This is a genomic window from Polynucleobacter sp. AP-Jannik-300A-C4, from assembly GCF_018688335.1.
Classification (GTDB): domain Bacteria; phylum Pseudomonadota; class Gammaproteobacteria; order Burkholderiales; family Burkholderiaceae; genus Polynucleobacter.
Genome location: NZ_CP061316.1, coordinates 227,038 through 342,380 on the forward strand (window position 1 = coordinate 227,038; position 115,343 = coordinate 342,380).

General features: G+C 42.6%; 119 protein-coding genes and 1 pseudogene (1 of these 120 running past the window's edge). 90 read left to right on the plus strand and 30 right to left on the minus strand.

Going from position 1 to position 115,343, the window contains the following annotated elements:
- The 9 genes from dapB to hemL all read left to right on the plus strand — a co-directional run.
- Nucleotides 1-228, plus strand: the end of a protein-coding gene (dapB, locus tag FD975_RS01230) for a 4-hydroxy-tetrahydrodipicolinate reductase (RefSeq protein WP_215303727.1). It extends 573 nt beyond the left edge of the window; the window shows 228 of its 801 coding nt (coding positions 574-801); the start codon falls outside the window, past its left edge; it ends in the stop codon at nt 226-228.
- A gap of 50 nt (nt 229-278) precedes the next feature.
- Entirely contained in the window at nt 279-2,951 is a 2,673-nt protein-coding gene (gene leuS, locus FD975_RS01235; protein WP_215302479.1) for a leucine--tRNA ligase, read from the plus strand.
- A gap of 35 nt (nt 2,952-2,986) precedes the next feature.
- The gene (lptE, locus tag FD975_RS01240) at nt 2,987-3,514 is read left to right on the plus strand and encodes an LPS assembly lipoprotein LptE (RefSeq protein WP_215302480.1); all 528 of its coding nucleotides are present in this window, start codon (nt 2,987-2,989) and stop codon (nt 3,512-3,514) included.
- Between the two features lie 19 nt (nt 3,515-3,533).
- A complete protein-coding gene (holA, locus tag FD975_RS01245; RefSeq protein ID WP_215302481.1) occupies nt 3,534-4,595 on the plus strand; it encodes a DNA polymerase III subunit delta in 1,062 nt (353 codons plus the stop codon).
- 33 nt (nt 4,596-4,628) lie between these two features.
- Nucleotides 4,629-5,915, plus strand: a complete 1,287-nt coding sequence (locus FD975_RS01250; RefSeq protein WP_251371258.1) for a glutamate-5-semialdehyde dehydrogenase — start codon at nt 4,629-4,631, stop codon at nt 5,913-5,915.
- A gap of 62 nt (nt 5,916-5,977) precedes the next feature.
- Entirely contained in the window at nt 5,978-6,403 is a 426-nt protein-coding gene (locus FD975_RS01255) for a CopD family protein (protein WP_215302482.1), read from the plus strand.
- A gap of 70 nt (nt 6,404-6,473) precedes the next feature.
- Nucleotides 6,474-7,940 carry a class I SAM-dependent RNA methyltransferase gene (locus FD975_RS01260; protein WP_215302483.1) on the plus strand — a complete coding sequence of 489 codons (1,467 nt, stop codon included), beginning with the start codon at nt 6,474-6,476 and terminating at the stop codon, nt 7,938-7,940.
- A gap of 23 nt (nt 7,941-7,963) precedes the next feature.
- The gene (locus FD975_RS01265) at nt 7,964-8,134 is read left to right on the plus strand and encodes a rubredoxin (protein WP_011902084.1); all 171 of its coding nucleotides are present in this window, start codon (nt 7,964-7,966) and stop codon (nt 8,132-8,134) included.
- A 54-nt stretch (nt 8,135-8,188) separates the two neighbouring features.
- On the plus strand, nt 8,189-9,481 hold the full coding sequence (gene hemL, locus FD975_RS01270) for a glutamate-1-semialdehyde 2,1-aminomutase (protein WP_215302484.1): 1,293 nt from the start codon (nt 8,189-8,191) through the stop codon (nt 9,479-9,481).
- A gap of 16 nt (nt 9,482-9,497) precedes the next feature.
- On the opposite strand, the gene FD975_RS01275 is transcribed toward hemL, so the two are convergent.
- Both FD975_RS01275 and FD975_RS01280 read right to left on the minus strand, forming a co-directional pair.
- Nucleotides 9,498-10,337 (minus strand): symmetrical bis(5'-nucleosyl)-tetraphosphatase, encoded by an 840-nt coding sequence (locus tag FD975_RS01275; RefSeq protein ID WP_215302485.1) that lies wholly within the window; start codon nt 10,335-10,337, stop codon nt 9,498-9,500.
- A gap of 40 nt (nt 10,338-10,377) precedes the next feature.
- Nucleotides 10,378-11,868 carry a deoxyribodipyrimidine photo-lyase gene (locus FD975_RS01280; protein WP_215302486.1) on the minus strand — a complete coding sequence of 497 codons (1,491 nt, stop codon included), beginning with the start codon at nt 11,866-11,868 and terminating at the stop codon, nt 10,378-10,380.
- Nucleotides 11,869-12,091: 223 nt separating this feature from the next.
- Between FD975_RS01280 and FD975_RS01285 the strand changes: the two genes are divergently transcribed.
- The 5 genes from FD975_RS01285 (at nt 12,092) to FD975_RS01305 (ending at nt 15,379) form a co-directional block, all read left to right on the plus strand.
- Nucleotides 12,092-12,766, plus strand: a complete 675-nt coding sequence (locus tag FD975_RS01285) for a YdcF family protein (RefSeq protein WP_251371265.1) — start codon at nt 12,092-12,094, stop codon at nt 12,764-12,766.
- 113 nt (nt 12,767-12,879) lie between these two features.
- A complete protein-coding gene (locus tag FD975_RS01290; RefSeq protein ID WP_215303731.1) occupies nt 12,880-13,464 on the plus strand; it encodes a YqgE/AlgH family protein in 585 nt (194 codons plus the stop codon).
- A complete protein-coding gene (ruvX, locus tag FD975_RS01295) occupies nt 13,457-13,882 on the plus strand; it encodes a Holliday junction resolvase RuvX (protein WP_215302488.1) in 426 nt (141 codons plus the stop codon). The genes FD975_RS01290 and ruvX overlap by 8 nt, the downstream gene beginning before the upstream one ends.
- Before the next feature lies 1 nt (nt 13,883).
- Entirely contained in the window at nt 13,884-14,390 is a 507-nt protein-coding gene (pyrR, locus tag FD975_RS01300; protein ID WP_215303733.1) for a bifunctional pyr operon transcriptional regulator/uracil phosphoribosyltransferase PyrR, read from the plus strand.
- Nucleotides 14,387-15,379, plus strand: a complete 993-nt coding sequence (locus FD975_RS01305) for an aspartate carbamoyltransferase catalytic subunit (protein ID WP_251371273.1) — start codon at nt 14,387-14,389, stop codon at nt 15,377-15,379. The genes pyrR and FD975_RS01305 overlap by 4 nt, the downstream gene beginning before the upstream one ends.
- A gap of 27 nt (nt 15,380-15,406) precedes the next feature.
- On the opposite strand, the gene FD975_RS01310 is transcribed toward FD975_RS01305, so the two are convergent.
- Entirely contained in the window at nt 15,407-16,471 is a 1,065-nt protein-coding gene (locus FD975_RS01310) for a glycosyltransferase (protein WP_215302489.1), read from the minus strand.
- 136 nt (nt 16,472-16,607) lie between these two features.
- On the opposite strand from FD975_RS01310, the gene FD975_RS01315 reads away from it, so the two are divergent.
- Together FD975_RS01315 and FD975_RS01320 are read left to right on the plus strand one after the other, a co-directional pair.
- The gene (locus tag FD975_RS01315; protein ID WP_215302490.1) at nt 16,608-17,186 is read left to right on the plus strand and encodes a methyltransferase domain-containing protein; all 579 of its coding nucleotides are present in this window, start codon (nt 16,608-16,610) and stop codon (nt 17,184-17,186) included.
- 5 nt (nt 17,187-17,191) lie between these two features.
- Nucleotides 17,192-18,187 (plus strand): hypothetical protein, encoded by a 996-nt coding sequence (locus tag FD975_RS01320; RefSeq protein ID WP_215302491.1) that lies wholly within the window; start codon nt 17,192-17,194, stop codon nt 18,185-18,187.
- Nucleotides 18,188-18,194: 7 nt separating this feature from the next.
- Here the strand turns inward: FD975_RS01320 and FD975_RS01325 are convergent, their stop codons facing one another.
- Together FD975_RS01325 and galE are read right to left on the minus strand one after the other, a co-directional pair.
- Nucleotides 18,195-19,169 (minus strand): hypothetical protein, encoded by a 975-nt coding sequence (locus tag FD975_RS01325; RefSeq protein WP_215302492.1) that lies wholly within the window; start codon nt 19,167-19,169, stop codon nt 18,195-18,197.
- A gap of 31 nt (nt 19,170-19,200) precedes the next feature.
- Nucleotides 19,201-20,214, minus strand: coding sequence for a UDP-glucose 4-epimerase GalE (galE, locus tag FD975_RS01330; protein ID WP_215302493.1), 1,014 nt, complete (start codon nt 20,212-20,214; stop codon nt 19,201-19,203).
- Between the two features lie 160 nt (nt 20,215-20,374).
- Here galE and FD975_RS01335 point away from each other — a divergent pair, with 160 nt between their 5' ends.
- Nucleotides 20,375-21,679, plus strand: a complete 1,305-nt coding sequence (locus FD975_RS01335) for an O-antigen ligase (RefSeq protein WP_215302494.1) — start codon at nt 20,375-20,377, stop codon at nt 21,677-21,679.
- Nucleotides 21,680-21,693: 14 nt separating this feature from the next.
- The gene (locus FD975_RS01340; RefSeq protein ID WP_215302495.1) at nt 21,694-22,797 is read left to right on the plus strand and encodes a glycosyltransferase family 4 protein; all 1,104 of its coding nucleotides are present in this window, start codon (nt 21,694-21,696) and stop codon (nt 22,795-22,797) included.
- Here the strand turns inward: FD975_RS01340 and FD975_RS01345 are convergent, their stop codons facing one another.
- Nucleotides 22,798-23,622, minus strand: coding sequence for a glycosyltransferase family 2 protein (locus FD975_RS01345; RefSeq protein ID WP_215302496.1), 825 nt, complete (start codon nt 23,620-23,622; stop codon nt 22,798-22,800).
- Between the two features lie 136 nt (nt 23,623-23,758).
- Between FD975_RS01345 and rfbB the strand changes: the two genes are divergently transcribed.
- From rfbB to waaC, 5 genes are read left to right on the plus strand one after another with little or no spacing between them, the layout of a single operon-like run.
- On the plus strand, nt 23,759-24,817 hold the full coding sequence (gene rfbB / locus FD975_RS01350; protein WP_215302497.1) for a dTDP-glucose 4,6-dehydratase: 1,059 nt from the start codon (nt 23,759-23,761) through the stop codon (nt 24,815-24,817).
- A 15-nt stretch (nt 24,818-24,832) separates the two neighbouring features.
- Nucleotides 24,833-25,801: a dTDP-4-dehydrorhamnose reductase gene (gene rfbD / locus FD975_RS01355; RefSeq protein ID WP_215302498.1), complete on the plus strand. Its 969-nt coding sequence runs from the start codon at nt 24,833-24,835 to the stop codon at nt 25,799-25,801.
- 10 nt (nt 25,802-25,811) lie between these two features.
- Nucleotides 25,812-26,750, plus strand: a complete 939-nt coding sequence (rfbA, locus tag FD975_RS01360; protein WP_215303737.1) for a glucose-1-phosphate thymidylyltransferase RfbA — start codon at nt 25,812-25,814, stop codon at nt 26,748-26,750.
- 8 nt (nt 26,751-26,758) lie between these two features.
- Nucleotides 26,759-27,313, plus strand: coding sequence for a dTDP-4-dehydrorhamnose 3,5-epimerase (rfbC, locus tag FD975_RS01365; protein WP_215303739.1), 555 nt, complete (start codon nt 26,759-26,761; stop codon nt 27,311-27,313).
- Nucleotides 27,314-27,354: 41 nt separating this feature from the next.
- Nucleotides 27,355-28,386: a lipopolysaccharide heptosyltransferase I gene (gene waaC, locus FD975_RS01370; protein ID WP_215302499.1), complete on the plus strand. Its 1,032-nt coding sequence runs from the start codon at nt 27,355-27,357 to the stop codon at nt 28,384-28,386.
- 21 nt (nt 28,387-28,407) lie between these two features.
- On the opposite strand, the gene FD975_RS01375 is transcribed toward waaC, so the two are convergent.
- Nucleotides 28,408-30,021, minus strand: coding sequence for a TolC family protein (locus FD975_RS01375; RefSeq protein WP_215302500.1), 1,614 nt, complete (start codon nt 30,019-30,021; stop codon nt 28,408-28,410).
- Nucleotides 30,022-30,140: 119 nt separating this feature from the next.
- Between FD975_RS01375 and FD975_RS01380 the strand changes: the two genes are divergently transcribed.
- From FD975_RS01380 to trmB, 3 genes are read left to right on the plus strand one after another with little or no spacing between them, the layout of a single operon-like run.
- The gene (locus tag FD975_RS01380) at nt 30,141-30,986 is read left to right on the plus strand and encodes an undecaprenyl-diphosphate phosphatase (RefSeq protein WP_215302501.1); all 846 of its coding nucleotides are present in this window, start codon (nt 30,141-30,143) and stop codon (nt 30,984-30,986) included.
- Between the two features lie 41 nt (nt 30,987-31,027).
- Nucleotides 31,028-31,486 (plus strand): DUF2721 domain-containing protein, encoded by a 459-nt coding sequence (locus FD975_RS01385; RefSeq protein WP_215302502.1) that lies wholly within the window; start codon nt 31,028-31,030, stop codon nt 31,484-31,486.
- 13 nt (nt 31,487-31,499) lie between these two features.
- Nucleotides 31,500-32,297: a tRNA (guanosine(46)-N7)-methyltransferase TrmB gene (trmB, locus tag FD975_RS01390; RefSeq protein ID WP_251371305.1), complete on the plus strand. Its 798-nt coding sequence runs from the start codon at nt 31,500-31,502 to the stop codon at nt 32,295-32,297.
- Between the two features lie 73 nt (nt 32,298-32,370).
- On the opposite strand, the gene FD975_RS01395 is transcribed toward trmB, so the two are convergent.
- From FD975_RS01395 to ribBA, 4 genes are all read right to left on the minus strand, one after another.
- Entirely contained in the window at nt 32,371-33,843 is a 1,473-nt protein-coding gene (locus tag FD975_RS01395; protein ID WP_215302504.1) for an NAD-dependent succinate-semialdehyde dehydrogenase, read from the minus strand.
- 161 nt (nt 33,844-34,004) lie between these two features.
- Complete coding sequence (gene nusB / locus FD975_RS01400; RefSeq protein ID WP_215302505.1) at nt 34,005-34,499, minus strand: transcription antitermination factor NusB; 495 nt, start codon at nt 34,497-34,499, stop codon at nt 34,005-34,007.
- Nucleotides 34,500-34,507: 8 nt separating this feature from the next.
- Nucleotides 34,508-35,023: a 6,7-dimethyl-8-ribityllumazine synthase gene (ribH, locus tag FD975_RS01405; RefSeq protein WP_215302506.1), complete on the minus strand. Its 516-nt coding sequence runs from the start codon at nt 35,021-35,023 to the stop codon at nt 34,508-34,510.
- Nucleotides 35,024-35,041: 18 nt separating this feature from the next.
- Nucleotides 35,042-36,193: a bifunctional 3,4-dihydroxy-2-butanone-4-phosphate synthase/GTP cyclohydrolase II gene (gene ribBA / locus FD975_RS01410; RefSeq protein WP_215302507.1), complete on the minus strand. Its 1,152-nt coding sequence runs from the start codon at nt 36,191-36,193 to the stop codon at nt 35,042-35,044.
- Between the two features lie 131 nt (nt 36,194-36,324).
- Between ribBA and FD975_RS01415 the strand changes: the two genes are divergently transcribed.
- The 6 genes from FD975_RS01415 to FD975_RS01440 all read left to right on the plus strand — a co-directional run bounded on the left by FD975_RS01415 (nt 36,325) and on the right by FD975_RS01440 (nt 40,028).
- Entirely contained in the window at nt 36,325-36,663 is a 339-nt protein-coding gene (locus FD975_RS01415; protein ID WP_215302508.1) for a prepilin-type N-terminal cleavage/methylation domain-containing protein, read from the plus strand.
- Complete coding sequence (locus FD975_RS01420; protein WP_215302509.1) at nt 36,593-37,240, plus strand: hypothetical protein; 648 nt, start codon at nt 36,593-36,595, stop codon at nt 37,238-37,240. The genes FD975_RS01415 and FD975_RS01420 overlap by 71 nt, the downstream gene beginning before the upstream one ends.
- On the plus strand, nt 37,240-37,569 hold the full coding sequence (locus tag FD975_RS01425; RefSeq protein WP_215302510.1) for a hypothetical protein: 330 nt from the start codon (nt 37,240-37,242) through the stop codon (nt 37,567-37,569). Before FD975_RS01420 ends, FD975_RS01425 begins: the two co-directional genes overlap by 1 nt.
- A 12-nt stretch (nt 37,570-37,581) precedes the next feature.
- Nucleotides 37,582-38,160 carry a Tfp pilus assembly protein FimT/FimU gene (locus tag FD975_RS01430; RefSeq protein WP_251371318.1) on the plus strand — a complete coding sequence of 193 codons (579 nt, stop codon included), beginning with the start codon at nt 37,582-37,584 and terminating at the stop codon, nt 38,158-38,160.
- 49 nt (nt 38,161-38,209) lie between these two features.
- A complete protein-coding gene (gene ribD, locus FD975_RS01435; RefSeq protein ID WP_215302511.1) occupies nt 38,210-39,328 on the plus strand; it encodes a bifunctional diaminohydroxyphosphoribosylaminopyrimidine deaminase/5-amino-6-(5-phosphoribosylamino)uracil reductase RibD in 1,119 nt (372 codons plus the stop codon).
- A gap of 82 nt (nt 39,329-39,410) precedes the next feature.
- Nucleotides 39,411-40,028, plus strand: a complete 618-nt coding sequence (locus tag FD975_RS01440; RefSeq protein WP_215302512.1) for a riboflavin synthase — start codon at nt 39,411-39,413, stop codon at nt 40,026-40,028.
- Here the strand turns inward: FD975_RS01440 and FD975_RS01445 are convergent, their stop codons facing one another.
- From FD975_RS01445 to tolQ, 9 genes are all read right to left on the minus strand, one after another.
- Nucleotides 40,029-40,319: a type II toxin-antitoxin system RelE/ParE family toxin gene (locus FD975_RS01445; protein ID WP_215302513.1), complete on the minus strand. Its 291-nt coding sequence runs from the start codon at nt 40,317-40,319 to the stop codon at nt 40,029-40,031.
- Nucleotides 40,306-40,560: a type II toxin-antitoxin system prevent-host-death family antitoxin gene (locus FD975_RS01450; RefSeq protein ID WP_215302514.1), complete on the minus strand. Its 255-nt coding sequence runs from the start codon at nt 40,558-40,560 to the stop codon at nt 40,306-40,308. Before FD975_RS01450 ends, FD975_RS01445 begins: the two co-directional genes overlap by 14 nt.
- Nucleotides 40,561-40,648: 88 nt before the next feature.
- Nucleotides 40,649-41,389 carry a 7-cyano-7-deazaguanine synthase QueC gene (gene queC / locus FD975_RS01455; protein ID WP_215302515.1) on the minus strand — a complete coding sequence of 247 codons (741 nt, stop codon included), beginning with the start codon at nt 41,387-41,389 and terminating at the stop codon, nt 40,649-40,651.
- A 31-nt stretch (nt 41,390-41,420) separates the two neighbouring features.
- Entirely contained in the window at nt 41,421-42,152 is a 732-nt protein-coding gene (ybgF, locus tag FD975_RS01460; protein WP_215302516.1) for a tol-pal system protein YbgF, read from the minus strand.
- Complete coding sequence (gene pal, locus FD975_RS01465) at nt 42,152-42,652, minus strand: peptidoglycan-associated lipoprotein Pal (RefSeq protein WP_215302517.1); 501 nt, start codon at nt 42,650-42,652, stop codon at nt 42,152-42,154. Before pal ends, ybgF begins: the two co-directional genes overlap by 1 nt.
- A 118-nt stretch (nt 42,653-42,770) precedes the next feature.
- Complete coding sequence (tolB, locus tag FD975_RS01470) at nt 42,771-44,024, minus strand: Tol-Pal system beta propeller repeat protein TolB (protein WP_251371437.1); 1,254 nt, start codon at nt 44,022-44,024, stop codon at nt 42,771-42,773.
- Between the two features lie 81 nt (nt 44,025-44,105).
- Nucleotides 44,106-44,981, minus strand: coding sequence for an energy transducer TonB (locus FD975_RS01475; RefSeq protein ID WP_215302519.1), 876 nt, complete (start codon nt 44,979-44,981; stop codon nt 44,106-44,108).
- Nucleotides 44,982-45,000: 19 nt separating this feature from the next.
- Entirely contained in the window at nt 45,001-45,420 is a 420-nt protein-coding gene (gene tolR, locus FD975_RS01480) for a protein TolR (RefSeq protein ID WP_215302520.1), read from the minus strand.
- Between the two features lie 2 nt (nt 45,421-45,422).
- Nucleotides 45,423-46,079, minus strand: a complete 657-nt coding sequence (gene tolQ, locus FD975_RS01485; RefSeq protein WP_215302521.1) for a protein TolQ — start codon at nt 46,077-46,079, stop codon at nt 45,423-45,425.
- A 76-nt stretch (nt 46,080-46,155) separates the two neighbouring features.
- On the opposite strand from tolQ, the gene glyA reads away from it, so the two are divergent.
- The gene (gene glyA / locus FD975_RS01490) at nt 46,156-47,400 is read left to right on the plus strand and encodes a serine hydroxymethyltransferase (RefSeq protein ID WP_215302522.1); all 1,245 of its coding nucleotides are present in this window, start codon (nt 46,156-46,158) and stop codon (nt 47,398-47,400) included.
- A gap of 41 nt (nt 47,401-47,441) precedes the next feature.
- Nucleotides 47,442-47,888: a transcriptional regulator NrdR gene (gene nrdR / locus FD975_RS01495; protein ID WP_015420459.1), complete on the plus strand. Its 447-nt coding sequence runs from the start codon at nt 47,442-47,444 to the stop codon at nt 47,886-47,888.
- A 97-nt stretch (nt 47,889-47,985) separates the two neighbouring features.
- Here the strand turns inward: nrdR and adk are convergent, their stop codons facing one another.
- From adk to FD975_RS01525, 6 genes are all read right to left on the minus strand, one after another.
- Nucleotides 47,986-48,651, minus strand: coding sequence for an adenylate kinase (gene adk / locus FD975_RS01500; protein WP_215302523.1), 666 nt, complete (start codon nt 48,649-48,651; stop codon nt 47,986-47,988).
- A 104-nt stretch (nt 48,652-48,755) separates the two neighbouring features.
- Nucleotides 48,756-49,511 carry a 3-deoxy-manno-octulosonate cytidylyltransferase gene (gene kdsB, locus FD975_RS01505; protein WP_215302524.1) on the minus strand — a complete coding sequence of 252 codons (756 nt, stop codon included), beginning with the start codon at nt 49,509-49,511 and terminating at the stop codon, nt 48,756-48,758.
- A gap of 25 nt (nt 49,512-49,536) precedes the next feature.
- Nucleotides 49,537-49,716: a Trm112 family protein gene (locus FD975_RS01510; protein ID WP_215302525.1), complete on the minus strand. Its 180-nt coding sequence runs from the start codon at nt 49,714-49,716 to the stop codon at nt 49,537-49,539.
- An 18-nt stretch (nt 49,717-49,734) separates the two neighbouring features.
- Nucleotides 49,735-50,826, minus strand: a complete 1,092-nt coding sequence (gene lpxK, locus FD975_RS01515; protein ID WP_215302526.1) for a tetraacyldisaccharide 4'-kinase — start codon at nt 50,824-50,826, stop codon at nt 49,735-49,737.
- Between the two features lie 42 nt (nt 50,827-50,868).
- The gene (locus tag FD975_RS01520) at nt 50,869-51,315 is read right to left on the minus strand and encodes a biopolymer transporter ExbD (protein ID WP_215302527.1); all 447 of its coding nucleotides are present in this window, start codon (nt 51,313-51,315) and stop codon (nt 50,869-50,871) included.
- Nucleotides 51,312-51,938 carry a MotA/TolQ/ExbB proton channel family protein gene (locus tag FD975_RS01525; protein WP_215302528.1) on the minus strand — a complete coding sequence of 209 codons (627 nt, stop codon included), beginning with the start codon at nt 51,936-51,938 and terminating at the stop codon, nt 51,312-51,314. Before FD975_RS01525 ends, FD975_RS01520 begins: the two co-directional genes overlap by 4 nt.
- 314 nt (nt 51,939-52,252) lie before the next feature.
- On the opposite strand from FD975_RS01525, the gene xseA reads away from it, so the two are divergent.
- On the plus strand, nt 52,253-53,467 hold the full coding sequence (gene xseA / locus FD975_RS01530; RefSeq protein WP_215302529.1) for an exodeoxyribonuclease VII large subunit: 1,215 nt from the start codon (nt 52,253-52,255) through the stop codon (nt 53,465-53,467).
- A gap of 2 nt (nt 53,468-53,469) precedes the next feature.
- On the opposite strand, the gene murB is transcribed toward xseA, so the two are convergent.
- Nucleotides 53,470-54,510, minus strand: coding sequence for a UDP-N-acetylmuramate dehydrogenase (murB, locus tag FD975_RS01535; protein ID WP_215302530.1), 1,041 nt, complete (start codon nt 54,508-54,510; stop codon nt 53,470-53,472).
- A gap of 117 nt (nt 54,511-54,627) precedes the next feature.
- On the opposite strand from murB, the gene FD975_RS01540 reads away from it, so the two are divergent.
- The 5 genes from FD975_RS01540 to FD975_RS01560 are packed head-to-tail and all read left to right on the plus strand — an operon-like array spanning nt 54,628 to nt 57,916.
- The gene (locus tag FD975_RS01540) at nt 54,628-55,113 is read left to right on the plus strand and encodes a YajQ family cyclic di-GMP-binding protein (protein WP_046329570.1); all 486 of its coding nucleotides are present in this window, start codon (nt 54,628-54,630) and stop codon (nt 55,111-55,113) included.
- A complete protein-coding gene (xerD, locus tag FD975_RS01545) occupies nt 55,097-56,032 on the plus strand; it encodes a site-specific tyrosine recombinase XerD (RefSeq protein ID WP_371743399.1) in 936 nt (311 codons plus the stop codon). The genes FD975_RS01540 and xerD overlap by 17 nt, the downstream gene beginning before the upstream one ends.
- Before the next feature lie 54 nt (nt 56,033-56,086).
- Complete coding sequence (plsY, locus tag FD975_RS01550; RefSeq protein ID WP_215302532.1) at nt 56,087-56,722, plus strand: glycerol-3-phosphate 1-O-acyltransferase PlsY; 636 nt, start codon at nt 56,087-56,089, stop codon at nt 56,720-56,722.
- Nucleotides 56,719-57,090 carry an MAPEG family protein gene (locus tag FD975_RS01555; protein WP_215302533.1) on the plus strand — a complete coding sequence of 124 codons (372 nt, stop codon included), beginning with the start codon at nt 56,719-56,721 and terminating at the stop codon, nt 57,088-57,090. Before plsY ends, FD975_RS01555 begins: the two co-directional genes overlap by 4 nt.
- A 46-nt stretch (nt 57,091-57,136) precedes the next feature.
- Nucleotides 57,137-57,916, plus strand: a complete 780-nt coding sequence (locus tag FD975_RS01560) for a GTP cyclohydrolase I (protein WP_215302534.1) — start codon at nt 57,137-57,139, stop codon at nt 57,914-57,916.
- Between the two features lie 507 nt (nt 57,917-58,423).
- On the opposite strand, the gene FD975_RS01565 is transcribed toward FD975_RS01560, so the two are convergent.
- Nucleotides 58,424-60,334 carry an acyltransferase family protein gene (locus FD975_RS01565; RefSeq protein ID WP_215302535.1) on the minus strand — a complete coding sequence of 637 codons (1,911 nt, stop codon included), beginning with the start codon at nt 60,332-60,334 and terminating at the stop codon, nt 58,424-58,426.
- 717 nt (nt 60,335-61,051) lie between these two features.
- Between FD975_RS01565 and FD975_RS01570 the strand changes: the two genes are divergently transcribed.
- From FD975_RS01570 to FD975_RS01765, 42 genes and pseudogenes are all read left to right on the plus strand, one after another.
- Nucleotides 61,052-62,584 carry a mannose-1-phosphate guanylyltransferase/mannose-6-phosphate isomerase gene (locus FD975_RS01570; protein WP_215302536.1) on the plus strand — a complete coding sequence of 511 codons (1,533 nt, stop codon included), beginning with the start codon at nt 61,052-61,054 and terminating at the stop codon, nt 62,582-62,584.
- 41 nt (nt 62,585-62,625) lie between these two features.
- Nucleotides 62,626-63,756, plus strand: a complete 1,131-nt coding sequence (gene gmd, locus FD975_RS01575) for a GDP-mannose 4,6-dehydratase (RefSeq protein WP_215302537.1) — start codon at nt 62,626-62,628, stop codon at nt 63,754-63,756.
- On the plus strand, nt 63,737-64,783 hold the full coding sequence (locus tag FD975_RS01580; RefSeq protein ID WP_215302538.1) for a GDP-L-fucose synthase: 1,047 nt from the start codon (nt 63,737-63,739) through the stop codon (nt 64,781-64,783). The genes gmd and FD975_RS01580 overlap by 20 nt, the downstream gene beginning before the upstream one ends.
- 7 nt (nt 64,784-64,790) lie before the next feature.
- Nucleotides 64,791-66,353: an ABC transporter ATP-binding protein gene (locus FD975_RS01585; protein WP_215302539.1), complete on the plus strand. Its 1,563-nt coding sequence runs from the start codon at nt 64,791-64,793 to the stop codon at nt 66,351-66,353.
- Nucleotides 66,295-66,570: an ATP-binding cassette domain-containing protein gene (locus FD975_RS10515; protein WP_371743384.1), complete on the plus strand. Its 276-nt coding sequence runs from the start codon at nt 66,295-66,297 to the stop codon at nt 66,568-66,570. Before FD975_RS01585 ends, FD975_RS10515 begins: the two co-directional genes overlap by 59 nt.
- 25 nt (nt 66,571-66,595) lie before the next feature.
- Nucleotides 66,596-67,591 carry a UDP-N-acetylglucosamine 4,6-dehydratase (inverting) gene (pseB, locus tag FD975_RS01590; protein WP_215302540.1) on the plus strand — a complete coding sequence of 332 codons (996 nt, stop codon included), beginning with the start codon at nt 66,596-66,598 and terminating at the stop codon, nt 67,589-67,591.
- Complete coding sequence (pseC, locus tag FD975_RS01595; RefSeq protein ID WP_371743385.1) at nt 67,570-68,748, plus strand: UDP-4-amino-4,6-dideoxy-N-acetyl-beta-L-altrosamine transaminase; 1,179 nt, start codon at nt 67,570-67,572, stop codon at nt 68,746-68,748. The genes pseB and pseC overlap by 22 nt, the downstream gene beginning before the upstream one ends.
- A 12-nt stretch (nt 68,749-68,760) precedes the next feature.
- Nucleotides 68,761-69,852 (plus strand): N-acetylneuraminate synthase family protein, encoded by a 1,092-nt coding sequence (locus FD975_RS01600; RefSeq protein ID WP_215302541.1) that lies wholly within the window; start codon nt 68,761-68,763, stop codon nt 69,850-69,852.
- Between the two features lie 2 nt (nt 69,853-69,854).
- Nucleotides 69,855-70,472 (plus strand): imidazole glycerol phosphate synthase subunit HisH, encoded by a 618-nt coding sequence (gene hisH, locus FD975_RS01605; RefSeq protein ID WP_215302542.1) that lies wholly within the window; start codon nt 69,855-69,857, stop codon nt 70,470-70,472.
- Nucleotides 70,466-71,248 (plus strand): imidazole glycerol phosphate synthase subunit HisF, encoded by a 783-nt coding sequence (hisF, locus tag FD975_RS01610; RefSeq protein ID WP_215302543.1) that lies wholly within the window; start codon nt 70,466-70,468, stop codon nt 71,246-71,248. Before hisH ends, hisF begins: the two co-directional genes overlap by 7 nt.
- 9 nt (nt 71,249-71,257) lie before the next feature.
- Complete coding sequence (locus tag FD975_RS01615) at nt 71,258-72,559, plus strand: N-acetyl sugar amidotransferase (RefSeq protein WP_215302544.1); 1,302 nt, start codon at nt 71,258-71,260, stop codon at nt 72,557-72,559.
- Nucleotides 72,560-72,580: 21 nt separating this feature from the next.
- Entirely contained in the window at nt 72,581-73,573 is a 993-nt protein-coding gene (locus FD975_RS01620; protein ID WP_215302545.1) for a zinc-binding dehydrogenase, read from the plus strand.
- Nucleotides 73,561-74,643, plus strand: coding sequence for a Gfo/Idh/MocA family protein (locus FD975_RS01625; RefSeq protein WP_215302546.1), 1,083 nt, complete (start codon nt 73,561-73,563; stop codon nt 74,641-74,643). The genes FD975_RS01620 and FD975_RS01625 overlap by 13 nt, the downstream gene beginning before the upstream one ends.
- Entirely contained in the window at nt 74,644-75,318 is a 675-nt protein-coding gene (locus FD975_RS01630) for a cytidylyltransferase domain-containing protein (RefSeq protein WP_215302548.1), read from the plus strand.
- Between the two features lie 167 nt (nt 75,319-75,485).
- The gene (locus FD975_RS01635) at nt 75,486-76,172 is read left to right on the plus strand and encodes a PIG-L deacetylase family protein (RefSeq protein ID WP_215302550.1); all 687 of its coding nucleotides are present in this window, start codon (nt 75,486-75,488) and stop codon (nt 76,170-76,172) included.
- Entirely contained in the window at nt 76,169-77,281 is a 1,113-nt protein-coding gene (locus FD975_RS01640; protein ID WP_215302551.1) for a GNAT family N-acetyltransferase, read from the plus strand. The genes FD975_RS01635 and FD975_RS01640 overlap by 4 nt, the downstream gene beginning before the upstream one ends.
- A gap of 11 nt (nt 77,282-77,292) precedes the next feature.
- Nucleotides 77,293-77,736: a hypothetical protein gene (locus FD975_RS01645; protein ID WP_215302553.1), complete on the plus strand. Its 444-nt coding sequence runs from the start codon at nt 77,293-77,295 to the stop codon at nt 77,734-77,736.
- A gap of 2 nt (nt 77,737-77,738) precedes the next feature.
- A complete protein-coding gene (gene pseI, locus FD975_RS01650; RefSeq protein WP_251371337.1) occupies nt 77,739-78,797 on the plus strand; it encodes a pseudaminic acid synthase in 1,059 nt (352 codons plus the stop codon).
- Nucleotides 78,797-80,569, plus strand: a complete 1,773-nt coding sequence (locus FD975_RS01655) for a hypothetical protein (RefSeq protein WP_215302555.1) — start codon at nt 78,797-78,799, stop codon at nt 80,567-80,569. Before pseI ends, FD975_RS01655 begins: the two co-directional genes overlap by 1 nt.
- 265 nt (nt 80,570-80,834) lie before the next feature.
- Entirely contained in the window at nt 80,835-81,749 is a 915-nt protein-coding gene (locus tag FD975_RS01660) for a glycosyltransferase (protein ID WP_215302556.1), read from the plus strand.
- Nucleotides 81,750-81,833: 84 nt separating this feature from the next.
- On the plus strand, nt 81,834-82,724 hold the full coding sequence (locus tag FD975_RS01665; protein WP_215302558.1) for a bifunctional 2-polyprenyl-6-hydroxyphenol methylase/3-demethylubiquinol 3-O-methyltransferase UbiG: 891 nt from the start codon (nt 81,834-81,836) through the stop codon (nt 82,722-82,724).
- Nucleotides 82,725-83,729, plus strand: a complete 1,005-nt coding sequence (locus FD975_RS01670; RefSeq protein WP_215302560.1) for an NAD-dependent epimerase/dehydratase family protein — start codon at nt 82,725-82,727, stop codon at nt 83,727-83,729.
- Nucleotides 83,730-83,734: 5 nt separating this feature from the next.
- Nucleotides 83,735-84,823: a DegT/DnrJ/EryC1/StrS aminotransferase family protein gene (locus FD975_RS01675; protein ID WP_251371346.1), complete on the plus strand. Its 1,089-nt coding sequence runs from the start codon at nt 83,735-83,737 to the stop codon at nt 84,821-84,823.
- 6 nt (nt 84,824-84,829) lie between these two features.
- Nucleotides 84,830-85,801 (plus strand): hypothetical protein, encoded by a 972-nt coding sequence (locus tag FD975_RS01680; RefSeq protein WP_215302563.1) that lies wholly within the window; start codon nt 84,830-84,832, stop codon nt 85,799-85,801.
- Entirely contained in the window at nt 85,798-86,553 is a 756-nt protein-coding gene (locus FD975_RS01685; protein ID WP_215302565.1) for a glycosyltransferase family 2 protein, read from the plus strand. The genes FD975_RS01680 and FD975_RS01685 overlap by 4 nt, the downstream gene beginning before the upstream one ends.
- Nucleotides 86,554-86,563: 10 nt before the next feature.
- Entirely contained in the window at nt 86,564-87,349 is a 786-nt protein-coding gene (locus tag FD975_RS01690) for an ABC transporter permease (RefSeq protein ID WP_215302567.1), read from the plus strand.
- Between the two features lie 3 nt (nt 87,350-87,352).
- The gene (locus FD975_RS01695; protein WP_215302569.1) at nt 87,353-88,585 is read left to right on the plus strand and encodes an ABC transporter ATP-binding protein; all 1,233 of its coding nucleotides are present in this window, start codon (nt 87,353-87,355) and stop codon (nt 88,583-88,585) included.
- Between the two features lies 1 nt (nt 88,586).
- Nucleotides 88,587-88,715: pseudogene (locus tag FD975_RS10520) on the plus strand (Trm112 family protein); the annotation flags it as partial.
- Between the two features lie 12 nt (nt 88,716-88,727).
- Nucleotides 88,728-89,540 (plus strand): class I SAM-dependent methyltransferase, encoded by an 813-nt coding sequence (locus FD975_RS01700; RefSeq protein WP_251371357.1) that lies wholly within the window; start codon nt 88,728-88,730, stop codon nt 89,538-89,540.
- Complete coding sequence (locus FD975_RS01705; RefSeq protein WP_251371366.1) at nt 89,527-92,409, plus strand: carbamoyltransferase C-terminal domain-containing protein; 2,883 nt, start codon at nt 89,527-89,529, stop codon at nt 92,407-92,409. Before FD975_RS01700 ends, FD975_RS01705 begins: the two co-directional genes overlap by 14 nt.
- Nucleotides 92,410-92,419: 10 nt before the next feature.
- On the plus strand, nt 92,420-92,764 hold the full coding sequence (locus tag FD975_RS01710) for a toxin-antitoxin system YwqK family antitoxin (RefSeq protein ID WP_215302574.1): 345 nt from the start codon (nt 92,420-92,422) through the stop codon (nt 92,762-92,764).
- On the plus strand, nt 92,748-93,551 hold the full coding sequence (locus FD975_RS01715; RefSeq protein ID WP_215302575.1) for a glycosyltransferase: 804 nt from the start codon (nt 92,748-92,750) through the stop codon (nt 93,549-93,551). Before FD975_RS01710 ends, FD975_RS01715 begins: the two co-directional genes overlap by 17 nt.
- Entirely contained in the window at nt 93,541-94,665 is a 1,125-nt protein-coding gene (locus tag FD975_RS01720; RefSeq protein WP_215302577.1) for a glycosyltransferase family 4 protein, read from the plus strand. Before FD975_RS01715 ends, FD975_RS01720 begins: the two co-directional genes overlap by 11 nt.
- Before the next feature lie 211 nt (nt 94,666-94,876).
- Complete coding sequence (locus FD975_RS01725; RefSeq protein WP_215302579.1) at nt 94,877-95,593, plus strand: class I SAM-dependent methyltransferase; 717 nt, start codon at nt 94,877-94,879, stop codon at nt 95,591-95,593.
- 67 nt (nt 95,594-95,660) lie between these two features.
- Nucleotides 95,661-98,465, plus strand: coding sequence for a hypothetical protein (locus FD975_RS01730; RefSeq protein ID WP_215302580.1), 2,805 nt, complete (start codon nt 95,661-95,663; stop codon nt 98,463-98,465).
- Nucleotides 98,466-98,515: 50 nt separating this feature from the next.
- Entirely contained in the window at nt 98,516-99,073 is a 558-nt protein-coding gene (locus FD975_RS01735) for a bifunctional 2-polyprenyl-6-hydroxyphenol methylase/3-demethylubiquinol 3-O-methyltransferase UbiG (RefSeq protein ID WP_215302582.1), read from the plus strand.
- Nucleotides 99,074-99,120: 47 nt separating this feature from the next.
- The gene (locus FD975_RS01740; RefSeq protein WP_215302584.1) at nt 99,121-100,374 is read left to right on the plus strand and encodes an MBOAT family protein; all 1,254 of its coding nucleotides are present in this window, start codon (nt 99,121-99,123) and stop codon (nt 100,372-100,374) included.
- A 107-nt stretch (nt 100,375-100,481) separates the two neighbouring features.
- Nucleotides 100,482-101,597, plus strand: coding sequence for a hypothetical protein (locus tag FD975_RS01745; RefSeq protein WP_215302586.1), 1,116 nt, complete (start codon nt 100,482-100,484; stop codon nt 101,595-101,597).
- Nucleotides 101,598-101,626: 29 nt separating this feature from the next.
- Nucleotides 101,627-102,772 (plus strand): dTDP-4-amino-4,6-dideoxygalactose transaminase, encoded by a 1,146-nt coding sequence (gene rffA / locus FD975_RS01750; protein ID WP_215302588.1) that lies wholly within the window; start codon nt 101,627-101,629, stop codon nt 102,770-102,772.
- Nucleotides 102,773-102,811: 39 nt separating this feature from the next.
- Nucleotides 102,812-103,588 carry a glycosyltransferase gene (locus FD975_RS01755; RefSeq protein ID WP_215302590.1) on the plus strand — a complete coding sequence of 259 codons (777 nt, stop codon included), beginning with the start codon at nt 102,812-102,814 and terminating at the stop codon, nt 103,586-103,588.
- Nucleotides 103,589-103,648: 60 nt separating this feature from the next.
- The gene (locus FD975_RS01760; RefSeq protein ID WP_215302592.1) at nt 103,649-104,755 is read left to right on the plus strand and encodes a glycosyltransferase; all 1,107 of its coding nucleotides are present in this window, start codon (nt 103,649-103,651) and stop codon (nt 104,753-104,755) included.
- Between the two features lie 142 nt (nt 104,756-104,897).
- Nucleotides 104,898-105,998: a glycosyltransferase gene (locus tag FD975_RS01765; protein WP_215302593.1), complete on the plus strand. Its 1,101-nt coding sequence runs from the start codon at nt 104,898-104,900 to the stop codon at nt 105,996-105,998.
- A 35-nt stretch (nt 105,999-106,033) separates the two neighbouring features.
- On the opposite strand, the gene FD975_RS01770 is transcribed toward FD975_RS01765, so the two are convergent.
- Entirely contained in the window at nt 106,034-107,053 is a 1,020-nt protein-coding gene (locus FD975_RS01770; RefSeq protein ID WP_215302595.1) for a calcium:proton antiporter, read from the minus strand.
- Between the two features lie 439 nt (nt 107,054-107,492).
- Here FD975_RS01770 and FD975_RS01775 point away from each other — a divergent pair, with 439 nt between their 5' ends.
- The 4 genes from FD975_RS01775 (at nt 107,493) to FD975_RS01790 (ending at nt 110,207) form a co-directional block, all read left to right on the plus strand.
- Nucleotides 107,493-108,071: an HdeD family acid-resistance protein gene (locus tag FD975_RS01775; protein ID WP_215302597.1), complete on the plus strand. Its 579-nt coding sequence runs from the start codon at nt 107,493-107,495 to the stop codon at nt 108,069-108,071.
- Between the two features lie 38 nt (nt 108,072-108,109).
- The gene (locus FD975_RS01780) at nt 108,110-108,283 is read left to right on the plus strand and encodes a hypothetical protein (protein WP_215302598.1); all 174 of its coding nucleotides are present in this window, start codon (nt 108,110-108,112) and stop codon (nt 108,281-108,283) included.
- A gap of 13 nt (nt 108,284-108,296) precedes the next feature.
- The gene (locus tag FD975_RS01785; protein ID WP_215302600.1) at nt 108,297-109,373 is read left to right on the plus strand and encodes an acyltransferase; all 1,077 of its coding nucleotides are present in this window, start codon (nt 108,297-108,299) and stop codon (nt 109,371-109,373) included.
- A 117-nt stretch (nt 109,374-109,490) separates the two neighbouring features.
- Entirely contained in the window at nt 109,491-110,207 is a 717-nt protein-coding gene (locus FD975_RS01790) for an NYN domain-containing protein (protein WP_215302602.1), read from the plus strand.
- Nucleotides 110,208-110,214: 7 nt separating this feature from the next.
- On the opposite strand, the gene yjgA is transcribed toward FD975_RS01790, so the two are convergent.
- Nucleotides 110,215-110,742 (minus strand): ribosome biogenesis factor YjgA, encoded by a 528-nt coding sequence (gene yjgA, locus FD975_RS01795; protein ID WP_215302604.1) that lies wholly within the window; start codon nt 110,740-110,742, stop codon nt 110,215-110,217.
- 136 nt (nt 110,743-110,878) lie between these two features.
- Here yjgA and FD975_RS01800 point away from each other — a divergent pair, with 136 nt between their 5' ends.
- The 4 genes from FD975_RS01800 to FD975_RS01815 are packed head-to-tail and all read left to right on the plus strand — an operon-like array spanning nt 110,879 to nt 115,248.
- Nucleotides 110,879-112,504, plus strand: coding sequence for a GMC family oxidoreductase (locus tag FD975_RS01800; RefSeq protein WP_215303748.1), 1,626 nt, complete (start codon nt 110,879-110,881; stop codon nt 112,502-112,504).
- Between the two features lie 13 nt (nt 112,505-112,517).
- On the plus strand, nt 112,518-113,414 hold the full coding sequence (locus FD975_RS01805) for an EamA family transporter (RefSeq protein WP_215303750.1): 897 nt from the start codon (nt 112,518-112,520) through the stop codon (nt 113,412-113,414).
- Nucleotides 113,411-114,325: a ketopantoate reductase family protein gene (locus FD975_RS01810; protein WP_215302605.1), complete on the plus strand. Its 915-nt coding sequence runs from the start codon at nt 113,411-113,413 to the stop codon at nt 114,323-114,325. Before FD975_RS01805 ends, FD975_RS01810 begins: the two co-directional genes overlap by 4 nt.
- 35 nt (nt 114,326-114,360) lie before the next feature.
- The gene (locus FD975_RS01815) at nt 114,361-115,248 is read left to right on the plus strand and encodes an AEC family transporter (RefSeq protein WP_251371439.1); all 888 of its coding nucleotides are present in this window, start codon (nt 114,361-114,363) and stop codon (nt 115,246-115,248) included.
- Nucleotides 115,249-115,343: the final 95 nt, after the last annotated feature.

A 115,343-nucleotide genomic window follows, 5' to 3' on the forward strand; every position in this document is an offset into this window, starting at 1 on the left:
ACCGGCGAGCGCAAAGCTGGCTCAATTGGTTTTGCCACTATTCGTGGTGGAGATATTGTGGGTGATCACACTGTCTTATTTGCAGGCGAGGGCGAGCGCATTGAGATTAGCCATAAGTCTTCTAGCCGCCAATCTTATGCGCAAGGTTCATTGCGTGCCGCACGTTTCTTGCAGGATCAGAATTCCGGCTTATATGACATGCAAGATGTTCTTGGCCTGCGTAAGTAAAAAAACAAGTAAGTTGAGTAAATCAGAATAGAAGAAAAGAGTTGTATTGAATGAGTAAGGATTACGATCACCGCAGTATTGAAGCTGCAGCACGCGCTGATTGGGAGAGCGCACAAGCTTACAAGGTTACCGAGAATGCTTTAGATGCTTCCGGTAAACCAAGGCCAAAATACTATGCTTGCTCTATGTTGCCCTACCCATCAGGTAAGTTGCATATGGGTCACGTTCGTAACTATACGATTAACGATGTAATGGCGCGACAGTTGCGCATGCAGGGCTATAACGTACTGATGCCAATGGGTTGGGATGCCTTTGGAATGCCCGCAGAAAATGCGGCGATTCAGAATAAAGTACCTCCAGCTAAATGGACCTACGACAACATTGCTTATATGAAAAAGCAAATGGCAGCGATGGGTCTAGCAATTGATTGGTCGCGCGAAGTGGCTACTTGTAGTCCTGATTACTATCGTTGGAACCAATGGCTCTTTTTGAAAATGCTTGAAAAGGGTATTGCTTATCGCAAGACACAAGTCGTGAATTGGGATCCAATCGATCAAACTGTTTTAGCAAATGAGCAGGTGATTGATGGGCGCGGTTGGCGTTCAGGCGCCTTAGTTGAGAAGCGTGAGATTCCAGGCTATTACTTCAATATCACTGCTTATGCAGAGCAATTGCTCTCAGGTTTGGATGGTTTAGGTTGGCCTGAGCGCGTCAAGACGATGCAGCAAAATTGGATTGGCAAAAGTCGCGGCGTTCGTTTTGCGTTCAAGCACGAGATTGCTGATGCAAACGGTAATTTTGTTCAAGACGGTCAGTTGTATGTATTTACGACGCGTGCTGACACCATCATGGGTGTTACTTTCTGTGCAGTTGCGGCAGAGCATCCATTGGCAACTTTGGCGGCAACCAATAATCCTGAGTTGGCAGCATTCATTGAGAAATGCAAAACAGGCAGCGTGATTGAGGCTGACCTTGCTACCCAAGAAAAAGAAGGCATGTTCACAGGTCTATATGTTACGCATCCGCTAACTAATGAGCCTGTACCGGTTTGGGTTGGTAACTACGTGCTGATGTCTTATGGTGATGGCGCTGTCATGGGTGTGCCTGCACATGATGAGCGCGACTTTGCATTTGCCCTCAAATATGACTTACCAATTAAGCAGGTGATTGCTCCACGCACTCCTTCAGACATGTTCAACACTAGCCACTGGCAAGATTGGTATGCGCAGAAGGATGATGTCGTTTGTCTCAATAGTGGCAAATACGATGGCTTATCGCATGGAGAGGCTGTTGATGCGGTGGCCAAAGATTTAGAGCAAATGGGTATTGGTGAGATCAAAACCACTTACCGTTTGCGCGATTGGGGTATATCTCGTCAGCGCTATTGGGGTACACCAATTCCGATCATTCATTGTGGCGATGAACACAACCCTGGTTGCGGTGCTGTGCCAGTACCTGAAGCAGATTTACCGGTAGTGCTGCCCGAAGATTGCGTGCCAGATGGCAGCGGTAATCCGCTCAATAAGCGTGCTGACTTCCTCAATGTGAAGTGTCCACAATGTGGCAAGCCTGCACGTCGTGAGACTGACACGATGGATACCTTCGTAGATTCATCTTGGTATTTCATGCGTTACACCGGTCCAGATGCGAAGACCATGGTCGATGCGCGTAACGAATACTGGATGCCAATGGATCAGTACATTGGCGGTATTGAACATGCGATTTTGCATTTGCTCTATGCACGCTTCTGGACTAAGGTCATGCGTGATCTCAATCTCATCACTTTTGATGAGCCGTTCCAGAACTTGCTGACGCAAGGCATGGTGCTTAATGAGACCTATTACTCTGAAGAAGCATCCGGTAAAAAGACTTGGTTAAATCCATTGGATGTAGAGCTCCAACTAGATGACAAAGGCCGCCCTCAAAGCGCCAAGCTAAAAGGCGATGCTTCTGGTACACCCGTCATTATTGGCGGTGTCGAGAAGATGTCTAAGAGTAAAAACAATGGTGTTGATCCTCAAGCATTGATTGATCAATATGGTGCTGATACTGCGCGTTTATTTGTGATGTTTGCTGCTCCTCCTGAGCAACAGCTCGAGTGGTCTAGTGCCGGTGTGGAGGGCGCCTCCCGTTTCTTGCGCCGTGTTTGGGTGTATGCCAGCAGTCAAGCTGATGCAATCCGCGCTGCCTCTGAAGTATTGCCAAGCGATTTAAATGATGTTGAAAAAGAATTGCGTCGTGAAGTGCACACCATTCTGAAGCAAGCTAACTTTGACTATCAGCGTCGTCAGTACAACACCGTAGTTTCTGCGGCAATGAAGATGCTGAACGTCTTGGAGCCTGTGAAATTAGGCGACAAGACTACAGTGAGGCCTACTGTATTGCGCGAGTGTCTCAGTATTTTGATTCGGGTGCTTTACCCAGTGGTTCCGCACTTGACGCATGCCCTCTGGAATGAAATTGCTTGCGATCAATCTTTTGGCAGTCTATTGGATGCACCATGGCCTGCAGTAGATGAAGCTGCGCTGATACAAACAGAGCTGACCATCATGTTGCAAATCAATGGCAAGCTGCGCGGTGATATTCGTGTGCCTGCGGATGCTACTAAAGAGCAAATTGAGAATTTGGCATTACAAAGCGAGCCAGCCATGAAAGCATTAAACGGCGCAGCCCCTAAAAAGGTGATTGTGGTTCCAGGTCGCTTAATCAATATTGTTGCTTAGATACTTGCAAATTACTTTGAATAGAAACTAAACACATGCGCGTAAATCAACTTCGACGTACTCTGCTTGGGTTTCTCGCTCTAGCTCCAGTCAGCGGACTGATCGCCTGTGGCTACCGCTTACGTGGCATGGTGGATTTGCCCTACAAAGTCATCGCGATTACTGGTAGCCCATCACCCCTTCTTAGAACGGATCTACAGACAGCTATCTTGACTGGTACTGATGCAAAGGTGGCCATCAATCCCAAAGATGCTGACCTTACTTTAGAAATCACGAGCGATTTGAATGGTCGTGAGATCTTGGCATACAACTCCAATGGTCAGGTCTCTGCCTATCGCTTAAACATTCGTGTTGGGTTTAGAGCCTATGACAATACTGGAGCAGATGTCGTACCTGAAGCTGAGATCTACATGACGCGAGATATGGACTTCTCGGTATCGACTGTTTTGGCGACCGATGTCCAAATGCAACAATTTCTGTCTTTGATGCGTCGAGATCTTGCTGTGCAAATTCTGCGTCGTGTTGCTGCAACTGCCCGAGTTCCACGGCCTAAAAGTTTTTAAAGAATGACGATCCAATCGCATGGTTAAGAGCGATGCCCTACAGGTTCACTTGAAGTCGCTGAATTCAGCCGCTTCATTAAAGCCCCTGTACATATTTAGTGGTGATGAGCCTCTCCTCATGATGGAGGCGATGGATCAATTACGTGCCACTGCGAAAAAAATGGGTTACACCGACCGTGAAGTTTTATTGCAAGAGCGCGGGTTTGATTGGAGCGCCTTATTAAGTGCGGGCCAAACTATGTCTTTGTTTGGAGACAAGCGCTGGGTTGAGTTACGCATACCAACAGGTAAGCCTGGCCGTGATGGTGCTGATGCGCTTAAACAGTTCTCTGCCCAAATCGAGTCTCAGCCAGTTGGACCCGAGGGGCCGGATACGATTTTTTGCATCATCCTACCTAAATTGGATGGTAAGACTAAAACCTCTGCTTGGTTTACTGCTTTGGATGAAGCAGGTATGGCGATTCAGTTGGATTCCTTGGATCGCACGCAATTGCCGCAATGGATTGCGGGACGACTCAAGAAGCAGGGTCAAGAAGTGCAGTCAGGTCCAGATGGACAGCGCGCTTTAGCTTTCATTGCTGAGCAAGTAGAAGGAAACCTGATTGCTGCCCATCAAGAAATTCAAAAGCTAGGTTTATTGCATCCTGCAGGCGTATTAACTGAGGACCAAATTAGGTCAGCTATTTTGAAAGTGGCTCGCTATAACGTTTTTGAACTAACTGAAGCGATGTTGGCTGGTGATCTGCCTCGACTCAATCGTATGTTAGATGGCCTCAAGGGTGAGGGTGAGCCTTTGGTCTTGATTCTATGGAGCGTAACGGAAGAGCTTCGGATACTATCGAAACTGAAGGCAGCAAGTGATGCTGGGGAGTCTGTGCAGAACTTAATGCGTGCTAACCGCATTTGGGGTAATAAAGAGCGTTTATATCCTCAGGCTTTAAAGCGGGTACAGCCCTTAAGGTTGCGCAGAGCAATGCAGCTAGCTGCAGGTTTAGATCGTCAGGCTAAAGGATTGCATGCGGCGGAATTACCAGCAGATCCTTGGGATGGTTTGCGTTTAGTGGGAAATCTATTGCGCTAGATACATCAATATTAATTTTGACATAGTAAATATATGAGTAATTCAACAAATACCATTCAGCAAATGATGCAAGATATTGGCCGACGTGCTCGTCAGGCATCACGCGCAATGGCGCGGGCATCTAGCGAACAGAAAAATAAAGCCTTATTGCATATCGCCAAGTTGGTTCGTGAGCGTTCTGAAGAAATTTTGCGAGTTAATGCGCTTGATGTTGCTCGCGCAAAAACCAATGGGCAAGACGCCGCCTTTATTGACCGCCTCACCATGACTCCCAAGACGATTGAGTCTATGGCATTGGGTTTAGAGCAAATTGTTTCTTTGGAAGATCCGATTGGAAAAATAACGCCATTGCAAAAACAGGCCTCTGGTATTGAACTCGGTCAGATGCGTGTTCCACTCGGTGTGATTGGCATTATTTATGAGTCTCGTCCAAATGTGACAATTGATGCCGCAGCGCTTTGCTTAAAGTCAGGTAATGCGGTGATTTTGCGTGGTGGCTCAGAGGCGATTGACTCAAATGCCTTATTGGCGCAATTGATTCAAGAAGGTTTGGATGCAGCTAATTTGCCAATGGATGCAGTTCAAGTTGTGACCACTACAGATCGCGCTGCTGTTGGCGAAATGATCACCATGACCGAATACATCGATGTGATCGTGCCACGCGGTGGCAAGAGTTTGATCGCCCGATTGATGGCAGAAGCACGCGTACCAATGATTAAACATTTGGATGGCATCTGCCATACCTATATTGATGCTGACGCAGATATCGCGATGGCGATTAAGGTTTGCGATAACGCCAAGACCCAACGCTATGCGCCTTGTAATGCGATGGAAACACTCCTGGTCAACAAGAATATTGCGCCGCAAGTTTTGCCAGCTCTTTGTAAGATTTACCAAGACAAGGGTGTGGAATTACGTGTTGATGACCAAACCCGAAATACGCTTGAGGCGGCTGGTTTTAGAGGCTTAGTCAATGCCACTGAAGAAGATTGGCAGACAGAATATTTAGCGCCGATTTTGTCGATTAAGACGGTTGCGGATATGGATGAGGCAATGGGTCATATTGAGCAATATGGCAGTAAACATACTGATGCCATCATTACTAACAATCAGGCTCAAGCGAATCGTTTTTTGCGTGAGGTTGATAGTGCCAGTGTAATGGTCAATGCCAGCACGCGTTTTGCCGATGGCTTTGAATATGGCCTTGGCGCAGAGATCGGCATTTCTAACGACAAACTACATGCCCGCGGCCCTGTTGGCTTAGATGGTTTGACTTCCCTCAAATATATCGTCATGGGTCATGGCGAAATTCGTACTTAAATGCGTACTTAATCAATCCCGATTCAAGAACGATAAAAAATACCTAACGGAGACTATTCATTATGGGTAATGCATATTTATGGACTAAGACACTTCACATTGTCTTAATTGCCTCTTGGTTTGCAGGTTTGTTTTATCTCCCACGTATTTTTGTGAACCTGGCGGATGAGAAAAATCCTGAAGTCTATGCACGTCTTCTCGGCATGGCTGATCGTCTGTTTCGTTTTATGACCATTTTGGCAGTACCTGCAGTCTTGTTGGGCCTGACACTTTGGCTGCATTTTAAGATTGGTGCCGGTGAGGTTTGGATGCATGCCAAATTTTTCTTTGTTATCTTAGTTATTGGTTACCACCATGCTTGTTGGGGCTTGCTCAAAAAGTTCCGTAATGGTGTTAATGCCCGCTCTGGAGTTTGGTATCGCTGGTTTAATGAAGTGCCTGTGATCCTTTTATTGATCGTGACAGCCTTAGTCGTGATCAAGCCTTAATGCTGACACCTAAGTAATTGTTTAATTGTTTTGATAATTTTTTACTTCACCTTTTTAGATTGCTAGCTCCATGAGATTTTTTGTTGTTTGTCCAGGTGGACTGGAAGTGCCTCTTGCACAAGAGCTAGCAAGTATTGCGCAGCGCCCTGACTGCAAGGCTCTGGGCGCTTGGGTGATTGATCCAACACCAACTAGCCCTACAGGTGGTGTAGGTTTAGCTGCGCCTATTTCTGCTGCAATGGCTTTGAACCTGCATTCACGTATTGCAAGCCGAGTCCTACTGCAAATGGCTGAATCGCCATATCGCCAAGAGGAAGATCTCTATAAATTAGCTAGCGGTTTGGCATGGGAGGAGTGGTTTTCTTCTAAGCAAACCCTTCGAGTAGATGTGACTGCGCATCGCTCTCCACTTAAGAGTCTGAATTTCGCAACTCTGAAGATCAAGGATGCGATTGTGGATCGCCTGCGTGATGTCACTGGTGATCGCCCAAGCATTGATACTGCGTTTCCGGATGTGCGTGTGCAGGCCCATCTAACGGCCACTCATGCCACGATCTATTTGGATACTTCTGGCGAGGCCTTATTTAAACGTGGCTGGCGCGATGAAAAAGGTGATGCGCCTTTAAAAGAAAATCTTGCAGCAGGAATTTTGTCGATTACCGGCTGGAAACCCGCTCAAACCTTATTTGACCCGATGTGCGGTAGTGGCACCTTTTTGATCGAAGCTGCACAAATGGCTTTGGCTGTTCCGCCGGGAGCTATTCGGGCAGGGATGTATGGTGACGATGCGAAGCCAAGTCGCTTGGCCTATCGTCCATTAGTGACTTCAGCCCATGGCTTTGGTTTTCAAAGACTCAAGCCTTTTAACGAAGCTGCTGAACAAAAGCGCTGGATCTCTCTGAAAGACGCTGCACACGCAGAGATGATGGAAAAGCGTAAGCAGTTCCCGGATTCAGAATCTTTAGTTATTAGCGGTGGCGATATTAATGAGCGTCTGGTGGCAATGTTTAAAGGTAATTGGCAGCGTGCGCAGTTACCTGGCTTACCAGTGACTCGCCAGATTGACGCCTTGGCTAGCAAACCACCATCGAATGTTAAAGAGGGTGTCATGCTCTTGAACCCTCCATATGGTGAGCGCTTAGTCATCAAAGGTGGGCGAGGTCAGGATCGTGCTGCAGGCGGTGATATGGAGCGTGACTCCTATGAGCAAGCTGAAGAGCCAGAAGATCGCTACGCCTTTAATTTGGAAACAGGTCGTCAGAGCGCTAAACGTTCGAGCCGCGAGTCTCTCAAAAAGTTGCAAGCTCAAGAAGAGCAAGACCCCAAATTTGTCGAGTTCTTGAGACAATTTGGTCAGCACCTTAAGGATGCTTTTGGTGGTTGGAATGTCTTTGTACTCACAGCGGACATGGCCTTACCAGGGCAGTTGCGTATTAAGGAATCCAAGCGCACTCCTTTATTTAATGGTCCGTTGGAGTGCAGGCTGTTTAAGTTTGAGATGCATCAAAAACGCGATGCAGTAGCAGATTTAAAATAAAGATATCTACAAGGAAGACGGCGATGGAATTTAAAACATACATGTGTTTAATTTGCGGTTGGGTTTACGACGAAGCCGCTGGTTTGCCTGAAGAGGGTATTGCACCAGGAACGCTTTGGAAAGACGTCCCTATGAACTGGACTTGTCCTGAGTGCGGCGCACGTAAAGAAGACTTTGAAATGATGGCGATCTAATCGCCCTGAATTAATCAATTACTAAAAATACTTTAGCGAAAGCAGGACAGCATCTTGGGACAAAACGACATCTTATTTGAGCGGGCGCAAAAGACTATTCCGGGTGGGGTGAACTCGCCAGTACGCGCTTTTCGTCAGGTCGGTGGTACGCCCCGTTTTGTTGCTAAGGCTAAAGGTCCTTATTTCTGGGATGCTGAAGGTGCGCGCTATATTGATCTGATTATGTCTTGGGGCCCCATGATTGCAGGCCATGCGAATCCAGAAGTGGTTGAAGCAGTAAAGCATGCTGCAGAAACCAGCTTTAGCTACGGCGCCCCTACAGAAGGTGAAATTGAATTAGCAGAACGCATCTGCCATTTAGTTCCTAGTATTGAGCAAGTTCGTATGGTCTCGAGCGGAACTGAAGCCACTATGAGCGCTCTGCGCCTTGCGCGTGGCTATACGGAGCGTGATCTCATCATCAAGTTCGAGGGCTGTTATCACGGGCACGCCGATAGCTTGCTTGTTAAAGCAGGTTCTGGCCTCTTGACCTTTGCGGATTCAACCCAAAACGCACCGTCATCTGGTGGTGTGCCACATGACCTAGTGAAACATACCTTGGTGTTGCCATACAACGATGTGGCAGCACTAAAGGAAGTATTTGAAAAGCAGGGCAATCAGATTGCGGCAGTCATCATTGAGCCAATTGCCGGCAACATGAATCTGATTAAACCTTCAAAAGAATTTTTATCAACACTTCGCCAGCTCACCAGCCAGCATGGCAGTGTATTAATTTACGACGAGGTAATGACCGGCTTTAGAGTCGCATTAGGTGGAGCCCAATCCCTTCAAGGTATTACTCCTGACCTCACTTGTCTTGGTAAGGTGATGGGCGGTGGCATGCCAATGGCTGCCTTTGGCGGTAAAAAAGAAATCATGTCTAAGCTCGCTCCGCTGGGCAATGTATATCAGGCGGGCACCTTGTCAGGTAATCCAGTAGCAGTAGCTGCAGGCTTAAAGACCTTAGAGATTATTTCTAGAGAAGGTTTTTATGAGTGTTTGACTGGCCAAACTGAAAAGCTCATGGCTGGATTAAAGCTGGCTGCGGATGAAGCGGGCGTACCGTTTGCTGTAGATAGTGTTGGCGGTATGTTCGGTTTCTATTTTGCAAATGAAGTCCCAACTTCCTTTGAGGCGGTGACTAAAACTGATATCGAAGCGTTTAAGAAATTCTTCCACTTGATGCTGGATCAAGGTGTTTACTTTGCACCATCAGCATATGAAGCTGGATTTACCTCTATTACTCATGACAATGCAGTGCTGGAAGAGATTATTGCTGCAGCAAAAACTGCATTTAGAAAGTTATAAGAGGCGCCACGCGGAATTACATTCTGAGTGGGTGGTCATAGCCATCCACTTGAATCATTTTTATGCCCTTGCTGGGCTTGCCTGATTCTGGAATTTCCATGGCGGTGAGTTTGCCACCCCACACGCAACCAGTATCTAACCCAATGACATTCTCGTGTTGCAGTAGTCCTAGAGTGGACCAGTGTCCGAAGTAAATGAGGGAGTCTTGCGTTTTTCTATTAGGGGTTTTGAACCAGGGGATATAGCCCTTCGGACCATCTTCAAAACCTTCTTTACTTTCAAACTCCATGGTGCCCGTAGGAGTGCAAAAACGAATGCGAGTTAGTGCATTGGTAATGACGCGTAAACGCTCATAACCTTTGAGGGAGTTACTCCACTTATTTGGAGTATTGCCATACATATTCGCTAAAAAATCTTTATAGGATTTGTTACGAAGTGCTTTTTCTACTTCTTGTGCGCATTCAATCGTTTGCTGCAGATCCCATTGAGGCAAAACCCCGGCATGAACTGTTAAAACTTTTCCATTACTAAGAGCCATCGGTCGATGGCGTAACCAATGAATTAATTCAGCTCTATCGGGTGCATCCAGTATGGGTTGAACAGTATCCAACCCCTTGGTTTTGCGAATGCCCGCATCTACGGCCAGCAAGTGCAGATCATGATTTCCAAGAATGCATTCAATGCGCTTTTCTTCTTGTAATTGCTTTAGATGACGTAGGGTGCCTAATGAATCAGGACCTCGATTCACGAGATCACCCAAAAAAATCATCTTTGACTGAGTGGGGAGTTTTTTGACGAGCGCCCTTAAGGATGGTGCGCACCCTTGAATATCACCGACGGCGTAGATCTTGCTCATGCTCTATCTTAAATCGGAAAGTGCCAGAGTCTTCAATTAGTTATTCGGATGCAGATTCGGGACTGACTTTTTTAACTACGCTATAGCGCACCAAAGTCTTTTTACGTGCTTCATCATGATTCACGATGGGAAGGGGGTAGTCACGACCCAGCAGAATACCGGCAGCTTCCAGTTCAATATGACCGGCTTCCCAAGGCGCATGAATAGACTTCTTAGAGAGCTTGTCCAGTTGAGGTAAGTAGCGGCGGATAAATTTTCCTTCGGGATCAAACTTCTGGGATTGGGTGATCGGATTGAAGATGCGGAAGTAGGGCTGTGCATCACATCCTGAAGAGGAGGCCCATTGCCATCCACCATTGTTGGAAGAAAGCTCAAAGTCATTGAGGTGTTTTGCAAAATACATTTCGCCCCAGCGCCAATCAATTCCTAGGTCTTTGGTGAGAAAGCTGGCAACCACCATGCGTAAGCGGTTATGCATATAGCCACTTTGGTTGAGTTGGCACATGGCAGAATCTACCAAAGGGTAACCCGTTTTACCATCACACCAAGCTTTAAATAATTTCTTGGCAGTAGCACCACTTTCCCACTCGATATTGTCGTAGTCTGGCTTGAATGCTGCACCCTCGGCAAGACGTGGGTGATTGGCCAGAATCATGAAATAGAAATCACGCCAGATTAGTTCGCTTAACCAGATCGTTGCACCCATGCTGCCAGCAAGCATACGGCGATGTGCTTCGCGCACCAAGCCCCTAATGGATAGCATGCCAAAACGCAGATGGGTAGATAGATAGCTCACCCCTTTAATGGCTGGGAAGTCTCGACCGATTTGGTATTGATCGATGCGGTGCAGAAAATCCTCTAAGAAATTTTGACCACCCTTGGATCCTGGCGGAAGATAAGTTTCAATCCCGGTCGGGGTAAAGCCCATAGACTCTAGCGATGGAAAGGGTGTCTCTAATGATTTGGGGATAGGGGCTAACTGACCTTTTTTAGGATCGCAGTCATAAGCGGCAATATCTTTTTCTTGCAAAGTCTTAAGCCAATTATTTTTGTATGGCGTAAAGATGGAGAAGACTGCATTGGAGTTGGTAAGAATTTCTTTTTTCTCAAAGATGACTTGATCCTTGAAGGTCTGGAATTTAATACCCAGCTTGTCTAGTGATTTAGCAACCGAGGTATCACGAGCAATTGCTGATGGCTCATAGTCATGATTGGTGTAAACGGTATTGACACCCAATGTCTCTGCAATCTTCGGAATGCACGAAGTAGGTTTTCCGAACTGAACAATCAGTCCTCCACCTTGTTTGCGTAATTGCTCATCGATTTGCTTCAGACCTTGCCAAATAAAGTCTACACGCCGATCATGCTTCAGGCCGCTTGCATCTAGATCTTCAGACTTGAGTGGATCCAGAATATCGGTATCGAAGATAAACGCAAGCCAAACCTGGGCATTATTTTTCAGGGCGTGATGAAGGGCGGCGTTGTCATAGAGACGCAGGTCACGGCGGAGCCAAACGAGAGCTTTTTGCATAGCCCCTATATTAGGGCTTATTAAAGAGCTTCGCTTGGCTTGCGAGTAATATTCTGCATATTAAATAGACTGATAGCTAATGGATACTTTATTTTTCGTTTTTTCAAAATCGGTGCAGTTTTGCATTGAGCCTCTTAATTGGCTGATCGTTTTTGTGGCACTCAGTCTGTTATTTCTGGTTCTTAGAAAACCCTATCTGTGTAAACGATTCTTGATTCTAGCTTTGGCAGACTTATTCCTGGTTGGTTGGTTGCCGACTTCCGAGGTCTTTTTAAGAGCCCTTGAGGATAGCGTACCCAAGGCCCAACTTGCGCAAATGTCACGTACGAAATTTGGCGGAATCATTATTTTGGGTGGCGCGATTGGGGGTGGTGAAATTGCCCTAGATCGTGGGGAGATTTCGATTTATTCTGCTGCTGAGCGTATCACCAAGGCTTTTGAGCTCATGCGTCGATATCCAGAGTTGCCTTTTATCTTTAGCGGATTCTCTGATCGCCTCTCTCCAGTGGGAATATCTGAGGCAGATGCCTTTAAGCGATTGGTTATAGAGCAGGGTTTATCAAGAGATAATGCTCATTATGAAAATCAATCTCGCAATACCTATGAAAACGCCCTGTTGATGAAGCCGATGATCTTGGTTTTGGAGGCTAAGGACCTTAATAACTCTGACATAACCCCCAAGCCTTGGCTGTTGATTACTTCAGCATCCCACATGTACCGATCATTAAAGGTTTTTCAAAAACAAGAAATTGAGGTAATTCCGGTTCCAGTAGATTACCAAACTGGTCTTCGCTTGCATTGGGAGAAATTTGACCTGGCGGCTGGTATGCAAAATTGGAATAAATTGATGCACGAGCTTATTGGTCTTTTGGGATATTGGATTACCGGAAAGATTTAGCTGGGGTAGAAATTCGGTAAAATAAAATCCAAATGAACATGGCTAAAAAAGCCCCTGTGGGACACGATGCACTACCCACCCAGACTTCCCACGCTTTAGCTGCTGGGTCCTCAATTTCTTATTCCGCTGATCATCTAGCAAACCAATTCCTTGTTGCCATGCCTGGGATGGTCGACCCCAATTTTGCAGGTTCAGTCATTTATCTTTTTGAGCATACTGAACGCGGTGCAATGGGCTTGGTGATTAATCGCCCAACTGAGCTGGATGTGGGTGCTTTATTTGAAAAAATTGAGGTCAAGCTGGAGGCTGAGCCAGTATCTGAACAACCGGTCTATTTTGGTGGTCCAGTACAAATCGAGCGGGGTTTTGTCTTACACGAGCCCACCACAGAAGTGGCTTACAGCTCCTCCTTAGCAGTTCCAGGTGGCTTAACCATGACGACATCTAAAGATGTACTTGAGGCCGTGGCAACAGGTTCTGGGCCCAGCAAATTCTTAATGATCTTAGGTTATGCGGGTTGGAGTGCGGGCCAGCTTGAGGAGGAGATCACTCTCAATGGCTGGATCAATGTTCCCTTATCCCAGCAGCAAATGAGTGAGATTATTTTCAACACCCCCTCTAGCCAGCGCTACGAGAGGACGATGAGTCTTTTAGGTTTTGATCCATCCCATCTTTCTGGCGAGGCAGGGCATGCCTGAGGGTATTAATAAGAGCGTAGAGCGGACGGTCATGGCCTTTGACTTCGGGACGAGACGTATTGGCGTTGCTGTTGGCAATACCCTGACCAAAGCTGGCCAGCCATTGAGGATTATTGAGGAGCCATCTGAGGATGTGAGATTTAGGGCTATTCAAACCCTCATCAAAGAATGGCAACCAAACCAGTTGGTTGTGGGGTTGCCATGCCATCCTGACGGGACTGAGCATAAGATGAGCGCCAAGGCCCGTCGCTTTGGCAACCAGCTGCATGGACGCTTTCAGCTGCCAGTGGAGTGGGTGGATGAGCGCTATACCTCCGCTGTTTTAGAAGGCGACCCTGATATGCGAGAGAATTTGGATGCCGAGTCTGCGGCCTTGATTTTGGAGCAGTATTTTCTTGAAAAGAATTGGATTAGTTGAGATGAATGCAGAGCAGTCCTATCTGAAATTACTAGAGACTTTGAGTCAGCGCAAAAAGTCTGGCGATTCATTTGAATTGGCTGGTCTTGCAATGGGCGGGGCTTGGATTGCAGAGCGCTTGGCTGCAGATTTAAATCTATCTCACTTTGGTGTAATTAATGTGGCGTTTCATCGAGATGACTATGCTGAGAAGGGTATGACAGCGCTTCGTACTGCTAGCACGATGTCTACTCACCTTCCTTTTGAGGTCAATGGTGCAAACGTCATTTTGATCGATGATGTTTTGCTTACTGGTCGTACGGTTCGTGCAGCCCTTAATGAGTTATTTGATTTTGGTCGACCTGCACAAGTACAGTTAATGGTGCTAGCCAATCGCGAGAAACGTGAGCTACCAATCTCTGCTGATTTTGTGGGGGAGCAAGTTAGCGTCCCAGATAATCAAATATTAGTTTTAGAAAAAGATGATGCTGGCAAGTTCGGCTTCCAATTAGAGGCGCGTACAGCATGAGCGTAGATATCACTTCAGCAAATACTCCATCGAGTAGCCATGTAAACCAATTTAATAGTAGTGGTGAGTTAACCCATCTCCTCACCTTAGAAGGTTTACCGAAAGAGCAGATTTTGCATATTTTGGACACTGCTCAGCAGTTTGTTAGTGTGACTGACCCTGCTAGAGAAGTTAAAAAAGTGCCATTACTTAGAGGCAAGAGTGTATTTAATCTCTTCTTTGAAAACTCTACCCGCACTCGAACTACTTTTGAGATCGCTGCCAAACGCTTATCGGCTGATGTGATCAATCTTGATATTTCAACATCTTCAACCGCTAAAGGCGAGAGCTTGTTGGATACGATTGATAACTTAGTGGCGATGCAGGCAGATATCTTTGTAGTGCGTCATAGTGTTTCTCGGGCGCCGATTGAGATCGCTCAACATATTCCTGCGCACGTCCACGTAGTCAATGCTGGCGATGGTAGTCACCAGCATCCTACACAAGGCCTGCTTGATATGTATACGATGCGCCATTTTAAGAAAGATTTTAGTGGGCTTAAGGTCGCTATCGTTGGCGATATCGTACATAGCCGTGTTGCTAAATCTAATATCTGCGCATTGAGAACTTTGGGTTGTACTGATATCAGGGCTATTGGTCCTGAGAGTTTGCTGCCAAGTGACTTAGATATGCTTGGGGTTAAGGTCTTCCATAGCATGGAGGAGGGTCTCAAGGGTGTCGATGTTGTGATGACCCTACGTATTCAGAAAGAACGCATGGAAGCCGGTCAGGTGCCTGAGGGTGATTCTTTCTTCAAGCAGTATGGCTTAACTCCCACACGCCTAGCCTTGGCCAAGCCCGATGCCATTGTGATGCACCCAGGCCCAATGAATCGCGGTGTAGAGATTGATTCATCAGTAGCAGATGGACCTCAATCCGTCATCTTGAATCAAGTTACCTTTGGTATTGCAGTGCGTATGGCGGTGATGTCGATTGTGGCAGGGAATTAGAGTCAATTTATGACCACGCCAGCCATTTTATAAAGATGTGCCGTCTTTAACCTCTTTAAATTTAGCAAGAATGGTCTTCGCCATTTCATCATAAGAGAAGCGACTCTCAATGAATCTTCTTCCTGAGGCCGCAATATTCTCAATTTTATGCTTATCCTTCAGTAGTTGAGAAAGCGATTGCTTGAATTCATCAACGTTATTAAAAAGAATTAAGTTCTCATTATTAATTAGCTCTGGATGGAGCTCATCGTAATTGTCGGAACATAGAATTGATCCTGAAGCCAAAATTTCATAAGGTCTCATATTAATTCCGCTTTGAGCCTCTAATGCATTTTCTGGCTTTGCAATAATGCTAAGCACGACTTTAGATGAGTTGTAGAGATTATTTAATTTTTCCCCATAGCATTCAATGCCTTTGATTGCCTTAAGGAGTGAGGGTTTAGATAAAGCAGGCGCTACCCACCTTGAGCCATAGAGGCTAACTTTACTGGTTACCTCTAATGCCGCTAGAATAAATTTTTCTCGGTGAACGCTATGTTTTCCAACAAACGAGATATCAATAGGCTTTTTAGTGTCAGGTATATGGCGGAATTCATTATGGTCAACCGCATGTGGCAAATAGCTTGTATTTTTAAAGCCTAGCTCCTGTAGGATTCTTATCGCAAACTTGCTGTAAGAAAAATACCAATCAAGATTCTTCGAAAATAAAGCCAGTCGCTTGGGGTCTTGAACTGGGTCAACAAGCCAGGCAATCTTAGGGGCATTAATTTGGGTGAGTGTTGATTCTGAATAATGAATGCCATGAATAAAAAATACATAATCAGGATTATTTTTTTTGTAAAACTTAACGAGCTCAGTGTTGAGATAGTTCCAATGTGTTAGCGGGTGATTGGAGAAAAGAAATTTTCCCTTTTTAAGAAGTCTAAGGTTGTGTGCCCATTTATTAATGGCATGAAATACGTATTTATCAACCCAATGGTGATGCTCATTTGCTAGAAAGGTAATTGTTTCTACCCCTGCATTTTCAAAGCCCTTTTTTAGCCCTGGAACGATAGCTGGCTTAGACTGATAAACAATAAGTATGCGGGTCATAAGGGGTGAGGCCTTGGTGGCGATGATTGTGTAAGTTTACAATGCCATTCAATACTTCTTTTGCTGCTTAGAGAACCTTTTAATCACTGCCAGAGGCTATATGAGGCTTGTAAAGTATTTTAAAACCCTGAAATTGATGTTTCGGTCTCTTAGCCATATTGTGGATATGGATGAGGTAAAGGATTTAGAGCCTTTTTATTCGAAATTCCGGGCCAGTCCCTCTGACAATGTCAATTCTAAAACCTTGGATCTAGGGTGTGGAGGCGTCCCTAGAAATCCATTCCAGGCAGACCTTCTTTATGGGATTGATATCCGAGATAGCGCTAATCCTAACATTGCTAGAGCTGATCTTGCGCAAGAGAGAATTCCCCATGGTGATGCCTCCATGGACTACATTACTGCATTTGATTTTATTGAACACGTCCCCCGGGTTGTTTATTTGCCTCAAATTCGCTATTCCTTTATAGAGTTAATGAATGAGGTTTATCGCGTCCTCACTCCTGGCGGACTCTTTTTGGCTCAAACACCTGTATATCCGTTTTCTGCATGCTTCACAGATCCAACTCATGTCAATCCAATAACGAGCGAAACGTTTTCTCAATATTTTGATGATCAGTGTCAGTGGGGGAGAATGTATGGATTCAATGGCGCCTTCAAGATAGAGAGTCAAGTTCGTCATTCGACTCATTTAATCAGCCTTCTGAGAAAAGTTTGAGCTTGGTGAGGGACATTGAAATCAAACCTAGGGTTGACTCCAATAATGTATTGGTGCTTTACCATTACTTTGAAAAAGACCAGTCTTACATTGATAACTTTGCCCATTTTTTGAGATTTGGCTACGACTCAAGTCTAAATTACTTAATTATTGTTGCTGGCGAATATTCAATTGAACTACCTGCTTTAGATAATATTGAGTATCTATTCACTGAAAATAGAAATTTTGACTATGGTGGTTATTGTGCGGCCATAAAAAATTTAAACCTATGGCAGCGGTACGATTTTTATTTCTTTATTAACTCATCTGTACGCGGCCCATTTCTTTTGGGGCACTGTAATCAAAAATGGACCAAGCTATTTATTGAGAATTTTTCGAATGATGTTGGAATTGTCGGATCTGTTATCAGTACCACTCCCTGTGAGCATTCTATTGCAAAGATGTACTATAAAAAGTATGGGGTGCTTGATCGAAATGAGCAGTTCTTGGGCCATGTTCAAACTACCTGTTATGTATTGAGTCGCGATGTTCTCAGTCAGCTTATTGAAGATGGTTTTTATGAGGGGTTTGATGAGCTTAGTAAGGATGAAACGGTTCGAGATTATGAAATTCGCCTCTCTCAACTCATTTTGGATATGGGTTTGAATTTGCGATGTATGCTTCCAGAATATAACCAGATCGACTATCGAGAAACCTTGGTGGATATAAATCCCACGTCAAGAGAGGGTGATAGCGGTTTTGAGGGTTCTTATTTTGGGAGGAGTGCTCACCCTTATGAGGCCATCTTTATCAAGACAAGTAGAAATACTTTTTCTGATGGAGATCTACAGCGTTTTGCATTTTCAATGTCAGCTCGAAACGCGGCTAATATCAGCTTAGTTCGGCAAAGTCTGTTCAGTGCTTATATTCAGAAAATTCAATCTTGCGCATTGAATGTCGATACAAAAACTAAGCCTTATCGGAAAAAATCACTTAAATCCTTTTTTAAGGGATTTAAGTGAACTAGGTTTACTTGCAAAAGTAATCGGCGATTTGTTGTTTAAATATTCTTGGCTCATCTTGCAGCCATTTTCTATAAGCGCCAAAATCTGCATAGTGTTTTGGGAAGTTTTCCATCACATCCTTAGCAAGTTCGCCAAAGTCTTCCACAAAGTTTGGGGCGCTACTATCAAATTTGTATTGCGATGGTATTGGTAGGTCAACTGCGTTTCCAGCTGAACCTAGCTTCCCGGTAATTAGGCAACATCCATGCATTGCTGCCTCACGTGGCATACGATCTCTACCGGGATGATGTCCAAAATCAATGTATAGCTTTGCGCTGTAAAGTTTTTCAGAGAGTTGATCACGATTTAAACCTTTAAGAGGCAGGAATTTCCATTGAGGGTAGCGCGCAATCAATTGTTGTGTAACTTTCCAACCCTTAGTTGGGTTGTACAAAATAATATTTTGCTTGTGATCAATCTTGTCTAGAAATTTATCAGTGAGGAAATCTTCATTGATGGAGTCAATCAGTGGAATGGGATCAATGCCACAGGATCTTAAGTATTGAGTTGAATGTTCAGTCTGCGAAAAGTGTAGGAGACTCTTGAGGTTTTTTGCGCCACCCCAGGGTCTGCGTCTTTGAAGAACTCTTTTGAAATAGCGCACGCGATCATGAAGTGGCCAGATATGCCGGCGCTCTAAGAAGTTTTCCAGAGATAGCCACCACAGAGCTGCTTTTGCATACTTCACTTTGAGTGCAAGCATTGGATCTACTTCAGGGAAGATGATCAGGTTGCCTGGTACATCCTCATAGGGGGCTGACTGAGTTTGGTAGCGCTCGTAAGGAGCTGGGGGCTTTGCAGCTTCTGAGAATGGGAGATAGCACATGTAGGCTGGTAAACCTAGGCTATTCATATGTGCCGTTAGTTGGTGCAGTGCTTCAGGGCCGCCGGTAACAGCACCAGCTGGGCAAACCACTAATATCTTTTTATAGTTATGCATCTGAAAGTATTTGAATCTCAGTAAGTGATATTTAAGACTGTGCTGAATCTAATTGCCTATAGAAGCGCCAAGTATCCTCGCACATTCGCTCAATTCCATGTTTTGCTTCCCAGCCTAGGACTGTTTTAGCTAAGTCTGAATTTGCATAATACTCCGCCAAGTCTCCAGATCTTCGCTCTACTAAATCGTATGGAATACTCTTGCCGCTGACTTTCTCAAAGGCCGAAATCATTTCAAGAACGCTGTAGGGTTTTCCGGTTCCCAGGTTCACTGTAAGGGCGCCAGGGTGATCCTCCAGATACTGCAAGGCGAGTAAATGGCCTTGAGCTAGATCGTGTACGTGGATATAGTCCCTGAGGCCGGTGCCATCTGGTGTTGGGTAATCACTTCCAAAGACCTTTAATTTTGGGAGGATGCCTAAGGCAATCTGGCCGATATAGGGCATTAAGTTATTGGGGGTGCCAACTGGATTCTCGCCAATTAAGCCTGATAGATGAGCTCCCACAGGATTGAAGTAGCGCAAGCAGGCGACTCTAAGGCCGGGGTTAGCTTTTGCTCCATCCCTGAGTATCTCCTCAACCATAAGTTTTGTGCGGCCATAGACATTAATAGGAGTGGTAGGCATACCCTCTTGGTATTGAGTAGCCCCTGGCTCTCCATATACGGTTGCAGAAGAAGAAAATACAAAGGTATCTACTTTGGCCTTAATCATTTCTTCTAGGAGGGTGATGCTGCCGACCACATTATTGTCGTAATACTTAAGCGGCTCGCTTTGGGACTCGCCAACTGCTTTTAATCCCGCAAAATGAATGACTCCATCAATAGGATGATTTTTAAAGATATCGCGTAACATGGGGCGATCTCGAATATCACCTTGGTAAAAAATAGGAGCTTGAGAGCTAATCTTTTGAATGTTACTAAGGGTGATTGCTTTGCTATTACATAGGTTATCCAGTATCACAACTTTGTAGCCGTTCTCTTGAAGGGCCACTACAGTATGTGAGCCTATGTACCCGACCCCGCCAGTGACCAAAATTGTCTTCATGTTTCTCTTGATATTAAAAGTAAAGGGGCGCTAAGTTCCTAATGGTATTCTCATGAGATGCGGCCTTACAGGGCTAAAAATATATTAATTAGGCATTACATTATTTCCATAAATAATAATCCTCTGCAACTGATGATCGCAGTAAATTTATAAAATACCTATGAAACTCAACTTAAATCACGCCTATACAAAGCTAGACTGGTTTGTCATATTGTGTGTTTTCATGTTCCCGGTGACGTTTTTAACGGTCCGACACGGCGTCCATGTTTCTTTATTTGCGCTTGTACTTTTAGCTGCATACCACTTTTGGAGTGCTAAAGCGCCAAAGATCGAGTGGAATTATCCGATCGACCCCTTCATTCTCCTGACATTTGCAGGATTATTTTTATCGGTTTTACTTTCCCAAGTATTTCGGGGTGCCATGCACTTTGCTGCATTCGATGGCCCTTCCCGAATCTTGCTCGCAGGCTTAGTCTTCCTATTGCTCAAGAGTTTAAATATTCCCTATATAAGAATATTGGAAATCGCAATCCCACTGGCACTCATTTGCATTTTCGGGATTATTGTTTTGAGGCCTCTCGATCCCCATTGGATGGGTAGGTACTCTATGTATTTTGTTGATCCAAATACTTTAGGATCGCAAGCTTTTATTCTTGGCCTCCTATCACTCCTGATGATTAGCTGGGATGGTAGGCAGTCCAAAGCATTAATGGTTTTACAGGTCCTAGGCGGAATACTTGGCTTATATGTTTCGGTTGGCTCAGGCTCGCGCGGTGGTTGGCTTATCGCGCCTTTTATTCTTTTACTTATTTTATTGTTGAGGTTTGGCGATATTTCCCACGCTAGTAACCTCCAAAAACAAAAAATGTGGTTACAGACGCTTGCGATTTGCATTGGCATCTGTTTTGTATCTTTAATAGGATTTTATTTTTCAGAGAAGTTATCAACTCGAATTATTAGTGGTTATTTTGAAATCCTACATTGGTTTACTGGGGCCAATTTAGATACATCTGCGGGTACTCGGCTGAGTATGTGGAAGTTTGGTTTTCAGTTTGCTAACGAGAGCTTGCTCTTTGGTTACGGCGAAGAGAAAAATATGATGCAGGTTTTGCAGGGTAGCCCGCTTAATATTGCCGCAAATGAAACCGCCATCAACACCATGGCATTAACTGGCCCGCACAGCGATATTCTGAGTAAGCTCTTATCTGCAGGGCTCTTTGGATTGGGTGCCTACTTGAGTCTTTTGCTTGTGCCATTTTCTATCTTTTGGAAGCGTCGCAACGCCCTTGATTTCAACGTAAAGCAAGCAGCCAGAATTGGCCTTTTTTATATCACCGGCATATTTATTGCAGGGCTATCTAATGAGCAGTTGTCTCTTAAGTACTTATGTACTTTTTATGGGATGATGGTTGCTGTGCTATTGGCGCAGGTATTCCATAAGCCTTCAGCAGGGCGCATAAATTAATGTGGCTTTGAACTATGGCTGATGCAAAAGTTATTCTTTTTTCTGACTCGTCTATTAATATTGGTGGCCAAGAGTTGCAAGCGTTGCAGCAAATGCGCTCACTCAATGCTCTGGGCTATGAAACAATTTTGCTATGCAAGCCCAACAGCGCAATTGTCAGCCGCGCAAAGAATGACGGTTTAGCGGTTCAGGAAATTCGTTTTCGGAATGCTTTTCATATACCAAGTCTGATGCAATTATTTAGTTTAGTTAAAGAAAAAAGTCCTGTAGCTATGTTTTGTCATGGCAGTCATGATGCTTTGATTTGTGCGCTAGTGGGTATGGTGCAAGTTCTTCTTGGCCGTAAGCGCATTCCTGTTTTCCGGGTAAAAACTTTCCAGCATGGTTATCCGCTATCTTTTGCATATAACTATTTGTTTTCAGGAACGGTTATTCCTAGCCACTATTTACGCTCACGTTTTTTGGCAAATCTTGCCATCATCCCCAATAAGCTCCAGGTGGTTTATCCTGGGATTGATTTTTCAGCGCTGGATTGCTCAACTGATCCACTGCCCGATCATGTTTTGAATTGGCTAGATGCTCACCCAGGTCCGGTTATATCGCATGGAGCAATTCTGCGGAGTGAAAAAGGTCACAGCACGATTTTGAAGGCTCTTGTTGAAGTGAAGAGGCACATTCCAAATGTGCGCTATTTAATTGCTGGAGAGGGGCAAGATAAGCCGTTACTTGAGGTCGAGATTGTAACGCTTGGATTGACTGAGAATGTACTGCTAACCGGGATTTTAAAAAAGATTGCGCCATTGCTTAGAAAGAGCGATCTCGCAGTGCTGCCCTCCTTGGTTGAGCCTTTGGGGATGTTTCAGATTGAGGCGCAGTACTTGGAGGTGCCCACGATTGCAAGTAGGGTTGGCGGTATTCCTGAGACTATGCTAAATCAAGAGACTGGCCTCATGATTGAGCCTGGCAATGTTGAGCAGTGGGCTCAGGCCATCATCTGGATGTTATCTAATCCAGAGCCTGCAAAGCAAATGTCAAAAGCGGGAAAGCGAATGGTTGTTGATAAATTTTCTCTTGATGCGAATACTCAAAGCCTAATTAGCTTATTTGAAAAAGCGTAATTAAATCCATTCAAAGGCATTATTTTTTCTGAGTCCATGTATGGACATCCCATGCTCTTTCACTTCATTTCGACTAGCTTCTGCTTGGTGTTTTTTCGCTTGAATCTTGGCTAGCTTTCTTTGTATCCAGCTTTGATTTAGTAGTTTGTAGTTGTAGCGATTAGCCAGACCATCTTTTTCTGCGAGCCCTCTTTCTTGTTTCATTGTAGTTTGGGTAATTGAGCCGAAGTGGTGTAACCACGACGCACCAGTAATCGCAGTTTGAATATTAGACTTCTTGAGTTCATTAAAGAACAGGGTATCTTCGTAGCCGAGGAGTTTGGGAATTGGTTGAAAATAACCCACGTCCATCCATACCGAGTTATGAATAGCGAGGCATACAGCATGCTTGCTGCCAAAACGATGTACATCCCTCATTTCTTCGCTAGCTTTTAAATTGAATGCTTCAAAGTCATAATCAAGTGGCCCCTCAATTAATGCTGGACTAATGACCTTGAGATTTTTAGACTCTGCAGCATAAATGAGATTCTCAATCCACAATGGCGAAACCAGAACATCATTGTTCATGATGATGCTCCATTCGCTTTGAAGTGCTAGCGCACCTTGATTCCAAGCGGTTCCGCAACCGAGGTTGGCGGAGTTCAAGATTCTTCCGCCCAAAGGCAGTGTGGCAAGATAATCGCGAGTCCCGTCAGTGGAGTGGTTGTCCACAACTACAACCCTATCTAGGGGGGTGCCATGCTTAATCATGCTATCAATGCACATTTTTGTGTATTCAACAGAGTTGTAGCAGGCAAATGTCAGGCTGTATTTATTAGGATTCACGATTTAATTGGGGTAATGTTTTGTTAAAATGCTCATACAAGTATGAGTTCCAGGTTTTATGGGTTTAGCCTCGATTTAAGAAAACTCTCACTTATTCTTATCGTATTACATTTCGCACTTCATTTATTGGTAAACCATGATTTTAATAACAGGCGGCGCCGGATTCATTGGAAGTAATTTCGCCCTTGATTGGCTTGCCAATCCTCAAGCTGAAGGCGTGATTAATCTTGATAAGCTGACTTATGCTGGTAATTTGGCAAATTTAGCAACGCTCGAAGATGATTCCCGCCATACTTTTGTTCATGGTGATATTGGCGATAAGGAGCTGGTTGCTAAGTTGTTAAAAGAGCATCAGCCACGTGCAATTGTGAATTTTGCTGCTGAAAGTCACGTGGATCGATCCATTCACGGCCCTGCAGAGTTTGTCCAAACCAATGTGCTGGGCACTTTTAATTTATTGGAGTGCGCAAGAGAGTATTGGAATGGCTTGGATGAATCAGCAAAGAAAGCATTTCGCTTTCATCATGTCTCCACAGACGAGGTATATGGATCGCTGTCATTAACTGATCCTGCTTTTACTGAAAAAAATCCCTATGAGCCTAACAGCCCTTATTCCGCATCAAAGGCTGCCTCAGATCATTTAGTCCGCGCTTGGTTTCACACCTACGGTTTTCCGGTTGTTACTACCAATTGCTCTAATAACTATGGCCCTTATCACTTTCCAGAGAAGTTGATTCCCCTAGTGATTCTTAATGCCTTGAACAGCAAGCCACTGCCAATCTACGGTGATGGTCAGCAGATTCGTGATTGGCTTTATGTTGGAGATCATTGCTCCGCAATTCGCGAGGTGCTCTCTAAAGGCAAATTGGGTGAGACTTACAATATTGGTGGTTGGAATGAAAAAGCTAATATTGAGGTAGTAAAAACCATCTGCACTATTTTGGATGAGCTAAAGCCCCGTTCTGATCACAAGTCTTATGCGGAGCAAATTACTTTCGTAAAAGACCGTCCGGGGCACGACCGTCGTTATGCGATTGATGCGAGCAAGGTAGAGCGTGAGTTAGGTTGGCGTCCCACGGAGACATTTGATACAGGCATTCGTAAGACTGTGCAGTGGTATCTGGATAACCCGGTCTGGGTGGAGGAGGTCGTCAGCGGTACCTATCGCGACTGGTTGCATAAGCAGTACAGCTAAAAGGTTCAGCCCTCAATGAACATCCTGGTATTTGGTAAAGATGGCCAATTAGGTAAAGCTTTCCATGTTTTGTTGAGATCACTATTACCCACGTTGGCAGATGAAACAAATATCCAATATATTGGCCGTGCCGAATGTGACCTTGTTGATGCAGCAGCATTGAGTTCTCTTCTAAATCAATTCCAACCCAGTCTCATTATTAATACCTCAGCGTATACTGCTGTTGATAAGGCGGAGTCTGAGCCGGAATTGGCATTTGCAGTAAATACAACAGCGCCTAAGCTAATGGCTCAATATGCAGCAGAGCACGAAGCCACTTTTTTGCATTACTCCACAGATTATGTTTTTGATGGCGAGAAGTATGGCTTTTATCTAGAGGATGACATGCGCAATCCTCTGGGTATATATGGAAAGAGTAAGGCTGCAGGAGAAGAGGCGATAGCCGAAGCATTTGCAAGTAAGCCCCCTGAAAGTATTGGTCAATATGCAATTTTTAGAACAAGCTGGGTCTATGGCGATGGCGGCAACTTTATTCGCACGATTTTGCGTCTAGCGAAAGACCGAGATGAGCTCAAGGTGATTGAAGACCAGTATGGTGTTCCTACCAGCGCTCAGTGGCTTGCCCAAATAAGTTTAGGTTTGGCAATAGATGCAAAAGGGCGCTTGAGTGCATTCCCGTCAGGTATTTATCACGCTGTTCCTGCTGGTGAGACTAGCTGGCATGGATTGGCATGTGGGGCCGCCCAGGCCGCTATAGATGCTGGAGTGGTACTAAAGGCGTCTCCTCGGCTTATTAAGCCTATTCCTGCAGTGGAATACCCTTTGCCGGCCCCAAGACCCATGAATTCACGTATGTCGACAGATAAGCTGGCTAAGGTATTTAGCACTCAAGGCAATATGTCAAAATTGGAGCTACTAAATCAGCCCTGGGATGGGCTTGTTCGATCTTATGTCCGCAATTTGGCCAAAGATGGACTTATCTAGAAAGAGCGAGATGGCAGCAAGTCAGACGAATCGTAAAGGCATTATTTTGGCAGGGGGCTCGGGCACTCGTTTATATCCAGTTACCCAGGCCGTCTCTAAGCAGCTTATGCCTGTATATGACAAGCCGATGGTGTACTACCCGTTGACTACTCTGATGCTGGCAGGTATTCGGGATATTTTATTAATCTCCACTCCGCACGACACTCCTCGATTTGCAGAATTACTTGGTGACGGTTCGCAATGGGGCTTGAATATTGAATATTGCGTGCAACCTTCACCAGATGGTTTGGCGCAAGCCTTTACTCTTGGAAAAAACTTTGTCGGCAATAACCCAAGTGCCCTAGTGCTTGGCGATAATATTTTTTATGGCCATGAGTTGGTAGATCAACTGGATAGTGCAAGTGCTCGCAATGCTGGTGCCACCGTATTTGCTTATCACGTCACTGATCCAGAGCGTTATGGTGTTGTTGAATTTGATAAAGACTACAAAGCACTTTCCATTGAGGAAAAGCCTCTAAAACCCAGAAGCAGTTATGCGGTAACGGGCCTATATTTTTATGACAATCAAGTATGTGATATTGCATCCACGATTAAACCTAGCGCTCGCGGTGAACTAGAGATTACTGATGTCAATCGCGTTTACCTTGAGAAGAATGAACTCAGTGTAGAGATTATGGGCCGTGGTTTCGCTTGGCTTGATACTGGTACACATGATTCATTGCTAGATGCAGCAGGCTTTATTGCTACCTTGCAAAAGCGCCAAGGCCTCATGGTGGCTTGCCCTGAAGAGATCGCTTATCGTCAGGGTTGGATTAGCGCAGAAGATGTTCAAAGGGTTGCTAACCAACTAAGTAAGAATAGCTATGGCCAATACTTAAATAAAATTCTCAATGAGCTCAGCACCTCTGCAAAACCAGTTTCTTTATCTAACAAAAAGATGATTGGATGAATACCTCATTGAAGCTACAAGTAAGCTCTACTGCCATTCATGATGTATTGATCATCGAGCCAAAAGTATTTGGTGATGAGCGCGGTTGGTTTACAGAATCTTTTAATGCGCACGATTTTGCGCTTGCTACTGGGTTGAATGTCGATTTTGTTCAAGATAATCATTCCTTTTCTAGGCAATGGACCTTGCGCGGTTTACATTATCAGCTTGAGCAGACGCAAGGCAAGCTGGTGCGCGTTGTAGCTGGAAGTGTCTTTGATGTAGCTGTAGATATTCGCAAAGATTCGCCTTCCTATAGCAAATGGGTTGGTGTGGAGTTGAGCTCTCAAAACCATAAGCAAATGTGGATTCCACCCGGCTTGGCGCATGGTTTCTTGGTTTTGTCGGAGACTGCCGAGTTTCTATATAAAACTACGGATTACTATCACCCTCAAAGCGAGGCCTGCTTGGCTTGGAATGATCCTAGCGTTGGTATTCAATGGCCATTACCGCAGAGTATCGCTCCTAATATGAACGCCAAAGACTCTGCTGGTCTATCGTGGGATGCTGCACCCAAGCTCTGATTGAACTTAGGTGTATTTGCAAAAGATAAGATAATGCTCGCATGAGCGCCTCTCCTAAAATCCTGTTAGTAAAACTCTCATCCCTAGGGGATGTACTGCATAACTTGCCGATTGTGTGGGACTTGCGTACACGATTGCCGGACGCTCAAATTGATTGGGTGGTCGAAGAGGGGTATGTCCACTTACTTGAGCCCTTATTGTCTCGAGATGCTTTTCGAGGAATTGATCGCATCATTCCCTTCGGATTGCGGCGCTGGAAGAAAAATCTTCTTAGCCTTGCTACTTGGAAAGAGTTTTTTGAATTTAAAAAATTGCTACAAGCAAGCTCTTATGATATTTTGATAGAAACTCAGGGCTTGCTAAAGTCTGCCATCGTTTGCGCCTTGACTAAGAAAAGTTCTAATGCTGTAGTTGCAGGCCTTGCTAATGCAACAGAATTTTCTGGATACGAGCCTTTGGCTAGATTTTTCTATAACCAGTCAGTGCAGGTTCCTACGCAGTGTCATGCGGTTGATCGTTCACGCTGGGTGATGTGTTCAGCTTTAGATCTGCCATTGCTGGAGAGAAGTGATGCGCCTCAGTTTTATCCCAAAGCATTTGTAAAAAATATTCCAAGCGCTGTAATCCAAGGCTTGAAAGTACCCTTTATTCTTTGTTTTCATTCGACTGCGCGTGAGGCGAAACGTTGGCCCAATGAATTTTGGGTTACTCTCGGAAAAGAATTATCCGTTCGTGGCTATCAGATGGTTTTCCCTTGGGGTAGTGCCGCTGAACATTCTGTTAGTCAATTACTAGCTTCGCAAATTCCAAATGCACTGGTGCCCCCAGCTTTTTCAATTGAGGATGCTTTTTCGGTAATTGCTGACGCTGCTTTAACGGTGGGGGTAGATACTGGTCTGACTCATTTGGCAGCGGTATTGGATAGGCCTACTGTAGAGATTTATTGCGATTCACCACGTTGGAAAACGGAAGGCTATTGGTCCGATCGAATTTGTAATGTGGGCGATATTCAAAATCCACCCAGCGTTCAAGAGGTTCTTAACGCATCCTTAAAGCTTCTAGATCAAGCTTAAATATTGACTGATTTTTGGCTATTAGCGCAGCAAGGTATTGATGGAGATGAGATCCTCATCTGATAGTGCTGCCGCATGCGCCTTTAGTTTTATGGCATTCAGAATTGTGTTGTAGCGTGCTTGCTGTAATTGTGAGCGGGTAGTGATGACAGTATCTAATGCGATTAACACATCAATGTTAATTAAGGTTCCGACCTGAAATCCCAGCTTGCTTGATTCAAGTGCTGAAGAGGAAGAGCGCTCAGCCGCCTCAAAGGCTTTGATGCTGGCTAGACCACCATAGAAGCCAGTAAATGCTGCGCGGGTACTTTGGGCTGCGGTACGGCGTGCATTGTCATAGTTTGCCTTTGCTGCATCTAGGAGAGCAGCATTCTGACGAATGAGGGAGCTGTTGTATCCACCTGAGACCAGGGGGATAGTCATCTGTAAAGCAATAGTATTGTTATAAATATTTGTTTGTGATGGAGTTAAGCTATTCGCTGTTCCATTAGAGGTGTTGTAGCCAGCCGTACCTACAAAATTAAGGGAGGGATAGTTCAGCGCTTGCGAGGCTTTATAGCTACTTTCAGCTAGGCTGACAGATAACTGACCAGCCAGTACATTAAAGTTTGCAGCTTCCGCTTGATGTATCCAATCCTCAAGGGTTTGGCCTTTTGGTAAATGTGGATTTACGCTATCTGTAATTGGAATGCCATTACTGCCCTTTGTTTTAGAGCGAGGGTCTTTAAGAACGCCATCAATCTTAGCCTCTTTAGTCAGCGGCTTTAAGGCACCCACAGGACGACCAACCAATTGCTCTAATACACCGCGTTTGACAATTAGATCTGCTTGAGCAGCAATTTCTTGAGAATTAGCAAGGTCAAGAGCTGCTTGTGCGGTGTTGACATCAACAATGGTTGCCAGTCCAGCATCAAACTTGGCTTGAGCAATCTCTAGTTGCTGTTTGATAAGCCCTTTTTTATTGCGATAGAGCTCTACGTTATCTTGGCTAGTGAGCGCATCAAAGTACGATTGTGAAACACGAATTATTAGATCTTGTTGCGCCAAGTAAAAGCGCATATCCGCAATCTTGGTATTGAGGTCACCTTGTTTAAATGCCTCAAATGCTGCCATATTAAAAACAGGTTGGGTCAGTGTAACGGTATAGTTTTTTTGGTCATATACCCTAGAGCCTGTTACAGCCCCAGCGGGCGCATTACCTGCGGTATGTTGGTAATACCGAGTGCCGCCAGGCACCGCATTTGCTTGCGGCAGTAATAGTGACAAGCCTTGCCAGAAAAGTTCTTTACTCGCCTGGTAGTTAAACCGAGCCGCATTGAGGACGGGGTCGCTGAATGCGGCTTCTTGGTAGAGTCGAATTAAATCAGTAGCCTGGCTAATATTAGCTGTGCTGTTAGCGCTGACATTAGACGGCGCTTCATTGATCGGAATGGCTTGCTTTGGCAAAGCGACCATCTGTGGTGGCATGTCTAGACCTACTAAAGACTGTGCACTCACAGGGGTTGGCAATGAAGGTTTGGCCCCATTAGCGCTTTGCGCTAGTACTGCGTACGGATAGACTCCGAGTCCGAACGCCTGACCCAGGATTACACCAAAACTGGTTAACTGAGAGAGGCGAAAACGTGTCGATGTCATCTAATTCGGGTACTTTTCAATGTGCCTGAAGTTTAAGGCTTATTTGACTAAAGCGCTGGATTTAAGCCTTATTTTGCCAAATCCTAGGATCTGCTTCATCTATCTATAAAATTGCGCCTATGGATCTAATTTTGCTAGCTAAAGCGATAGTACTGGGGGTAGTGGAGGGCTTAACCGAGTTTTTGCCAATCTCCAGTACGGGCCACCTGATTTTGGTTGGTGATTTACTCGACTTCAATGATGAGCGTGGAAAGGCTTTCGAGGTCATTATTCAGTTTGGCGCGATTTTGGCAGTTTGTTGGGAGTTCCGAGAAAAGCTCTGGAAGGTTGCCTCTTCGGCTCGAACAAGTGCCATCTCGCAACGCTTCATTCTCAATCTAGTGATTGCCTCTATTCCAGCGATGGGTTTGGCGTTCGTATTTGGCAAATACATTAAAGCTATTTTGTTTGCGCCCATTCCAGTGGCTTCTGCATTTATCGTTGGTGCGCTGGTAATCTTCTGGGCGGAGCGCCGTCAGCAAAAAGTCATTTTAAGCAAATCACGTATTCAGTCGGTAGATGATCTCACCCCAATGGATGCTTTAAAGGTCGGGCTGGCGCAATGCGCTGCTTTAATCCCAGGAACTTCTCGTTCAGGTGCAACCATTATTGGCGGCATGTTATTTGGTTTGCCGCGTGCAGTTGCGACTGAGTTTTCTTTCTTCTTGGCCATTCCTGTAATCGGCGGTGCAACTGCTTACGAACTTCTCAAGCTTTGGAAAAATCCCGTTTCTTTATCTGGTGATTTTACTTGGGCGATTGTAGTTGGTTTTATCTCCGCTTTTATCTCCGCTTTCATTTGCGTGCGCTGGTTGATTCATTACGTTGCAGGACATAATTTCATTCCATTCGCTTGGTATCGCGTTGTCTTTGGTGTGCTGGTATTGGTGAGTGCATACACCGGCCTTGTAGCCTGGTCCAACTAAACTAAGAGAATGCAAATTTATAGACGCTGATTGGAATAAATATGGATGTATCAATTGATGCTATTACCAATAATATTCAGCTGGCATTAGCCCCAGTCTTTTTATTGACCGCAGTAGCAACTTTAATTAATGCGATTTCTGCTCGCTTGGCTCGATCAGTGGATCGTATGCGCGCTATTCAGCACCGAATTCAAGAGGGCAGCATTCAGGATCAAGACATGCTGGCCCATATGATGAAAGAAGCGAATGAGGCAAAGGTAAGGGGACGTCTTTGTACAGCTGCGATTTTCTTTGATGTATTAAGCGGTGTATTTATTTCCTTAACAGTTCTAGAGCTATTCTTCTTTCAAGCGGGCGCAGTTCGATCATTACAAGCTACCTACGTCATTTGGACCTTCGTATTGGGCCTCATATCGTTTATGACATCCTTATCTATTGTCTTGGGTGAAGTGGTGTATGCCTATCGCTCGGCTGGATGGAATACGCCTTTCCCAAAATAAAGATATTTCTATAGTGACTTCTTCTAGAACAGATCGCATTCGCTCTTTTGTATTACGTGCTGGTAGAACCACTGCTGGCCAGCAGCGAGCTATTGATGAATTGGGCCCTCAGTTCTTAGTGCCATTTCAGGAGACCGTATTGGATCTTCCTCAGGCTTTTAATGGCTCTTCTCGTCCAAAGATATTGGAGATTGGTTTTGGGATGGGTGAGACCACCGCCAAAATTGCTGCCTTGCGTACTGAGGATGATTTTTTGGCAATTGAAGTCCACCCCCCAGGAGTTGGCGCTTTACTAAAGCTGATTGGCGAAAACCAGCTCACCAATCTACGCTTGATTCGTCATGATGCAGTTGAGGTGCTAGAGAAGATGATTGCGCCAAATTCTTTGGATGGTATTCATATTTACTTTGCAGATCCTTGGCACAAGAAGCGTCATCACAAGCGCCGTTTAATTCAGGCAGAGTTTGTGAGGCTGCTAGTCTCTCGGCTTAAGCCTGGCGCCTATTTGCATTTAGCTACCGACTGGCATAACTATGCCGAGCAAATGCTCTTAGTATTGAATGCAGAGTCTGACTTGGAAAATACCTCTTCTGATCAAATACGCATTGAAACTTTTTCAGCGACTGATATTGCTAGTGAAATTGAGCTTGCTAAAGAGTCTTTTAAAGAATTCAAGCCTACTCTTGAGCAACTCGAGGCTAAGCATTCTGGGTATGTGGAGAGACCTGCATATAGACCAACTACTAAGTTTGAAACTCGCGGCATTAAGTTAGGACATGGTGTGTGGGATTTAGTCTATAAGAAAAAATAAAGTAGCAATGATGTCAAAAATAAAGCCGCTCACTTAAGCTAAAAGAGCGGCTTTATTAGTTTCTGATCTTGACTTACAAACCAAGACAAACGTATTTGAGTTCTAGGTATTCATCCATGCCATAGACGCTACCCTCACGCCCTAAGCCGGATTGTTTCACTCCTCCAAATGGACCCACTTCATTGGAGATGATTCCAGAATTCACGCCCACAATACCGTACTCCAATGCCTCTGCCGCTTTCCAGATACGACCAATATCTCGGCTGTAGAAGTAGGAAGCTAATCCAAATTGACTGTTGTTCGCTAATCTTATTGCCTCTTCATCGCTTTCAAAAGCAATAATGGGGGCAACTGGACCAAAGGTCTCTTCATGGGTAATGAGCATGTCATTAGTGACATTGGACAAAATAGTTGGTTCATAGAAAGTGCCCCCCAACGCAGATCGCTTACCGCCGCTGACCAGCTTAGCACCTTTGCTAAGTGCATCAGCTACATGCCTTTCTACTTTCTCAAGTGCGGCTTGCTCAATCAGTGGGCCTTGAGTGGTTCCAGCCTCCATGCCGTTACCCACTTTAATCGCTTCAATAGCCTTGGCAAACTTCTCCACAAATTGATCGAGCACATTCTTGTGGACATAAAAGCGATTCGCACAAACGCAAGTTTGACCAGAGTTGCGATATTTAGATGCCATTGCGCCAGAGACTGCCGCATCGATATCCGCATCTTCAAAAACAATAAAGGGTGCGTGGCCACCCAGTTCGAGGGCTAATTTTTTTACGGTAGGTGCGCACTGAGCCATCAAAATACGGCCAACTTCTGTAGATCCAGTAAATGATAGATGGCGAACTATAGGTGAGGCGCACAGTGTTTGACCAATCACAATAGATTGCTCAGCATCTGCCGTCAGAATGTTGATTACGCCTGCTGGTACGCCAGCACGTTGTGCAAGTTCAGCTAGGGCAAGAGCCGATAGCGGGGTTAGTTCGGCAGGCTTAATAACAATGGTGCAACCTGCTGCCATTGCTGGCGCAATCTTGCGGGTAATCATGGCAATCGGAAAGTTCCACGGAGTAATTGCTACGCAGACACCAATCGGCTGTTTCATCACGATGAGACGTTTATCGCTCCAAGTTGTGCTTGGAATAGTGCCTGCTACCCGTTTAGCTTCTTCTGCAAACCATTCAATAAATGAGGCGCCGTAAGTCACTTCACCAGTTGCCTCAACTAAGGGCTTGCCCTGTTCCAGGGTCATGAGGGTGGCAAGGTCTTGAGTATTCTGAATAATCAGATCAAACCATTTGCGCATCACCTGGGCACGCTCTTTGGCAGTTTTACTTTTCCATTCCTGAAAAGCGCCCTCTGCTGCATGGATAGCTAGTTCTACATCTTTGTTTCCAAGATTGCTTACTTGTGCAATGTACTCGCCCGTAGCTGGATTAGTAACGGCAAAGGTATTGTTGGACTTTACCCAAGCACCGTTAATGAAAGCATCTTCTTTAAATAAACCTGGATCTTTGAGTAAGGGGCGAATATCTATTTTTTGCATGGCAAAGTCTCCAAAATCGTTCTAGCTATTGATGGTTGTTAGCTTAATCTATTTAGTCAACTGATTTTATCCCCCAAGCGAGGGTAATGAAAAACCCCTGAACTCTGAGCGAGTGCAGGGGCCTAGTGAACTGCTTTGCGAGGCTTGGGCTGCTGGTGAGCTTAACCCGCCTGAATTTCTGTGCTTCTTAGCTTTTGAGCCAAGAGGTCAAGTACCCCGTTCACGTATTTATGACCATCGGTACCACCGAAGGTCTTAGCAAGCTCTACAGCCTCATTGATGGCTACTTTATATGGAACAGATAAATCGATGGCCAGCTCATACGCACCAATTAATAGGGCGGCATGCTCTACAGGGGAGAGCTCATTGATAGGGCGATCCAGCGCAGGGGTAATGATGCCTTCGAGCTCATCTGTACGCTCTAAAACGCCAGCAAAAATACCTTGGAATAAATCATGTTGGCAACGCCTAAAGCCAGGGTCTTCTGCCAACTGTTTAGCAATGGCTGCAGCATTCGGCAGGCTACCTGCACGACGCATCACTAGGCTTTGATATACACCTTGAAGGGCATACTCACGAGCACGGCGGCGTGGCGTGAGGGAGCGTTTTGGTGCGCTGGCCACAGGGGCTTGTGATGTTGCGGGGGTCTTAGTCATATCAATCATTACTCTTCGCTGGGATTGATTTCAAAATCAATATCGGGTGTGAGGGCTAATGCTAAGTTAGCCATTTCAACAACGGCTTTAGCGCAATCAGCACCTTTAACTTGAACGCGTACTTGCGCTTGCTCATCCGTCTCGCAGGTGAGAACACCATTAGCAATTGGTAGTCCAGACTCAAGGCAAACACGGGTAATGCCAGCCCCAGATTCATTCGATACGAGTTCAAAGTGATAAGTCTCGCCACGGATGATGGCGCCTAGCGCAACCAAGCCATCAAACTCACCTGTTTCAGCCAGCTTTTGAAGTGCGAATGGAATTTCTAATGCACCCGGCACGGTGACTAACTTGATATCAGATTGGAAGACGCCTAACTTGACTAGCTCTTCAATACATGCGGTAGTGAGTGCAACGCAATGCTCTTCATTAAAGCGCGCTTGCACGATACCAATGCGTAGATCTTGACCATTGAGGTCGGTAGCAAGTACGCCTACAGCAGATTCGTCATTGGATGTGTTCATTATATTTTCCGGAATTACTTATTGTTTAGATTCAAGATTGGATTGAAAAGGGGTATAGCCAGTCACTTCAAGCTTATATCCAGATAGGCTTGGGACCGGACTTGGGTTGGCCAGCAAACGCATCTTTCCTACGCCAAGATCTTTAAGGATTTGTGCACCAATGCCGTAAGTGCGGAAATCTGTTTTGCGTGCTTGCGGTGCACTTGGGTTTTCTGACTGTGTGCCGTTGAGTTTATGAAACTGTGCCAACCAATCTGCATCTCCTGGAGCTGCAATACCAGAGGTATTGAGTAAAACAGCGACGCCAGCTGGTGAGGCTGCTAGCTTTTGGAGTGCTTGCGCCAGTGGCCAGGAGTGGGTGCTGACATTAGCGTCCAAGAAATCTAATGCTGTGAGAGGTTCATGTACGCGAACTAATGTTTCTATGCCCTCCGATGGTTTACCGTGAACTAAAGCCAAGTGAATGCAAGAGCTTGGGGTATCGCGATAGACGATGCCTTGGAACTTCCCCCAAGGTGTTGTAAATTCACGTTCACCTTCGCGGACCACAATACTTTCATGTTGGCTGCGATACTGAATGAGGTCAGCGATACTGCCAATTTTTAATTGATGTTCTTTTGCAAACTCTAATAAATCTGGCAAACGTGCCATGCTGCCATCGTCCTTCATGATTTCGCAAATCACGGCGGTAGGTGAGCAACCTGCCATTGCGGCTAAATCACAACCAGCCTCTGTATGACCTGAGCGAATCAATACGCCACCAGGTTGTGCCATCAATGGAAAGATATGACCGGGTTGAACTAGGTCGCTTGGTTTTGCATTAGCTGCAACCGCAGTTTTGATTGTATGGGCGCGGTCAGCAGCTGAAATTCCGGTGGTGACACCGCTGGCTGCTTCAATCGAAACTGTGAAATTGGTTCCCATGGAGGTGCCGTTATCGCGCACCATTAAAGGAAGATTAATTTGTTGGCAACGTTCGCGTGTCAAAGTCAGGCAAATTAATCCACGACCATGCTTAGCCATGAAATTCACCGCCTCAGGGGTGACATGGTCAGCAGCGAGTACTAAATCACCTTCATTCTCACGATCTTCTTCGTCAACCAAGATCACCATCTTGCCAGCTTTCATGTCGGCAACGATTTCTTTAGTGGAGGCAAGGATATTTTGCATAGCCTTCTATTTTAAGCTGAGGAGGGGCTTTTGGCTCCTACCCTGCGCACTGGGCCCAATATCTAGCTTTTCTGACGATCGGCGCCCATTTATTGGCTGGATTCGCTTGATGTGACTTAGGAGAATGGCTAATGCCCAACATTCCCAGCGAATACAGCCATAGATCCACTAAGTCCCAGGGTTTAAAAGGACAAGCCAATGGCTTTGTCTTGTTGGAAGTGCTTGTAGCGATGAGCTTGATAGCAACTAGCTGGATCAGCCTTGGTAATACCTATCAAAAATTACTACTACTTATGGGGCAATTAGGGGCAAGACGATTGCAAATACACCAGGAGTTAGACCAACATGAGATTGCCCAGGCGACAGCAGCAAAAATCGTATCGAAAGAAAGCCTATTGAATGAGTCTACTAGAGTGCCTCGTCGGATTCGCCCTGTGCCTGATCTTGGTAGGGCCTCTATTAAAAAATAGTGGAGAACTGATCGTCAAACAAATTGAGCTGGAGAAATCACAATCACTCGCGCTTGAAGCGGATCGTGCTTTGGAATTAATTAGCCGTTCTATTCGTATGGCTGGATTTCAAAATTTGCCATCTCCATTGGCAAGACAGACACAACAATCGAAACAAGATTTCATTGATATTCAGAAAGGGGTTGGATATCGAGGGTCGGATTCCATCACAGTAAAGCATGAGGTTTCTAAAGGAGTTGATTTCGATTGCATTGGAAATGCTATTACTAAAGAGCGCGCCAAGAGGAATATCTCTCAACAGGGATTCATTGTTGATCGACAAGCAAGTCTCCCTAAGGGTGTGCGAGTAAATGGCGGTTCACTCATTTGCCAGTCACTGGATCGTCAGGGCCGCTTACAAAACACCACTTTAATGAATGGTGTGGAGCGTTTATCGATTGAGCCTATTCAAGTTGGTCATCTGCCTATAAGCCAATCTGGTAAAGGGCCGAAAACATTCAGGGTGAAGCTGGAGATGACTGATGGAGCAAGGATTCAGCGCGTATTTGAGCGTACTTTTTCTACAAGAAACCTTTAGTGATCATTGCTTGGGTCTTATCTCTCTTTATGTTGATCTCCTCCTTGATTCAGATCTTGGAGCGTTCTGTCGTACTTGAACTCATGCGCCTTGACGCCATCACCAGTGCGGGAAAGAAATTGATCGAATCTGAAAAATTACTTTTAGAATGCGAGGAAAAATTGTCAATCATTGGCCCGCTGAATCCCTCTCCTTGCCATATTCAGTCTGTCGGAAAAAATCTCTGGCTAATTTCTAGTCAAGACAAACCCTCAATCGAGATCTTGGTTTTTCTGGATGAAAAAACTAAGCAAGCCACCCGCTTAAATTGGCGCCAAGAATTTGAATGAACGGTGATTTGAATGAATGGTATAAATGATAAAAATCTGAATTACCTCAGAATGGAAAGTGGCGGCAGTTTGCTGGAGCTAATGGCCGTGGTGCTATTGATTGCCATCATGGCGGTCATGTCAATGCCGCTACTACAAAATGGCATGGCCGTTCGACAAATTGATACTATCGCTCGACGTTTTATTGTTCATGCGCAATTTGCACGAGGACAAGCTTTAATGCTGGGCATTCCAACCCAGATTGCTCCTATTACCGACAAGCTTTGGGATGAGGGGTGGGTAGTGAAAAATGCCTGTTCGGAGAAGCGGGCGTCATCAGCCTGTGTCGAGCGCCGTTGGTTTTCTCAAGGGGATATAGCGCCGATTTACTTTAAGGGTGGAGGTAAGCAATTTATTGATCCCCATAGTGGAAAAAGAGGGATTCTGTTTAATGCAGCGGGGGCTGCTAAAACGGGCCAGGGAGGCTTTGTAGCCAATCGTCTGATACTGGGCCATGAGCAAGTTGCCAGTCTTGAGAGGCAACTGATTTTGGGTAGTGGTGGTCGCTGGCGCATTTGTGATCCTGTTCGGGATACCAAAGCCTGTAGATAGTTTGTAGGTAAATTTGCTCCTCTAGCCCGCAATCGGTTTTAATAGACCTATGTACACCGCTGTTGACCACCAATTGATGAGTGAGGCCTTGGCCGAAGCTCAAAAGGCCCTCTATTTATCCAATCCCAATCCGCGGGTGGGTTGCGTGATCGCGAAGGATGGAAAAGTGATTGGTCGGGGTTACACGCAAAAAGTGGGCGGACCTCATGCGGAAGTTCAGGCATTGGCTGATGTGAGGGCGAAGGGAATGGATCCTGCTGGATCAACGATCTACGTCACTCTAGAGCCATGCAGTCATACTGGCAGAACTCCACCTTGTGTTGATGTCTTGATTGAGGCAAATCCGGCTATGGTGATTACAGCCATGTCTGATCCGAATCCATTGGTAGGTGGCCAAGGCTTAGAGCGACTGAAGTCTGCAGGAATTGAAGTGCGCTGTGGTTTGCTAGAGGCGGAAGCCATAGCACTCAATTTGGGATTTATTTCTCGGATGACTCGAGGTTTGCCTTGGGTGCGGATGAAGATTGCTACCAGCTTAGATGGGAAGACCGCACTACCAAATGGGCAGAGTCAGTGGATCACGGGGCCGCTTGCAAGAGCCGACGGACATTACTGGCGTGCTCAAGCCTGCGCCATATTGACTGGTGTAGGTACCGTCAAAGAAGACGACCCCACTCTGAATGTGAGAGATGTTCAAACGGAGCGCCAGCCTTGGAGAATTATTGTGGACTCTAAACTGGAGACACCACTCAATGCCAAGATTCTTGGTCGCTTAGATCAATCCGGAGTGATTCTGGTGTGCGCTTCTTTAGATTCTCCAGATACAAAAGAAAAAGCTGCAGCTTTTGAGACTCTTGGTGTTGAAGTGATTGCTATAGCTAATGCCCATGGCAAAGTAGATTTGCCTAAACTCATTACGTATTTAGCAAAAGAGCGCCACATGAATGAAATCCATGTTGAGGCTGGATTTAAGTTGAATGGATCCTTGCTGAGAGAGGGTTGTGTTGACGAGCTCTTGCTCTACTACGCCCCCTTCTTTATAGGTGATGGTATTGGCATGGCAAACATTTCCCCCTTGGGGGCATTAGATCAACGTCAGGATTGGCAAATCATCGATCAAACCCTATTCGGCTCTGATCTACGTTTACGCCTGAGCAAGCAGTCATAAAAATGAACTAAAAAATAAGCAATAACACCCCAAGAAAAATAGATTAAAAAATCCACTCATTACTACTAAATAAAATCTCACTATGTTTACTGGAATTATTACGGCAGTTGGTCAAATCAAAAGCGCTCAAGCCAGAGGTGATGGCCTGCATTTGGTCGTTGAAGTGCCTTCTGGATATCTTGATGATGTTGCATTGGGTGACAGTATTGCTATTCAGGGTGCCTGCATGACGGCTACTGAATTAACTGATACTACTTTTGCTTTAGACATCTCTCGCGAGTCATTGAGTAAGACGATTGGTCTGGATAAGGTAGGCCCTGTTAATCTTGAAAAAGCGCTACGTCTCAATGATCGTTTGGGCGGTCACTTGGTGAGCGGGCACGTTGATGGAGTGGGTAAGGTGGCGCATTTTGCCACTGTCGCAGGCGATGCCTATGGTTCTTGGCTTCTGCAAATCGAAGCCCCCAAGGCGTTGGCGCCATTCTTAGCTTATAAGGGGTCTATTGTTGTCAATGGTGTTTCACTTACAGTCAATCAAACACAAGACAGCAAAGAGGCTTGCTTAGTCGATATCAATATTATTCCGCATACGCTTGAGAACACCACATTAGGGAAGCTCAAGCAAGGTGAAGTTGTAAATCTCGAGGTGGATTTAATTGCGCGTTATGTAGCGCGGATGCTAGAAAGTCAGCCTAAGTAACTATTTTCTTTTGCCTGCTTCTTTATAAACAGCCGACTGATTTCGCTTGCCAACTGCAATAATCAGAACAATAAGTCTGTGGTCTATAACTTCATAAACTAGCCTGTAGCCAAGTGCTGCTAGTTTTATCTTGTAGAAATTATCTAGGTCACCATGTAACTTGGCTGAAGCAATTCTAGGATTTTGAATTCGTTTCTCAAGCTGCTTTTTGAACTGGCTGCGAACTGAGTTATCTAATTTTTGCCACTCTTTTAAAGCAAGTACATTGAACTCAAGACTATAGGTCTTCAAGTTTTACTTTCACCGTTTTCCCAGTGCTGCGCGCTTTAATGACTTTGATGAGCGAGAGGTCATCCACTAAGTCAAGCAGCGCTTCATATGCTTTTGCTGAAAGTAGATAGGCTTCAGGTTTATTGTGGTTCAGAACAGCCACGGGTAGATCCCCTGCAATTTCTAGAATTTTGCTCGGATTACGCCTAAGATCAGTCATGCTGACTGTAGTTTTGGCATGAATGGTTTGCGTAATTGTCATAATAAAATACCCATAATTTAGTGCATTATTATGTGTATTTTGTAAAAAGTCAAACCCTTTCCCGAGTGGGGGATCGCTCTGGTTTGACTTAGCTTCTACGGTAGCGCGTTGGATCACTTAAGTTAGCTTGCTTAAAGCCTGCTTGCCTTAGTCGACAAGACTCACATTCGCCACAAGCTTCACCTAAATCGTTTGCTTGATAACAAGAAACAGTTTGTGAGTAGTCGACACCTAGGGTGGTGCCCAGTTGAATGATTTCTGCTTTGCTCATGCTGATGATGGGCGCGTGCACCCGAAAGCGATTCTCATTGTTCAGTGCTTCTACGCCAGCTTTGGTGGCCAAGTTGGCCATCGTCTCAAATGAGGCGACATATTCTGGGCGACAGTCTGGGTAGCCTGAGTAGTCAACGGCATTGGCACCATAAAAAATATCCAATCCACCCAATGACTCAGCCCAGCCCAAAGCAAGGGATAGCAAAATCGTATTACGTGCAGGGACATAGGTAACCGGAATTTCAAGATCTTTGCCTGGGGTTGTGGGGATATCGATAGATGAGTCGGTCAGAGCCGAACCCCCAAAGCGCGTGAGGTCTAAATTCACGACCTCATGACGAATAACACCCATTTTCTTGGCAATATGTTTTGCTGCTGCTAGTTCGGATGAGTGGCGTTGACCATAGCCAACAGATAACACATAAGGTGCATATCCGAGATCTTTCGCTAAGGCTAGAATAGTGCTCGAATCTAGACCGCCTGAGAACAAAATCACTGCTGGAGCATCGGGTGTGCGAGGAGCGATATTCTGAAAGGCTGCAGACAGCGATGACATGGTGAAATAATTCTTTGCTTGGCTTATGGAATTACTTCGTTGCAGCGATCAGTTGTTGCGCATCTTTTGCCGCTTCAGTGTCTGGATACTTGCTGATGATCTCGCTAAAGGTTTTCTTGGCAGCTGATTTGTTACCACTTTCCAATTGCGAATTACCGAGTGTCAACATAGCCGATGGAATGCGTGGGTGATTTGGGTAGCGCTTAATCAGGCTCTGCAGTTGCGTAATCGCGCCGGCATAGTCTTTGTTAGCGTATTTGCTGTTACCACTCCAAAAGAGTGCCAGCGGTGCATAAGGGCTAGTAGAGTACTTTTTAGCAAAGACAGAGAACTCGCTATCTGCTTTTTTAAGACTGCCTGCCTGAAAGGTCTTCAATGCATCGTCGTAGGCTTTTTTCTCGCCGGGTTGGACAGTACCGCTCACGCCTTCAATAGTTGCAGTGCGGGGTTCAAAATTACCTAAGCGAGTATCGAGATCTTGATAATAGGTTTTTTGACTGGTGCCAATATCTTGACCTTGTTTCTCAAGCTCCTCCACCTTTCCTCGAAGCTCAGCATTATCAGTTTTTAGTTTATCGATCTGCCCTTGTAATTCAAGCTGTGTTGTTGCTAGGGATTTGCGTAAGTCCAATATGGCTTTTCGTGCATCGTCATCTGCAAAGAGTGCCCAAGCATTGTTGGATATCCCTAGGAAAACAGTGGCGGCACTTAAACAAAACGCTCGTGAGAGCGTTTGTTTAAAAGAGTGTGAAAGCATAGACATTAGTTTGTAATGTAAACAATATCAGCGCGACGATTTTCTGCCCAAGCCGCTTCGCTATCACCTTCAGCTTTTGGCTTCTCTTTACCAAAGCTCACCGCCTCCATTTGGTTCTCAGAAACACCCATTAGATTGAGTGACTTACGTACGGCATCTGAACGGCGTTGACCCAAAGCTAAGTTGTACTCTGCAGTGCCGCGCTCATCGGTATTGCCTTGAATAATGACCTTTTGATTCGGGTTAGCTTTTAAGAAGCTTGCATGTGCGGACAATTGTTTTTGATATTTAGTTTGAACGGTGTATTCATTCAAATCAAAGTACACGCTACGTTGGAAGAGTGGGCTGCTTGGATCATTCCATGGCTGTGAGCCAAAGTTACCGCTACCACCACCATTGGCCCCATCAACATCATCCAATTTGACGCTTGAGCAAGCTGCTAAAAATAAAGCTGTTACCCCGACGAGAGTGAGGGTTGCGGTACGGCGTGCGATAGAAGTCTTCATGATCTGTCCTTTTTCCTACAAACTGAGTAACTAAATAAGCTGATAGCCAATATTATGCCCCTAAGAGCTCAATATTGGCTATTTAGCCGGAAAGATCAGAATTGAATTTACTGAGACTTTAGTCCATAAAAGGACCCCAGGACGGCTGACGTACATCTGATCCTGGAATGCTCAATATCTGCTTAGAATTGCCATCTACTGAAACTGCAGCCAAAACCCGCTTTCCACCCAGCTTTGTGGAATACAGTACATAGCGGCCATTTGCGGCAAAGGATGGGGACTCGTCGCTAGTTCCATCTGTCAGTGCTTGGGTATCGCCTGTTGCTAAATTGAGGATATAAAGGCGGAATGCCCCGCCAATATTGGCAATGTAGGCAAGATACTTACCATCCGGTGAAATGCGCGGTGAAGTTACAAAACCTTGCTTGAAGGTGATGCGTTTAGCACCCTCAACCTGCTCACCTTCGGAGCTCATCCGATAGATTTGTGGATTACCACCACGATCGCTCGTGAAGTAAATATATCGACCATCTGCTGAATACTGTGGTTCGGTATCAATGGTGCGACCACGGGTGAGGCGTTGTAACCCGGTGCCATCCGCATTAATGCCATAGATCTGGGTATTGCCATCTTTGGAAAGTGATACAGCTAATTTCTTGCCATCTGGCGACCAGGCTGGTGCGCTGTTGTTTCCCTTTTGGTTGGATAGCGGAATACGGCGACCAGTAGCGAGTTCGTGGACGTAGATAACGGGCTTGCGATCTTCAAATGATACGTAAGCCACTTTCTTGCCATCGGGGGACCATGACGGAGAGATGATTGGCTCACCGCTATTCATGGCATTGCGAATATTTTGACCATCTGCATCAGAGATCACCAAACGATAGCGTTTACCTTCTTTAATCACGTAGGAAAGGCGGGTTGAGAAAATGCCCCGCTCACCCAATAACTTGAGGATGATGTCATCTGCAATTTTGTGACCTGCAGCACGCAAATTGTCTGCGCTGGAATTAATATTTAAGCCGCCAAGACTTTCGGATTTACGAATATCAAAAAGCTTATAGTGAATCTCAAACTGACCCGCGCCAGTTTGAACTACAGATCCTAGCGCCAAAGCATCTGCACCCCGAGCCGCCCATGATTTGTAGTTAGGTGTACCCTCGTCACTTTCGGTGGCATTGCCGTTTTCAGTATTTTTGAAGTAACCACTGCGTGCCAAATCTTGACGAATGATGTCAGTAATACTAGTAGGTAATTTATTCTCATCTTTGAACCGCATTACGGCTATGGGATAGAGCGACTGACCTACGCCCGTGATTTCAATATTCATTTGCGCTAGCGCAGAGGAGCTCATACCAAACATTGAGATCATCACGGCGAGCACTACTGTAGTAAGTGAAAAAACTTGTTTATAGGTAGTACGCTTAATCAATTTAGCTACTTGCAACATGCTTTAGTCCTTGGGTTTAAAGGTCAGCTTAACTTCTCTTTGGGGAATTTTGCCATTGTCGTCTTTCGGCAGACTTTCTGCGCGAGTGAGCGCAAGTAGCACTGCGCGATCCCAGCCAGCATTTCCACTGGAGCTCACGAGATCTGTACTTAAGATCGCGCCATCGGGTGCGAGATTGACTTTAACGACTGCCGCAGGATTGCCGCTTATTGATTCTGGGTTAAATACGATGAGCGGCTTTACTTTCTTAACTACCTTATCCGTCCAGCCAGGAGGTGCATTGCCGCCAGCGCCTACTCCGCTGCCACTTGTTCCACCACTGCCGCCTTCTGCACCAGCAGCTGCACGCAGGCGCGCTAGCTGATCCGCACGCACTTTTTCAGCTGCGGCATTGGTTTTTGTTTCGGCAGGTGATTTGGATTCCACTTTTTGAGGAGGGTCAACTTTTTTTGGTTTTTCCTTCTCCTTTGGAGGTGGAGGTGCTTGCACTGGTTTGGGAACTTCTTTTTTGGGAGGCTCTTTTACTTTTTCCTTCGGTGGTGGAGGTGGAGGCTGTATAGCCTTAGGAGCTTCTTTTGGTATTTCTTTTCTAGGAGGCTCTTTTTCAACAGGTTTTTTATTGATAGCGATGTCCGCTGCCTCTTCCTTGATCTCTGCCTTTACTTCTGGTACAACAGGTGTTTCAACTTGTTGACTAGCATCCCAGAGCTCAACTTCTACTCCAGATGGAGTGGAGTTATTCCAGTTGATACCAATGACTAAGAATGCAAGTAAACCTAAGTGCGCAGCTAATGAAAAACTAAAAGCACGTTTTGTGCTTTCATTTTTAGTTGGGCGTCCTCGAGAAAAGTTCGAGTGAAAAGTTTGCGCGCTATTCATGTATGCGGAACAAAAAGCCTTATTGACTCTTCACGGCAAGACCAACACGTTTCACGCCATTTTCTTTGAGTTTAGACATGACTTCCATCACGACTTCATATTTAATAGATTTGTCTGCAGCAAGAACAACGGGTTGCTCGGCCGATTTTTCTGCTTGTGATCTTGCAAATGCACCGAGCTCAAATTTATTTAAGGTTTGAACCGGATCACCATCTTTGCGAACGATGATATTTTCATTGGCATCGATTGTTAAAAAGACGGGTGGCAAAGATTGCACTTTTGCCCCACCTACAGTTGGTAAATTGACGACACCAGGATTGACCATTGGTGCAGTCACCATAAAGATGACGAGCAGCACCAACATCACATCAATGTAAGGTACGACATTGATATCGGCCATTGCCCGACGCTTAGAGGATTTTCTGAGTGAGCCAGCCATGCTTATTTGCCTGAAGCTTGGCGTTGCAAGATATTGGTGAACTCTTCGATGAAGGTTTCAAAGCGGATGGCGAGCCGGTCCACATCCGTTGCTGCGCGGTTGTATGCAACTACCGCAGGAATCGCTGCAAATAGACCGATCGCGGTGGCAACGAGCGCTTCAGCAATGCCTGGGGCTACCGCTGCCAAGGTGGCGTTTTGAACGTTGGCTAAACCGCGGAAGGCATGCATGATCCCCCAAACGGTACCAAAAAGGCCAATATAGGGGGATACAGAGCCTACTGAAGCTAGGAATGGTAGGTTGGCTTCCAACATATCCATTTCACGCTGGTAGGTGGCTTTCATGGCTCGGCGTGCGGCGTCAATTTCTCGCACTTTCATGAACTCCTGCATGCCGGCCTCAAAGATATGCTCTAAAACAGCGTCGCTGCGGGTATTGCGCTGAGCAGCATTAAATAAGGTGTTCAGATCTCCGCCGGACCAAAAGTCACGCTCAAAACGCTCGGTGTCTTGCCTTACGCCTCGCAGAATGGCTGTTTTCTTAAAAATGATGGTCCATGAGGCCACAGACATGCTGAGTAATAACAACATTACTAGCTGGACTAATAGGCTGGCATTGAGGACTAGGGAGAGGAATGAGAGGTCTTGTGTAGTGGTCATGGTGGATTTTGTATGATGTAGGTTGATTTTACTAAGTTAATTCACTCAGCAATACAACTTCATCGGGATTATGACCATGTTTGACCGCCAAAACACCTTAGCCAAAACCGACCCAGAATTGTGGGCAGCGATTCAGAATGAGAATAAGCGTCAGGAAGACCATATTGAGCTGATTGCATCTGAGAACTACACCTCCCCAGCAGTCATGCAGGCGCAGGGTTCTCAGTTGACCAATAAGTACGCTGAAGGTTATCCGGGTAAGCGTTATTACGGTGGTTGTGAGTTTGTAGATGTGGCTGAACAGTTGGCGATTGATCGTGTTAAGGCCTTGTTTGGAGCTGAGGCAGCGAATGTGCAGCCGCATTGTGGCGCGTCCGCTAACCAGGCAGTGTTCTTGGCGTTCTTGAAACCAGGTGATACCTTCATGGGGATGAGTTTGGCTGAGGGCGGTCACCTTACTCATGGTATGGCTCTGAATATGAGCGGTAAGTGGTTTAACCCAATTGCTTATGGCTTAGATAAAAATGAAGAGATTGATTACGAGCAGATGGAGCGTTTGGCCCGTGAGCACAAGCCAAAATTGATTATTGCTGGCGCGTCTGCTTACTCTAGAAAGATTGATTTTGAGCGGATTGGTAAATTAGCCAAAGAAGTAGGCGCGATTTTCATGGTGGATATGGCTCACTATGCAGGCTTAGTTGCAGCGGGTGTTTATCCAAACCCAGTACCGCATGCCGACATCGTGACTTCTACTACCCACAAGAGCTTGCGCGGTCCTCGTGGCGGCATTATCTTGATGAAGGTGGAGCACGAGAAAGCAATTAATTCCGCAGTATTTCCAGGTCTACAAGGTGGTCCTTTGATGCACGTGATTGCTGGTAAGGCTGCAGCGTTTAAAGAGGCGCAAGAGCCCAGCTTTATTGATTATCAAAAGCAAGTCGTTGCTAATGCCAAAGCTTTGGCGGAGACGCTAATTTCTCGTGGGCTACGTATTGTTTCTGGCGGCACGGATTCTCATGTGATGTTGGTAGATTTACGTGCCAAGAAAATGACCGGTAAAGAAGCCGAGCGTGTATTAGGCGAAGCGCACATTACTTGTAACAAGAACGGCATTCCAAACGATCCAGAAAAACCAATGGTAACGAGCGGTATTCGTTTGGGCTCACCAGCAATGACTACTCGTGGCTTCAAAGAAGCCGAAGCACGTCAAGTTGGTAATTTCATTGCAGATGTTTTGGATAACCCAAATGATGCTGACAATATCGCTAAGGTTCGTGCGCAAGTAGCTGAGTTGACTAAGCGTTTCCCGGTTTACGGCTAATATCAATAACCGAACAAACCAAAACATAAAGAAGAACTACATTGCGCTGCCCTTTCTGTCATAACGACGATACTCAGGTTCTCGATACTCGGGTATCGGATGAGGGTGACACTATTCGTCGCCGCCGCCGTTGTGCCAAATGCGATAAACGATTTACGACTTATGAGCGTGTAGAGTTGGTATTGCCAGCAATCGTTAAGAAGAACGGTAGCCGTGTTGAATACAGTCATGACAAGTTGGTTAGCTCAGTTAAGCTGGCCTTACGCAAGCGCCCAGTTTCATCTGATTCTGTAGATGAATCGATTGCTCGCATTGAAGAGAAGCTACTCAGCCTAGGCGAAAAAGAAATACCAAGTGAGCGCGTTGGTGAGCTGGTGATGCGTGAACTTAAGCGTCTAGACAAGGTGGCCTACATTCGTTTCGCCTCTGTCTACAGAAGCTTTGCAGATATTGAATCTTTTGAGAGTGCACTCAAAGAGTTGAAATAAGAAAACCTTAAATACTCAGCCAATTAAATAAATCAGAGAAATAAAAAAGGACTGCATATGCAGTCCTTTTTACATTCGCAAGTTGCGAAGTTTTTGTTTACTTCAATTCTGCAAAGATTGAAGCAGTAATGTCATCAACGTTTCCAGTGCCGCTCACTTTGCGATAGGCGGGTGCCTTTACTTTGTCAGCGGGGTTGCTTTGAGTAGCCCAAGTGGAGTAATACTCCACCAATGGACGAGTCTGATCGTTGTATACCTGCAAGCGCTTGCGAACAGTTTCTTCTTTGTCATCATCACGCTGAATTAAGTCTTCACCAGTCACATCATCTTTGCCTTCAACCTTTGGTGGGTTGAATGTGATGTGATAAGTGCGACCTGAAGCTGGGTGTACGCGACGACCGCTCATGCGAGTAATGATGGCGTCAAATGGCACGTCAATCTCTAGCACGTAGTCGATAGGCACGCCCGCATCTTTCATGGCTTGCGCTTGAGGAATGGTTCTTGGAAAACCATCAAACAAATAACCCTTACTGCAGTCAGGCTGAGTTAAGCGATCTTTTACTAAGCCAATGATGATGTCGTCAGAAACGAGGCCACCGGCATCCATAATTTTTTTAGCGGCAATACCAAGTTCTGTTCCAGCCTTAACAGCCGCGCGCAACATATCGCCTGTCGAGATTTGTGGAATGGCAAATTTTTCGCAAATGAACTGAGCTTGAGTTCCTTTGCCAGCACCTGGTGCACCGAGCAGAATCAACCGCATTGTTTTCCCCTTAGAAGACCCTCATTGTCCCGTATTTTTTCGGGATCCTTTGTAACTAATTCCTAGGATTATCCCCGAGAACCCTGAGATAACCAGATTCTGGGCTAGTTCGCCAAGATGCGGCGGATCCGCTCGAGGTCTTCAGCTGTATCAACCCCTGCTGGCGGGGCTTCGCTGGCAGTATGGACGGCAATTCGATAGCCATTCCAGAGGGCGCGGAGCTGTTCTAGAGCTTCAGCTTGTTCTGGTGGTGCTGGTTCAAGGCGGGTGTAAGCCTGTAAAAAGTCTGCCCGATAGGCATAAATGCCCAAATGACGTAAATGTGTGACGCATTGCGTGGATTCTGGATCCCGCACAAACGGAATGGTGGCTCTAGAGAAGTAAAGCGCCTCATTGGAGCGATTAAGAACCACCTTAACAATATTGGGGTTCATGATTTCCGCTTCATCTGTAATGGGTACGGCAACAGTTGAAATCGCGCAGGCGGCATTGTCAGCCAAAGTTTGAGCAACTTGATTGATCAGCTCTGGCGGAATCAAGGGTTCATCACCTTGGACATTGACGACTAAGGTATCAGCTGGAAGCTTTAATAGTTGTGCCACTTCTGCTATGCGGTCTGTACCAGTGGGGTGGTCTGGGCTGGTTAATAAACACTCGATCCTATACTCATCACATGCTGCTTGAATTTCTGGTGAATCAGTTGCAACCACAACGCTTTGCGCATTGGATTGCTGCGCACGCTCGGCTACACGAATCACCATTGGCTTGCCACCAATATCAGCGAGTGGTTTGCGAGGTAGGCGAGAAGATCCCAGTCTTGCAGGAATCACCACTAAAAATTCGGGAGGCTTAATGCTCATGAATTAGATTTAACCTGATCAATAGTTAATTGATTTCATCAGCAGAAAGACTGCGGGCTTCATCGACAATCATGACTGGAATATCATTGCGAATGGGGTAAGCCAGGCGATCAACCTTGCAAATGAGTTCGTGTTTTTCGGCATCCAAATGCAAAGTGCTTTTGCATAAAGGGCACACTAAAATTTCGAGTAAGCGCTTGTCCATATGTAATCTTTGCTCTTTTTATAAAGTGTATCGATTTGGATCGGGTCTTTGCAAAATAGACTGCAACCAATCTGCTAATGCATTTGGGATCTTCAGGTTCATTGGAACAACCCAAATACGTTCGTCCTGTATTGAGGTGCATTTTACGGCATCCTTCTCCGTAATCAGGATGCATTTCGCGTTGATGGAGTTAAAAAACTCTGGGGTGTAGCTAGCGTGATCGGCTAAGCCAATACATTTTCCAGTGATACCTTGTTTCATTAAATCATCAAAAAAGCGTTGGGGGTTACCAATGGCTGCGACAGCGGTGATCTCATTGGAAAGATATGCATCTGCAATAGCTTCTAGAGATTGTGTGTTACCAGGGGAATTTAGTTGATAGGGCACGCCTAGTTGGCTAGAGAGTGTAAATGCGCGGCGGCCTAAAAAGTACTCATCCACTGGAGTTGCAGTTGTATTTGCGCCTGTCATCAATGTGGCATCTCGCTCTCGGAAAGCAGGCTCACGCAAAGGTCCAGCAGGCAGTAAAAAGCCATTGCCTTCACCGCGTTGATCACGCACTACAAATTCAATATCACGACCCCCTTCGCGAGCAGGCCACCGAACCAAGTTGCGATGTTGCAAACCATCATCACTGATGATGACGTTCACCGAGGGACTGCTTCTTAAGAGCGAGCGAATACTTCTTGTTCGTTTTGGATGAACCCAAATCGGGAACTGATTGTCTGTGCGCTTTGCAATTAATACGGGTTCATCACCAACTTCCGCAGGATTGGAATCGCTACTCACTTGCTGTGGGGTGCTTGATGCCGGAGCGCCATAACCTCTGCTGATAATTCCGGGTTTCCACCCCATGCTTGCGAGTCGTTCTGCTAGTGCAATGACGATGGGAGTTTTACCTGTGCCTCCTACGCGAATATTACCGACGATGATGATGGGCACAGCTTGCGGCTTATTTTTTCCTAAGTTCAGATCATTGACTAAATCCAAAGCTTGATTGATCCAACCGTACACCTTTGATAAAGGCCAGAGGATGAGGCTGGTTGTCCCACGCCTTTCCCAAAACCGGGGGGCCTTATTAAAGAAAGAAGTTTTTTTTGGTGATGACATTAAAGGCGATTTGTTTTGCTCAAGATTTCTAATGTGCTGAATTTATTTCTTCGTAGTTTGACTGCTAAACACAATATTAGATAGATTGGCGTCACGTGCAGCTTCAAGTGCGCTCATGACTGCCTGGTGAGGAGCTTTAGCATCTGCATCGATATTGACCTGGATGTCATTGTCTTTGTTTAGTGCATTGAGGCTATTACTGAGTTGGCTGCGGTCAGTTACCTTGCCGTTAATAGCAAAGAGCCCATCACGACTAACTGCGATATGAATTTGTTTCAGCTCTACTTGACTCGCTGCACCATTGGCAGTGGGTAGGGTAATTGCGAGTTCTTGATAGCGCGTGAAGGTCGTGGAGATCATCAGAAATATCAGCACTACTAAAAGCACATCAATAAAAGGAATGAGATTGATTTCGGGCTCTACAGAGGATGAGCGAACCCCTAATGAAAATTGGCCTCGGTGCCGAAGCTTATTTTCTAGCCAACTCATTTTTTATCCGTAGAGTGTGGATAAAGTTTTTTAAATAATTGGCGGGTAAATTCTTCACACTCATGTTGGCGTTGATTTGCCATTGCCCGCAGGCCACGCCATGCAGCTAAAGCAGGAATCGCAATCAATAATCCAAATGCCGTGTTGTAGAGAGCAATAGAGATGCCATGAGCTAGTTGTTGGGGGCTACCCACACCCTGACTACCAAAAATTTCAATCATGCCGACAACGGTGCCAAATAAACCCAGCAGGGGTGCGACTGTCGCGATGGTGGCTAGCGCGCCTAAATAGCGATCAAGTTTTAGCCAGGTTGATTGAGCGCTTGCCTGTAACTCTTCTAAAGCCGAGTCTGCAGTGCTGCCAGAGGCCTTTTCACGCAGAATGCAGGCAAAAAGTGAGCCTACCGGAGAGAGTTGGCCAATAGAGCTAATTTCAGCTTCAGAAACCGTTTTTTGCTGGGAAATGGCATTTGCCACTCCAAATGTGGATTCAAGACTATCTTTGGGGAAAATATGAATTCGGCGTAAATACCAAGCCCGCTCGAGGATGATGGCCAGTCCGATAACCGAGATAATGAGTAGGGGCCAAATAGGCCAGCCAGCAGACAGTAAGATTGAGTACATAAGCTCAGTACTTTAGCTGAATTAAAAATGGGTTTTGACTAAGCGATCCTGTGGATAACTCTGTGCAAAACTTTTTAGGAAGACTCGTGTAAGTCCTTGATTTATGGTGAATAAGGGTAGTTTATGCTTGAATGTAGGTAAATAGACCTTAAAAATTACCTATATAAATCAATGACTTAAATTATTAATGTTGGATTTATGAGACGTTTTGGGTCAGTAATTACTTACTTATAAGAGTTAAACCTAGAGTGTATGGGTTTCTGTGGATATTTATTGCCTGCTAGCCCTGATACCTGTGTAGAAAAAGAGAAAAAATGTCCGATATATCAAGAGAAATTCTGAGTGTTGGCGATCTAAACCGCGTTATTGCTAGCTCTTTAGAGGAGCGCTTTGATGCTGTATGGGTTAGCGGGGAGATTTCGAATTTCAAGGCCTATGACAGTGGACATTGGTATTTTTCTCTCAAGGATGAAGAGGGGCAGATTCGCTGTGTGATGTTCCGTGGTCGTAATGGGCAAGTCGGATTTATGCCTCAATCTGGGGATTTAGTGGAAGTTGCTGCCAATGTGGGCTTCTATGTTCCTCGTGGTGACATTCAGCTCACGGTGCAAAGCATGCGTCGTGCAGGCATAGGCGGCCTTTATGAAGCTTTTTTGAAGCTCAAGGCCAAGCTCGCCAAGGCGGGCTTATTTGATGCTGAGAATAAACGTCCCATACCAACTCATCCGAGAGCGATTGGCATCGTTACCTCGCCACAGGCGGCAGCCCTAAAAGATGTCCTAAGCACTTTAGCTAGAAGAGCTCCCCATATTCCAATTGTGATTTACCCGACACTCGTACAAGGACCTGATGCGCCAGCTGGAATTATTGCCGCACTCAAAAATGCTGAAAAAGAAAATGCTGTTGATGTCATTTTGCTGGTGAGGGGTGGTGGCAGTATTGAAGATCTTTGGGCATTTAATGATGAGCAGCTGGCTTACGCTATTTCGCAGTCATCTATCCCAATAGTGAGCGGAGTTGGACATGAAACCGATGTCACGATTGCTGACTTTGTTGCAGACTTACGTGCACCCACTCCAACGGGTGCAGCAGAATTGGCGGCACCAAGACGGGATCAAATGTTGCAAGAGCTAGATGCGATCATGCAGGCATTACTGCAAAGGGTGAGTCAGCGAGTAGAGCGTGAAGCACAAACTTTAGATCAATTGGCTTTGCGCCTTAGTCATGCCTTGCCCAACCCTGACCGCATGCGCGAGCAAATCAGCGGATGGCAAATACGACTCAACCAAGCATGGCTGGTGAGAGTTGAAAATTGGAAACGTGATCAAAGCCATTTCCAATCCCAGCTTGAAATGCTGAACCCGCAAAGAACTTTGGAGCGTGGGTATGCAGTCATCTTGAGTAAGAAAGAGCAGGCAATGCATGCAGTAAGAAGCCCCAATGAACTCAACACGGAAAGCCTATTTGAAGTACGTCTGGCGGAGGGGCGGGTAGAGGTGGAGTTTTCGAAGCTTGTGCCGCAGAAGTAAAGCTAGAGAATATTTGGCTCAATCTCGAGTTGTACGCCGAATTTATCCAATACTTCATCTTGAATATTTTTTGCCAGGTTGAGGATATCGGACGATGTCCCGTCACCATGATTCACTAGAACTAGTGCTTGTTTTTCATAAACACCTACAGGGCCGACACGTTTGCCTTTAAAGCCGCATTGATCAATCAGCCATCCGGCCGCCAACTTACGTTTGCCATTGCTATCTGTGTAAGAAACCAGATCCGGAAATTGCTTAATCAGTTGCTCACATTGTTCAGCACTGACAATCGGGTTTTGGAAAAAACTCCCAGCATTGCCAATGACCTTAGGGTCTGGCAATTTCTTGGACCGGATAGCGCAAACCGCAGCAAAAATTTGCTTTGCACTTGGACTGGAGTTTGGCTCAGAAAACTGTTTTGCTAGATCGACATACTGCAATCGTGCCTGCCAAAATTTGGGGATTTTAAAAACGACCTTTGTCACGATAAATCGATTGGGATTTTGCTTGAAGTAGCTATCGCGATAGGCAAACTGGCATGCCTCTTGCGGGAGAGTGACAAAGCCATGGGCCGCACAATCAAATGCCTCGATGCTGTCGATATACTCCCCGACTTCAACGCCGTATGCGCCAATGTTTTGAATCGGTGCTGCGCCAACTGTTCCCGGAATTAAGGCAAGGTTTTCCAGGCCTGGCAAGTTTTTCTCCAGAGTCCAGGAAACAAATTCATGCCAATTAACGCCAGCGCCTACTGAGAGCCAGGTATTGCTGTCATCCGATTTAATAAGCTCTTGGCCGAGAATATTAATGAGTAGTGTTGCTCCAGGCAAAGACTCAGGAAGAATCACATTGCTTCCGCCGCCTAGTACACGCCAACCAAGTTTTTTATCCACAAGCTCTTTCATGAGGGCTGGTAGTTGATCCGCGGATGTGATCTCGTACGCCAATTCAGCTGTGGAATCTAGGCCAAAGCTATTCCGATGCTTGAGCCCCAGATTGGGGGTCAATTTTGCTGGATTGGGCGCATTTTTCGCGGAGTTCATGCCACAATCTTATTCGTGTTCGAGTTTCTGTTCGTAATTTATGGAAAAACTTGAAAAGTAACAATGCAATGATTGAATTTGCAGAATTGATTACCCAGATTATTTAAGGAGTTTGAGATGCCCTCATTTGACGTAGTGTGTGAGCCTGACATGATTGAGTTGAAAAACGCAATCGAGCAATCTAATAAAGAAATTACCAATCGTTTTGATTTCAAAGGCTCCGATAGCCGGGTGGAGCAAAAGGATGAGACTTTGATCTTGTTTGGGGATGACGACTTTAAGTTGGGTCAAGTTCGTGATGTTCTCTACGGCAAGATGGCTAAACGTAATGTGGACGTTCGTTATCTCAAAGACGACAAAAAAGAGACTATTGGTAGTGATAAGCGCAAGCAAACCATGAAGATCCAAAAAGGGATTACTTCGGAGTTGGCTAAAAAAGTAGTGCGCATTATCAAAGACAGCAAGATCAAAGTGCAGGCGAGTATTCAGGGTGATGCAGTGCGTGTAACAGGCACTAAGCGCGATGACTTACAAGAAACAATGGCTATGCTCAAGAAGGAAGTCAGCGAGGCTCCATTAGGCTTTAATAACTTCCGTGACTAATGTAGTTGTGCCAGCAATCCACCCGGCAAGCCAAGAGGCCATTGAGCGCTTCTGTGATGCTTGTTGGTTGGAGGATGGCTTGGCGCAAAATAGTTTGTCTGCTTATCGCCGAGATCTATTGCTCTTGGCGCAGTGGCTTTTTAAAGAATCAGGTGCTGATCTCTACAGTGTGTCGGAAAAAGATCTCACTGCTTACATTGCGCATCGACGCGCAGATAAAGCAACCACTGCTAATCGTCGACTGACGGTATTCAAGCGCTTTTATCGTCATGCTCTGCGCATGAATTTGGTAAAAAGCGACCCCTGCATTGGTTTACGTGCTGCTAAGCAGGCACTACGTTTCCCTAAAACTTTGAGTGAAGATCAGGTTACTGCTTTGCTGAATGCTCCCGATGTGGAAACTTCACTTGGATTGCGTGATCGCACTATGCTGGAGCTGATGTATGCCAGCGGCTTGCGTGTCTCAGAAATCGTTTCTTTAAAGACAGTTGCTCTAGGATTAAATGAAGGTGTAATTCGGGTGGTGAACGGTAAGGGTGGCAAAGAGCGTTTAGTGCCTTTTGGTGGGGAGGCGGGGCAGTGGTTGCGTAGCTATTTAGCTGATGCCAGAAATCCATTACTTGAGGGTAAGTCTTCGGACGCGGTATTTGTGGGGCGCCATACGGGCACTGGTTTAACTCGTCAGGCTTTCTGGGCGCTGATTAAGCGTTACGCCGCGATTGCCAACATCCCCGTAGCTTTATCGCCCCATACATTGCGCCATGCTTTTGCTACCCATTTACTCAACCATGGGGCAGATTTACGGGTGGTACAACTCCTTTTAGGCCATGCCGATATCTCTACTACACAGATCTATACCCACGTTGCTAGAGAGCGTCTGAAGTCGATCCATCAGCAGCACCATCCTAGAGGCGCATAAAGCGTGCCAATCCAAGCAATCATCAAGAATGTAATAAGTGTATAAGATATCCCCATGAATTTAACTTTAGATCTTTTGCTGATCCCGATTGCCTACCTGATTGGTTCCATCTCTTTTGCGGTAGTTGTGAGTAAGTGCATGCGTTTGCCTGATCCCCATTCCTATGGTTCTGGTAATCCAGGCGCTACCAATGTTCTCAGAACTGGTAACAAGCTGGCAGCCGTGCTCACTTTGATTGGTGATGCCTTAAAGGGCTATCTTGCCGTCATGTTGGCGAGAGTATTGCTCGGCGATGAATCTTTTACTTCAACACTCAACTCTTGGTTGTTATGTGGCGTGGTGATTGCTGTGTTCTTGGGGCATCTATTTCCGATCTTCCATGGTTTTAAGGGGGGGAAGGGTGTTGCTACTGCCTGCGGCATTTTGTTTGGTATTAATTGGATTTTGGGCTTGGCAACTTTAAGTACCTGGATGATTGTGGCGATGTTTATGCGCTACTCATCATTAGCTGCTTTAGCGGCTGCGGTCTTTGGCCCGATCTATTTTGTATTTTTGTTTGGCTTTCAGCCGATGGGTATTGCGCTGTTGGTAGTTTGTCTTCTATTGATCTGGCGTCATCGCAGCAACATTCATAATCTCATTAGTGGCAAAGAAAGCCGTATTGGCTCGAAGAAAAAAGGACAGTCATGACTATTTCTTATTGGTGTGTGCTGTTCATGGGATTGTTTCCCTATGTAGCAGCTGGTATTGCTAAGAAGGGTTTTGAGGGTTATGACAATGGCATGCCCAGACAATGGCTGGCCAAGCAGACAGGATTTCGTGCGCGTGCTAATGCAGCGCAAGCAAATCTTTTTGAATCTATCCCATTCTTTTTTGCCGCCGTGATCATTGCATCTATAGCCAATGCACCGCAAAATAGAATTGATTTGCTAGCAATCGGATTTGTTTTAGCACGCATTGCTTACCTAGTTTGCTATGTAGCAGATTGGCCAACAACTCGCTCTATCGTTTGGCTTGTTGGCTTAGCTTGCGTAGTAGCAATCTTCTTTCAGATTTAAAAGAACAAAAACTAATTTACAAAATTCATCGAGATAATAAATAGATATGCCTGCTAAAAAAATTCCTGCAAAGACGGTTGGCAAAACTCCAGCCAAGAAGGCCTCAAGCCTGAAGCCTGCCAATAAAGTAACCGCAAAAAAAAGTGATGCTGGCACACCACTATCGGTAGTGATTCGTCGACGTATTGAGGCTCAAAAATCACGCTTTCATGCAAATGACAATATTTCTAAATTTATTCAGCCTGGTGAGCTGGAGGGCTTGGTAAATGAAGTCGCCGAAAAGATGCAGGCTGTTTTAGAAAGCTTGGTAATCGATACCGAGAGTGATCATAATACCAAGAACACTAGCCAACGTGTGGCCAAAATGTTTGTTAAAGAAGTGTTTAATGGCCGCTATATCGAACAACCTACACTGACCAAGTTTCCGAATGTCAGTCGCTTGAATGAGTTGATGATCATTGGCCCAATTACTGTTCGTAGCGCTTGCTCTCATCACCTTTGTCCAATCATGGGTCGCATATGGATTGGTGTATTGCCAAGCAAAGAGTCTGCCTTGATTGGTTTGTCTAAATATTCGCGCCTAACTGAATGGGTTATGTGTCGTCCACAGATTCAGGAAGAAGCGGTAGTAGAGTTGGCCGATATGCTTGAGAGAAAAATTAAGCCGATTGGAGTTGCGATCGTGATGGATGCAGATCACTTCTGCATGCAATGGCGTGGTGTAAAAGATCGCGATTCCAAAATGGTCAATAGCGTGATGCGTGGCGCTTTTTTAAAAGACTCGAATTTGCGCAGAGAGTTTTTATCGCTCTTAGATAAAAGATGAGTGGTAAAGGATAAAAATTATTAATCACGGTAAAAAAATATAGGATTTAAACCAATTTCCTAGATTTTTTATAGTTAAGCGGTTTGATTTGCTCCATGGTTACTTCAGAAGCAATCTTTGTTCTATCTTACTCTTTGGCGTGCACGTGAAAAATAATCGTCGCTAATTTATGATTTTGCCCCTAGTTTATGTACCTTAGTTTTGATTGGTAAATACAATCTTAAACTATAGTTTCTGAAACGTATCCACAGGCCTCAACATTGGATTACAAGGAAAACGCTTCTTCCGTAGATGGTGTCAAATACGCAGGGTATGCTACTCCCTCAATACGATAACTTCGCTTTATATCAAGGCAAGATTGGTTCGGCCTCGGGTAGCTGCTCATTGATAGGTGCTAAGTAAGTTGCTGGTAAGGGCTGGTGCTCAGCTTACGCAAAGAAGGCTTAATACCCATCTCGCTTTAAGAGCTCAAATGGTCGCTCGTCAAAGCGGCCATTTTTAATGGCGTTACCTCTCAAAAATGGGATTAAATAGCTTTTGAACTTTCTTCGTGCCGTATACGGACAGATGATTGCTGTCTGAAAAGTAGCTTCCATTCTCATCTGCGAAGTTGCAGTGATCTAGGTCGCATAGCGCTTCGTGGGGCGCAATAAATCTGTTTTTTAGCTTCTTTGAGAAGGAACTTATCGTGGTCTTGAATTGTTCATCAAATGATGCTCTTGGAATTGAGGAGTTTTCAGTAACATTGCCGAACTTGATATTTCTGCTTGCTACTGATGCAAAATCAAAATTGGGTATAGCTATTGGACCTACTAAGTAAGTATATTTACCTGATTTGGACAAATTATCTAGGAGCATCATGATCGATTTTTCTCTATGGATAAAGCTGGGATCGTAGATTTTATTGCCCGATTCATCCACTAAGTCATTTGAGTACCAAGTCATTCCAAGTATTACGGTTTTGATATCCCTATCTTTTTCAATAGCTTGATAGTTAATTTGAGCCATCTTTAAACATTCTGTAGAGATATTCAGGTCGATTGTTGGTAAGCAATCATTGAGTGGGATGATTAGGCCTGCCTGATGGTTTGCAGTGAGAGATTCAATAACTGCTGGTGCATACATCTGAGCATGTGAATTGCCGAGAAGTGCTAATGAGGGAGTCTTTTTTGAGTCACCTATCAAGCAACTGCGGGATGCTCCATAAAGTCGATAGCTGGTTGGTGGGCAACGGTAGTTTGAATCAATTGCATTTGCAATAGAATTTGCAAGATCTGTATCCCTGTTTGGTAGACCCTTCAAGGCCAGCATCATTGCTGCATATGCGGCTAGAAGGATGTAGGTGATGAGAATTGCATATAGCTTCACTTTGGTGGAGATTTCATTCCGAAATGGATTTTCAATATATCTCCAGCTCAAATACGAAATAAGGATAGTGGCCAGTAATGCGCCCAGTAAAATATGCAAAGGTACACTATCCACATAGATGTATTTTAGAAAAACTAAAATTGGCCAATGCCACAGGTAGAGAGAGAAAGAGCATAGCCCAACAAGCTCCACTGGTTTTGTAATTAGGTAGCGAAGTAGGGGGGAATTGCTATTTAATTTGTTCCAAAGAATGAATCCTGTGCCAAGAGTTAATAGAGTTGCGCTTGGAATTTTAGATTCAGGGTCCATGAAATTAATAGCAATGAGCGCTAGTCCCGTGACGAATGTAAGGTTCAAGCGCGAAGAATTTGCTGTCTGAATGGTTGGCAGAACCGCAAAAAAACTACCAATGGAAAACTGCCAAATACGAGTTGGAAGCAAAAAGAATGCTGGATTTGAGCCGCCAATATTAGCGAGGTAAATATTCAAGCCATATGAACATATGGCAATTAGCAGCAGTGCTAATATCTTAAGAAGATTAGGGCGGATAAACCGAAATATGATGATTAAAATCGCCGGAAAAAGGAGGTAGAATTGTTCTTCTACACCCAACGACCACATATGCAGCAAAGGCTTTAATTCATCGCTTGTTGAGAAATACCCGCCTGTTCTCCAGAAGTAGATATTCGCAATATAGCTGAGTGTTGCTAGTAGACTCTTGGCATACCTTTGAAGGTCTGGTGCAAGCAAGATCCAGGTTGCCGCAATTGAGCTTGCAATGAGCATAGCCAGCATCGCTGGCAAGATTCTTTTGGCCCTCTTTAGGTAGAAGGAGGAAAAACAGAATTCACGGTTTGCCGCTTGCTTTTTGATTAAAAGGGTAATTAGATAACCAGAAATGACAAAAAATAAGTCAACCCCAAGATACCCGGACGGAAGTGCGTTGGGAAAAAAATGAAATCCGATGACCGCTGTTACAGCAAGCGCCCTTAGCCCATCAATTTCCCTTCGATGGTATGAAGCGTGTTGCTTGAGAGATTGACTATTCATTCTTTAATTTTAAGGCAGACCCTTATGCCCTATTCTGTATGCGTCGGCACAACCAATCTATGGGCTCATGATTGTCCTTGGAAATAATACCTACCACACAAAATTGAATTTTTGCCACTCTAGATCCTCTCAATTACTTTAATTATTTATGACAACTGCCCTTAAAAATTCATTGAGGCGCCTTTCTTTTTATCTTGGTGGAGATTGGCCCAATGTATAGAGGTTGGAGCGTTTCGGTCTGTATTTGGGGGGTATTTTTTAGAATTTTGTTAGTGATCACTATTGCTAATTACCTTGGCGGGCTTGCTTGGTGCAGTCTTGCTGGTGTTTGTCTTGCTTCACAGCCCAACGCTTCAACCCTGGGCTCTGATCGCGGTTAATGATTGCTTGGCATATTAATCTTCATCAAATAAATTAGATTCTCCGACCCATACCTTTGGCTGCAAGTCTATCTATTGCCGGTATTTTGCGTTGTGCTAGCAACACATCCACCGCCGCTGCAATAGCTTTAATTACTGTTTTGAGGGGCATTACTTATTATCGGGGTACCTTTCCCAGCCATGGTTGACCCCATTATGCTAGTCAGAGTGGTTGCTATTGATAGCAATTTAATTAACAAGAGTTACGCAAATCAGCCAAATTAAGTCTGATTGAGAAAATAAAGCCTATAAAATAAGGACTTATTTAAAATTACATAAAGACTTTAATTAAGCACCCATGACTTCTCAGTCATCTACTCGCACTTCAGTGCTGCCTGTCATTTTGTGTGGAGGCTCTGGCACTCGTCTTTGGCCGCTGTCTAGAACAGGCTTCCCGAAGCAATTTTTGGTGTTATCTGGCGATGATTCGGGTAGGAGTTTATTTCAGCAGGCAGTTCAGAGAATTAATTCAATGAGCTTTATTGATGGGTTGGAGTTGGGCCCCACCTTGATCGTTACTAATGAAGAACATCGTTTTTTGGCTCTAGATCAACTGCGAGAATTAAAAGAAATTCAAGCAAACTTGCTGCTTGAGCCTGCGGGGCGCAACACGGCACCAGCGCTTACATTAGCAGCATTTCATGCGCAAGAGTTTCTGGAGGGCTCCAGCCCCCCTTTTAATGATCCTATTTTAGTGGTAACTCCAGCAGATCAAACTATTAATAACCAGGCTAATTTTGTTAAGACTTTGCAGAGCTGTATTGCCACGGTTGAAGCTGACCAGTCGAACAAAACGATTACTATCTTGGGTATCACCCCATGCGCTCCGGAGACGGGCTATGGATATATCAAGCGTCAGGGCCATGCTGGTGTGAACGGTGAGTTTGAGGTGGAAAGGTTTGTCGAGAAGCCAGATGCAAAAACTGCTGAGACTTATTTAAAGGAGGGTGACTACCTCTGGAATAGTGGGATGTTTGTATTGCGAGCTAGTACCTGGCTAGCTGCATTGAAGGAATTTCGATCCGATATTTATATCGCTACAGAGAGTGCTTGGTGTGCGAGAGTGATGGATCTGGCTGGTGATGTTCCATTTATCAGGCCAGGGGCAGAAATTTTCAAGCTGATACCTAGTGAGTCAATTGACTATGCAGTAATTGAAGAGTGCTCAAGTCAAGTTGGGTCAAATCATTTTTCCATCAAGATGGTTGAGCTTGATGCGGGGTGGAGTGATCTAGGTAACTGGGATGCTGTATGGCAAGTTGGCAAGCAAGACAAAAATGCCAATGTCATTGCTGGCGACGTCATTTTGAATGATGTTAAGGAGTCTTTGATTTATTCGAGCAGTAGGCTGGTGAGTGCTCTTGGGGTTGAGGGTCTTATTATTGTTGAGACTGCAGATGCGGTTTTAGTTGCCGATAGAAAAAGTAATCAAGCCTTAAAGTCTGTGGTTGGGCTATTGCAATCTCAGCAGCGAGAAGAGAAAAATTTACATAGAAAAGTTGCAAGGCCTTGGGGCTGGTATGACAGTATTGATCAGGGTGATCGCTTCAAAGTAAAGAGAATTCAAGTAAATCCTGGAGCAAGTCTATCCCTTCAGAAGCATGAACATCGGGCCGAACATTGGGTTGTTGTGAATGGTGTAGCGGAAGTTACTAATGGTGATAAGTTGATTACTTTGACTGAAAATCAAAGTACTTACATTCCCCCGGGGCAAATCCATCGCTTAGCTAATCGGAGTAATGAGCCTTTGGAAATTATTGAGGTGCAATCTGGCGCTTATTTGGGTGAAGATGATATTTTTCGCTTTGAAGATATTTATGGGCGAAGTTAATTCAGTAAGGGTGAATTGGTTTTAACAATAAATATAAATATATGAAAAATAAGCAAAAAGTAGCATTGATTACAGGTATTACTGGCCAAGATGGATCCTACTTGGCTGAGTTTCTATTAGAAAAAGGTTATCTTGTTCACGGTATTAAGCGTCGCGCATCTTCTTTCAATACTCAGCGCGTTGATCATCTATACCAAGACCCACATATTAGCCATCGTCACTTTGTACTGCATTATGGAGACCTAACCGATTCAAGTAATTTAACGCGAATTATTCAACAAACGCAGCCGGATGAAATATACAACCTAGGCGCTCAAAGTCATGTCGCTGTATCTTTCGAGTCACCTGAATATACAGCTGATGTTGACGCTATTGGCCCCTTACGAATCTTAGAAGCGATCCGCATACTTGGTCTAGAGAAGAAAACTCGTTTTTACCAAGCTTCAACTTCTGAGCTTTATGGCTTAGTTCAGGAGATTCCACAAAAGGAAACAACCCCTTTTTATCCAAGAAGTCCTTATGCTGTTGCTAAGTTATATGCCTATTGGATAACCGTGAACTATCGTGAAGCTTATGGAATATTTGCCTGTAACGGGATTCTCTTTAACCATGAGTCAAAGCGGAGAGGAGAGACTTTTGTTACCCGTAAAATCACTCGCGGTTTAGCTAACATTGCGCAAGGTATAGAGCAATGTCTCTTTATGGGGAATATGGATGCGCTTCGAGATTGGGGTCATGCCAAAGATTATGTACGCATGCAATGGCTGATGCTTCAGCAAGATACACCAGATGATTTTGTGATTGCAACTGGTGTTCAATTTACTGTTCGTGAATTTATTACTCTTAGCGCTAAGCAACTAGGCATTACTATCCAATTCGAAGGTTCTGCAGAGCAAGAGCAGGGCCTAGTTTTGGCTATTGAGGGCACTTGCGCTCCTGCACTTAAGGTCGGTGATGTTATTGTGAAAATTGATCCACGTTACTATCGTCCGACAGAGGTAGAGACTCTTCTGGGCGATCCAAGTAAAGCTAAAGAGAGACTGGGATGGACACCAGACATCACGCTAGATCAAATGATTGAGGAGATGGTGGCAAATGACCTTGATCAAGCAAAACAGCTTGCCCTGTTGAAAAAGTACGGTTATGAAATAAATGTTGGTAAAGAAAATTAATTCATTTTTCGAGAGCAAATGGGTTGTGAGTATAGATCTAAATCAAAAAATATATGTAGCCGGCCATAGAGGGATGGTTGGCTCAGCTATTGTGCGAGAGTTAATTAAAAGAGGGTTTCAAAATATTGTGACCCGCACTCATGAGGAGTTGGATCTTACTAATCAGCTCGCCGTACAATTATTTTTTGAAAAGGAAAGGCCAGATCAGGTTTATTTAGCGGCCGCCAAGGTAGGGGGCATTTATGCCAATAATACATTTCCAGCAGAATTCATCTATCAAAACTTGATGATGGAGTCAAATGTGATTCATCAGGCTTTTGCTCACGGCGTTAAAAAGTTGTTGTTCTTAGGTTCAAGCTGCATCTATCCCAAGCTTGCTCCGCAACCCATGAGCGAGGCTGCCTTATTAACTGGGAAGCTTGAACCAACGAATGAGCCTTATGCGATTGCTAAGATAGCCGGCATTAAGCTTTGTGAAAGCTATAACCGTCAATATGGTCCATCGCATGGCGTAGACTATCGTTCCGTGATGCCAACTAATTTATATGGACCTGGGGACAATTACCATCCAGAAAATAGTCATGTGATACCCGCATTGATTAGAAGATTTCATGAGGCGAAAATGAGCAATTTGCCAGAAGTGGTGATATGGGGTACGGGGGAGCCGAGAAGAGAATTTTTGTATGTCGAAGATATGGCAAGTGCCTCAGTATTTGTGATGGGACTTGGAAAAGATGTCTGCAGCCAATATACCGAATCAATGCAAAGTCACATTAATGTTGGATCTGGAGTAGATATCGCCATTTCTCAATTGGCAGAATCAATTGCAGTGATAACGGGGTATAAAGGGATAATTAGGTATGATCCTTCGAAGCCTGACGGCACCTCTAGAAAATTACTAAACGTTGATTTGATAAATAGACTGGGATGGAGTTCTCTAGTTTCTCTAGAAAAGGGACTTTCATTGGCGTATAAAGATTTTGTACAGACATACGATTTGTTTATACAAGAAAACAGAGGTAGTTAATTTTTATATGAAAATGAAATCGCGCATCATTGCTCAAATGCTGCCTGGCCTTTGGCCTCATATAACTCTTCAGCGTAGATTGCAATTAATGATTCTGTTACTGCTAATGCTACTCACATCAATAATAGAGGTTGTAGGAATCGGTGCTTTAATGCCATTCTTAGCAATCCTCTCATCGCCAGATACTGTTACTAAATCCCCGGTTATTGTTGAGATTCTTGGGTACCTCAACATAAAGTCAAAAGTTGACTTGCTTTTTCTTCTCACACTAACTTTTTTGTTGGCTACTCTCCTATCTGGTTTGATGCGCGTTCTGCTGATTTGGGTGAGCAGCAAGACAGCTTTTGAAATTGGTGCTGATATTTGCGACAAATTGTTTTTAAATTCTCTCCAGCAATCTTACATATTTCACTTGAGCACAAATAGTAGTAATTTAATAAGCACAATATCAAGCGAAACAAATTTGGTGATCTACAACGTTATCATACCTATACTTACCTTAGCAACCTCCTGTTTTTTATTGGTCTTCATATCGTGCGCAATGATATTTATCAATCCGTTTGTTGCTCTTAATGCTGTTATTGGGTTTGGAGTGATTTATATTTTCGTTGGACTGTTGGCAAGAAGTCGCCTGAAAAAAAATGGAGAAATAATTTCTAAAAATTCAGCTCATTGTATTAAAGCTTTACAGGAAGGTCTTGGGGGAGTAAGAGATGTACTGGTTGGTGGAACTCAAAATACATTCGTAAAAATTTTTCAAACTGCCGACTATAAGCTACGTAGAGCTCAAGGGATAAATTTATTTATTGCACAAAGTCCTAGGTATATTACAGAGACTCTAGGCATGACTTTGGTGATTTTGTTGGCCTATATATTAGCCATAAAATCAGATGAGATTGATGATGGGATCATACCAACGTTAGGTTTTTTGGCATTGGCTGCTCAACGATTATTGCCTGCACTGCAACAGGGTTACGTAGCCTGGACTAATTTGGTTGCTAGTGCTGACCCCCTTCATAAGGTGGTCAACTTGCTTAATGCCAATATTAATAAAAGTTGTGATATTCATCCACCAGCGCTTTTACCATTCACAAATTTAATTGAATTAAAAAATGTGAGCTTTACATATCCACAACAGAAAAGTTCAGCCATAAGCAATATTAGTCTTTCCATTAATAAAGGAGAAAGAGTCGGCTTTATTGGTAGCTCAGGGAGCGGCAAGAGCACTTTAATGGATATTATTCTTGGTTTATTGGAGCCAACTAGTGGCGGAATATATATCGATGGAGTTTTGGTTAATGAGGTCTCTCGCGGCGGGTGGCAATTAAATGTAGCGAATGTCTCTCAGTCAATATATCTATCAGATAGCTCTATTGAAGAAAATATTGCTTTTGGATTTCCGGTAGAGAAAATTGATCGTAATCAAGTTTATGCGGCTGCGCATGCTGCCCACCTATCTTCAGTAATTGAAGCGCTGCCGCAAAAATATCTCACCCCTGTAGGTGAGCGCGGTGTACGATTCTCGGGGGGGGCAACGTCAACGAATAGGCATAGCTCGAGCCTTATATAAAAAGGCCAAGGTAATTATATTTGATGAGGCTACTAGCTCTCTGGATATGAAAACGGAATTAGCTATAGTTGAATCTATAGAAGCGCTCAATCCTGACATAACAGTATTGATAATCGCGCATCGGACTTCTACGTTAAGAAATTGCTCTCGAATCATTGAATTAAGTAACGGTGTTATTGCCAGAGTTGGGCAGTATCAAGATATGATTAACTCTTAAGTAAATTATTAAGGCAAAATAAAATATGCTGGAAGGCTCCTCAATCCTCATAACTGGTGGCACCGGATCACTTGGGCATACCTTTATTCCATTGACGCTAAAAAAATATAATCCTCGCCGGATGGTTATATTTTCGCGGGATGAGATGAAGCAATGGGAGATGGCTAAGTTATTTAAAAATGATGCACGTGTTAGGTTTTTTATAGGTGACGTGAGGGATAAGGATCGATTGTCAAGGGCATTGCATGGTATCGATTTCGTTGTTCATGCTGCTGCAACAAAAATTGTTCCGACTGCAGAGTACAATCCGTTTGAATGTGTTAAGACAAATGTTTTTGGGGCAATGAACTTGATTGATGCTTGCATTGATCAAGGGGTGAAAAAAGTTGTTGCTTTATCTACGGATAAAGCCAGTAGCCCCGCTAATTTGTATGGTGCTACAAAGCTCACTTCAGATAAATTATTTATATCCGGGAATTCGTATTCAGGCATCAATCAGACAAAATTCTCCGTTGTGAGATATGGAAATGTAATGGGTTCTAGGGGGTCTGTGATCCCGTTTTTTTTATCGCAAAAATTCCTTCCTTTGCCTATAACTGATAGACGAATGACGCGATTTATGATTACCCTTGAGCAGGGGGTAGACTTAATTTGGCATGCTTTCAAGGATATGCATGGTGGTGAAATATATGTAAAAAAAATTCCATCAATGGGTATTTGCGATATTGCTGAAGCGGTATCGCCAGGAGGGGAAATTCAGATTGTTGGTATTAGGCCTGGAGAAAAACTGCATGAGCAGATGATTGGTGTTGAGGATGCTCCTTATACCTATGAGTATCCTGGTCACTACAAAATACTTCCTGCAATAAATGGCTGGAATGAAGATCCCTTAAGGATTAATAATGGAACTCGCGTGGATGATGGTTTTATTTACAGCTCCGACACTAACTCTGAATGGATGAAGGTGGAGAGTCTGCGTGAGTGGATCAATAATAATCAGTGCAAGATTGGAAAAATTTGATGATTCCCTATGGAATGCATTCAATTAGCATTGAGGATGTTCAGTCTGTAGTTGATGTATTGACATCAAGTTTTTTAACCCAAGGGCCAGTTGTCCCCAAGTTTGAAGAGGCAGTAGCAGAATATACAGGAGCTAAATTCTCTATAGCCACTAATAGCGCTACTTCTGCTCTTCACATTGCCTGTATGGCGCTAGGTCTGGGTCCGTCGGATAGTTTGTGGACAACCCCAATTAGCTTTGTAGCTAGTGCAAATTGTGGATTATATTGCGGTGCAAATGTTGACTTTGTTGATATCGACCCAAGAACATACAACATAAGCGTGGATGCACTCTCAAAAAAATTACACGAGGCTAAAATTAACAATAACCTCCCCAAAATTGTTGTAGCTGTCCACCTTGCTGGGCGGTCCTGTGATATGGAGAGAATTAAAGAATTAAGTCAACTTTATAAGTTTTATGTAATAGAAGATGCTTCGCACGCAATTGGAGGGCTGTACAAGAATCAGCCAATAGGAAGCTGTCTTTATAGTGATATTACAATCTTTAGTTTCCATCCGGTAAAAATTATTACTACAGCAGAGGGTGGAATGGCTGTGACCAATTCTTTGGATTTATCAAAGAAAATGAATTTAATTAGAAGTCATGGCATTACAAGAGATGGCTCAGAGATGCTATATGAAGCAGATGGCCCTTGGTACTATGAACAAATTGAGCTCGGGTACAACTATAGACTGAGCGATGTTCATGCGGCTCTTGGGCTGAGCCAGTTATCTCGAATCGAGCAATTTGTAGAAAAACGGCACAATATTGCAAGTTTTTATAATAAAAGCTTGGCAGATTTACCTATATTGCTACCTACTCAAGATCAAAGATCTTATTCAAGTTATCACTTATATATTATTAGACTGAAACTAGCAGATCTAAATTGCTCTCATCAGGAAATTTTTCAGTCACTCAGACTGGCTGGAATAGGCGTGAATTTACATTACATTCCAATTTATCGACACCCGTTTTATCGTCAATTTGGTTATGATTTTCAGAGCTTTCCGCAATCAGAAAAATATTATGCTGAGGCTATTAGTTTGCCAATATTTCCAGACATATCAGACGCAGAACTTCAGTATGTCGTTGAAACTATCAAAAATTTAATTAAATAGCTGGGAGCTTGGATGTCTGACATCGTAAAAATTGGATCGAAAGTTATTGGTGATAAGTCACCATGTTTTATTGTTTTTGAGGCTGGGCCTACCCACAGTGGCCTTGATTCCGCGAAGAGGCTAATTCAATATGCCTGTCAAGCTGGTGCAGATGCTGTCAAATTTCAGATTTTTAATCCAGATCGGTTGGTTTCAAACAGGCAGCAAATGTATTCTTATGAAATCTTGAGCAACAAGGAAACTGGAGAAACTGAGACAATTTCTGAACCCCTGTACGACATATTCGTGCGAAGACATTTGGCCGATAGCCAATGGATTGAGTTGAAAACATATGCTGACAGTCTTGGGCTGGCATTTTTTGCTACCGTTGGTGACGAAGAGGGTTTGAATTTGGTGACTAACATGAAGTGTCAGTCAATCAAGATTGCATCTGCTGATGTGAACCACCACCCATTTTTAAAAATGGTTGCTAAAACTGGACTCTGCATCCAATTGGATACAGGCAATTCAACATTGGGGGAGATAGAGGCGGCTGTTGATTTGATACGTAAAGAAGGTGGCCATAATAATATGGTTATCCATAATTGCCCTACTGGTTACCCTGCACATCTTGAAAGTATTAATCTGCGAATGATCCCGCTACTTAAACAAGCATTCGGTTGCCCAACTGCATATTCTGACCATTCAGTTGGCTGGGAAATGGATATAGCAGCTCTTTCATTAGGGGCTAATCTAATTGAAAAAACAATAACAGAGGACCGCAGCACAAGGAGTGTAGAGCACATAATGTCACTAGAGCCTCATGAAATGAGGGATTTTGTGATTAAAGTCAGAGAAGTTGAAATTGCTCTTGGTTCATCTCGTAGAATATTGACTGCAGAGCATCTAAACTCAAGAAAAAGTATTCGTCGAAGTGTGGTTTTGAATCAAGATGTATCTAAGGGTCAAAAGCTAGGCGATGTAAAGGTGCAGTTTAAGAGGCCTGGATTTGGACTGCCTCCCGATCAATATGAAGTTATGTGTGATTATGTATTTAACTCAAATTACAAGACAGGGCAGATCATTCATGCTCATGATCTTGCACCCCTCGAAAAATTTGAGTAAATATGAAAATCGCAATTCTGGATTATGGAATGGGCAATCTACAGTCGGTATCAAATGCTATTTTTAAAATTGGATTTGAGGCCGTAGTAATTCAAGACCCTGAAATAATAAATTTGTATGATGGGTTAATTCTTCCTGGAGTTGGAGCATTCCCACAGGCAATTCAAAAAATTAAAGAAGCGTCGCTTGATGACGCAATGCTAGGCTTCATTAAGTCAGGTAGACCTTTGCTAGGAATTTGTCTTGGAATGCAATTAATGTGCAATTATTCAGATGAGGGTGGAAAAAATAAAGGTTTGGAATGGTTTGATGCTGACATTTTGCATTTCCCGAAATCTGATTCTCTGAACATACCTCACATGGGATGGAATACTCTGAAAACATCAAGCTCTCACAAAATTTTCACAGGCGTTGAAAAAGATCTTGATGTTTATTTTCTTCATAGTTACTTTGCAAGACCGAATAAAAAGTCTGAGGTTCTAGCTACAACAGTCCATGGGGTAGAGTTTGCCAGTATGCTTGCAAGAGATAATTTATGCGCAATGCAATTTCACCCAGAAAAGAGTCATCATGTAGGCCTGCAACTAATTAAAAATTTTTTCATGGGTGGATCGTGTTAAAAAAAAGATTAATTGCAGTGATCGTTGTTCGTAATGGACAAGTTGTGCAAAGTGTTAAATTTAAGCACACAAATGTTATTCATTATGATGTTTTGCATGCAGTCGAAACTTTTAATGATTGGGATATAGATGAAATCGTTATCCTAAATGTATCTAAAAATCCTGAAACAAAATTAGACTTTCTAAGAGTGGTCGAAAAAATATCTAAATCTTGCTTTGTGCCTCTATCCGTTGGGGGTTGGATTGCCCATCTTGATTATGCAAGTGATTTACTAAGATCCGGTGCTGATAAGTTAGTTTTGAATACTGCTTTTTTTGAAAATCAAGATTTGGTTCGATTGTTGAGTGAAAAGTATGGTGCCCAGTGCATAGTTGCCTCCATGGACGTTAAGCGCGATTTAAGTGGGCAAAGTACAGTGTGGGTTGATCGAGCGCGATTAAATACGAGTATTGAGCCATTAGAATGGGTTCAGAATGCGATAAAAATTGGCGCAGGGGAAATTTTTTTTAACTCTATAGATCATGATGGCGCACGGAATGGCTATGATCTTGAAAGTTTAAATAAAATTTGCAAATCTTCATCGGTCCCCGTGGTTGCTTTTGGTGGGGTCTTTACATGGGAGCACTTGCTTGAGGGCTTAAGTGCGGGGGCCGATGCTGTAGCTGCTGCGAATATATTTCATTACACCGAGCAAAGTACAAAAAAAGCTAAATCCTATTTGATGGAAAAAGGTGTAAAAATAAGAGCAAGCGGCACATTTAAATCAATTAGCTGAGGGGTTTCCATGGAGTACTGTACACGATGTTTATATCCATTAAATGCAAGACCAACAATCATTTTTGATGAGGAGGATGGTGTATGTAGCGGTTGCCGTTACCATGAAAGTCGTGAGAGCTCTCTAGCCAATATAGATTGGGATGAAAGAGAAAAAATGTTCTCCAAGATCTGCGAGGAGGCCAAAAAAATGGCCAAAGAAAGGGGTAATTCTCACGACTGTATTGTCCCTGTAAGTGGCGGCAAAGATTCTCAATATCAAGTCTGGTTACTTAAAGAAAAATATGGAATGAATCCGTTGCTGGTAACTTTTAATCACACTTTCAATACACCCGTTGGAAATAAAAATCTTATAACTATGATTTCAAAATCTGGTTGTGATCACATTAGATATACGGCTGGGTTAGATTCTGTTAGAAAATTAACCAGACTAATGTTTGATAGAGTTGGTGACATAACCTGGCACTTTCATGCTGGAATTCAAACGCTACCTTTTAGAGTGGCTGTAGAAAAAAATATACCGTTAATTGTTTGGGGTGAGCATGGATTTGCTGAGCTAACAGGGCTTGTAACTCTTGAAGACTTTGTGGAGCATACAAAGTGGAAGCGAAAAGAGCACGATATGAGAGGATTTGAGGCGGAAGATTTGCTCGGGCAAAATAATCTTAAATATGCAGATATTGCTCCCTACATCTACCCAAGTGATGCGGAAATCGCCAAGACAGGTGTTCGTGGAATCTACATAAGTAATTTTTTTAAATGGAATGCCAAAGAGCACGGTGAGCTGATGATGAAGGAGTGGGGATTTTCTCCCATCACCTATGAGAGGGATAGGACATTCAACTTATATTCAAAGATCGAGGATCATGCAAATGATGTGCATGATTATTTGAAGTATCTTAAATTTGGGTACGGAAGAGCAACTGACGATGCATCAAGCGAAATTAGGCATGGAAGAATGACTCGTGAGGAAGGTTTGGAGCAAGTTCGCAAATATGATTCTAGAATTCCTCGAACTCTTGAATTCTATTGTGATTTTATGGGGCTAACCATTGAGGAATTCTACAAGCGAGTAGGCCCAATGAGAGATAAATCAATATGGGAACAGGATTCCTCTGGCAACTGGCATGTTAAAGATGCTGTTTTTTTGCATGAAATTGGTAAAAAGGAAGAATCAGTAAGGGTGAAGGAATCATCGGATAGAGTGTTTTCAGGTAAGAATAAAAATTTGTACTTTAATCAAGCAAATAAACCAGAATCAACGCTAAACCCAATTCTTGATACTTTTCCAACTGTCCCCGAAGTATTTTAATTAAGAATGCAAGAGGGGTCAGTGAAAGCAAGCGTTTATCACCTGATTGAACCATACAAGCTCAAAATTAAAGAAGAGAGTCTAGCGCTCGATATTGGCCGGAATGAAATTAAGTGCGAAACAATTGTTTCGGCAATATCACCGGGAACTGAGTTGGCTGCTTACATAGGCATGCCAAATTTAAGGGGTGGTTATGGATATCCAAGAGTTCAAGGTTACTGCAATGTAGCCGAAGTCATTGAAGTTGGCTTATCAGTAAAAGACTTTAAAAAAAACGACTTGGTTTTGACGGCCGCATCGCATAGAAGTCACTTTATCATTGATGAGACTAAGGCATTAAAACTTCCTGGCGATTGCAAGCCGGAAGAAATTGTTTTTGCATACTTGTATCATTTGGGATATAACGCAGTCTTGCGATCCGAAATGCGCCTAGGAAATTCAGTTTTAGTCTTAGGCTTGGGTTTGTTGGGCATTACAACTGTTGCAATGGCTTCCATAGGCGGTGCGCAAGTAACGGGATTGACAGAGCATGCAAGAGCAGCCAAACTTGCAGTGGAGTTAGGGGCTAAATCAACATTCACTCGTCAGGAAATCCTTGACAAAAATCAACAAAATTCGTTTGATATTGTGATCTTAACTACGAATACATGGTCAGATTGGGATCTTGCTATGAAGTATGTTGCTATGCGCGGCACGATAGCTACCTTAGGTTTTCCGGGAAGAAGTGAAGCGCCAGGAAAATATAATCCTTTAGATAGTCAGTATTTTTATGCAAAGCAATTGCGCATAGAGTCAATTGGATATTCACCGGAATTTCCTGATAGCAGAGGCTTTTTAAGATTTAACGAGAAGGATAATTTGAAATTTATAGTGGGCCTAATAACAAGCAATACATTAAATCCTAAAGTATTAATTGCTAAAGAGATTCAATCCGAAAATCTAGAAGTGGCTTATCGCGAACTTTTGGATAAAAAATTATCCCCATTAACTTGCATACTAAGATGGAAAAAATAAAGGCTGGATTAATTGGATGCGGTCGAATGGGCGCATTTACAAGTGAAAAAGTTAGAAAAAATGCGCCGTCTTTTTGGTTTCCGCTGAGCCACTATGATGCGTTAATGAGTCACCCATCCATATGCGAAATTGCTGTATCTGATGAGGATAAAGATAATTTAGGGAGGATGGGCGCTGAATACGATCTAAAGAATCGATATTTAAGCCCTTTGGAAATGCTTCAGGACTTTAAGCCAGATTTATTAACTATCGCAACAAGAACGAATGGTAGGGCATTATTAATAAAACAGGGCATCGAGAGTGGTGTTCGTGCGCTACATATAGAAAAGCCTTTATGCAACAGCATGAAAGAGCTGAGCCTATTAGAAGGTTTGATTAAAAATCCAAATATTTATGCAACCTATGGGACCATTCGAAGATTTCTACCCGTGTATCAAAATGCAGTCAAAATTGCAAAGTCTGGAGAGTACGGAAAGTTAAAAGAAATTAAAATAAGCTTTGGCTCTGCAATGCTCTTTTGGACGCACCCTCATGCTATTGATTTGATGCTATATGCCGCATCTGGAAGTAAGGTAATTGGCGTGCAAGCTTTCTTGGCAGGAGTATCAGAGGGTTTATACAAGGCAAATATCTTGTCTGACCCTTTGGTGATTTCCGCAACGGTTTATTTTGAAAGTGGTCTAACTGGATGTATCACACAATCCCTTGGATCCGATATGACTCTTACCTGCGAAGATGCAGAAATATCCGTTAGAGGTGATGGCCATGTAACGGACATATACAAAGCTCAAGCAGGAAAAACATATCCTGTGCGAAGGCCGCTAGCGATTGATAATGGAGACGTAACTTTCGGGGGTACTTTTCTCGCAATTGATGAATTGATAGGTTGTTTAAGGGGGGATAAAGACAGGATAAATTCAAATGCAGATAATAAAAAAGATATTCTTCTCGGGCAAAGAGTTATATTTGCGATGGTTCAATCGCATATTGAAAACTCAAGAATTATTGATCTAGAGGAGATTGATCCCCAAATGAAAATCGAAGCGATTACTAACGGAAAATTTGCTTAAATGAAACTGGTAGCCATAATTCCTGCCCGCGGAGGATCTAAAAGGTTGCCAAGAAAAAATATTCTTGATCTTAATGGGTATCCTTTAATTTCCTACCCAATAAAAGCCGCGATTGAATCACAAATATTTGAAAGCGTAATCGTTTCAACGGAAGATAGTGAAATTGCTGAAATTTCTAAAAAATTTGGTGCTGAGGTATTTAATCGTCCGATAGAATTTGCTCAAGATACTTCAACAGTAGCGCAGGTGTGTTTAAGCGTAATTGACCAAATTGATGTTGAAAATTTTTGCTGTATTTATGCTACGGCAGCGCTGCTAACACCCAAGACAATTGTAGATTCTTATCAAATGTATGCAAATGATGAGTCTACGAATTATTTAATGGGCGTTTCAGGGTACAACTACTCTCCTGTTCAAGCTTTGAGAATGGACAAGGAAGGTGAGTTATCTTATTTGATGCCAGAGTATGTAGGGATTCAATCGCAGTATTACCCAAAATTAGTTGTAAGTAACGGCACATTTGTTTGGGCTTATGCGCAACAGTTTAAAGTTGATAAATTGTTTTATAGTCCGAGATTAAAAGGATATGTAGTGCCTGAAGGTGAGGTCTGTGATTTGGATTCACTTGAGGATTTTGAGCGCATGAAGATTAAATATTTGGATGTTAATAAGTAAAAAAATCTCAGGGTAGGATTAATATAAATATTGAATCCGAATAACCAGCATTAATAATGCAATGCGGGAAAAAATAAGAAAAATATAACTAACTTTTTACAAAATATTCGTAAAGTTGATTAATTAAATATTATTTCAAGTTAGATGTTTAAAGTAAGTAGGTAAATATGAAGTCAATAAATGAAAATATTTTAGTAATTGTTGCCCATACCGATGATGAGGCAATTGGATTGGGCGGAACATTGGCAAGACATGCAAAAGAAGGCGCAAATATTTTCGGCTTATCAATGACAAATGGGGTAGACGCCAGAGTTGGCAGCGCTGCAGAGGATGCAAAAGAACGTAGGGCTGCCGCTCAAAGGGCTGCAAAGCTAATTGGCTTGAGTTGGGTTGATGTAGACAATTTTCCAGACAATAGAATGGATTCGGTGCCAATTCTAGATGTAGTAAGGGTTATTGAAAAGATTAAATATAGTATTAAACCTGTAATAATTTACACCCATAGTTGTGCAGATCTTAATGTTGATCACCGAGTTGTGAGTCAAGCCACATTAACAGCTTTTCGTCCGCAGCCGGGTGAATCATGGCAGGAAATAAGAACTTTTGAAATACCATCAGCCACAGACTTTGGGTGCAGATCTGTTACTAATTTATTTTGCCCGAATCTATATATTAATATTGAAGATACGTGGGCAACAAAAGCTGCAGCATTAAAAGAATATCAGGCTGAAATGCGTTTTGCCCCACATTCTAGATCTCTGGAAGGAATAGAAAATCTTGCTAAATTAAGGGGCAATCAGGTCGGCATGCGATATGCTGAAGCTTTCGAGGTTATCAGAAAGATTGTGCGATGACCAGCTATGTAATTGCTAGTTCAAAATCATGGTTTAGTACATATAGTAACGTCGAGGTGTTTAATGGGTTAAAAATACATGAGATATCTAAAAAAGAGGATTTGAACTTAACTTATTTAGAAGAAATAAATCCACGATATATTTTCTTTCCACATTGGAGCTGGAGGGTTGAGACTGAAATACTAGAGAAGTATGAGTGCGTAGTTTTTCATACCGCCCCATTACCCTTTGGCAGAGGGGGTAGCCCAATACAAAATTTGATCTTAAAGGGGTTTAAGAGGGCGCCAGTATGTGCTTTAAGAATGACGCATGTGCTAGACGGTGGTCCAATATACGCTTCAATTGAGGTATCTCTAGAAGGTCCGCTATCAATGATCTTTCAAAGAATAGCTGCTTGTGTTCAGAGATTAATAGTGGCTATCTGCCTAGAGACTCCAGAGCCTAAAGAGCAGATTGGGTCACCATTCTTGTTTACAAGATTAAGTGAAAAAGAAAATGAGCTAATAGAAGGATGCACTCCAGCAATGATGTACGACAGAATAAGAATGGTTGATGGACCAGGTTATCCGAATGCTTTTATTGCTCATGACGGTTATCATATTGAATTTAGTAACGCCAATTTCAATAATAATATTTTGGAAGCGACGGCAAGATTTGTACCCAAAATTAATGTAAGAAAAGCTATAGCTGAAGATTCCATGGATGTATTAAATTGGAGGAATGATCAATTCACCAGGAAAATGTTTAAATCGGATAGGATTATTGGTTTGGGCGAGCATCAAAAGTGGTTTAGTGGTTATCTTGAGGGTGGAAACAATACTATATATATAGGAATATGGTCTGGAGAAAAAATTGGAGTCTGTCATTTTAATTATGACGAAGCAAAAGGAGAATCTGAGGTCTCTATTAATATTAACCCAGATTTTAGAGGAAAAGGTTTATCTGTAGATTTATTGTTAAATGCAGTTTTAAAATACAAGATGGATAATAATTCAACAATAAAGGCGGCAATTAAAATAGATAATGAAGCAAGTATAAATGTCTTTAAAAAATGTGGTTTTAATTTAAGCCATCAAGATCATAATTACTATTACTACTTATATAAATAGCCCTCATTAGCATGAAATTAGATCAATCCAAAGCTCTTGAACTTGAAAAAATAGTTGGAGTTGAATCACAAATAAAAGCCTTATATACTCTTTTAAAGATAAAAAAATACAACATTAGTAATACGGTAATCCCTACATTTACAGATCATAAGAAATTCGTCTTAAATCACCCTTATAGAGTTTGGTATCTGGTCAAGCGCCATCATAAATACATTGGTGCTGTATACATATTAAAAAATAATGCAATTGGAATTTCAGTTGAGGATAAAAAAAAATCTGCAATTAAAGACGTAATAAATATAATAATTAAGAAGCATAAGCCTTTAAAAGAAATTAAATCAGTCCGTCCCCCATGTTTTTATATTAATAGCTCCCCCAAAAATATCACATTGATGTCAACCTTAACCACGATGGGTTTCAAAGAAATTCAGAGGACCTACTTACTGGGGGAATAATCATGAAAATTTCAATTAACGGACGAGAAATAAGCCAAGAAGAGCCACCCTATATCATTGCAGAGTTATCTGCAAATCATAATGGTTCAATAGAGCTGGCTAAAAAGAATATAGATGCTGCCAAGGGTTGTGGTGTCAGTGCAATTAAATTGCAAACTTATAGTGCAGACACTATGACTATTAACTGCAATAAAAAAGACTTCATCGTAAATGGAGGGCCGTGGAGTGGGAGCAAATTGTATGATTTGTATCAAATTGCAGGCACTCCATATGAATGGCACGAAGAATTATTTGCATACGCACAAAATCAGAATTTAACAATCTTCTCAACCCCCTTTGACGAGTCAGCCGTTGATTTGCTGGAAGAATTGGATGCCCCTGCATATAAAATCGCATCTTTTGAACTAACTGATTTGCCGTTAATAAAATATATTGCTCAAACTAAAAAGCCAATTTTAATGTCAACAGGTATGGCTACTTTTAGTGAGATTGAGGAGGCAATTAATACGGCATATCGACATGGATGTAACCAATTATTGCTTTTTCATTGTATTAGTAGTTATCCCGCTCCAATAGATCAAGCAAATTTACTGCAAATCAATAAGTTGAAAGAACAATTTTCGGTTCCAATTGGTTTATCTGATCACACCATTGGTGATGTAGCATCTATAGCCTCAGTTGCAACTGGTGCGGTTGCAATTGAAAAGCACTTTACTTTAAGCAGACAAAATAAAGGTCCAGATAGCGAGTTTTCAATAGAGCCATCAGAAATGACTAATTTAGTCAGGCGCGCTAACGAGGCATGGAAGGCTATGGGGAGTGAATTGATTGTACGACCTAGTTCTGAGGATTTAAATAGAGCATTTAGAAGATCAATCTATTTTGTATCTGATATGAAAAAAGGTCAAAAAATATCAAGTAAGGATATAAGACGTATACGTCCAGGCTTTGGACTGGAGCCGAAATATTTTGATGAGTTGATTGGGAAAGAAGTGACTGAAGATGTATTTTATGGCGATCCAGTAAGTTGGGTAAAGCTTGATCTAAATAAAGAAAATTAATGCTGAAATGGATCTCGTTCGCAAAGAAATCAATCAGCTTTAGTCCCCTGTGGAAAAATAATATCGTGGATATATTGGCTCCGGTAGAAACTCAAATATTTCAAGTGGTATTGGATTCGCGGCTACGTATGTATGCTCAGACTAATCAATATTTGTCTAGAGAACTTCTAAAGAATCCAAATACGAAAATTGTTCAATTGGGGTGCTCAGGAGGCCTTTCAACTTGTATAAGTCTGAGTTCATTAGGGGAGCTTCCAAAGGATGATTTTTTAAAGGAAAAAACTTGTACAACTTGCATAAAAAATCAGTCGCATATTCAATACTCATATAAATATCCGCTAGATCAATCTAAATTAACGGCTGTTCAAGTGGAAACATTAGATGAAATTGAAAAAAAATTAGCACAGGAATTAAATATTTCTTGTGTTTTGGATTTTGAGTTAGATGGTATTAAGTTTTGTAAAATTGCTTTTTTTGATTGGGCGATAAGACTGAAGCTTACAGACAAAAGCCTTTTAGAGCATCATCATATTCAAGAATTTATCTACTCTCTTAAAGACTTATTTTATATTTATAACTCAACAAGCAGTCTAAATTTAAGAAATCAAAACTCTAACTATCTAATTTATATAAATGGAAACTATAGTCAAAACACATTATTGCGTGTAATATTTTCTAGAAATGGTATTAACTCTATTAGCGTGGAGCCACAACCATTCAGTAATAAATTACTTAATAAGATAGCGCTTAAGTCAGAAAGAGTCCCTCTAAAGAACTATGGCTTGGCTGAAGTTGATCTTGCTAAATTGGATGTTGATATTAATTCATTGCAGAGTATTTTAAATACTTTTAGCGCACGATTCCAGGGGAGGGAATACAACGCTTACACAACCTTAAATAAAAATCCTGAAACTAAAAATGAAGTTGAGAGATTAAATGGTTTTTGCCAGAAATTTAACAGGATACATACATATTTTGCGCATAGTTCTGATGAGGTCATACCTCATAGGGTGACTCATTCCTATGAGAGCGATAAAGACCATATTTTTGAGAATCAAGACGAAATCATTCGGTGGATTATTGATCAAGCAGAGAATTTTCCAAAAATAGGTTTTATCATCAGATTGCATCCTAGGATGGCAATTAATAAGCGAGATGGGTTCGAGTCAGCAGAACATTCGCGAATTAAAGAAATTTTGAGATCCAGGCCAACCCCTCAAAATGTAATGATATTTAGTGGAGATTCAAGGATCTCATCCTATTACTTAATATACAAATCTTGTTTAGTTCTTGTTGGTTGGTCTACGATTGGTTTGGAAGCGTTGGCTTTGGGAAAGCCGACAATTTCGTTGCTACCCAGTTTTGGAATGTATCCAGTGCGCGATTTTTCATTGCAGCCCGAGAGCAATGAAGAAGTGTTGGGATCAATTACTGGAGTTTTGCAATATGGTGAACCCGTAAGCAATCAGCTCGGCGCCTGGATCTCTTATGCGTATGAGCATCAATTTATTCAAATACCCGTATTCAGGCAATTTGATGGAATGCTAGGTGTCATTGGCTACATTTTTCATAAAATTACTAGTTCTTGTCGAATGGTTCTAGTAGAGTTTGCTGTGCTGAGTCTTTTTTGTGGAAAAAGGATCGCATTTAGCAGATCATTAGCAATTGATGAGAACAAAAAAATTGTCGCTGCTTCGGATGCGCAAATTATCAGCCTGTTTTCCGATCATCAAAAAAAATGGAAGACTTTGATGTTTCAATACGGAAAGTAGCGTCAATGTAAAATGTAAACCTCTATCTTAATTATCTGCAGAATGATTGCCAAATGACTAAGTGACGGAATTTAAAGGGGTTGATGCTCATTATCTCAGGCCAGTTAAATATATGGATTGGAAAGTGTGCTGCTTAATGCATTGTTTGATAGTTGACCATGAATTTTACGGCTTAGTAAGATACTTAGCTATTTAGACAAGATCTAAATCTTACTTATTAATGTAGTAAGGTCAGTATTACGATAATAAAAAAGGAGTCACATTGATGTGCGCGCCAATTTGCCTGTTTGTATATTCAAGAAAATCACACACAGAGAGAACGGTAGAAGCATTATTAAAAAATTCACTGGCGAGTCAGAGCGACTTAATAATATTTTCGGATGCCGCACGCACATCTCTAGAAGCGCAAGATGTTTCGGCGGTCAGGGACTATATTGAAAACATTAATGGTTTTAAGTCAATAAAAATAATCTATCGAGAATCAAATTATGGTTTGGCAAAGTCGATTTGTGATGGAGTATCTCAGGCTTTAAATGAGTATGAAAGCGCCATCATCTTGGAGGATGATTTAGTAACCTCTCCATATTTTTTGCAGTACATGAATGAAGCACTTGAGTTTTACTCAGGAAATGAGTCGGTTATTAGTATTCATGGGTATGTCTATCCTATATACGGCTTATTACCTGAGGCATTTTTTCTAAAAGGGGCTGATTGTTGGGGTTGGGCAACATGGAGAAGGGGCTGGAAGATATTTAATTCAAACTCAGATGAATTATTAGATGGGCTTAATAAGGCTGGCTTAATTTACGAATTTGATTATGATGGAAATTATGCTTTTAGCAAAATGCTGAAGAATCAGGCAAAAGGTAAAAATAAATCGTGGGCAATTAGGTGGCATGCCTCAGCTTTTTTAGCTGGAAAGCTGACTTTACATCCGGGGCGAAGTTTGGTGAGAAATATTGGACATGATGCAAGCGGCATCCACTGTAGTAGTACGGATCAATTTGATGTGAGATTGGCTGAAACACCAATACAGTTCAAGGGAGTTAAAATTGAAGAATCACCAATCGCTAGGGATTTATTCATTAATTTCTTCAAAAAAAATAGAAAGAAATTTATTTCACGAGTAATCAACAATCTTATAAAACGAATCAGTAAATTTCGCAGATTGATTTATTGAATTGAATGCATATTATTAAAGAGCCGCTTGTAAATCAATATAAGTAGATAATTTATGACAAATTGTAAGCTATGTAATTCAAATATGCATATTAGTGGAACAATTAAGAGTTCTGATATTGTTTATTTTTGGAAAAGATTGGGTATTTCAGTTGAAAGATTATTTAGTCAGGATTTCCTTGAAAAATTTGAGTGTGAGGAATGCGGGTTGGGATATTATCTTCCATTGTCAGCGGGAGATAACTTATTTTACGGAGATTTAACAAGATTAAATTGGTATTACCAACATGCTGGTAAAACTGAATTTGATTTTGCAGGAAAGTATATTAAGCCAGCCATGAGAGTTTTGGATGTTGGATGTGGAATTGGAGAATTTTCTTCGCATTTGAGTTCAGAGGTTGTTTATTTAGGTGCGGAGTTTAGCTCTAAATCAGTCCAGATTGCAAAAGAAATGGGTAGAAATGTTGTTGAATTAGACATTACCAATTGTGATCAAAAGCTCTACGGTACGTTTGATGTAGTGGTGTGTTTTCAGGTTTTGGAGCATATTTCTGAAATCAATTTATTTCTGGAATCTCTAAAACGACTTTGTAAGCCCAAGGGAAAGATTATCATTGCTGTCCCTAATAATGATGGTTTTATTGCTAAAGCAGTTAATAATATTTTAAATTTACCACCACACCATCTGCTTTATTGGAATAGAAATTCTCTAGAATATATCTCATATAAGCATCAATTAACTCTCATTGAATATTTTGAGGAGTCTCTCACGCCTATTCATAGAGCATGGTACCAGTCTGTAAAGATTAACAATTGGCTTGATTCAGCGTTAGGGCGAGATAAAAAGATATTGGATATATCAATATTTGGAAGAACAATTAATTTAATCTCAAAGATAGCTGCAAGAATCATTGCCCCATTTGCCTATGTGGGCAATATTTCCGGTCATACGTCAATCATAGTCTTTGAAAATTAAATGAAAAAATTTTCCCCATACAAAGATTCTCAGGTTTTAATTACAGGCGGTTTGGGTTTTATCGGCTCTAATCTTGCTCGCGCTTTAGTAGCGTTGGGTGCAAAAGTCACGTTAGTCGACAGTCTAATTCCAATATACGGCGGAAACCTTTTTAATATTAATGATATTCGCGCAAAGGTCGATGTAAATTTCTGTGATATTCGCGATCCATATGCAATTGAGTACTTAGTCAAAGGTAAAAATTATTTATTTAATTTAGCGGGTCAAACTAGTCACATTGATTCAATGACGGACCCACAAACAGACTTGGCCATTAACGCACAGGCACAACTCTCAATTTTAGAGTCTTGCAGAAAGCATAACCTTTCAATCAAAATTGTTTTTGCTAGTACAAGACAAATTTATGGAAGGCCACAATATCTGCCTGTTGATGAGATGCATTCAATAGTGCCAGTAGATGTCAATGGTATTAATAAATTAGCAGGTGAGTGGTATCACATGCTTTATAGTCAAATCTATGGCATCAGGTCTTGCGCTTTAAGATTAACCAATACATACGGTCCGGGCATGAGGGTCAAAGATGCACGACAGACATTTTTGGGAATATGGATCCGCTCAATCATTGAGGGAGCTCCAATACAAATATTTGGTGATGGAATGCAAGTTCGAGACTTCAATTACATTGATGATTGTGTAAGTGCAATGCTAATGGCGGGGTTGAGTAACGATGCTAACGGAAAAATTTATAACCTAGGCCATTCTGAGGTGATTAGCCTAAAGTCATTAGCAGAATTGATGATAGATATTTTTGGGTATGGATCTTGCAAACTAATTCCTTTCCCGGCCGATAGGAAGGCTATAGACATAGGTGATTACTATAGTGATTTTTCAAAAATAAAAAAGGATCTTGGTTGGAGTCCTGGGGTTAAGTTATTAAAGGGATTACAAAAGACAATAAATTTTTATTCGAAAAATAGAGAGCACTATTGGGGTATAGATCAATGATCTTAATGAATAATTTTCAACTAGAGTCAGATGATCTCAAATCCGAGGAATTGGATGCCATTAAGCGGGTCATTGATTCTGGTTGGTACATTCTCGGGCCGGAACTTGAGCGGTTTGAAAATGAGTGGAGTAGTTCATGCGGCTTTCATTATTCGTTGGGGGTTGGTAATGGCATGGATGCCATTGAAATCGCATTACGTAGCGCCGGGATTGGTGTGGGTGATGAGGTTATTACTACCCCAATGACTGCTTTTGCTTCTGTGCTAGCGATTATTCGTGCAGGCGCAACTCCAGTATTGGCTGATATAGATTTCGATACTGGGCTGCTTTCTCGTGAAAGTGTCAAAAGATGCATTACTTTAAAAACTCGCGCAGTTCTATTAGTTCATCTATATGGTCAATTAAGAGATATGCTTGAGTGGCAATCTTTATGTCAAGAGCATTCCCTGGCCTTAATTGAAGACTGCGCACAAGCACATCTTTCACAATATCGTGGTCACTATGCTGGCAGCTTTGGCATTGCGGGTGCATATAGTTTCTACCCAACTAAAAATCTTGGTTGTCTAGGCGATGGCGGAATGCTGGTAACCAATACCAAGTCAATTGCTGAAAAGGCGGCAATACTAAGAAATTATGGGCAATCAAAGAGGTATTATCATGATGAAATTGGATTAAATAGTCGTCTAGATGAGATACAAGCCGCTATTTTAAGTGTTAGGTTAAAGTGGTTGCCTGAGTTCACCAAAAGACGCCAAGAGATTGCAGGAAGGTATCGCCATGAAATCACGAATACAAAAATACAGCATTTACTAGATCCCCAAGATAAAAAAGCACATGTTTACCACCTATTCGTCATAACATCACAGTTTAGGGATCAGTTGCTTGAATATTTAAAGGCAAATGACATTCAATCCTTTATTCATTATCCAGTACCAGTTCATCAACAAGTGCCGTGCAAGGATATTGCAAGAGACCAAGCCGGCTTAAAGAACGCAGAAAGTCATGCCGCTAATTGCCTATCAATACCATGTCATCCACAAATGAGTGATGGTGATGTAAATAGGGTTATTTCAGTGCTAAATCAATTTAATTAATATTATATGAAGCATAACTATTGCACGCTTTTTGATAGTGGATACTTAATCAAGGGCGTTGCAATGATTCTAAGTTTGCTAAAGCATAATCCTGAATCATACATTCATGTGCTGTGTATGGATCAAGATACCTACGAAATTCTTAAAATTCTTGAAATCAAAAATGTCTGTTTGATAAGGGTAGAAGAGATCGAAGACGAAGATCTGATTGCGGTAAAAAATAAACGGGGTAGGGCTGAATATTGCTGGACGCTATCACCATGTTTGCCTCATTATGTGCTCAAAAAAAATTCTGAAATCGAATTTATAACCTATCTTGATGCTGACTTGTTCTTTTATTCTTCCGTAGAGCCAATTTACCTAGAACTTCAGAGTGGATCAATTGCTATTACGGAGCACAAATTTTCTGACCCATTCAAGGATAGGGAGGTTAATGGAAGATTTTGTGTTCAATGGGTAAGTTTTAGAAGGAATGCTGAGGGCATGGCCTGCCTCCAAAGATGGCGTGATCAGTGCATTGAGTGGTGCTTTTATCGCCTCGAAGATGGAAAAATGGGAGATCAAAAATATTTAGATGAGTGGCCAGATCGATATCCATCCTGCCATATTGTTCAGCACCCTGGAGTTGGAATTGCGCCCTGGAATTTTTCACAATATCAGTTTGATGAGCTCGACGATGGATTGATCAGAGTAAACGGCGCACCTCTAATTTTTTATCATTTTCATCAATTGCAAATTTTGGAGGATGAAAGGTTTGATAGGTTATCTAATGTGTACAGAATCGATGGAATTGAGCCAAATTTAGTTTACGAGGTTTACGAGAATGCATTAATCGAAGTGCTTAAAAAAATTCGTATGGTGTCCCCTGGTTTTTGTGCTGGGATTCAACGATCAAAAAAAATTGCAATTAGAAGATGGATTCAAAAAAATATTCCCGCCAGCATCAAAAATATTGCTCGTAAATACATTAGATTATGAAAATTTCAATTATTACGGTTGTATTTAACGCTAGAAAAACGATTGAGCGTTCAATTAGATCTGTCTTATCGCAAAAAAAAGTTGACATTGAATATATATTGATTGATGGGGGTTCGACTGACGGAACTGCTGAATTTCTAAAAGCAAATGAGGATTTATTTGATGTATTCGTGTCGGAGCCTGATAAAGGGATTTATGATGCAATGAATAAGGGTATCTCGCTCTCGACAGGCGAGATAATTGGATTTCTAAATTCAGATGACTTCTATGAGGACGAATTTGTCTTAAGTAATGTTCTGGATGGCTTTTTGACTAAGAATGTTGAGGCTGTTTACGGCGATGTAGTCTATTTCAATCAGGATTCGCCCGAAAAAGTGGATCGGTATTACAGTTCAAAAATTTTTAAACCAAAATATCTTAAATACGGAATTATGCCTGCACATCCATCATTATTTTTTAAAAAAATAATTTATGATAAATATGGGTTATTTGATCCAAGATTTAAAATTGCAGGGGATTTTGAGTTGGTCGCAAGAATTTTCGGCAACCAAAAGATTCTTTCCGCATATATTCCACGTATAATGGTCAGAATGCAGCTGGGTGGTATTAGCAATATGAATATGGAATCGATTTCTATTATAAATGATGAAATCATTCAAGCGTGTAAATTAAATGGTATTAAAACAAGCAAAATTAAGATTTTATTTCGCTACCTTTTTAAATTAAATCAATTAAGATTTTTCTCAAGTTAAAGCATTATTAATGTTTGCATCATTTTCTCGTTATTACAATCTTTTTATTGAACTAACAAAGCAAGAATTTTCAGGAAGATATCACGGCTCATTCGGGGGTTTATTTTGGTCGTTTCTGCAACCACTTTTTTTACTCTCCGTATATACTATTGCCTTCGGGGTGATTCTAAAGGCTCGTTGGGGGTTTGCTGGTGGTACGGTTGAATATGCGTTCATGCTATTTGCCGGCATGATTGTTTTTAACGCATTTTCTGAGGTGTTGACTAAGTCAGCTTCGTTAATAACAAGCAATCCTAATTTCGTAAAAAAAGTGGTATTTCCTCTCCAGATATTACCTGTAATATCTACTTCAGTAGCGCTAACTCATATTCTAATTAATACTTTAGTATGGCTTGCTGGTTACTGGCTTATTATTGGGTACATAAATGTAAGCGTTTTATACTTTCCACTTATTTTGCTCTGCTTAATTCCTTTGTTATTGGGCGTTGGTTGGTTATTTTCTGCGGTGGGGGTATTAGTGCGTGATATTCAACAGATTACTGGAATGCTTAATCACACCCTTTTATTTCTAACGCCTATTTTTTATAGTGTTGAGGCGGCTCCACCAACACTTCAAAAGTTATTAATGCTGAACCCACTAACATTTATTGTTGAGCAATTTCGCCTTGTATTATTTTATGGGCATCCTCCTGCGCTCAAGGCGCTGACAATTTATTTGCTATTGGCCTCCTTTTTTGCTTTGGGGTCTTATATATTTTTTCAACGGTTGCGTCCAAACTTTGCGGATTTAGTTTAGTCAATGAGCGATATAGCTATAAAAGTTAATAACGTTAGTAAGCGCTACCGTTTGTTTGATAACCAGGGTTTACGCTTGTTGCATTTGGTATATTCAAAACGTATAAAAGGCATGGTGGAAATCTGGGCACTAAAAAATATTAATCTTGAAATTAAAAAAGGCGAGGCGGTTGCTATTATTGGACGCAATGGTGGCGGTAAGAGCACATTACTAGAAATCCTAACGGGAACATTAACTCCATCAATTGGTAGTGTTAAAGTTAATGGCAGAGTCTCGGCTTTATTGGAATTAGGAAGCGGATTTAATCCTGAGTATTCGGGAAGAGATAACGTTATTCTAAATGGGCTTTTATTGGGGCTTGGTAAGGATGAAATAATTAGCCGATTTTCGGAAATTGAAGCATTTGCGGAAATTGGCACGGCTATAGAGCATCCAGTTAAGACATATTCAAGTGGGATGTTGATGCGTTTGGCGTTTGCTGTTCAGGTAATATGTGATCCTGATATATTGATTATTGATGAGGCATTAGGAGTCGGCGATTTCTTCTTTCAAAGTAAATGCATAAAATATATTCGCGAATTACTTGCGCGTGGTGTAACGCTATTATTTGTTTCGCATGATATGCAAATGGTGCGCGATCTATGTAGTAAGGCTATTTTTTTGGAGGCTGGAAAAGTTGCTTATTTTGGAGAGAGTATTTCTGCAATACACGCCTATATGGGATTGACGAAGAGAGATGGAGATGAGGTGGCAAGTCCGGATAATGGCATGTTAGAAGAGGGTGTAATCTTTTCTCAATTATCTAGCACTAAATCGTCTTATATAAAAAAAATTGAAGTATACGATGAAGATGGGCGTCCAACACTGTCAGTTGCTATGGGGTCGAGGCTGAGTGTAAAGGTTACATACTGCGCTAATCAAAATGACGAACCATTCCACATCTCTATGCTTATATTAAACAGACTATCACAGCTAGTTTTTTCGGGTGGTACGTATACAAACAATTTTAATATTGAGCCAGGTGTATTCTCAGTTAAATTTACGATTTCTTTTCCAATTGAAGCTGGAGAGTATGGTATTAAATTTAATGCAGGAATAATTAGTGAATTAGGGGTGGGAGAGATAATTGATGAGACTCCTCTCCTTGGGCCAATATCTGTATGCTTTGATTACTCAAAAGTAAAAGCGCCATTCTATGGTCAATATCACATGCCAGTCGTAATTGAGTCATGCTGATATGAAGGATTCGCTACTAGATATACTGTGTTGCCCCCATTGCCACTCATCCCTGATGATAAGCGGGGCTGAATATACTGCCCAAAATTACATTATCTCTGGCTTACTTGTGTGCACTCAATGTCAATTGAAATACCCCATATTGCATGGCGTTCCATTATTCTCAGCTGAGAGTCTTGAGTCAGACATAACCGCAAATAATTTCTCCGGGCAATGGGACATGAGAAGGCGTGGATTTTTTGAAAGCAATGAGGTGTTTGGCTTCAATCCTACCGAATATTTAGAAAATTTTAAATATTCTTTTCAGATTCAGGATGTAAATCTACCAGGAGAGTTTATCCTTGAGGCCGGCGTTGGATCGGGAGTTCTATTTTTAGAGTTGGCAAAAAAATCTCCCCAGTCTCATATTATTGGGGTTGATATTGCCAGCACAGTTTTCTTTTTGGAGTCTAATGTTCGGCATTATGAAAATGCCCACATAATTCAGGCTGATATTGCACTCCTCCCTTTAAAATCATTGCGTATTGATAAAATATATAGCTCAGGGGTGATTCACCATACTGCAAACATGAGGAATTCCTTGGCGGAGCTTTATAGGTTGCTTAAAAAGAGAGGCTCTCTTTTTTTCTGGATCTATCCAGCATATATTTTTTGTGCATATGATGCGCTTAGAAAAATACTCTACAGACCCTATAAGTGGCGCAGATCAACACGACTTTGCTTCTCATGGCTCATGGCTCCAGCAATGTTTCTTTTCTTTTTTATCACAGGAAAATATTCTTATAAAAATAATTTAGAAAATTTTCAGACAATCGCTTTTAGAATTTTTGACAACATTTCACCAGAGTTTCAACATAGATCAACTGCCGATGAAATTCTCACGCTATGTCATGAAGTGGGTATTGATGACCCTCTAAAAATCAATGATTTGGGTGTGCTTTGTGTTAAGAAATAATCCCCCCTCAATTCCTGAGTTGCCAGAGGGCAGCATAGTTGGAATTAATTATTCTGGAATGCACGATACAGCTATTGCCATAGTCGATCCTTGCGGAAAAATAATTTATGCTGCGTCATTAGAGAGATATACAAGAGTTAAGCAGGATGGGAGGCCTCCAACTCTTTTTTTGCAAAATTTTCCCTGGGAGCGCGTTAAATATGTGGCGATCTCTACTGATCGCGATTTTTCTCCTCCCAGTCCATCGGATAGCACTCTATTGGATTGCTCTTTGGTGCAGAGTAGGGTGGGGGGGTTGCTGCACGCTTTTGAGTTTTATGAATTCCTGGAATCAATTCCCGTTGAAAAAAGATTTGTTCCTCATCAAATTGCTCATGCTGCATCAGCATTTTGGGGGAGTGGATTTAAGTCGGCCTTATGTTTAACATATGATGGCGGTATGTGTAACAGCCCCTGGTTTGGTGGTTTGTATTTATGTGATCAAGTAGACGGAATTACGCCCCTTAGCCAATTCAATGCTCTGAGTTACTCAAAGATTACAACTTTATATACTTTTGTTACTGCATTACTGGGCTTTACGCCCAATAAACATGAGGGCAAAGTTACGGGGCTCGCCGCCTGCGGGACCTCGACAATAAGCTGTAGGAGATTGCTGGAAAAATGGTTTCATTCGGAATTTATTTCAATTGAATCCACCTTGGAATGGATAAATATTTATGATTTAGTGCATCCCCCTGCATTGGCTGTTTTTGAAGCTAAGATGCAACCCTTTCGAGTAGCTTCACAAGAATTCTCTAAAGAAATTATCGCAGCAACGCTGCAAGAAATGACAGAAGAGCACGTAATAAAAATTTTAACTCGCGCTGCAGATAATGGATGGATGAGAAATCATATATGTTTAGCTGGAGGTCTGTTTGCAAATGTCAAAATAAATCAGAGGATTTCTGAGTTTGGCTTTGAGGAAATTTTTGTTGCGCCACCGATGGCGGATGATGGGACAGCTTTGGGTGCAGCTTGGCATGCACTTTGGCAGGAGAGTGGTTGCCCTCCCCCAAGAATGGATTCAATGTATCTTGGGTCAAGATATGATCCGGCCCTAACTGAGCAGCTGCTAGTTGGAGAGGGAATTTGTTTTGAGCGGCTATCAAATCCCGCAGACTATATTGCCAATCTTCTTTCGAAAGAGGGTGTGGTAGCTATATTTCAGGGTGCCATGGAATTTGGACCGCGCTCTTTAGGTAATCGTTCTATATTGGCTTCTGCAACCAAAAGCGATGTTAATAAGAGTTTAAACAACCTCTTAAATCGAACCGACTTCATGCCTTTTGCCCCCGTATCACGGATCGAAGATGCGGAAGATTGTTATGTTGGGATTGAGGGAGTTCTTCATACGGCTGAATTTATGACGATTACGCTTCAGTGTACTGAATGGATGAAAAGAGATTGCCCTGCAGTCGTTCATGTTGATGGGACGGCACGCCCGCAATTGGTTAGCTCAGATGTAAATCCACTAATTCATGCAATCTTGTCAAAATATATAGAGCTTACAGGGGTGCCAGCATTAGTAAATACCTCATTCAATATTCATGAGGAGCCAATCGTTTGCTCCCCCAAAGATGCAATTCAAGGTTTTTTTGAAGCAGGCTTGGATTACCTTTACCTCGAGGGGGGTTTTTTAATTGACCTTAAAAATAATATGGAGGTATCAAATAAATACCTTCGAAAAAAACTAAGACAGAAACCCCATAAACTTTTGCAACAAGAAGCTATTGTCATAAGGCAATCTACAAGACTAGCTGAGCAAGAGGTTCAGCTAGCTGAAAAAGAGTTGGTGATTAAAGAGTTGGATGATGAAATTAAAAAAATTCGCACTAAGTTGGCGGAGCAAAATTCTGTATTGCGCTTACATCGAATGGCATATGGCTCATATAATCCGCTAGCACCATTAGCTAGAATATGTCGCCGATGTTATGAGATTTTTAGGCCGCGCTTAGGGAATTTGTCGCAATACTCCCCCCGTCACTTCATCATTACTGAAAAAAAATACCATTACCCGGAGATGGTGATGCCGACTATCTCATTGGTAACCCCGTCATATAACCAGGGTGAATATATTGAGAGAACGATTAATAGCGTGCTTCGACAAAATTACCCGGCACTGGAATATTTCATTCAGGATGGTGCATCTAAAGATGCTACAGTCAGAGTTGTGCAGAAGTTTCTAGATAAAATTTCTGGTTGGAAATCCGCTGAGGATACTGGGCAATCCGAAGCAATAAATTTAGGATTTTCCCAAACTAGTGGCGAAATAATGGCGTGGCTTAATTCCGATGATTTGTTGTTACCCGGGGCTCTCCATACCGTAGCACATTATTTCAATAGCCATCCAGAAGTAGATGTTGTTTACGGAAACCGTATTCTAATAGATGAGAATGACATGAAAGTAGGACGATGGGTTATGCCTAGTCACGATGATTCAATCTTGTCTTGGGTTGATTTTATACCCCAGGAGACGTTATTTTGGCGGCGCAGCGTTTGGGAAAAGATTGGGGGAGGGGTTGACGAGTCATTTAAATTTGCAATGGATTGGGACTTAATTCTAAGATTTAGAGATGTTGGCGCAAAATTTGCTCGCATACCAATTTTTTTGGGTGCATTCCGCGTTCATCAACATCAAAAAACCTCAGTCTCTATAGATGATATTGGGAGTAAAGAGATGGCAAGAATTCGTCAGCGCGCCTTGGGTAGGGTGCCAACCCAAGGTGAAATTCGAAATGCGGTGAAATTGTATTTAATAAAGCACGTTGTTACAGATTTACTTTATAGAATTAAGAAATTGCTGGGGATAAATGAAAAAATTACATTTTAATTGTTTCATATTGAGCGTAACCATTATGTTGCTATCTGGTTGCTGGAAAAGAGAGATTGGACGTAGCTACTACCCATCTGGGAAAATTAAATCAGAGGCCCTAGTCAGGGGAGGCCTCCTTGATGGGGCTGCAACCGAATATTCAGAAGATGGAGTCAAGATTGGTGAGGCTGTATATCGATCTGGACTTCTCAATGGCCTTTCGGTTTCTTACTACGCAAATGGCGCCAAAAAAGCAGAGGCTAATTACAGGGATGGCCTATTGCATGGTCAGAGTGTTGAATGGGGGCTTGATGGCCGCGTAAAGTCTCGGATTATATTTTTTGAGGGTGGGTGCAATGGTGGATTTAAATAGGACAATTGAAAGATCTAGAGAATTAGATGCCGACATTCTATTTGAGGCACATAAAGGCTTGGAAGCTTTCGATCTAACGCTTGTAATTCCTTGCTACAACGAGGAATCTCATATAGAAAATTCAGTCAAAGAATTGCTTTTTAGTATGTCAAATACGACATTAAGCTATGAAATTATATTTATAGATGATTGTTCGCTTGATGGTACGCGCTCAAAGCTGATTGAGTTAAAAAAATTAAATGACAGAATTACTGTAATTTTTAATGATAAAAATATCGGACGTGGTGCTACAGTGACCAAGGGGTTTAGGTTGAGTAAAGCTATCGTGGTCGGGTTTATTGATATAGATTTGAGTACGCAAGCGCTATATGTCCCATATTTGACTAATTTGATTTTAAATGATGTGGCCGATGTGGCCACATGCCACCGCTCCTACAAAATTCAGATGTCAGTATTCCATAGAGTTGCAATTAGATATTTTCTTTCATATGGCTATCGCAACATTTCGCGCTGGTATCTGGGGCACAAGCTTGCAGATACTGAAACTGGCTGTAAATTCTTTTTGAGATCAAAAGTCACGTCTCTTCTCGATAAAGTTATAGATACGAATTGGTTCTGGGATACTGAAATTATGGTTTTAGCTGAAAGAAGTGGATATAGAATTCGTGAAGTTTTTTCAATATTTGTGAGGCGTCCTGAAAAGCCATCTACAGTAAAAATTACTAGAGATGTCGCTAGATATATCTCTTGCCTATTAAAGTTTAAATCCAGATTAAATGAGCATTAAATCAAATTTAAAAACGGTCATAGTTTTCCCCTTGCGTTCAGAGGCGGAAATTAGTGGAGAAAAGTCTTCGGTTGAATTTTTTAAAAAATTGCTTAGTGGCTCTGAATTTAAGATGAGTAACGGTAATAATCGGGCTTCCTTTCAATGGACTTGGCTGGAAAATATTCGAAGACTCCTTGATTTGTATCATTGCCCGGTACCAAAAGATGGTGGCGTATTGATTGTAAAAATACCAACACCCAGTCAGTTGCCATTAGCTTATTATTTAACCCGAAAAGCTAGGGGGCGAGTAATTTTTTGGATTGATGGTCTTAATTGGGAGTTAAATTCCTGGTGCATGACTTTCTCACTTTTAATCTCTGAACCTGCATTAATATTTTTTAGAATGATCTTCAATAATTCTATTTGGGTAAGGCTGGTAAGAAAAAAGCATCTTGAGCTGATTGTTTCTTCTAAAGTTCAAAAAGACAAGCTTAACCAATTAGATTTACCGTTGAGCCGCATACATATTGTCCCAAATGGAACATCTATGCTCTACGACTGTAAATTTAATGTAGAAAATTTGGCGGAGAAAAAAGAAGCCAATAAGGGGTTGAGAATTGGCTATATAGGACACTCTTATAAAACCAAGGGTGTTGAAGATCTGCTGAGTGCTTTATATAAAGTAAAAAAAGAGCGGCTATTATTTAGTGCGCATTTTGCATTTAGCACATTAGGTCATAAAAATATTCAAAATAGAGCCAAAAACGATGGATACTTTATTAGCGGGAAGGTCAATAAGGAGCATTTTTACAGAAATATTGATTTGCTAGTATTTCCTTATTGGACGGACTGGGGTACAAACGTATACCCAAACGTTTTATTGGAGAGCTTGGAGTTTGGAGTTCCGGTAATAACAACCGATTTACCAATCATGAGGGAGTTATTTGGCTGTAATGGTATGGCGATATTCGTGCCACCCAGAAATTCAAATGTGTTGGCCGAGACATTGTTGCAGATTATGTATGGTGAAATAAAGCTACCCGAATCAAATGATCTTAAAGAGTATTTTAAGAGTAGGTACTCACAAGATCTGTCAAAAAATATATGGCTTTCAATTTTGAGTGGGGGATGAGCAGCCGTTAATGGCGATCAAAACAAAGTGTTCCATTATTATGAATTTAGTTATAAAAAAATAACAGTTCATATTGAATAGGGCAAGTTAATCTATGCAACTTTGAATTTATTTCAAAGCAATTCGGATGTATTTTGTTCAACCTTTAAAAGGTTGCCGACTATTTAATATTACGTTGCAAGTTTTACCATATATAAGAAAAAGGAACTTTATGAGTCAAATTGATCTAAAAAAGGCTGAATACTACTCCAATGCCGATATTGTTGAGAACTATGATTCTCGAAGGTTTATGAGAGGGGGTGGAAGGTATGTAGCCGATAAAGAGGTAGAAATAATATCAACATTACTAACTTATGCCGGCATACAGTCTGGGGGGGTGGCATTGGATTGCCCAACTGGAACCGGACGTTTTATTCCGATTCTGAAAAAATATGGTGTAACTGTTTTGGCTTCTGATATTTCAGAGGCCATGTTAGCGCATGCTGCTCGATTTAAAGCTGACAAATACCTGAGAAAAAGCGCCGAAAATCTTGGACTTAAGGATGGCTCAGTTGATGTTTGGTTGATGAGCCGTTTTTGTTTCCACTTTGATGATCCCTCCCCCTTTCTCAAGGAGGCTTCTAGGGTTTTGAAAGAAAATGGTTTTTTAATTGCTGATTTTTATAATTGGACTCCTCGTTCATGGATTCCTGGAAAACAATCATGGCTAGGTGGCCGAACTTACTTACATTCCAAGTCAGCAGTAAGTGAGATGGCAGCTGAAAATGGATTTTCAATAGTTGAAGCTATTCCAGTATTTGCTGTTGCACCTTATTTATATGGCTTCACACCAAGCATTGTGCCGATTGCCATCGAGTCATTATCTAATTTTTTCCTATCTGGATTGAAAACTAAGACATATTATTTGCTTAAAAAGGTTAATAAATAATTATAAGGTTGGATATTAAAAATTAACTAAAAATTAATTAGTATGAAATGTAAATTTATGTATTTATATGAATAGTATTGAATTCTTATCCCTTATATTTGGTTCGATAGCTGTATTAACAGCGGCCGGTCTTTGGTCGACATTTTTTTTTCGCAACCTACAATCTTTAGAAATTATTTCAATCGCAGTATTCGCTGGAATTTCGACAATTGCTTTAATTGGTCAGGTAACATTTTATTTTCTTGGATCATTTTCTACGGGCGTAATTATTATCGTAGGCATCTCAATTTTAGGGGTTATAGGAGTTTATCTAAAAAGATCTTTAATAGCACCTGGCATTAATTTAAGACAATTAAGCCCATTAATAATTGTGTTATGTAGTGCTTTAATTTTGGATTTAGCAATCCTAACAAAAGGCCCTCGGGATTATCCCGGATCAAATAATCCGGACATGTGGTACTACGCTGCTGTGGTGGAGGCAATTTCAAACGATGATAATAATTACATTAGCTATCCAGTTGCGTTAAAAAAGGTCTCCAAGCAAATTGCTGCGAATATTGGGGGTGCGTTTACATTGTTTTCTATGGAAAAAGGGGAACACCAAAACAGTATTCATGACATTCTGGTTGATTCCTTTGTAAGAGATGATTACTTTTACTTTCCAGGAAAAACTCCGCTAATAATGGGGGTTACAACAAGAAATGGTGCGGAATTTATCGTTGCCTATTTAAAAAATATTTTTAATTTAGAGGTTAAGGTTGCCTACAACTTAATCTTTGGGATTTATCCGATACTATCTGGCTTGGCAGCATTGTGGCTTGTTAGCTTTCTTAATTTAAGCCCCAAAACTATTCAGCGTGTTGCGATACTATCTTCTTTTAGCCCGCTGATATATGGCGGGGCATTTACACAGTGGCCAGCGATGACATTGGGAATACCATTAATTGCATTTACTATGGGTGTTATTTTTAGGATTTTTTTTACTCCTACTAATGCAATGGGCATCATATTCTCGCTGGTTATTGTTGGATCGGTTTCAGTCTACCCTGAAGGTTTAAGTATTTTATTTTTACCTACACTGTACTTGTCTATTCGAGCCTTTAATTCGAATAAGAAGCTTATTATCCAAATTTTCAGGATTATATGGGGGCCGCTGATATTTATTATTCTTGTGGGGGGTATACCGTCTGTTGTTTTGAGTCTCTATCGGATATTAAAAATTACAGGTAAATTTGCCGTAATGCCAGGCCCTGATTATGTGAGCAATGGCACAATTTTCTATTCAATGTGGATTCAACCAAGTTTTTTGCATAAGAAATTAATTTGGATAGATAATCCTGATTGGATTTCGGGGTTATTTAGGTTTGATGCATATTCTGTGCTGCACCTAGTCGCCATCATTCTTGGTACGCTATGCACCTTCGCAGTTGTGTTTGCTCCATGGGTTCTGAGTCATAAGCATCAACAGGTTACTCGTATATTTAGCGCTGCTTTTATTGCTCTAGCCATTACTCTGTTTTTAGTGGGAAGCGCCTATTCAATAGATAAGTTAATTTACTACTACCCAATTTTCTTTGCTGTAGTCGTAGCCCTAGTAATTGATAGAGATTCAGATTCTAAATCTACGGGACCACTAGATGTGAGGAGAATTATTTTATTTTCATGGATATGTTTAGCATCATTTAGCATTGGTGGATTGGCATACGCAGAGCTTGAAAATGGGGAATATTTTATTCCAGACAAAAATTTTCTTTTGGAAAAATATACAGATTTACGCTCTACTTTAGCTTTATTTCCCAAAAAAATAGACAGGCTTATGGTGGCAATTCCAGATGAAATGCCGCAACTTTGGGTGACTCACTACATGGGATTTCAGTCTATGGTGCTCCCACACGGTTTAAATTATCTTAGCAATTTTGTTGAAACAGCGAAAGTCAAGCGTAAGACCGACTATCCTGGGGAATATGAATACATGATTATTCCAGGAACTAATTACCCAACAATTGAGGATTATCGGTATATTCAAAAATCTTCTTTGTGGGGTAATGGTTTGTTTGCTATTGTCCCAAGAGGTTTCTTTTTTGTTGCGGCTGATCCAATTAGTTATGGGCCCGTTAAAGACCGGGCATTCTTCAGACTGGAGCGGGATGGAGCTGGTCGCCCATATCGCTGGGTTAATACTGGGCTGAAATATAAGTACTTCAATAGGGATCTTATTGGTGCTGGCGCTATTGGCTTAAGGGCTGATTGCGAGTCTGTTAATGCAGATAAAGTAAACCTCGCAGTTATAGTTGATAATAAGAAGGTTGAAGGTTGGATCCTTCAAGGTCGTCAAAAGTTTCAGTTAGAGATTCCTGCAACTCTTGAAAAGAGTGGGACTATTGAGATAGTTAACGAGAATCCTAGGCCAATTGTATTTCCACGTGATGAGAGGCCGGTGACATTTCGCTGCTTCTCGGTCCAAATTGGAAATAGTAGTTTGTTTACAGATCCGAGTAGACGTCCAGTTATTACTTCTGGCGGTGCTATTGATTTAGTTAGATCTGATATATTGGGCTTATATGGTGATGGTTGGGCTGAGAAAGGTGTTAGTTTTTTAATGCCGAAATCTAGTGATCTTCGGCATGTGACTATAAGTGGTAGTCGCTCTCCAGGGCTATTTTCTGGTGGAGATTTAGTTAAGGTGAGGGTTGGGGGTGCTAATTTGACTGTTCACTCTGTAAATTCAGGTGATTTTTCTATAGATATTCCCGTACCAGCTTTAAATGCAGACGAATTGTTGACGATAGAATTTGGTGGCGCAATCAGACTACCGCTTCCCGACGTAAGAAATGTATCTGCTTTTATATCAAAAATTGCGATAACCAAATGACTGTGCTTGCATCACCTATTTATTTGGGCCCGCTCCCATATCGTATAACAATGAGATTGCTTTACGGCCGAAATTACGTTAAACGATATCGCTTAGTTAGTAGACTGCTCCCCGATAAGTGTAGTGTAGTTGAGCTCTGTTGCGGTTGTGGCTATTTATATGAAAAATTTTTGGCAACAAGAGGCATTCGCTATGTTGGCGTAGACATGCTGGAAAGAATGCTCAAAAAATTGAAAAGTATGGGTGTTAAAACCGTAGCAGGAGATGCGTTGTTTGTGGAAATTGAAAAAGCAGATTACTGCATTATGTTGGGCTCACTCTATCATTTTTTCCCCAAAGAGGATTTGCTGCTTCAGCGCATGACTCGTTTAGGTCAAAAGGCAATACTACTTGAGCCAATAATAAATTATACACATAGCAGTAATTTTCTCATTGCATATATTTCCCGTATATTGAGCTATATAAAAGGCACTAGCTCGTCTGAGAGAATAAATTCTGAGATGCTGGATGTGATTCTTATGAGGGCTGGCGTAACGGTATTATTGGATAAGGTTGTTTTGGATGGCTTTTATAGACTCATAATATTCCAAAAAAATAATCATACTTAGACGTTTTGATTTAAATTATTCGATCAATACCACTCTAATTAATTTATATGTTATTTGCTGATTATTCTTTTTGGTTTTTTTTGGTAGCAACCCTTTTCTTGGTCAATTGCATGCCCTTGATAAGCATTGATCAGTCAAAAAATACGAGGATTTTATGCAAAATTTTTGACGAGAAGTGTACGTTGTCTAGGGTATTTATGATTACGTCGTGCATTTCATTTCTTTTTATTTACTCAAATAACTCCAGCGTCTACCCTATATTTGCTCTTGGTGGATTGACTTATATTGCACCATTTATTGCAGAGCGATTTAAGTGCAGGGCATTTATATTAGTGCCCATATTTGCTTGTATTTTGACCTTGGTGTACTACAAATATACGACGTTAATAATTGAGATGCTGTCGAAAATAACGCATGGAAATTTAGGTGAAATTATTGCTAGTACAAAAATCGAAATTGGCATTGCGCCACTAGCAATTTCTTTTTTCACTTTTGAGTTTTGTCACTACTTGATTGATGTGTACCGTGGAAAACCAAGGATTCAAAAGGTCGATGAGTTTCTTGCCTTCGCTCTATTTTTCCCTACATTAGTTGCTGGGCCGATTAAGAGATATAACGATTTTCTTGATGAATTAAGACGATCTTCTTTGAAATTGGAGCTCGAACACACTGTATCTTCATTCCTTAGAATCATTATAGGCTTGTCAAAGAAGTTGTTTATTGCAGATCCCATAACTAAATTAATTAATGATATGTATGCAGATGGAGCAATGCCAAGTCTCCATGGTTTGACTACTGTTGGTTTCATACTATTGCTCTACGTACGAATATACATAGACTTTAGTGCTTATAGTGATATTGCTATTGGTTGTGCAAGACTTTTTGGCATTAGGATCCCTGAAAATTTTAATTTTCCTTTTATTGCCACCAGCATTTCAGATTTTTGGAGGCGTTGGCATATTTCTTTAAGTTCCTGGATTCGGGATTATCTATATATTCCGCTTGGTGGTAATAGGAAAACCATAATAAGGGGAATTATTAACGTCTGTGTCGTAATGTTTGTTGCCGGTCTCTGGCATGGGGCGGCATGGAATTTTGCTTTATGGGGCATTTATCATGGTATTGGTTTGGCAATACAAAATACTTACGCCAAATTAGTGCCCACTAAATCTATTTTTTCGATTACTCATTCCCCCCTAGTTGGCTTTGTGCTAACTTTCTGCTTTGTTAGCATAGGGTGGGTTTTATTCTTTTACCCACCGCTTAATGCACTTAAGATTATCTCAACGCTCACCAATTGATCTTAGATTTATGAAAATATTTGTTGCAATTTTTTCAGGGTTTATAGCGGCAATTTTGTCAATTATTTTGATTTATAGGATAAGCCTTCCATCGGAGGCATTTATATATGTGGCATTTTAAAGTTACCAAAAAAATAGCTAGGATTTTTTGGTGCTCTTATTTACTGGGGCTGCTTGTATCGGTTGTCTATGTTAACTACTTTAATTTATATGGTTATCCTCAAGAGCATAAATTCTTCCGCTTTAATTCGCAGTATTCTGCATCTAATTATATGTACCAGACGGCAAGAATGGTCCGTTCTTTAGCTGATCAAGCTATGGTTGGTAAGTCTAAATTGATTTTGCTTGTGGGGGATTCCAAATTAAGAGGTCATGGCACAACGGCATATCATTCGGTGTCTGCCCAACTTGAAGGGTATTTTTCAAATGATCCTTCGGTCGCCGTCCTCAATTTATCTCGTGATGGCTTGAATGGGATAACCCCTTACGTAATCCATGAATATATTTTAAGGTTTTATCCTGATACATATTTAATTACAAAGCTAGATAACTATCCTAGAATTAAGCCTTCAATGGAAGGGCTTTTTACAATATATGATATTTGGGCCACAGGTAAGACATCTGCAAATATTGATTTAATAGATCAAACTGATTTAAAGCGGGGCAAAGAATTTAAACTCATTGCCTTGGCTAATCGCTATTTCGGAGTAATTGATTTTGGGCAGAGCTTTAGATACGCTGTAGCACAACTTCTTTACACTGATGCTGTAAGATATAAACAAATCTCAATATTTCAGCCAATTAAAACTTCAAAAGATTTTGATGCAGATTATTATTGGCACTTAGATAACCCAAACTACACGGAGGTAAATATTATTGCCGAGGTGGAGTATTGGCAGAGCTTTTCTTCAAGAGCTCTTGACCGTATATATTTAGATGAAGTATTTTCAAAAGTGCCTACAGCGCAATGGAAAAAGGTCATTTTAATGACTGAAATGCCTGTTCCATACATGCGCAAGAGGGCTTCTCTCAACGGAAAAAGTTATAAATCGGCACAAGATTTATTTGAAGGATATTACATATCCAAGGGCGCGAATCTTATAAATGGTGGAATTGTGCTTCAGGACAACATAGATTATTCAGATATGGTTCATTGGAGTAAGTTTGGTGCAAAAAAAATGGCCAAGAAAATTCATGATATTTACTATGAAAAGTATAATTAATCCAATGTTTCCAGAAGAAGTGTCAAGTCGTGAGTAAAAATATTTTGATCCCGTTTACAAGGCCATATGTTTCAAAGGCAGGGCTTGTGAATTTGCAGAAAGTGGTTAACTCTTCTCATCATTGTGGTGACGGATTTTATACGGAGTATTGCTCGCAATTATTGGAGAAGGCGTTAGGTTGCGGAAAAGTTTTAATGACATCTTCTTGCACCCATGCTATAGAGTTGGCCGCTTTACTTTTAGAGCTTAGTCCTGGTGATGAGGTGCTTATCCCTTCATTTGCATTCCCATCATGTGCAAATGCATTTGTTTTGAGGGGTGCAAACCCCATATTTTGTGACTCTAATTTAGAAACGGGGAATATTGATGTCGATAAATTAGAGTCATTAATAACTGAACGGACTAGAGCAATTCTGTTGATTCATTATGGGGGTGTTGCCTGTGATATGGATAAAGTGGTGGGGGTTGCTAGGAAAAACAACCTGACTTTGATTGAGGATTTAGCACATGGTCCATTTGCCTCATATGGCGGAAAAAAATTAGGGACTTTTGGTGATTTGGCGACGCTTAGCTTCCATCATACAAAAAACTTTAGCTCAGGCGAAGGCGGAGCGCTAATTATTAACAATAAGAAATATCTAGAGCGCGCAGAGATTATGCGTGAAAAAGGCACGAATCGCTCAAAGTTTATGAGGGGTCAAGTTGACAAATATACTTGGGTCGACGTCGGTTCAAGTTACTTGCCATCTGAATTTCAAATGGCAATTCTTGCTGGGGCGCTTGATGATAGGTTTGAGGTTCAGTCTGAAAGGATGGCTATATGGGACCGCTATTTCAATTGCCTTAATTCCTGGGCAATCGATAATGGAGTGGCACTTCCATCGGTGCCGATGAAGTGTTCACATTCTGCCCATGTTTTCTATCTTCGCCTCCCATCTCTGCGAGACCGGACTCGATTTATAGCATTTATGAGGGATAGGAAAATCGATTGCCCTTTTCACTATCAGTCCTTAGATAACTCTCCAATGGGTCTAAACTTTTTTTCGTCTGATTCTCGGAGGCTCGCTAAAGCTGAGTTGCTAAGTAATACACTGGTTAGACTTCCATTGTGGTTTGGTTTGAGTGCCCATGACCAGGGAAATGTGATTGATGCTGTGTCTAGTTTTTCGATATAAAGGCATTGTGATTAATATTGGCGGTTTAAAAGCTCGCGTATGAATACACCATTGGTGACTGTTGCCGTCCCATCTTTTAATCAGGGGGCATTTCTTGATGCTGCTTTAGCTTCCATTTTTCAGCAAGATATACCTTTAGAGGTATTCGTAATGGATGGCGGATCCACTGATGGCACTATCGATATAATTAAAAAGTGGGAGCATTTGCTTAGCGGCTGGAGGAGTCATAGGGATGATGGTCAGGCGTCTGCCATTAATGAGGGTATTGCGCTTGGTAAAGCCCCCTTTGTTTGCTGGCTAAACAGCGATGATCTTTTTTTACCCGATGGATTAAAAAAACTGCTTTTCAGGCTTATGGATTTACCAGATGCGCCCATGGTTTACGGACAAGCTTGGAACCATATCTACCCATCCGGAAAATTGACCCCAATTTGGGTGGAGCCTTTTAGCGTTTTAAGGCTATCAAGAAGATGCATTATTGCCCAGCCCGCAACTTTAATTAGGCGTTCTGCGTGGGAAAGCGTGTGCGGTTTAAATAAACATCTTCAGATGGCTATGGACTACGATTTATGGTGGCGTCTTTATAGACAAGTTGGCAATCCTTGCTTTCTGGATCAGTTTGTAGCCATCAACACCATACATCAGAATACTAAAACCACAACTAGGAGGCGATTGCATTATCGGGAGGCTATGGGCATTGTATATAAGTACTATGGCTCAATTCCTTTGAAATGGTGGCTTTATATACCTTATTCCGTTTGTTACAAAACCATAAGAAATAGATTATTAAGGTACTTTAATGAAATTGGCTATTGATTAGCCCAATAACTTTTTCCCATTTTTGGCCGATGTTCAAATAATTTTCCTTATCGTTGTATGAGAGTCCTTCATTTTTATAAGACCTATTTCCCTGATTCATTCGGTGGAGTTGAGCAAACCATTTTTCAATTAGTGGCTGGATCCACTCATCTCGGAGTGAAATCAACCGTGCTATCACTCTCTTCAAAGAAGAGTAATGACGCTATTGGGTTTGGCGGACAGCGAATTGTGACGTGCAAGAGCAATTTCAAGATTGCATCTACAAACTTCTCTTTAAGTGCATTCCAAAAATTTGCAGAGCTTTCAAAGACGGCAGATATTATTCACTATCATTTTCCATGGCCATTTATGGATATGGTCCATTTTTCAATTAATCACGGTAAACCATCTGTTGTTACATACCATTCCGACATAATCAAGCAAAAATTTCTTTTGAATTTATATCGCCCATTGAAAAATAAATTTTTAACTGATGTTGATGCTATTGTTTCGACTTCACCAAATTATTTTGTGACCAGCAATCTTTTGCAGCAGCATAGAGATAAAGTAGAGGTCATTCCAATTGGAATAGATAGAGCTTTATATCCGCCTATAGAGTTGGGCCGGTCTGAAAAATGGCGATCAATAATTGGCGAAAAGTTTTTTCTATTTATTGGCGTCCTTAGGTATTACAAAGGTATCAGCATACTTCTTGACGCCTTGGCCCTTGGTGATCTGCCTACAGTTATCGTTGGAGCGGGAGCAATTGAGGGCGAGTTAAAGAAGCAAGCTGCCTCATTGGGCTTGAAAAATGTAAAATTTTTGGGGTTCTTGTCAGATCAAGACAAAGTAGCGATCATTGATTTATCTTTTGCGATAGTATTTCCATCTCACCTACGATCTGAAGCTTTTGGGATTTCGCTCTTAGAAGGTGCGATGTTCGGTAAGCCAATGATCTCAAGTGAAATTGGAACTGGAACCTCATTTATTAATATTGATGCGGATACGGGTATTGTGGTTCCTCCCTCGTCCCCAAGGGATTTGCACCTTGCGATGATTTACCTATGGAGAAATCCGCAGATAGCAAAAAAAATGGGGATTAATGCAGCCAAGCGTTATTTTCAATTATTTACTGCCGATAAGATGTGTCGGAGTTATCATGATCTTTACAAGCGGATTATTTGAGGACGTCCTTATTTCTGGTTAATCAGAATTGAGTAGATCGCTCCATAGGAGGTATTTCCTGGTTTTAATTGGGAGTCGAGCGAAATTATTTAGGTTTTTGATGCTATATTTTGTACATGTTGTCTGGATCTAGAATAGTCAAATGAATGTCCTAGCAGTTTCTTTCTTGTGCTCGTTACTCATCTCCCTCTGGGTGCTGCGCTTTAGTCACATACATTCCCGCTTTACTGCTGACTCCGATCTCTCGGGGGTGCAAAAGTTCCATGCTATAGCCGTACCTCGTATTGGTGGAGTTGGTATTTTTGTGGGTGTATTGCTTGCTTTGTGCGTGCGCTATTTTCAGAACTCAAGTGTTGACCATTTTGGCCTCCTATTAATTTTTTCTGCTTTACCTGCTTTTTTAATTGGCTTGCTCGAAGATGTCACCAAAAGAGTTGAGGTGAAGGTCCGGCTTTTGGCTTGTATGGCATCAGCAGGTTTGGCTGGTTATCTTTTTAATGCTTGGTTAGGCGGTCTGCAGATTTTTGGTTTTGATAGCTTGATGCTTGCATATCCAGCCTTCTCAATTTTGATTACTTGTTTTGCTGTGTCTGGCGTTGCCAATGCATTTAATATTATTGATGGCTATAACGGCTTATCTTCTATGGTTGCGGTAATCATTTTATCTGGCCTTGCGTATGTTGCTTTTCAGGTAAGTGATTTCCCCATCATGATTAGTGCGCTAGCCATGATTGGGGCATTATTTGGCTTCCTGGTTTGGAACTATCCTCGTGGGCTGATTTTTCTGGGCGACGGTGGGGCTTACTTCATTGGGTTTTGGATTGCTGAACTCTCTGTCTTATTGACCTCACGCCACCCAGAAGTTTCAAAGTGGTTTCCATTACTGCTATGTTTTTACCCGATCTTTGAGACGCTTTTTACGATCTATCGTCGCGCAATTCTAAGGCGTACTCATCCTGGCATGCCGGATGCCTCACATTTGCACCAACTTATCTACATGCGGATTATCCGTTGGTCTACTGGCAGTGACGATGGAGTTTTAGTAACGGAACGGAACTCCATGACTTCACCTTATCTGTGGGTTTTGGCCGCCCTTTCAGTTATCCCCGCAATTTTATTTTGGCGTTACCACATAGTATTAAAAGCTTTTTCAGGGGTATTTGCTGTTGTATATGTCTGGATTTACTGGAGTATTGTGCGTTTCAAGGCGCCCCTTTGGTTGCGCATAAGAAATCATCCCTAGCATCCTGATGCTTTGCTTATTGAGTTGTTCATTGCCTATGGTACTAAGCTCAAGAACAAATACTCAAAGAAAATAATTAAATGCACTATGCCTTGCAATAGAGTGGTTCTGCCAATCGCTAGAGTCAAGGCTCCTGTGAAGAAGCTTAGATACATTAGAGCCATATTGAGGTTGCTTATACCTAGGCTTAGCGGTAGGTTAAAAAGAATGGCAATTATTGCTACTGTGGGGATGGTGAGTCCGATGCTGGCTAATGCCGATCCTAGCGCCAAGTTCAAGCTGCTTTGTAATCTATTGGCTCTAGCAGCCCTGACTGCTGCATAGCCCTCTGGCAGAAGTACCAGCATGGCAATTGCGATACCCACTACCGTCTTTGGCGCATCTGCTGCTTTAACCCCAGCCTCAATTGCTGGGTTGAGCGCTTCGGCTAGTCCCACTACCACGATGAGCGAGAGTAATAATAAGAATACGCTGATACTCGTTTTGAGGTTGCTAGGTTTATCTGCATGGGCATCGCTGTTTATTTTTCCATCTTCCATTTTTGGAAGGTAGTAGTCACGATGACTGACTGTCTGGAAAAATAAGAAAGCAATATAGAGTGCAAAGCAGGCAACGCCTGCAAAAGCAAGCTGACTCTTGGTGAAATCTGGCCCCGGCGTACTAGTTGTGACAATCGGCATGACCAAGATAAAGGTAGCCATAGCAGTCAGTACGGCCAACGCTGAATTGGTGCCCTCATTACGGAAAGACATCTCATGATGTTTAAATCCACCCATAAAGATGCATAGGCCAATCACTCCGTTAACTACGATCATGACTGTAGCAAAGACAGCATCACGGGCAATAAATTCAGAGCCCTCATGACCAGATAGCATCATGGCGATTATTAGAGAGACTTCAATAATTGTGACGCTAATCGAAAGCACGAGGGTTCCGTAGGGCTCCCCTGTTTTGTGGGCAATTACTTCAGCATGATGGACGGCAGAGAGGGCTGCGCCAACAAGAGTAATACCCATTAGAGTGATGAACCAGGTTTGGCTAAGGAGATTTGTCATTTATCTAGGAGTGTGGAGTGCTTATGTTCAGGGTAAAATTACAAAATTAATACTTGTAGTTTAAAAGGTTTGTGTGAATATAAATTCGAAGGCAATCATCTTATTTGGCCATGGTGAAGATTGGACGTATGTCTAAACGCAAGCAATCAGAAATCCAAAAAGCAAGTCAATTGTTAGATAGCTAAACGCGCCTGTTTTTATGGTGATGGTAGCGGTAATGATGGCAGCATTGCAACGATCCTGAGAATAATTTCATCTGACTTCAGCCCCTTTTAAAGTCAATAGCCAAAACAATGCGATATACAAGCGCTGGGAATGCCTGTTTCTGAGTTGGTTTAGTCCAACCATAGTGGCTTGCCACTCAATTTCTAGTTTAAAACCCTGAGTTTGTTGATACAGTAGACCCTTTATTGCAATTAATTTCATCGAAAGCCTGCACATGACGGATTTATCCCTGACTCAAATTCAAGAAATCCGCGCTGCGGTCCTTGGCGCTGCAGCTAAAGTGCCAGATATCTTAATTGGTATGGGCATTCTTTTTATTGTCCTCGGAATGATTGGCATTGCTGGTCAGACCTTATTTTCGTTTGTCACGATTAATGTATTAGGCGCATTTTTGGTATTAGGTGGTACCGTACAATTTGCTCATGCCATCAAATCCACTGGATGGAAGAGTGTCGGTATTCAGGTGGTATTGGCTGTTTTATATGTTGCTGCCGGCATTTACACTTGGGCCTTCCCTATTCCTGCTTTAGGGGCAATTACCCTCTGGCTTGCTGCAATCTTTTTTATAACTGGCATTTTACGCTTGATCTCTGCATTTCAGCATCGTCATTTCCGTGAGTGGTTCTGGTTGGTGCTGTCCTCTGTAATTTCTATCTTGATGGGTGTTCTGATCATGAATGGCTATCCAGAGAGTAGCTTGTGGTTGCCTGGTTTGCTCATTGCAATTGAACTGCTCTTGCAGGGCTGGTCATTGCTTTTCTTGGGCTTAGCTGCACGTTCATTGACTAAGTAATGGTGAGGGATGTATTCATACATTAAAGCGTTATGGCAATGAAAAAAACTGATCTCTATAAGAACCTTGCGTTGGCTACCGCTCAGAGTATGAAGAATGCCAAGAAGGTGCCTAAGCCTGGCGCAGCTGAGAGTGTTGCCAAGACCAAGAGGGAACTCGCTAGCAGCAATCCCATGCTCGCGTCTTTAATGGGCAAGGCCAAATCTAAGTAGCTCTTAATCACTCTTGAAGCAAGCCTCCCCACTATTACTGATTGATCTACTTAAGGTCTTTGCAGCACTCGTCATCATCCTGCACCACCTTGCTAGCTATGGACAGATTGCAGTAGATGCGCGAGCATTTTTGCCCAGCATCATGGGTTGGCTATTTGAGTACGGACGTTTTGCAGTGCAAATATTTTTGGTGATGGCAGGGTACTTGGCCGCGCAATCACTGACCCGATTTGCAAATGAAAAATTTAGCAGCCAGAAATTACTGCGAGTCATCATTAATCGCTATCTTCGCTTGTTTGCACCATACGTCGCCGCTCTGATTTTTATCATTTTTTGCGCTTGGATTGCTCGTCACTGGGTAAATGATGAGTTCGTTGGCGAGCAAGAGACGCTGGGTCAATTTGTGGCACACCTGTTTTTTCTGCAGGGCATTTTAGGTCTGGACTCGATTTCTCCTGGCGCTTGGTATGTCACGATTGACTGGCAGCTCTACTCAGTACTCGCCATATTGCTCATTTCTTTTTCTTCGTATCAAACCTTAATTTGGTTGCTTAGTATTGTTGCGGTGAGCTCTTTGCTGTACTTCAATCGCTCGGCGCAGTACGAGTCTTACTTCATTTATTTCGTGGGCTCTTATACCTTGGGAATGTTGGCCTATCTTGCAAAGAACTATGTTGATCAAAAGATCAGAGTCTTAGCAAAACTGCTGATCGTCGTCATTGGTGTAGTGATTGCAATCTCTTCTTTGCAGGAGGTGTGGGGAAGAAATATATTGGCCTGGTTTGTAGCTTTACTTCTATTGCTTTGGGGTGACGCTAGCTATCCTAATTTGCGTCAAGATGGAATGAATGCCAAAAGAGTGTTCTTGCGAGCAATTGCGTGGGCAAGCCCACGCGCTTACTGCGCATTCTTAATCCACTTTGCATTTATTTTGTTGGCAAATACGATTTATATAGCCTGGGGCTTGCACGCTCATGCTAGTGGTCCTATTGCTATTGGTCTAATGCCAATGGTGGTGTTATGTAGTGCGATCGCTGCTAACTACTTATATCGCTGGGTAGAGATTCCATCAGCCAAGTTAAAGATTTAGAAGATTATTTTTTATCTTGTGGGCTTGAAAACCATTTAATGTTTGGGTGAATTCAGCACCTTTAAAAGGTCGTATAATTAAACCACGACTCACCCATTAACCGTTCGGCATATCCGATTGCTTTTTGGGCGACAGACCACCTTCGGGTGGTTTTGTCTTTTCTGGAATGGAAAAATTATCAAAACTACTATTTATATCGATGGTTACAACCTCTATTACGGTTTGCTAAGAAATTCAAAATTGAAGTGGCTGGATATTGTGAAGTTATTTTCTGAGTACATCTTAGATAAAAATGTAGAATTAACTCAAGTGCGCTATTACACGGCGCCTGTCCTCGGAAGGATGTCGGATGACCCGATGTCAACCCAGCGACAAAGGCTATATCTTCAGGCCTTAAGAAAAATGTTCCCCAATTCTTTGGAAATAATCCAAGGAAAAATTTTAGCGACAACACCCTACCAAAGATTAGTGAGGCCGATTAATGAAGCTCCTGAATTAAAAATAGTTCAGGTTTATGACTTTAATGAAAAAAAGACCGATGTTAATTTGGCATCAGATCTCATTACTGGCGCTTGGACAGGCGCATATGAGCAGGCCGTAGTTTGTAGCAATGATTCTGATCTTGAGGGTGCGTTAGCGGCAGTAAAGAGGCACCATGCCCAACTGCGAATTGGCTTAGTTGTGCCAATTCAAAGTAAAAATCATCGACATATTTCGGGTGATCTAGCAAAATACTCCGACTGGAGGAAAATTCTCGGCGTTTCGCATGTTGCCAATGCGCAGCTGCCATTGAAGATTCCGAATTCAAAAATCCAAAAGCCTGACTCTTGGTAGGGGGTGTTTATATCCCTAGATCCTTGAGGACGCGAAAGATTTCTCGATAAGCCTTAGGGGGTTTATTAGCTTCTTTTTCTTTGCGCGCGTTGCGAATGAGGGTGCGCATATTCTGAATATCCATATCGGGATATTGCTCAATCATTTTGGTGAATGCGGCATCATCGGCAATCAGTCGATCGCGATAAGATTCTAAATAGTGGAGCTTGCCAGTCTCTGCTTTGCTAACACCCTGAATGGCATCAAGACGCTTCTGAATGGCATCTAGTTCCTCTTCATCCAAAAAGCGCATGAGTTTGCCAAGGTATTGTTTATGGCGACGTATGGCTTCAAAACTTTTGATTTTGTTAGTTTCAGCAATCGCAGCTTTAATGGCTTCATCCAAGGGAATCGTCTTTAATGCATCGCTACTGAGTGCAGCCAGAACCTCCGCCAATTTCTGGCGCTCTGTCATTTGGCGCTTGAGCTCTGACTTGCTAGGACCATCATCAAGGTCATCTTTCTTGGGGGTCCGGTTCTTTTCATTGACATGCATGGGGCTATTTTAGACGGGTAATGATGCTTGCCCACTAAATCCCTTGGATAGTTTCAATAAATTTACGCCCCTTGCTTGCTTAGTGAATAATAGCCAATGAACCCCTAGTCAATCTCTAGCGGAAAATATGACCCAAATTCAGAAATACGACTTCATCATCATTGGCGCAGGTAGTGCGGGCTGCATGCTGGCTAAGCGCTTGACTGAGAATCCTGCCAAACGGGTTCTATTAATTGAAGCAGGGTCGCATGACAACTATATTTGGATTCATATACCGGTTGGTTACTTGTATTGCATTGATAACCCAAGAGCTGATTGGCGTTTTAAGACTGCTGCAGAAAAAGGCTTAAATGGCCGTTCCTTGATTTACCCTCGCGGTAAAGTTCTGGGCGGCTGCTCCTCGATTAACGGCATGATTTATATGCGCGGCCAAGAAGGTGACTATGCTCGTTGGGTTCAAGAAACCGGGGATGAAGCATGGTCTTGGGAAAATGCTTTGCGTCGCTATAAGTCCTTTGAGGATTACCACGGTAACGCTAACCAATGGCACAGCAAGGATGGCGAGTGGACAGTATCACGGCAACGCTTACGCTGGCCGATTATGGATATCTTCAAGCAAGCTGCTATTGAGGCAGGCATTCCGGAGTCAGAGGATTTCAATCAAGGTGATAACTTTGGGGTGGGGTATTTTGATGTCAGTCAACGCAAAGGTTGGCGCTTAAATACTGCTAAAGCATTCTTACGCGATGCCGCTAAGCGACCCAATCTCACAGTGATTACCGAGGCTGTAGTCAATAAGCTCTTGATTGATCCGGTGAGTAAAAATTGCTTTGGGGTGCAATACCTCAAAGACGGTCAAACTCTTGAGGTGCATTGCCAATCTGCCGATGCTGGCAAGCAAGGTGAAGTGATTCTGAGTGCGGGCGCTATTGGAAGTGTGCAAATTTTAGAGCGCTCCGGTATTAGTGCGGCAGATCATCTTCAGCGCTTGGGTATTGATGTGATTGCTGATTTGCCAGGCGTCGGCGAGAACTTGCAAGACCATTTGCAGTTACGCATGATCTATAAAGTTAGCGGTATTCAGACTCTCAATACCAAAGCAAACTCTTTGCTTGGTAAGTTATTAATTGGCATGGAGTACTTCTTTAAGCGTAGCGGTCCGATGTCTATGGCACCTTCACAGTTAGGTGCTTTTGCCTACAGTTCTCCAGAGTATGCTTCACCAAATGTGGAGTATCACGTGCAACCCTTATCTTTAGAGAAGTTTGGCGAGGATCTACATACCTTTGATGCCATTACGGCCAGCGTTTGTAATTTGCGTCCTACTTCACGTGGTAGCGTGCATATTGATTCAAAGGACCCGCAAGTACCACCAGTGATTGCCCCCAACTACTTATCTACCGATGCTGATCGCCAGGTGGCGATTGAGGCATTACGTCTTACTCGCAAGATTGTCGAAAGTCCTGCTTTAAGACCTTATAGGCCTGAGGAGTACAAGCCGGGTAAAGCGTATCAATCGGATGAGGATTTGATTAAAGCTGCAGGTGATATTGGTACGACGATTTTTCATCCAGTGGGCACTTGCAAGATGGGGCGTGACGATGATCCTATGGCAGTGCTCGATTCTGAATTGCGGGTCAGGGGAGTCCATAACTTGCGAGTAGTAGATGCTTCGGCAATGCCGACGATTACCTCAGGAAATACTGCAGCGCCAACCATGATGATTGCGCAGCGCGCAGCAGAATTGCTCTGTGGTGAGTAACTCAGTTAATAAAATGTCCAATCGACTACCCCTTAGCCATCTTCTGTTGGCATTAGCCATTGTGGCAATTTGGGGAACCAATTTTGTTGTGATCAAAAAATCACTAGATGCATTTCCACCATTTTTGTTTGCAACATTGCGCTATGTCTTTGCCTTATTACCCGCCATCTTTTTTGTGAAGCGTCCCAAAGTCTCTTGGCTTAATTTAGCGATGTATGGACTCTTTATTGGGGTAGGGCAATTCGGTATTTTGTTTTATGCGATCAACGGCCACATCACTCCAGGCTTGGCTTCACTGGTTGTGCAAACCCAGGTGTTTTTCACGATTGGCTTTGCAATGATCTTTACTAAAGAGCGGCTCTACTGGCATCAAGCCATCTCCATCGGAATTGCAATGATCGGTCTCTTGGTGATTGCAAGTCACATTGACAGTCAAACTAGTTTGCTCGGAATCGGATTAGTCATCTGTGCTGGTTGTGCCTGGGGAGCAGGTAATACCGTGAGTCGACAAGCAGGCGCTATCAATATGTTTGCCTATGTTGTGTGGGCTAGTGCGTTTTCTATTCCACCTCTGTTATTGCTGTCGCTGTATTTTGAGGGGGGATATTCCAGCTTAGTTTCAGCGATAGAGTTAGCGCCCTTAGGAGCTTGGGCAGGAGTCTTTTGGCAATCTTGGGCCAATACCTTATTTGGTTACGCCGCTTGGGCCTGGCTTTTATCTAAGCATCCGGCAGCTCTAGTAGCACCAGCCCCTTTACTCGTTCCAATCTTTGGCATGGGGGCAACAGCCATTTTCTTGGGTGAATCACTACCTGGGTGGAAGTTTCTAGCAGCAGGCTTGGTCATGGTAGGCTACTTGGGCACCATTTATGGTTTATCGTTCACAAAACATTCCTCGAGGAAATCATGAAGATATTAATTGTGGGCGCGGGTGGTATTGGCGGCTATTACGGATCGAAGTTGATGTTGGCTGGCGCAGATGTCACTTACCTCCTACGCGAGAAACGCCAAGCGCATATTGAGCGGCATGGACTGGTGGTAGAAACGCCAAAAGGTAGTTATACGGTGCACCCTAAAACTGTTACTGCTCAAGAGCTCAAGCCGATCTATGACCTCATTATCTTGGCACCCAAAGCCTTTGACCTAGAGGACTCTTTGCAGTCGATTGCCGGGGCCTCCAGCCAAGGTCTCATCTTGCCTTTCCTCAATGGCTTAGCCCACATTGAGCAACTAGATAAGCGCTTTGGTCGTGAACGCGTGATGGGTGGTATCGCCCATATTGCTGCAACGATTGCTGAGACTGGGGCAGTCAAGCAATTAACCGATTTGCATGTTCTAACCGTTGGTGCGCGCACACCAAGTCAAGAGGCTGCGGCAAAAGCATTTTATGAGTTATGTCAGAAGACGGACTTTAATGCAGTCTATAGCGAGAGCATTGAACAAGCCCTGTGGGATAAGTGGACTTTTCTAAGTACCTTAGCGGGAATGACCACTTTATGTAATGGTTCTATTGGTGAGATTATTTCTACCCCCTATGGCGATGCACTGACTAAAACCATGTATGCACAGTGTTGTGCGATTGCAGATGCCCATGGATTTACGATCGCTGCTGGAGTGCAAAGCAAATCGATTGAGATGCTCACCGCAGTTGGATCGCCAATGACCGCATCGATGTTAAGAGACTTAAACGCAGGCAACAAAACGGAGCATGGGCATATCTTGCTCGAGATGATTAATAAGGCACAAGCTAAGCAATTGGACTGCGATTTAATCAAGATGGCATATACCCATATTGAAATAATCCAGCGCCGTAATACTTAAGCAATAAGTATGAGTATGGATATGAGTCTTTGCTGATGATTCTGCGCATTCTGGGTATTACCCTGCCAATCTTCGCGATCGTGTTCGCGGGTTTTTTATATGCACGATATAGAAAACCCAATATGAGTGGTGCCAATCACACCCTCATTGATTTGGCATTACCGTGTTTTATTTTTATCTCTTTATCTGCTAAGCCATTGGATTTCACAAGCGCTGGCTATTTGGTGTTGGCGGCAGTATTGATAGTCGTTTTTTCAGGTTTACTGGCTTTGCCTCTGGCCAAATATTCCGGTACGGGAGCTAAAGCTTTACTGCCGTCCATCATGTTTACCAATGTCGGCCCTATTGGTATTCCGCTCACCGTACTGGCATTTGGAGCAGATGGACTGGCACCATCAGTACTGCTCATGGTGCTCTCCAATATTTTGATTTTCTCGCTGGGCTCGGCAGTGATGACCGGCAAGATGGATGCCAAAAGCATTTACGCCAGCCCCTTGGTATGGTCGATGGGTCTAGGTCTGTGGTTTGGTCACTTTCAGATGACTTTGCCAGACTGGCTAGATACCTCGGTCACCATGGTCAGCACTATTTTGATTCCCCTGATGTTGATCTCTCTAGGTACACGCCTAGCTGAAGGAAAAATCGAGCATGTCAAAGCGGGGGTCGTTGCAACCGCACTCTCCATTGTTCTGCGCCTGCTGGTGGCCTATTTGGTGATGTGGGCATTGCCTTTGGAGTCCATTCAGAAGGGTGCGTTGATCATTTTTGCTGGCTTGCCGCCCGCAGTATTTAATTACATCTTGGCCGATCGCCATAATCAAGAACCCCAAAAAGTAGCCTCAATTGTGATGGTGGGACACCTGCTGTCGGTGATCTATTTGCCGCTGGTGATTTGGCTGGCAATCTATACCGGCACACCCTAAGCTCAAGCTGGGATTAGGCCCATTACTAAAATAGTTAAGGTGGATAAAGTAGATAGGTAGGGGATAAGGTAGTTTGAGGGGATCCGATCTGCTAA

Excerpts from the sequence above, each read along its gene's own strand:
- FD975_RS01275 (WP_215302485.1), bottom strand. The coding sequence starts at position 10,337 with ATGAGCAAGATCTACGCCGTCGGTGATATTCAAGGGTGCGCACCATCC.
- tolB (WP_251371437.1), bottom strand. The coding sequence starts at position 44,024 with ATGATCTCAATGTTTGGTATGAGCTCCTCTGCGCTAGCGCAAATGAAT.
- FD975_RS01770 (WP_215302595.1), bottom strand. The coding sequence starts at position 107,053 with ATGACAAATCTCCTTAGCCAAACCTGGTTCATCACTCTAATGGGTATT.
- FD975_RS01525 (WP_215302528.1), bottom strand. The coding sequence starts at position 51,938 with ATGTACTCAATCTTACTGTCTGCTGGCTGGCCTATTTGGCCCCTACTC.
- kdsB (WP_215302524.1), bottom strand. The coding sequence starts at position 49,511 with ATGAGCATTAAGCCTCCCGAATTTTTAGTGGTGATTCCTGCAAGACTG.
- FD975_RS01695 (WP_215302569.1), top strand. The coding sequence starts at position 87,353 with ATGAGCGATATAGCTATAAAAGTTAATAACGTTAGTAAGCGCTACCGT.
- FD975_RS01315 (WP_215302490.1), top strand. The coding sequence starts at position 16,608 with ATGTTTCGGTCTCTTAGCCATATTGTGGATATGGATGAGGTAAAGGAT.
- FD975_RS01805 (WP_215303750.1), top strand. The coding sequence starts at position 112,518 with ATGTCCAATCGACTACCCCTTAGCCATCTTCTGTTGGCATTAGCCATT.
- FD975_RS01630 (WP_215302548.1), top strand. The coding sequence starts at position 74,644 with ATGAAACTGGTAGCCATAATTCCTGCCCGCGGAGGATCTAAAAGGTTG.
- ybgF (WP_215302516.1), bottom strand. The coding sequence starts at position 42,152 with ATGTCTATGCTTTCACACTCTTTTAAACAAACGCTCTCACGAGCGTTT.
- FD975_RS01615 (WP_215302544.1), top strand. The coding sequence starts at position 71,258 with ATGGAGTACTGTACACGATGTTTATATCCATTAAATGCAAGACCAACA.
- FD975_RS01385 (WP_215302502.1), top strand. The coding sequence starts at position 31,028 with ATGGATGTATCAATTGATGCTATTACCAATAATATTCAGCTGGCATTA.
- FD975_RS01565 (WP_215302535.1), bottom strand. The coding sequence starts at position 60,334 with ATGAATAGTCAATCTCTCAAGCAACACGCTTCATACCATCGAAGGGAA.
- plsY (WP_215302532.1), top strand. The coding sequence starts at position 56,087 with ATGAATTTAACTTTAGATCTTTTGCTGATCCCGATTGCCTACCTGATT.
- queC (WP_215302515.1), bottom strand. The coding sequence starts at position 41,389 with ATGTCATCGCTGTCTGCAGCCTTTCAGAATATCGCTCCTCGCACACCC.
- nusB (WP_215302505.1), bottom strand. The coding sequence starts at position 34,499 with ATGACTAAGACCCCCGCAACATCACAAGCCCCTGTGGCCAGCGCACCA.
- FD975_RS01255 (WP_215302482.1), top strand. The coding sequence starts at position 5,978 with ATGGGTAATGCATATTTATGGACTAAGACACTTCACATTGTCTTAATT.
- murB (WP_215302530.1), bottom strand. The coding sequence starts at position 54,510 with ATGAACTCCGCGAAAAATGCGCCCAATCCAGCAAAATTGACCCCCAAT.
- FD975_RS01720 (WP_215302577.1), top strand. The coding sequence starts at position 93,541 with ATGAGCATTAAATCAAATTTAAAAACGGTCATAGTTTTCCCCTTGCGT.
- FD975_RS01735 (WP_215302582.1), top strand. The coding sequence starts at position 98,516 with ATGAGATTGCTTTACGGCCGAAATTACGTTAAACGATATCGCTTAGTT.
- pal (WP_215302517.1), bottom strand. The coding sequence starts at position 42,652 with ATGAAGACTTCTATCGCACGCCGTACCGCAACCCTCACTCTCGTCGGG.
- ribH (WP_215302506.1), bottom strand. The coding sequence starts at position 35,023 with ATGAACACATCCAATGACGAATCTGCTGTAGGCGTACTTGCTACCGAC.
- ribD (WP_215302511.1), top strand. The coding sequence starts at position 38,210 with ATGTACACCGCTGTTGACCACCAATTGATGAGTGAGGCCTTGGCCGAA.
- FD975_RS01260 (WP_215302483.1), top strand. The coding sequence starts at position 6,474 with ATGAGATTTTTTGTTGTTTGTCCAGGTGGACTGGAAGTGCCTCTTGCA.
- FD975_RS01570 (WP_215302536.1), top strand. The coding sequence starts at position 61,052 with ATGACTTCTCAGTCATCTACTCGCACTTCAGTGCTGCCTGTCATTTTG.
- FD975_RS01440 (WP_215302512.1), top strand. The coding sequence starts at position 39,411 with ATGTTTACTGGAATTATTACGGCAGTTGGTCAAATCAAAAGCGCTCAA.
- FD975_RS01600 (WP_215302541.1), top strand. The coding sequence starts at position 68,761 with ATGTCTGACATCGTAAAAATTGGATCGAAAGTTATTGGTGATAAGTCA.
- FD975_RS01660 (WP_215302556.1), top strand. The coding sequence starts at position 80,835 with ATGTGCGCGCCAATTTGCCTGTTTGTATATTCAAGAAAATCACACACA.
- FD975_RS01755 (WP_215302590.1), top strand. The coding sequence starts at position 102,812 with ATGAATACACCATTGGTGACTGTTGCCGTCCCATCTTTTAATCAGGGG.
- FD975_RS01745 (WP_215302586.1), top strand. The coding sequence starts at position 100,482 with ATGTGGCATTTTAAAGTTACCAAAAAAATAGCTAGGATTTTTTGGTGC.
- tolR (WP_215302520.1), bottom strand. The coding sequence starts at position 45,420 with ATGGCTGGCTCACTCAGAAAATCCTCTAAGCGTCGGGCAATGGCCGAT.
- rfbB (WP_215302497.1), top strand. The coding sequence starts at position 23,759 with ATGATTTTAATAACAGGCGGCGCCGGATTCATTGGAAGTAATTTCGCC.
- ruvX (WP_215302488.1), top strand. The coding sequence starts at position 13,457 with ATGCCTGAGGGTATTAATAAGAGCGTAGAGCGGACGGTCATGGCCTTT.
- FD975_RS01265 (WP_011902084.1), top strand. The coding sequence starts at position 7,964 with ATGGAATTTAAAACATACATGTGTTTAATTTGCGGTTGGGTTTACGAC.
- FD975_RS01645 (WP_215302553.1), top strand. The coding sequence starts at position 77,293 with ATGAAATTAGATCAATCCAAAGCTCTTGAACTTGAAAAAATAGTTGGA.
- FD975_RS01765 (WP_215302593.1), top strand. The coding sequence starts at position 104,898 with ATGAATGTCCTAGCAGTTTCTTTCTTGTGCTCGTTACTCATCTCCCTC.
- FD975_RS01730 (WP_215302580.1), top strand. The coding sequence starts at position 95,661 with ATGAATAGTATTGAATTCTTATCCCTTATATTTGGTTCGATAGCTGTA.
- FD975_RS01395 (WP_215302504.1), bottom strand. The coding sequence starts at position 33,843 with ATGCAAAAAATAGATATTCGCCCCTTACTCAAAGATCCAGGTTTATTT.
- FD975_RS01635 (WP_215302550.1), top strand. The coding sequence starts at position 75,486 with ATGAAGTCAATAAATGAAAATATTTTAGTAATTGTTGCCCATACCGAT.
- FD975_RS01670 (WP_215302560.1), top strand. The coding sequence starts at position 82,725 with ATGAAAAAATTTTCCCCATACAAAGATTCTCAGGTTTTAATTACAGGC.
- glyA (WP_215302522.1), top strand. The coding sequence starts at position 46,156 with ATGTTTGACCGCCAAAACACCTTAGCCAAAACCGACCCAGAATTGTGG.
- pseI (WP_251371337.1), top strand. The coding sequence starts at position 77,739 with ATGAAAATTTCAATTAACGGACGAGAAATAAGCCAAGAAGAGCCACCC.
- lptE (WP_215302480.1), top strand. The coding sequence starts at position 2,987 with ATGCGCGTAAATCAACTTCGACGTACTCTGCTTGGGTTTCTCGCTCTA.
- FD975_RS01280 (WP_215302486.1), bottom strand. The coding sequence starts at position 11,868 with ATGCAAAAAGCTCTCGTTTGGCTCCGCCGTGACCTGCGTCTCTATGAC.
- FD975_RS01340 (WP_215302495.1), top strand. The coding sequence starts at position 21,694 with ATGGCTGATGCAAAAGTTATTCTTTTTTCTGACTCGTCTATTAATATT.
- xseA (WP_215302529.1), top strand. The coding sequence starts at position 52,253 with ATGTCCGATATATCAAGAGAAATTCTGAGTGTTGGCGATCTAAACCGC.
- FD975_RS01680 (WP_215302563.1), top strand. The coding sequence starts at position 84,830 with ATGAAGCATAACTATTGCACGCTTTTTGATAGTGGATACTTAATCAAG.
- FD975_RS01335 (WP_215302494.1), top strand. The coding sequence starts at position 20,375 with ATGAAACTCAACTTAAATCACGCCTATACAAAGCTAGACTGGTTTGTC.
- pseB (WP_215302540.1), top strand. The coding sequence starts at position 66,596 with ATGCTGGAAGGCTCCTCAATCCTCATAACTGGTGGCACCGGATCACTT.
- tolQ (WP_215302521.1), bottom strand. The coding sequence starts at position 46,079 with ATGACCACTACACAAGACCTCTCATTCCTCTCCCTAGTCCTCAATGCC.
- FD975_RS01675 (WP_251371346.1), top strand. The coding sequence starts at position 83,735 with ATGAATAATTTTCAACTAGAGTCAGATGATCTCAAATCCGAGGAATTG.
- FD975_RS01555 (WP_215302533.1), top strand. The coding sequence starts at position 56,719 with ATGACTATTTCTTATTGGTGTGTGCTGTTCATGGGATTGTTTCCCTAT.
- FD975_RS01510 (WP_215302525.1), bottom strand. The coding sequence starts at position 49,716 with ATGGACAAGCGCTTACTCGAAATTTTAGTGTGCCCTTTATGCAAAAGC.
- FD975_RS01305 (WP_251371273.1), top strand. The coding sequence starts at position 14,387 with ATGAGCGTAGATATCACTTCAGCAAATACTCCATCGAGTAGCCATGTA.
- FD975_RS01375 (WP_215302500.1), bottom strand. The coding sequence starts at position 30,021 with ATGACATCGACACGTTTTCGCCTCTCTCAGTTAACCAGTTTTGGTGTA.
- FD975_RS01380 (WP_215302501.1), top strand. The coding sequence starts at position 30,141 with ATGGATCTAATTTTGCTAGCTAAAGCGATAGTACTGGGGGTAGTGGAG.
- pyrR (WP_215303733.1), top strand. The coding sequence starts at position 13,884 with ATGAATGCAGAGCAGTCCTATCTGAAATTACTAGAGACTTTGAGTCAG.
- hisH (WP_215302542.1), top strand. The coding sequence starts at position 69,855 with ATGAAAATCGCAATTCTGGATTATGGAATGGGCAATCTACAGTCGGTA.
- FD975_RS01450 (WP_215302514.1), bottom strand. The coding sequence starts at position 40,560 with ATGACAATTACGCAAACCATTCATGCCAAAACTACAGTCAGCATGACT.
- FD975_RS01775 (WP_215302597.1), top strand. The coding sequence starts at position 107,493 with ATGACGGATTTATCCCTGACTCAAATTCAAGAAATCCGCGCTGCGGTC.
- ribBA (WP_215302507.1), bottom strand. The coding sequence starts at position 36,193 with ATGCAAAATATCCTTGCCTCCACTAAAGAAATCGTTGCCGACATGAAA.
- FD975_RS01560 (WP_215302534.1), top strand. The coding sequence starts at position 57,137 with ATGCCTGCTAAAAAAATTCCTGCAAAGACGGTTGGCAAAACTCCAGCC.
- adk (WP_215302523.1), bottom strand. The coding sequence starts at position 48,651 with ATGCGGTTGATTCTGCTCGGTGCACCAGGTGCTGGCAAAGGAACTCAA.
- FD975_RS01685 (WP_215302565.1), top strand. The coding sequence starts at position 85,798 with ATGAAAATTTCAATTATTACGGTTGTATTTAACGCTAGAAAAACGATT.
- yjgA (WP_215302604.1), bottom strand. The coding sequence starts at position 110,742 with ATGCATGTCAATGAAAAGAACCGGACCCCCAAGAAAGATGACCTTGAT.
- FD975_RS01665 (WP_215302558.1), top strand. The coding sequence starts at position 81,834 with ATGCATATTAGTGGAACAATTAAGAGTTCTGATATTGTTTATTTTTGG.
- FD975_RS01655 (WP_215302555.1), top strand. The coding sequence starts at position 78,797 with ATGCTGAAATGGATCTCGTTCGCAAAGAAATCAATCAGCTTTAGTCCC.
- FD975_RS01640 (WP_215302551.1), top strand. The coding sequence starts at position 76,169 with ATGACCAGCTATGTAATTGCTAGTTCAAAATCATGGTTTAGTACATAT.
- rfbD (WP_215302498.1), top strand. The coding sequence starts at position 24,833 with ATGAACATCCTGGTATTTGGTAAAGATGGCCAATTAGGTAAAGCTTTC.
- FD975_RS01475 (WP_215302519.1), bottom strand. The coding sequence starts at position 44,981 with ATGAATAGCGCGCAAACTTTTCACTCGAACTTTTCTCGAGGACGCCCA.
- FD975_RS01520 (WP_215302527.1), bottom strand. The coding sequence starts at position 51,315 with ATGAGTTGGCTAGAAAATAAGCTTCGGCACCGAGGCCAATTTTCATTA.
- FD975_RS01310 (WP_215302489.1), bottom strand. The coding sequence starts at position 16,471 with ATGACCCGCATACTTATTGTTTATCAGTCTAAGCCAGCTATCGTTCCA.
- holA (WP_215302481.1), top strand. The coding sequence starts at position 3,534 with ATGGTTAAGAGCGATGCCCTACAGGTTCACTTGAAGTCGCTGAATTCA.
- FD975_RS01625 (WP_215302546.1), top strand. The coding sequence starts at position 73,561 with ATGGAAAAAATAAAGGCTGGATTAATTGGATGCGGTCGAATGGGCGCA.
- FD975_RS01815 (WP_251371439.1), top strand. The coding sequence starts at position 114,361 with ATGATTCTGCGCATTCTGGGTATTACCCTGCCAATCTTCGCGATCGTG.
- FD975_RS01585 (WP_215302539.1), top strand. The coding sequence starts at position 64,791 with ATGAAAATGAAATCGCGCATCATTGCTCAAATGCTGCCTGGCCTTTGG.
- waaC (WP_215302499.1), top strand. The coding sequence starts at position 27,355 with ATGAGCGCCTCTCCTAAAATCCTGTTAGTAAAACTCTCATCCCTAGGG.
- FD975_RS01580 (WP_215302538.1), top strand. The coding sequence starts at position 63,737 with ATGTTGGTAAAGAAAATTAATTCATTTTTCGAGAGCAAATGGGTTGTG.
- FD975_RS01760 (WP_215302592.1), top strand. The coding sequence starts at position 103,649 with ATGAGAGTCCTTCATTTTTATAAGACCTATTTCCCTGATTCATTCGGT.
- FD975_RS01325 (WP_215302492.1), bottom strand. The coding sequence starts at position 19,169 with ATGCATAACTATAAAAAGATATTAGTGGTTTGCCCAGCTGGTGCTGTT.
- FD975_RS01430 (WP_251371318.1), top strand. The coding sequence starts at position 37,582 with ATGAATGGTATAAATGATAAAAATCTGAATTACCTCAGAATGGAAAGT.
- FD975_RS01725 (WP_215302579.1), top strand. The coding sequence starts at position 94,877 with ATGAGTCAAATTGATCTAAAAAAGGCTGAATACTACTCCAATGCCGAT.
- gmd (WP_215302537.1), top strand. The coding sequence starts at position 62,626 with ATGAAAAATAAGCAAAAAGTAGCATTGATTACAGGTATTACTGGCCAA.
- FD975_RS01690 (WP_215302567.1), top strand. The coding sequence starts at position 86,564 with ATGTTTGCATCATTTTCTCGTTATTACAATCTTTTTATTGAACTAACA.
- FD975_RS01250 (WP_251371258.1), top strand. The coding sequence starts at position 4,629 with ATGAGTAATTCAACAAATACCATTCAGCAAATGATGCAAGATATTGGC.
- FD975_RS01420 (WP_215302509.1), top strand. The coding sequence starts at position 36,593 with ATGAGTCTACTAGAGTGCCTCGTCGGATTCGCCCTGTGCCTGATCTTG.
- FD975_RS01740 (WP_215302584.1), top strand. The coding sequence starts at position 99,121 with ATGTTATTTGCTGATTATTCTTTTTGGTTTTTTTTGGTAGCAACCCTT.
- FD975_RS01415 (WP_215302508.1), top strand. The coding sequence starts at position 36,325 with ATGCCCAACATTCCCAGCGAATACAGCCATAGATCCACTAAGTCCCAG.
- lpxK (WP_215302526.1), bottom strand. The coding sequence starts at position 50,826 with ATGTCATCACCAAAAAAAACTTCTTTCTTTAATAAGGCCCCCCGGTTT.
- FD975_RS01715 (WP_215302575.1), top strand. The coding sequence starts at position 92,748 with ATGGTGGATTTAAATAGGACAATTGAAAGATCTAGAGAATTAGATGCC.
- rfbA (WP_215303737.1), top strand. The coding sequence starts at position 25,812 with ATGGCAGCAAGTCAGACGAATCGTAAAGGCATTATTTTGGCAGGGGGC.
- galE (WP_215302493.1), bottom strand. The coding sequence starts at position 20,214 with ATGAAGACAATTTTGGTCACTGGCGGGGTCGGGTACATAGGCTCACAT.
- leuS (WP_215302479.1), top strand. The coding sequence starts at position 279 with ATGAGTAAGGATTACGATCACCGCAGTATTGAAGCTGCAGCACGCGCT.
- FD975_RS01540 (WP_046329570.1), top strand. The coding sequence starts at position 54,628 with ATGCCCTCATTTGACGTAGTGTGTGAGCCTGACATGATTGAGTTGAAA.
- FD975_RS01780 (WP_215302598.1), top strand. The coding sequence starts at position 108,110 with ATGAAAAAAACTGATCTCTATAAGAACCTTGCGTTGGCTACCGCTCAG.
- FD975_RS01810 (WP_215302605.1), top strand. The coding sequence starts at position 113,411 with ATGAAGATATTAATTGTGGGCGCGGGTGGTATTGGCGGCTATTACGGA.